Origin of the sequence: Ferrovibrio terrae (assembly GCF_943372915.1) — a bacterium.
In the GTDB taxonomy this organism is placed as follows: Bacteria; Pseudomonadota; Alphaproteobacteria; order Ferrovibrionales; family Ferrovibrionaceae; genus Ferrovibrio; species Ferrovibrio terrae_A.
In genome coordinates this window covers 1-113,287 of the sequence record NZ_CALSAN010000013.1, presented here as the reverse complement: position 1 = coordinate 113,287, position 113,287 = coordinate 1, and the positions used below count along the sequence as shown (strand labels likewise).

The window sequence follows — 113,287 nt, the reverse complement described above, 5'->3', positions numbered from 1 at the left end:
CGCAGGTCTTGCAGTCGCCGCTGGTGCAGCAGCTCAAGGGCCAGCAGGCGGAAGCCGAGCGGCGCCTGGCTGATCTGACCAGCAATCTGGGGCCACAGCATCCGCGTGTGGTCAGCACCAAAGCCGAGATCAATGATATCCGCAGCAAGGTGAATACCGAGGTCGGCCGCATTATTGAAAGCCTGCGTCACGAAGCTCGCACCACCACGGCGCGCTATGAAGCATTGCGGCAGAATTTCAACCGGTTGCAGGGCCAGGCTGGCGGCGTGAATGAAAAGTCGATCCGGCTCAACGCACTGGAGCGTGAGGCCACGGTGAATCGCAATCTGCTTGAGCAGATGATGAGCCGGGCCAAGGAGACTATTGGCCAGGAGCAGTTGCAGAAACCGAATGCCAAGCTGATCTCGGCTGCCGCACCGCCATCGCGGCCCGGCTTCCCGCCCAAGACCCTGCTGGTTTTCCTGGGGTCTGTCGCAGGCATGCTGATCGGCATGGCCTATGCACTGTTGCGTGAGGGCGTTGACCGCACCTTCCGCCGCAGCGACCAGATCGAATCGATGACCGGGCTGCCGGTGCTGGCCATGGTGCCGACCTTGCGTGGCAGCATGACGCCGATCGCCCATGTATTGCGCAAGCCGGTGTCGCCTTACAGCGAGGCGCTGCGCAAGCTGCATATAGGGCTTGAGCTGTCTGAGGCGGCGCAGTCACCAAAAACGGTACTGTTCGGCTCGGCGGTGCCGGGTGAAGGCAAGTCCGTGCTGGTCGGTTCGCTGGGGCGCATGCTGGCCAGCCATGGCCGCCGCATCCTGATAATCGATTGCGACTGGCGCAATCCACGCCTGCACAAACTGTTCCAGTGTCAGAATCGCAATGGTCTGGCTGAATTGCTGTGCGATCAACCGCAAAGCGTCGATGATTGTATCTTCACCGATACTCTGTCCGGGGTGGATATCATTCCGGCCGGCGTCTTTTCACCGCAGGCCATGCGCTATCTGACCACCGATCGCATGAAGATGATCCTGCAGGCTCTGGCGCCACGTTATGACATGATCATGCTGGATACGGCGCCTGTTCTGGTTGGTGCCGAAGTTCTGACCTTGTCTCGCATGGTGGACAAGGTGGCCTTCATGGTGCGTTGGGGCGACACCAAGCGCGATGCCGTGATGGAAGCCCTGAAAGACCTGATCGAGGTGCAGGCCGATATTGCTGGCGTGGTGATGACCCGGGTCGACCCGAAGGGCTATCGAAAATACGGCTACAGCGAACTGAATTACGATTACGAGCGCCCGGTCCTGGTCAAGCCGGCAGACTGGAGCTGAGACATGGCCCGCCCGGCGCAGGATTCGCGCGAGCCGGTTCTTTTGGTTACCCAGCATTACGCGCCCGAAATGATCGGGTCCGCGCCTTACTGCAGCGACCTTGCCGAAGGGCTGGTGCGCCAAGATCGCGCGGTTACGGTGCTGACCGGTCTGCCGCATTATCCCGATCCAGCTGAATATACAGCTTTCAATGCTGACCCGCCGCCACGACAGAAATTGGCTGGTGTGCAGGTTGAACGCCTGCACAGCTGGTTGCCGAAGCGCCGGTCGGCCCTGTTGCGTATTGCTGGGGAACTCATGTTCCTGCTGGCCGGCTTGCGTGCGCTGCTGCAGCGTCGGGTGCGGCGCGCCGAGGTGGTGATATCGCTCTGCCCGTCGATCTTCGCGGTCTTGCTGGGGATTGCGGCCACGGCGCGCGATGGCCGGCATGTCGCCATGGTGCACGACATCCAGTCGGGCCTTGCCAGCAGCCTGGGCATTGTCCGCTTCGGTTTCCTGGTGCGTCTGATGCGGCTGGCCGAGCGCGTCATCCTCAATCGTGTCGACCTGATTCTGGTGTTGTCGGCCGAAATGGCAGCGGTCTTGCGGGCACTTGGTGTTGTGCGGCCGATCGAGATTCTGCCGATCTGGGTCGATATTGCAGCAATCCGGCCGCAACCGTTGCCTGCGCATCTGCCACCGACCGTGCTTTACAGCGGCAATTTTGGCCGCAAACAGGGGTTGGAGCAGCTCATCACCCTGGCCGCAGAATTGGCCCTGAGCCGGCCGGATGTTCGCCTGCTGCTGCGCGGTTCCGGCGGCGAACGCACCGCCGTGATGGCGGCTGTCGCCCGGCGACGGCTGGGTAATGTGCAGTTTGAGGACCTGGTATCACGTGACAGGCTCGATGCGGCCCTGGCGGCAGGCATGGTGCATCTGGTGCCGCAGAAACCGGATGGCGCCGATTTTGCCGTGCCATCGAAGATCTACAATATCATGGCGGCCGGCCGCTGTTTCGTGACCACGGCCCTGCCTGGCAGTGCCTTGTGGCAGCTACAGGCCCAGACTGAGGCTTTTGTCTGCGTCGAGCCTGAGAATCCGGTAGCGTTGGCCGATGCCGTGATCGCTCTGCTGGATGATGCGGAACGCCGCCAGGCTATGGCCGAGCGTGGCCGTGCCTATATCGAACGGCATCACAGCCGCGATATGCTGCTGGCGCGGATCGATGGCTGGCTGGTCGATCTGCGCCGCGAAGGCAGGCTGACCGGTCGTTCCCGCGATCTCCTGGTGCTGGAACCTGATGCCGGAGGCCATGCCGAGGAATGGCTGCAGCATCTGTTGCTTCATCTGGGCAAGCAGCGCGAGGTCGAGCGGATCTGGCTCGTGGTGCCACCCCGATTGCACGATCGCCTGGTGGATCGGTTACCCGTTCATCTGCGTCACCGTATCGGCCTGCTGGCCCTGACGCCTGTCGAGTTGCGGATGTGTACGCACCGGCGGTTGGCGATCAGCGGCATGGCCCGCTGGTGGGTGATGCGGCGCTATCTCACCCGCACCGGCGCCGAGATCGGCTATTTCCTTTCGCTCGATCACCTGTCGCTGCCGCTTGGCCTTGGTCTAGGCGCCGGCCGGCGACGCCTGAGCGGCATCCTGTTTCGGCCGTCTGTGCATTATCATGCGATCAGCGATTATCGTCCGGGGTTTGGCGAAAGACTGCGCGACTGGCGCAAGGCGGTCCTGTATCGCGGTATGCTGCGGAACACCTCTGTAGAGAGTGTACTGACACTTGATCCATTCTTTGCCGATTACGCCGTCGTGCATTACCCGGATGGCGATAAAGTCTCTGTTGTTCCCGATCCGGCATTCCCGGCTGTCGGGTTGGCTGCCAATGATCATCTGTTGCCGGTGGCGGTGCCGCAGGGCCGCCTCATACTGCTGCTGTTCGGCGCCCTGACGGAGCGCAAGGGTGTTCTGCATCTGCTCGACGCGATGAAGATTATCAGCCCTGTGACGGCGGCGCGGATCGCCGTGGTGGTCGCCGGAAAGGTAGCCCCTGAAATTCGGCGCGACCTCAGCCTTCGGCAGGCGCGGCTGCGGCGCGAGCAACCCGATCTCTGGCTGCATGTGGAAGATCGCTGGCTCGACAGCCCGGAAATCACTGCGCTGGTCCGGCGCTGCGATATCGTGCTGGCGCCTTACCAGCGCTTCGTCGGTTCCAGCGGGGTACTGCTTTGGGCGGCACGGGCGGGAAAGCCCTTGCTGACGCAGGATTATGGCCTTTTGGGACGCCTGGTGCGCGATCATCATCTTGGCCTCGCCCTTGATGCTACCGACCCGCGCAAGCTGGCAGACGGAATCACCGATATGGTTCAGCGTGGCCCGGCCCAGTTTGTCGATGCTGTCGCGGCTGCCGATTTTGTAGCACGTCACACGCCGGAAATGTTTGCCACGCAGGTTTTCAGCAGTCTGCGGCGGGTGTGATCGCGCTGTGATCGTTGCAGCATGACTGCTCTGTTGCGGTGCAGCGAAGCAGCCTCGGCATGGTCACAAGACCTTGCAAACATGCTGTGTCACATCAGTCAGAGGTCGCGGCGGTCCCCGCCGTCGCACGCAATGCAAACCCAGGAACGGAGCAGCTGTATGTCATATGACATCCATCCAGGCTCGATGGCTTCCAAGAGAAAATCCTCGATGCGCGCCCAGGCACGTGCCGTTGCGCAGCCCTTCGTCTGGGGCGGCACGGATGACGCCGAGCCGCTGAATTCAGTCAGGTTGACCGATCGTGCCGTGGCCGCGCCGGTATCATTGCCGATCATCAGTGGCCTGCTGCGAGCCTGTGATGCTGTCGCGGTTTTAAGCGCCGGCCTGGTGGCACTGCTGCTAGCCGCACCGGATCTGCCCATGGGTGGATCATATTACGTCGCGCTGTCTTTCTTCGGTGCCCTGGTTGCCGGCAATGTCTTGCATCTCGCCGGCAGCTATCGGATTGAAACCTTGCGGCGCGGCCAGATCGGTTGGGAGCGTATGGTGGGTGCCTGGGTCGTCGCCGGCCTGGTGATGGCCCTTGCTATTGTGGCCAGCGGCGCCTCGCCGGAACAGAACTGGATCTGGCTGGGTCTGTGGTTCACCTTTGGCCTGTTTCTGCCGCTGTTGATCCGTGGCGTGCTGGTCATACGCATGGATTACTGGCTCAAAGCGGGCCGTTTGCGCCGGCGCATCGCCATTCTGGGCTCTGGTCCGGGCGCGCAGATGCTGCAGCGGCGGCTGGGTGGTCGTCGTGATGGCGATGCCGTCATTGTCGGCCTCTATGATGATCGCTCCGGCCCATCGGCAGCCGGCTGGCGCGGGCATGCGGTGCGCGGCAATTGCAGTGACCTGTTGGAGGATATCCGGCGCCAGCGCGTTGACATGGTGGTGATCGCCGGCTCGCCCATCGAGGCCGGAATGGAAGATGCACTGGCACGCCTGCGCTGCGTCGCGGTGGATATCTGCTTCTGCCCGGATGGACATTACGGCACACCTTCGGTGGATGGCGTGGAGACCGTCGAGAATGTGCCGCTGATGGTGATTGAACGGCGACCGCTGCAGGATTGGAGCGGGGTAGCCAAGGAAGTGGAAGACCGGCTGTTTGCCGCCGGCATCGTTCTGCTGATCTCGCCATTGCTGTTGCTGATTGCGGCTGCGATCAAACTCGATAGTCCGGGTCCGGTGATCTTCAAGCAGAAGCGCTATGGCCGGAACAACCAGCTGATCGAGGTCTTCAAGTTCCGCAGTATGCATCATCATGCTCGCGATCCCAACGCGACCCAGCTGGCTACGCGCAACGATCCTCGTGTGACCCGGGTTGGAGCATTCCTGCGGCGCACCAGCCTGGATGAGCTGCCGCAGTTCTTCAATGTACTGCGCGGCGATATGTCGGTGGTCGGCCCGCGGCCGCATGCCTTGCTGGCGGCCGCCGGTGGTGTGCTGTACCAGGAAGCCGTGCAGAATTACGACTGGCGCCACCGTATCAAACCGGGCATCACCGGCTGGGCCCAGATCAACGGCTGGCGCGGCGAAACTGAGACAGTCGAGCAGATTCAGAAGCGTGTCGAACACGACATCTATTACATCGAGAACTGGTCCCTGCTGCTGGACGTTAAGATCATCGTGAAGACGATTTTCGGCGGCTTCACGGGCAGCAAGGCCTACTGACATGGTGACCCTGACGAATGCGATGCCTCTGGCTGACACTGGCTGATCCCGAGCCCCGCCATAACGGGCAGTATCTCTATTCCGGCGGCCTCATCGACGCGATGGGCCAGGGCGGGGCCGCCATGCATGTGCTCGGCCTGACACGCCCTGGCTCGCTGCCGCGCGTCAATGGCGAGCCCGATGGCAGCGGTACCCGCTGGTGGCTGTCCGAACATCATCCGCGGTCGAACCTGCAGAGCCTGCTATCCTCTCTGCCGCATATCGCGGATCGCAGCTGGACGCCGGGATTGCGGCAATCGCTGGATGCGCAGCTCGAACTCGCGCCCTGGGACACCATCGTCTTCGACGGCATTTCAGCCGGCTGGGCGCTGGATCAGGTGTTGCGGCGCTTCCCCAGTCGTCGCAAACGACCAAAGCTGGTGTATGTATCGCACAATCACGAGGCGAGCCTGCGGGGTGAGGTGGCGCGCAGCCATGAGAACTTCATCAAACGGCAGGTTCTGAAATACGACGCCATGAAGGCCGCATGGCTGGAGAATCGACTGGTGGATGCCGCGGATCTGGTCACCGCAATCACTCCGGATGATGCGCGACAGTACCAGCAGCGCCGCCCGGGCCGTCGCATCGAGGTGCTGACGCCAGGCTATGCCGGCAGCCACGAAAACGGCCGGCGCATCACCAGCGCAACGCCGCGGCGTGCGGTGATCGTCGGCAGCTTCGACTGGATCGCCAAACGTATGAATCTTGAGCAGTTTGTTGCCGTGGCCGATCCTCTGTTCGCGGCACATGGTGCTGAACTGCAGGTGATCGGCAGTGCCGAAGAGTCCTTCCTCAGCCGTATGCGCCGCAATGCCTTGGCCACGCAGTTCACCGGGCCGGTCGACGGCGTGCTGGATTTCATGCGGGAGGCGCGCATCGCCCTGGTGGCAGAACGTCATGGCGGCGGCTTCAAGCTCAAGGTGTTGGACTACATCTTCAATCGCATGCCGATTCTGGCACTGTCGGGGTCCGTCGCCGGTGTGCCACTGAGGCACGACGACAGTATTTTGCTGTATGAGGATTACGAGGCACTCGCCCGCGGCGTGCTGCAGGTGATCGATGATTGTGATCGCCTCAACAGCCTGCAGGATAGAGCCTACGCGGCCTGCCATGATCAGTTTGACTGGTCGAGCCGAGGCGAACGCCTTCTGTCGGCCATGGCGACGCTATGAATCGGACAACCTTATGAAAGGCATGAAGCTCAATATCGTCGCCGAATCCCGGCTTGGCGCGGTCGACATGCTGCTGCTGGTGATTTTCTTTGCCGGCATCTATCTCGGCGTGATGATCCAGATCACGGCGAAAATCCCCTTCCCGGCGGCACCCGCTGGCGTCGCGGGGCTCTTCCTGCTCTGGCGCCGTCGCGACAATATCGTACCCAAGCATCTGGCCGGTCTGCTGGGCGTGGTGGTGCTCTATCTCGCAGCCAGCCTGTTTGCCACCGATATCGGCAATCTCCCCAAGCGGTTCACCGGCCTTGTACAGCTGACCTATTCTCTGGTGATCGGCTATGCGATGTTTCTCACTCTGCTGCAGGCCGGTCGCCAGCAGCTTGCCCGCCTGTTCCTCGGCTTCAGCCTGTTCATCCTGATTGGCAGTCTGCTGGAAAGTTATGCTGGCTTGAATGTGGTCAGCGATGCCGTGCGGAATAAAATCTATGATTCTGGGGTTTATGATTCCGACCTGCGCGACCAGATCCTGTATGGCAAGGTTCGCCCCAAGCTGTTCACCTCAGAACCATCTGCCGTCACATTTGGCTACACGCTTTTCACCTTTGCCTGGTTCATGGTCACGCAGCATCGCGCCAAGCTGATGCTGTTCCTGGCCTTGCTGGCAGCCGGCATTTTTGCCATGCCGGGGCCGACACTGCTGCTGTCGTTGTTACTGTTGCCCCCCTATTATTTCTTTGTCCTGCCGCAGACACCGCCAATTGGCCGCTTCGGCTCGGGCTATCGCATGGCCATCATTATCTTTGGCAGTATCCTGCTGGTGGTCTTCGCCGTGGTGGGCGCGACGGTTTATGCCGAACGCCTTGGCCAGATCATGAATGGCAATGACCCGAGCTTCTTCTATCGCGTGATCGGGCCCGGCCTCGTCGGCATTGAAGTGATGCTGCGCTATCCCTGGGCCGGTGCGGGCCTCACCGGCGAGGCCTCGATTACCGATCTGGTGATGAACGTGTTCGTGCAATCCTCGCATTTCTCGGCTGGCTGGCGCATCAGCAAGATTTCCGAGGTGCTGACCAATTATTTCTGGCTGCACTGGATTTATCTTGGTCTGGTCTGGGGCTGTATCACGCTGGTTGGCCTGACAATCTGGCTGCGCATGCTGGGGGTGCCCGCCATCATGTTCTGCTGGATCACCTGGGCGGTTTTTGGTCAGGCCTCGGGCGCCTATGTCGCGCCCAAGACCTGGGTTGTGCTGCTGCTGGCGGCGGCCCTGACCATGCTGCACCAGCGTGTGGCTGTGCCAGGGACGATAACCATGCGGCCGGCGCCGGGTGCGGCCCTGCGTATCCGTCGGCCGTATCTGCGCCGACCCGATTTCGCGCCGCAGGCCTGAACCATGCAGCGCCGCGATCTGCTGGCACGGGGTGGTATGGTTCTGGGCGGTGCCATGCTGGCAGCTGGCGGCGTCGAGTCCGCGCAGGCCGCGCCGCAGGCGCCGTTTGGCAAACTGATCTCGGCCGCCAGTTACGGGGCGGTTGGCGATGGCATCGCCGATGACACGGTCGCATTGCAGGCCGGTCTCGATGCGGCCTATGCGGGCGACAATGGCGGCCTGCTGCTGATCCCGCCTGGCCGCTACCGCATCACCGCCACGCTGCGCATTGCGCCGAAGCAGAATGTTACCCGCCAGTCCGGCATTCTGGGGATTGGGGCGCGGCTGATCTCAAGTATCACCGATGGCAGCGACATCCTTGAAATCGCCAGCCACTCGACCTTCCGCTTCCTGCTGATCCAGGGTCTGGACATCCATGGCAGCGGAAAGGACGGTCACGGTATTCGGCTGGCCTGCCCCGGCAACAAGAATTTCCTCTACAATTTCTGCCTGCGCGACCTCGTTGTGCAGGGCTGCGGCAAGAATGGTTGCCAGCTGATCGGCAATGTCTTTGAAGGGCAGATCACCAACTGCTACTTCCGCAACAATCACGGTCATGGTGCCAGCTTCCATCACGATCCTGGTGGAAAGGGTATCCTGTCGGCGGTGCGGGTGATTGGCGGGGTATTCGGCGAGAATGGCATCCATGGCGCCGCCATGCTGGATGGCTGTTATGACGTCAGCTATCACGGCAGCTATTTCCTGCTCAACAAGCGCTTCGGCCTGGTGGCGGAGAATGGCTGTACCCTGCTGTCCAGTTGCGGCTTTGAGAACAATCATGAAGGCGCGGATGATTTCTCCCGCGGCGATGCCGGTATCTGGCTGCAGGGTTTCGCTACGCTGGTTGGCTGTACCGCCTATTCGATGTTCAAGCAGACCCACCTGTTGCGTGCCATCCTGACCGGCCGGCTTGTCATGGTGGGCTGCAGTGGCAGTGGTGATGCCAAGGCAGCTGGTGCCGGCCTGGCTGTGCTACGCGGCGATCCGCGCAGTACGGCGACAGTGGTGGGCTGCAGCGGCAACCTGCGCAGCGAGGGAGGTTTCGAGGCTATCGAGATCGGCAATGGCGGTGATGGCGGCGGCCTGAAGGTTGGCGGCGACTGGCAGAGCCGCACCCTGGCGCAGCTGGGTGAGTATCGTCTCTGGGTCGACCGCCAGGGTCGTCTGCGCATCAAGAAGGGCCGGCCCCAACACGATGATGACGGCAGTCCGGTGGGCGTTGGCTAAACCTTCCGCAGCACGGTCGAGGGTGCCGTGCCCTGCCGCAGAAGCTGCGGCAGGCGACGCAGGACACCCAACGCACGCCGGCTGCGTGGTACGATCAGGAAGACCGCAAAGACCAGGACAGCAGCGATAACGCCACTGAGGGCCAGACCACCAAGCGGTGTTGCAGCTGTCAGCAGGCCGGATTGCCGCAACAGCGCTATGCTGCCGGCAATCACCGCCGCCGCGCCTAAAGATGGCAGGATGGCCAGGGCCAGGTCGCGGCTGCCGACGGGGCCATGGCGTCCACCGAGCCAGATGGCGAGGGGCAGGCGGAGCATGAGTCCGCTGGCGGCATAGGCGATCGCGATGCCGACCGGGCCGAAGGACAGTCCGGTCAGGACTGCTGCAGTGATCATGCCGGCATCCAGCAGGGCAGCGCGCAGCAGATCGGCGGGACGATTCTGGCTTTGATACAGCAGGCCGACCGCCAGCATGCTGGGCAGCGTCATCGCAGCGACGGCGAAACAGGCGACATAGGGCGTCGCCGCCTGCCACTGCGCACCGAACAGCAGCCCCACCACCCAGTCAGCGGTGACCGCCGCAAGCGCGGCCGGCGGCATCGTCACCATGGCGAATTTCTCGTAGATCAGCAGGAAGGCTCGGCGATAGCGCGCGGGCTGGTCATGCAGGCGGCTCAGCGCCGGCATCGCCACGGCATAGAGCGGGGCGTTGAGGTTGTTCACCGGCACCAGCACCAGTTTGGCCGCGCGCTCGTAGAAACCGAGCGTCACCGGACCCCAGAGCCAGCCGATCAGCACCTGGTCGAGGCTGCGCGCGGCGGCGGCCAGCAGGTTGAAACCGGTGACCGATCCGCCAAAGCCCAGCATGTCGCGGATGCCGGCATGGCGCGAGGGCAGGCCGGGGCGCCAGGGGCACAGCACCCATGTGGCAACCAGGGTGAGGGCCGGGCTGGCAACGCGCTGGATCACCAGCGCCCAGTAGCCCGCACCATTGAGGGCAAAGCCGACGGCCAGCGCCATCGCCGCCAGTTCCGCCCCGGTTTCGATCATGGCAATTGCGGCAAAACGCATCTGCCGGCGCAGCAGCGCCCAGTGCTGGATGGTAAAGCCGCTCAGCACGAACCCGGCAGCCAGCCATTGTGTGATGGGTACCAGCTCGGGTTCGCCATAGAACCGTGCGATGACCGGTGCGGCAATCAGCAGGATGACAGCCAGCAGGCCGCCGAAGGCGACATTGATCCAGAACAGGGTTGAGACCTGCTGCTGGCTGATGACCGGACGCTGGATCGTGGCGGCCGACAGGCCCAGTTCCTTGATCAGGTCGAGCAGCACTGCCAGGGCGGCAATCATCGCCACCAGGCCGAAGGCCTGCGGGGTGAGCAGCCGCGCGAGCACGATGGTGCCGCCGAACTGCACCAGAAAGCGGACGGCCTGACTGCCAAAGGCAATCAGGCCGCCACGCAGGCTGCGCCGGATCAGATCCGACTGGAGATGCTCGGTCGCCAGCGGATCGTAAGTGGTTTTACTCAAGCGATCGCCCGCCGATCGGCGAGGTGGTGGTTCACATACCAGCGATAGGTCTGTTCCAGGCCCTGCTGCAACGGGGTATGTGCCCGCCAGCCCAGGCTCTTCAGATGCGTGGTGTCCACCACCTTGCGGGGCGTGCCATCGGGTTTACTGGGATCGAAGACCAGTCGGCCGCGATAGCCGATCACTCGTGCCATCAGCCCGGCGAGGTCACCGATGGAGATTTCCTCCGACGTTCCCAGATTGATATGCTCGGCATCGGAGTAATGTTTCAGGATATGTACGATGCCGTCGGCGGCATCCTCGACATAGAGGAATTCGCGCAAAGCCCGACCACTGCCCCACACTTCCACGGTTTCGGCGCCAGCCTCCCTGGCATGGTGAATCTTCGCCATCAGCGCCGGAATGACATGGCCTTGCAGGGTGTCGAAATTATCGCCTGGTCCATACAGGTTGGTCGGCATCACCGAGATGAAGTCGCAATCATACTGGCGGCGATAAGCCTGGCAGAGCTTGATGCCGGCGATCTTGGCGATGGCATACCATTCGTTGGTCGGCTCCAGCGGTCCGGTCAGCAAGGCCGATTCCGGAATCGGCTGCGGCGCCAGCCGCGGATAGATGCAGGACGAGCCGAGAAAGACCAGTTTTTCGACCCGGCTCTGGCGCGCCGCCTCAATGATATTCGCCTCGATCATCAGGTTGTCGTAGAGGAATTCCGCCGGTCGCGAGTCATTGGCATGGATGCCGCCGACCTTGGCGGCAGCCACGATCACGGCCTGCGGCTTGGTTTCGCGCAGCCACAGGCTGACCTGGTCTGGCTGGCGCAGATCAAGTTGCTGGCGCGGTACGGTGAGGATCGTGCAGTCCTCGTACTGCAGGCGCTGCACCAGCGCTGCACCGACCAGGCCGCGATGACCTGCCACCCAGATGCGCTTGCCGGCCAGCGGGTAGGGCGTGATATCAGGCATGGGTCAGCACTCCTGCGCCATCATGATTCTGCTTCAGTGCGGCGCGGTCAGAGTCCACCATCTCGGTCACCAGCTGCTCGAAGCTCGTTTTGTGCTGCCAACCGATATTGCGCCAGGCTTTGTCCGGGTTGCCATGCAGGAAGTCGACCTCGGTGGGGCGATAATACTCCGCATCGATGGCCACCAGGATATCGCCGGTCTTGCCGCAATAGCCCTTCTCGTCGATTCCCTTGCCATCCCACTGGATATGGCGGTCGATGCGGCGGAAGGCCAGTTCGACGAATTCGCGCACGCTGTGCACCTCGCCGGTGGCCAGCACGTAATCCTCGGGCTTGTCCTGTTGCAGGATCATCCACATGCCTTCGACATAGTCGCGGGCATGGCCCCAGTCGCGCTTGGCGTCGATATTGCCCAGATACAGCCGGTTCTGCAGGCCATGCTCGATGGCAGCGACGGCGCGTGCAATTTTGCGGGTGACGAAGGTTTCACCGCGGATCGGACTTTCGTGGTTGAACAGGATGCCGTTCGAGGCATGCATGTTGTAAGCCTCGCGATAGTTCACCGTGATCCAGTAGGCGTAGAGCTTTGCAACCGCATAGGGGCTGCGCGGATAGAAAGGCGTGGTCTCGCGTTGCGGAATTTCCTGTACCTTGCCGAACAGTTCCGAGGTCGAAGCCTGGTAGAAGCGCACCTTCTCTTCCATTTTCAGGATGCGGATCGCTTCCAGCAGACGCAGTGTGCCCAGCGCATCGGTATTGGCGGTGTATTCCGGCGTCTCGAAGCTGACCTGCACGTGGCTCTGGGCGGCCAGGTTGTAAATCTCGTCCGGCTGGGTTTCCTGGATCAGGCGGATCAGGTTGGATGAGTCGGTCATGTCACCGTAATGCAGGAAGAAACGCACGTCCTCCTCATGCCGGTCACGATAGAGGTGGTCGACACGGCGGGTATTGATCGACGATGAACGCCGTTTGATGCCATGCACGGTGTAGCCTTTGGCGAGCAGAAGCTCGGAAAGGTAGGCACCGTCCTGCCCGGTGGCGCCGGTAATCAAGGCTGTCTTGTTGGCCATGGGTTAAGTCCTTTTTTTCTTAGTCAGGGGAGGGAGGCGAAATCTTGTCAGCCGAAGGCGATGCGGTTGGCGACCGCATCCCAGGAATAGGATTGCAGCACATGCTGCTGGCCGCTCCAGCCCATCTCCGCCAGGCGCTGCGGATCGGAAAGTGCGGCCAGGATCGTGGCGGCCAGCGCCTGGGGATCAGCCTCGTCGACCAGAAAGCCATGCCGGCCATGTTCGATGATCTCGGGCAAGCCGTTGCGGCGCAGCCCGATCACCGGCGTGCGCGACAGCAGGGCTTCCAGATAAACCTGACCCCAGGGATCGTTCAGCATCGGCTGGGTCAGCAGGCTGGAAATGCGATACAACCGCTGCAACTCGCGCCAGGGCAGGTGGGCATGAAAATGAATGCCGGGCTGCGCAGGGACATGACTGGCGCTGCGGCCATCGCCGACGATATTCAGCAACAGGTCCGGTCGCTCACGCCGGGCGATACGAAAGGCTTCCACCAGCAGGTTGCCGCCTTTGGGCGCAAACAGGTGCTTGGCAACGAACAGCAGGTGCGGGCGGCCATAATCCTTGGGCTGGTCATAGGGTTCGATCTGTCCCATGCCGGAACCGACGGCGGTAACCTTTTCCGGTGGCAGGCCGTAGTGACCGATCAGATGGTCGCGGACATAAGCACCGAAGGTGAAAACATGCTCGACGCTTTCCAGCGCGGCACGTTCGGTGTCTTCGAAGTTCTGGATGGCTCGCCGGCTGTAATCGGAGAGGTCGGTGCGATGCGGCAGCGACAGTGCCCAGCTGTGATCGCAATAGAGATAGTGCTTCACCCCGTCATCGCTGTCGACGGGCGGCAGATCCAGGGTACCGGTATGCAGGATATGCCGGATACGCCGCCGACGGGCTGTCTCAGCCAGCCGTTCGGCCGCACGCCGCCGCGCCGGCGCCAGGCGCAGGACGGCTTCGCTGCTATGGGGGCGGCCATAGCCGGTCATCATGTAATGCAATGCCAGCAGGCTGCGCTCGCCGCGCGTGCCACCGGAATGAATACCTTCCACGGCAATGCCGAGTTTCTGCAGACAGATCGCGACATTGTAAGGCGCAGCCGACCAGGTGCGCCGATCCATCGGATCACCGAAGACGCTGCTGATGGCGACGCGCTCAAATCGTTTGGGATACTCCACGGAATGCAGAGCATGGGGCTGAGCGGCCGGAGCGTAAGGGCGGGGAATCGCGTTCACAGTTGAACCCTGAATCGAAGCTGCATGGCCGCGTCATGGAAGCTGACCGCAGCTCCGATCTCCAGTGATCAACCTGTGACCGACCTTTCGCGCTGCAAGATGTCGGCAAAGCCGCAATTTAAAAGGCTTTTTGCATGATTTCCGTATGGGTGTGCAGCACAGATTGATCACACCAGGCTGAAGCGTGACGCTTTAGCATTTGCGGCATGTCTGGCGTCACGATTTCGCCTTGTTTCACCACGCGGAGCGGCATGCACAATCCGGCCAAGCAGAAGCCCATGGCGGTGTTCTTTGCGCCCGACATCAGCGATGTCAGCACGATCAAGCGTGCCGAGACATTTCTGGCGCACGGCTATCAGCTGCTGGTGTTCGGCTTCCGGCGCAACAACTACAATCGCGATTTTGAGCCATCCTGGCCTTATACCCCGCTCGGGCATACGCAGGATCGACGCTACGGCCATCGCCTGGCAGCCCTGCTGGCGGCGATCCCGCGGGTCTTTGCCAAACGTGCCGGCCTGAAGCGGGCCGCTTTTTTCTATGCTCGCAACATCGATCAGTTGCTGTTGGCTTTGCTGGCACGGCTGATCGGGCGCAAATCCGCACGGATTGTCTATGAGGTGCTGGACATCCAGCCGGCCTTTGTCGGCACTGGCTGGCAGGCCCGCCTGCTGCGATGGATCGAACGCCTGGCGCTGCGCCAGACAGACCTGCTGGTCGTGTCTTCCCCTGGCTTCCTGCGGCATTACTTCCAGCCAGTGCAGGGCTATCACGACGCCTGGTTTCTGCTGGAAAACAAGCTGCCGGAAAACTTCGCCGCCGTTGCCGGCGCGTCGCGTGAACTGGGTCGTGGCGACGGGCGGCACCATCCGTACCGCTGGGTGGTCGGCTATTGTGGCTTGATCCGCGGCCAGGCGACGCTGGATCTCATCATCCGGCTGGCAGAGCGGCTGCAGGGCCTGGTGCTCTTCAAATTCCGCGGCATCCTCACAACAGTCGATCCGAAAAGCTTTTCCGACGCGCTGACCCGCCTGGATAACCTGGTCTATGAAGGCGACTACGTGAATCCGCGCGATCTGGCCGATATCTACACTGATCTTGATTTTGCCTGGGCCATCGATCTTGAGCACAGCACGCATAACTCGCGCTGGTTGCTGCCATGCCGGTTCTACGAGGCCGGCTATTTCGGCATCCCCTGTCTGGCGGCGGATGGCTTCGAAGTCGGTCGCATGGTGGAGCAGCGACAGCTTGGCTGGAATTTCGCCGCACCCTATGAGGAAGAGCTGGTCAAATTCTTTCTTACATTGACGCAGGCTGAATATGACGAAACCAGGAATCGGTTGCTGACGCTGCCAGACAGCGATTTCGTTGCCGGCGAGGATACGGCCGAGCTGATCCGGATGATCGATCGCGGCGCGGCATCGCCGCAGCAGGCCTGATCGCGGATAGTTCTTGGTGGATTCAGTGTCGGGCGGCAGAGGCCGTTTCGGCGACTCTGCGATTGACCATCACGCAATCGAACTCGATCAGGCGCATGCCCGGATCACGGCTGATCGGATACAGACCGGAAATATCAAAGCCGCGCGCATTGAGAAAGCGGATCGTATCCATATAGCCCGGCATGCCTTCATAGATATTGATGATCGAGGCTTCGCTCTGCAGCGCCACGATGCCGGGCAATGTCGCGGCCGCACCCTGCAGAACCTCCAGGTCAAAACCCTGGGTGTCGAGCTTGAGATAGGGGCGGCGGAATCCCAGCCGGCGCTGCAATACGGGAAAGACCTCGTCCAGCGGATAGACGGCCACGGTTTCGATATGCGCGGTTTCATTCAGGCCGTTGAATTCCGGTACGCCGGAATTATCCGGTGCCAGGAAAGAACTGAACTGGTCGGATTTCATCACATGGATTGGCAGATTGCTGCGGGTGCTGCCAAGGGCATGGCCGACGATCTCCCAGTGCGGATCCTGGGTGCTGCGCTGCTGCAAGGTGGCGACATTGCGGCTGACGGGTTCGAAGGACACGATCAAGCCGGTATAGCCGACCCTATCGCGCAGGAAATCTCGATACTGGCCGACATTGGCGCCGACATCGAAAACGCAGTCGATCTTCAGGAAGCGGAACAACTGGCCAAGGTGAATGGCGAAATCCCGGTCCTTGATGTCACGCAATGGCACGATGTCATAACCAAGTGCACGCGAGGTGTTGCGAATCCAAGCTTTAAGGGGGCGAAGCATCATGACGGAACGGGGGTGATTGGAGGGGTGTCCAGCTTGGACCGCGGCGGCAAGGGAATGAAGTGACTATTGCGTGGCCGGCCCAGCACCCGCCCGGCCCTTGCAGCGCTCCTGTATAGATCACCGTCTCAGGTGCCAGGCTGTTGGGTATGGCTTAATGCCTTTGCGGCGCCGGTTTGCGGATGCCGGCGGTCTTGCGTCGGGTCTCGTCGCCGGCCTTGGCCAGGCGTTTATCGACCTTCTGAGGTATTTCCGTGGTCGGCTGGGTGATCGAGATCGGATCGCTGGCGGGGAAACTGTCGCGCAGCGCGCGGTCCAGGTCGGCGTCTTCCTTGCGCTTTTGGGCGGATTTGGTCTCGGTCAGGCGGGGGCTGGATTTCATGCCGTGATCCTCCGGGTGTATTCGCATGGATAACATCCGGCGAATAACGGTCGGGTGGCCGGTTGGTTGCCGCAACGATTGGCGCTATATGGTGCCTTTCCCAGCATCGCTTCGCTGTTTCGCCAAATATCTGCGGTTTCATGTCTCCTCCGCCGGCCCATCGCCTGCCTTCAGTTTTCATCCTGGTCGCTATCACGGCGCTCGGGCCGCTGGCGCTCAACATCTTCATGCCGTCGATGCCCGGGCTGGCGAAGCATTTCAACGTCGATTACGGCCTGGTGCAGCTGACGCTCACCTTCTATCTGGTCGGTCTGGGCTTTGCGCAGCTGATCTATGGCCCGATCAGCGATCGCTATGGCCGCCGTCCGGTGCTGCTCTGGGGCATGGCGATCTACTGTGTCGGCAGCATTGCCTGCGTGCTGGCGCCGACAATCACATGGCTGATGCTGGGGCGGGCGCTGCAGGCACTGGGCGGCTGTGCCGGCCTTGTGCTCGGCCGCGCCATCATTCGCGATCTGTACGACCGTGACCGCTCGGCGGCGATGATCGGCTATGTCACCATGGCAATGTCACTGGCGCCGATGCTGTCGCCGGCTCTGGGCGGCTATCTCGACGGCCTGTTCGGCTGGCGCGCCAGCTTCGTGTTCTGCAGCGTAGCGGGCCTGGCAGTGTATGTCTGGGTTATCCTCACGCTGCCGGAAACCCTGGCCGAGCGCGGTCAGGGCGAGGGGGTGCGGGCGTTGCTGCAGGGCTACGGCCAGTTGCTGCGTTCGCCGGCCTTCTGCGGCTACGTGCTGCAGACGGCTTTCACCTCAGGGGTGTTTTTCGCCTTCATCGCCGGTGCGCCTTTCGTGGTGGTCACGGTGATGGGCCTGCCGGCCTCGGCTTATGGCCTGTGGTTCATCGTCGTCTCGATTGGCTACCTGACCGGAAATTTCCTCACCGGGCGCTATGCCGTGCGTCTGGGCGTCGACCGCATGATCATGTTCGGCGCGATTGCGCAGCTGATCGGGATTCTGGCGTTGGGTCTGTCAAGCTGGCTGGGGCCACTCAGTCTGCCGGGAATTTTCCTGCCGATGGCCGTGGTCGCGATGTCGAATGGGCTGACCCTGCCCAACGGAATCGCCGGGGCGATCTCGGTCAATCCGCGCGCCGCCGGCGCGGCGGCCGGACTGTCCGGTGCTTTGCAGATGCTCACCGGCGCCATTGCCGCCGTGCTGGTTGGCTACGGCCAGGACCATGACCCGAGCCAGTATCCGATGCTATGGACCATGTCGGGGTGCGGAATTCTGGCGGTGGTGAGCTTTGTCATAGCCGCTAAATTCCGCGCCAGCCGCCCCTAAAACGCGATTCAGTCCGGACCCGGATGCAACAAACCCGCATGGTATGCGGTTCCGATTCGCACCGGTGGCCAAAAATCCGCATGTCTAGCGGATTTTTATGCATTGCCGGATGGGCAAAACCCAGGCGCGGTGCTATGCAGGATTCGGGAATCAACCCCCGATTCGTTCAAAAACAACATCTGACGCATCATTTCTGAGGAGAGAGACCATGGCTAAAGCAGCCGCCACCAAGACGGTTACCGTCACTGCGAAGCAGATCGCCACGATGCTGGCCGAGAAGAATGAGCTGCAGAAGAAGTCGACCATCGCCCTGTTCGACGATTTCTTCGCGGCCATCACCAAGTCGCTGAAGAAGGGCGAGCGCGTCCGCATGGGCGATATCGGCATCCTCCAGGTCCGCAAGCGCGCCGCCCGCATGGGCCGCAACCCGCAGACCGGCGAGCCGATCAAGATCAAGGCCTCCAAGAAGGTTGCTTTCCGCGCCTCCAAGGTGCTGAAGGAAGCCGTCTGATCCGTCCCGCAAGGACGACAGGATCCAGGGCCTGCCTTACGGCAGGCCCTTTTTCTTTGTCCGCCCGGTTTTGCATCGGCCTGCCCGGCTGTCACCAATCCGTCATACCGGTCATGGAAAATTCACGGGACACAATGGTTTAGGCGATTCATCTTCCCGGCCAACGATTTGCATCTTCCCGCGATTCGTTGAGCAGGTGACCGATGAACATGGCCCTGATGCCGGCCCGATACCGCACCATCTGGATCTCGGATATCCATCTGGGGACGCGTGGCTGTAAGGCCGATCTGCTGCTGGAATTCCTCCGATATACCGAGTCCGATACGCTGTATCTGGTCGGGGATATCGTCGATGGCTGGCGGCTCAAGCGCTCCTGGTACTGGAACCAGAGCCATAACGACGTGGTGCAGAAGCTGCTGCGCAAGGCGCGCAAGGGCACCAACGTGATCTATGTGCCGGGCAACCATGACGAGGCCCTGCGCGATTTCATCGAGGGCGCGGCCCTGCAGTTCGGCGGTATCACCGTCCTGATGGAGGCGATCCACGAAACCGCCGATGGCCGTCGGCTGCTGGTCACCCATGGCGACCATTTCGATGGCATCGTCACCTGCGCCAAGTGGCTGGCCCTGCTGGGCGATGCCGCCTATGGCTTCGCTCTCGGCCTGAACACCTGGTTCAACCACCTGCGCCGCCGCATGGGCCTGCCCTACTGGTCGCTGTCGGCCTATCTCAAGCACAAGGTCAAGAACGCGGTCGAGTTCATCTCCGACTACGAGCAGGCCATTGCCGAGGAAGCCCGCCGCCGGCATGTGGATGGGGTGGTCTGTGGCCATATCCACCATGCCGAAATCCGCGAGATTGACGGTATTCAGTATTGCAACGATGGTGACTGGGTGGAGAGCTGCACCGCCCTGGTCGAGCATTTTGACGGCCGGCTCGAAATCCTGCATTGGGCCGCCCTGCGCGAGGATCTCGGGCGGTTTTTACCGCATGGCGCAGAAAACCCGGATGCGGGTTTTGGCCCGGCCAGTGCCCGCCCACTGCCAGTCGGCGTCGACGAATAGCCGCGCGGATTGCACGGCTGGCGGGTACATGGCCTCAATTTAACAAAAAATAATGTTATTTCTGCCCCGAGTCGCTCTTGGTTAGTCTTTCGACAACTCTGGGCAGGGACAAATTTGCTTGATATTCTCTGGGCATGGGAGTGCTTGATTCATTGCTGGGGGCCATCGGCCTCGGGGGTAAGCAGGAGGCCTTAAACCTGCGTCAGACGCCATCAGGGATGCGCGTCGGCGATATTGCTTTGGGTTCGGGCACCAAGGCCGAACCCGGCAAGATGGTTTCCGTGCATTACGCCGGCTGGCTCTGGGAAAACAACAAGCCGACCCGGATGTTCGACAGCTCCTACAAGCGTGGCCAGCCCTTCGAGTTCGCGCTTGGGCAAGGCAAGGTCATCAAAGGCTGGGACGAAGGCGTGGCCTATATGAAGGTCGGCGGCAAGCGTGCGCTGCTGATCCCGTCCTATCTCGCCTATGGCGCACGCGGCAACGGCCGCATCATCCCGCCGAACGCCACGCTGTTCTTTGAAATCGAGCTGGTCAACGTCCGCTGACGGATTGTCCGTCGACGGCGAATGCCATGCTGCTGCCGCATTGCGACGGCACGTTTCCCACTCCATCCTGAATCATTGTCATCCGTAACAGGGAGTTTGTTTCGATGTCGCTGTCCCGTCGCGCTTTAGTCGGTGTTGGTCTCGCCCTTGGCCTGTTGGCTGCCTTGCCGGCCCATACCGATGCTCAGGCGCAGGAAAAGACCACCGCTTCCGGCCTGCGCTATACCGATACCAAGCTTGGCAACGGTGCCACCGCGCAGCCTGGCCAGACCGCCCTGGTGCATTATACCGGCTGGCTCTACATCGCCGGCGAAAAGGGCCGCCAGTTCGACTCATCGCGTACTCGCGGCCAGCCTTTCGCTTTTCCGCTGGGCGGCGGCCGTGTCATCAAGGGCTGGGATGAAGGCGTGGTCGGTATGAAGGTGGGCGGCCAGCGCACGCTGATCATCCCGCCCCAGCTGGCCTATGGTGCCCAGGGCGCCGGCGGCGGGGCGATCCCGCCGAATGCGACACTGATCTTCGATGTCGAACTGCTCGAACTGAAGTAAGCGATTCGCTTCAGGCAATAAAAAACGGCCGGGTTTTCCCGGCCGTTTTCGTTTCTGCGGATTGCAGCGTTGCGCTCGGGCTGTGCCTTAGGCGGCCTTGGCCAGGTTGCGCAGCACGTAATGCAGGATGCCGCCGTTCTTGTAGTAGTCGATCTCGTCCAGCGTATCGATGCGGCACAGCACCTCGATGGTCTGGGTCGAGCCGTCGGCGCGGCTGATGGTCACCGGCAGCTTCATGCGCGGCTTCAGGCCCACGGCGATCCCGGAGATGTCGAATTTCTCCGAACCGTCGAGCTTGAGGTCGAAGCGGGTGGTGCCGTTGAGGAACTGCAGCGGCAGAACGCCCATGCCCACCAGGTTCGAGCGATGGATGCGCTCGTAGCTTTCGGCGATCACGGCCTTCACACCCAGCAGGATGGTGCCCTTGGCCGCCCAGTCGCGCGAGGAACCGTTGCCGTATTCCTTGCCGGCCACGATCACCAGCGGCGTGCTTGATGCCTTGTACTTCATCGCCGCGTCATAGATCGACATCACATCGCCTGCCGGCATGTGCTTGGTGATGCCGCCCTCGGTGCCCGGCACCATCTCGTTCTTGATGCGGATATTGGCAAAGGTGCCGCGCATCATGATCTCATGGTTGCCGCGACGGGCACCATAGGAGTTGAAGTCGGCATAGCTGACCTTGTGATCGGTCAGGTATTTGCCGGCCGGGCCGTCCTTCTTGATCGAACCGGCGGGCGAGATGTGGTCGGTGGTGATCTTGTCGCCCAGGATCGCCAGCAGACGGGCGCCCTTGACGTCGGTGATCGCCGACGGCGTGGCAGGCATGCCCTCGAAATACGGGGGATGCTGCACATAGGTCGAGCTGTTGTCCCACTTGTAGGTCTGGCCGCCATCGACCTTGATCTTGCGCCAGTTCGGATCGCCCTTGAACACATCGGCGTAGCGCTTCTTGAACATCGCCGGAGTCACGTACTTGCGCACGGTGGCGGCGATTTCCTTGTTCGAGGGCCAGATGTCCTTCAGGTAGACCGGCTTGCCCTTCTTGTCATGGCCGAGCGGCTCGTTGGCGACATCCATGTTCAGGTTGCCGGCCAGCGCATAGGCCACCACCAGCATCGGCGAGGCGAGGTAATTCGCCTTGGTCAGCGGATGGACGCGGCCTTCGAAGTTGCGGTTGCCCGACAGCACGGCGCCGACGACGAAGTCGTTATCGGTGATCGCCTTCGAAATGTTGTCCGGCAGCGGACCGGAATTGCCGATGCAGGTGGTGCAGCCATAGCCGACGACCTGGAAGCCCAGGGCATCGAGATCCTTCTGCACGCCCGACTGGGCCAGATAGTCGGTGACCACCTGGCTGCCCGGTGCCAGCGAGGTCTTGACCCAGGGCTTGGTGGTCAGGCCACGCTTCAGGGCATTACGCGCCAGCAGGCCGGCACCCAGCAGCACGCTGGGATTGGACGTATTGGTGCAGGACGTGATGGCGGCGATCACCACGTCGCCATGGCCGAGGTCGAAATTGCTGCCCTCGACCTTGGCGCGGAAGTCCACGGCAGTCTTCTTGCCGTAGAAATTGGTCATCGCATCCTTGAACTCGGCCGCGGCACGGCTCAGCGGCACGCGACCCTCCGGCCGGGTCGGACCGGCCAGCGAGGGCTCCACCGTCGAAAGATCGAGTTCCAGCGTGTCGGTGAAGATCGGATCGACCGCCTTCGGACCACGCCAGAAGCCCTGGGCCTTGGCATAGGCTTCCACCAGCTTGACGCGTTCCGGATCGCGGCCTGAGGCCTTCAGATAGGCAATGGTCTCGCCGTCGACCGGGAAGAAGCCGCAGGTGGCGCCGTATTCCGGCGCCATGTTGGCCACCGTGCAGCGGTCGGCAATCGACAGTTCGTCCAGGCCGGGGCCGTAGAATTCGACGAACTTGTTGACCACGCCCTTCTTGCGCAGCATCTGCGTCACGGTCAGCACCAGGTCGGTGGCCGTGGTGCCTTCCTTCGGCTTGCCCGAGAGGCGGAAGCCGACGACTTCCGGCAGCAGCATGGAGATCGGCTGGCCCAGCATCGCGGCCTCGGCCTCGATGCCGCCCACGCCCCAGCCCAGCACGGCCAGGCCATTCACCATGGTGGTGTGGCTGTCGGTGCCGACCAGAGTATCCGGGTAGGCCACTTCGGTCTTGCCATCCATGCCGGTCCACACGGTCTGCGCCAGGTACTCAACGTTCACCTGGTGGCAGATGCCGGTGCCCGGCGGCACGACGCGGAAGTTATCGAACGCGGTCTGGCCCCAGCGCAGGAAGGCATAGCGTTCGCCATTGCGCTCGTATTCCAGGTCGACGTTTTTCTGGAAGGCGCTCTTCGCCGCCGAATAGTCCACCATCACCGAATGGTCGATCACCAGGTCGACGGGCGACAGCGGATTGATCTTCTTGGTGTCGCCGCCCAGATGGGTCATGGCGTCGCGCATGGCGGCCAGATCGACCACGGCGGGCACGCCAGTGAAGTCCTGCATCAGCACGCGGGCCGGGCGATAGGCGATTTCGCGGTCCGAACGCTTGTCCTTCAGCCACTGGGCCACGGCCTTGAGGTCATCCACGGTAACGCTGCGGCCGTCTTCGTAGCGCAGCAGGTTTTCCAGCAGCACCTTCATCGAGTAGGGCAGGCGCGACAGGTCGCCCAGGCCGGCCTTTTCGGCGGCCTTGATGCTGTAATAGGCATAGGACTTGTTGCCCACCTTCAGCATGCGGCGGGTTTTCAGGGTGTCATGGCCCACCGCGATGGCGACGGCGCGGGCGGCACCGGAGCTTTTGAAGGCCGGAGCCTTCTTGGTGGCCGCTGTCACCTTCTTTTTGGCGCTGCGCAGGGGCTGCTTCTTGGCAACCGCTTTCTTGGCAATCTTGCGGGCGACGGCCTTCCGGGCTGCCTTCACCGCCTTTTTCACCTTCACTGCCTTCTTGGCGCTCTTCTTGACCGCCTTTTTGGCTTTGACGGCCTTCTTTGCCGGCTTGGCGACCGTCTTGGCCTTCACGACCTTCTTGGTGGCTTTCTTGGCTTTCGCCGGGCGCTTCGCCTTCGCGGCCTTCTTGGTCTTCTTGGCGGCTTTCACGGGGCAATCCTTTCGTAGCGGAAACGTAAAATATTGAAAGGCTGGTCAGGCGGGGGCTGAGCCCGCGTGGGATCGGCAAATAGGTGCCGTAAAACCAAGCATTTGCCAAGCAGTTTCGGCTGGAAGAAAGTTCAACCGGGGTAGAAATTTAGGCAATGAGAGGGGGCTGCGGGGGCGGGATCTGCGGCCCCCTTGACGGGTAAAGGTCCGGACCTTTATCAACGATCAATAACGACGGCGTTGGCTACGGCTGCGTCGCGGATGAGGAGGCGAGTACATGTCCGAGACGTCGGTTCGACCCGATGGGCGCGATCCCTTGGGTCGCGATACCATTCCGAAATTCTTTGCCTACAACGCGCAGCACCGCCGCGACCGCCCGGCCATGCGCGAAAAGGATCTCGGCATCTGGCAGACCTGGACCTGGGGTGAGGTGGACGCCAAGGTCCGCGACATGGTCGGCGGCCTGGCGGCGATGGGCTTTCGCCGTGGCGACAAGCTGACCATCATTGGCGACAACCGGCCTGAACTCTACTGGGCGATGGCGGCAACGCAGGCGCTGGGCGGCATTCCGGTGCCGGTCTACCAGGACAGCGTGGCCGACGAGATCCAGTATGTCATCGACCATGCCGAGGCGCGGTTTGCCATCGTCGAGAACCAGGAGCAGGTCGACAAGCTGTTGTCGATCCGCGACCGTCTGCCGGGCCTGGAGACCATCATCTACAGCGATCCGCGCGGCCTGCGGCATTATACCGAACCCTTCCTGCGCAGCCTGAGCGACCTGACCACCCAGGGTGCCGCCTATAACCAGGCACATCCGGGCTTTGTCGAGGCCGAGATCGCCAAAGGCAACGGCAGCGACATCTCGATCATCTGCTACACCTCGGGCACCACTGGCCGGCCCAAGGGTGTGATGTTGAGTCACGACAACGTGGTGCGTTCGGCCAATCTGGCGATTGCCTTCGACAAGCTGAACGAAAACGACCAGATCCTGGCCTATCTGCCGATGGCCTGGGTGGGCGACAACTTCCTGTCCTATGTCGAGGGCGCGGTTGCCGGCTTCTGCATGAACTGCCCGGAATCGGCGGATACCGTGCTGCAGGATCTGCGCGAGGTGGGGCCGACCTATTTCTTCGCGCCGCCCCGCATCTGGGAAAACCTGCTGACCACGGTGATGATCCGCATGGAGGATGCCAGCGCGATCAAGCGCCGCATGTTCCTGTACTTCATCGCCCTGGCGCGCCGGGTCGGCCGCCGCATCCTGGAAGGCAAGCCGGTGTCGCTGGTCGACCGCCTGCAATATGCGCTGGGCGACCTGCTGGTCTATGGCCCGCTGAAGAATGTGCTGGGCGTCAGCCGCCTGCGGCTGGCCTATACCGCCGGCGAGGCGATCGGTCCGGATATCTTCGATTTCTTCCGCGCGCTCGGCATCAATCTCAAGCAGCTCTACGGCCAGACCGAATGCACGGTCTATCTGTGCATGCATACCGATACCGATGTCGATCCCGATACGGTCGGGCCACCGGCCCCCGGCGTCGAGCTGAAGATCGATGCAACCACCGGAGAGGTGCTGTTCCGCAGTCCCGGCGTCTTTGTCGGTTATTACAAGAATGATGCGGCGACGGCGGAAACCAAGACGCCCGATGGCTGGGTGCATACCGGCGATGCCGGCGTGTTCACCGATACCGGCCACCTGCGCATCATCGACCGCGCCAAGGATGTCGGCCGTCTCACCGATGGTTCGCTGTTCGCGCCGAAATACATCGAGAACAAGCTGAAGTTCTTCCCCCATATCAAGGAAGCGGTCGCCTTCGGCCATGGCCGCGACCATGTCGCCGTCTTCATCAACATCGATCTTGCTGCGGTCGGCTCCTGGGCCGAGCGCAATGGCCTCTCTTACACCTCCTATGCCGATCTGGCCGGCCGGCCCGAGGTCTACAATCTGGTCAAGGGCTGCATCGAGCAGGTCAATCGCGACCTGTCGTCGGACAGCAGCATGACAGCAAGCCAGGTCAAGCGCTTCCTGATCCTGCACAAGGAACTGGATGCCGATGACGGCGAGCTGACTCGCACCCGCAAGGTGCGCCGCAGCACCATCACCGAACGCTATGGCACCCTGATCGAGGCGCTGTATTCCGGCCAGTCGGCGATTGCGGTGGAAGCCAAGATCACATTCGAGGACGGCCGCACCGGCAGCTTCAAGGCCAATCTGCCGATTGCCGAGGCCACCATCTATTCGACGATGCGCAAGGCGGGCTGAGCGGTATGAGTGTGGCAGAGAAGAAGATTGGCGACGTCCTGCTCAAGGTCGAAAACATCAGCCTGTCGTTCGGCGGTGTGAAGGCGCTGACCGATATCAGCTTCGAGATCCGCGAGCATGAGGTGCTGGCCATCATCGGGCCGAACGGCGCCGGCAAATCCTCGATGCTGAACTGCATCAACGGGTTTTATCACCCGCAGCAGGGCACCATCACCTATCGTGGCGAAAAGCGTAAGCAGATGAAGCCGCACGAGGCCGCCAGCCACGGCATCGCGCGCACCTTCCAGAATATTGCGCTGTTCAAGGGCATGTCGACGCTGGACAACATTATGACCGGCCGCCTGCTCAAGATGAAGGCTGGCCTGCTGGCCTCTGCCTTTTACAAGGGGCCGGCGGAGCGCGAGCAGATCGTCCATCGCGAATTCTGCGAGCGCATCATCGACTTCCTGGAGATCCAGGCGATCCGCAAGGTGCCGGTGGGCCGGCTGCCCTATGGCCTGCAGAAGCGCGTCGAACTGGCCCGCGCGCTGGCGGCCGAGCCGACGCTGCTGCTGCTCGACGAGCCGATGGCCGGCATGAATCTGGAAGAGAAGCAGGATATGTGCCGCTTCATTCTCGACGTCAATGACGAGTTCGGCACCACGATCTGCCTGATCGAACACGATATGGGTGTGGTGATGGATATTTCTGATCGCGTCGTGGTGCTCGATTACGGCCGCAAGATCGGCGACGGCATACCGTCGGAAGTGAAAAACAACCAAGCCGTGATCGACGCCTATCTCGGCGTGCAGCACTGAAGGGGGATTTCGGGTGGCATTTTTCTTCGAAGTCCTGATCGGTGGCCTGATGGCCGGCGTGATGTATTCGCTGGTCGCGCTCGGCTTCGTGCTGATCTTCAAGGCGTCCGGCGTATTCAATTTCGCGCAGGGTGCGATGGTCCTGTTCGCTGGCCTGTTCTTTGTCGGGTTCAACGAACTCGGTGTACCGATGTGGCTGTCGCTGATCCTCACCGTCGGCGTGATGGTGCTGCTGGCCGGCGTGATCGAGCGGCTGGTGCTGCGCCATCTGGTCAATCAGGAAGGCATCATCCTGTTCATGGCCACCATCGGCGTATCCTTCTTCCTCGATGGTTTCGGCCAGCTGATCTGGGGCAGCAACGTGCGCCAGCTCGATGTCGGCATTCCCACCGATCCGATCTTCCTGATGGATGGCGAGATCCTGATCCAGTCCTTCGATCTGTGGGCCGCGCTGGTCGCCGGCACGCTGCTGGCCGCGCTGGTGGTGTTCCAGAAAACCCGCACCGGCCGTGCGCTGCGCGCGGTGGCCGATGATCACCAGGCGGCGCAGTCGGTGGGCATTCCGCTTAACGTGATCTGGATCATCGTCTGGGCCATTGCCGGCCTGGTGGCGCTGGTTGCCGGCATCATGTGGGGCTCCAAGCTGGGTGTGCAGCCGGCGATTGTCAGCCTGGCGCTGAAGGCGCTGCCGGTGCTCATCCTCGGCGGCTTCACCTCCATTCCCGGCGCCATCATCGGCGGGCTTATCATCGGTGCCGGCGAAAAGCTGGCCGAGGTCTATATCGGTCCGATGTTCGGCGGCGGCATCGAGAACTGGTTCGCCTATGTGCTGGCTCTCGGCTTCCTGCTGATCCGGCCGCAGGGCCTGTTCGGCGAAAAACTCATCGAACGCGTGTAGCGCAAGCAAAGGATCACACACATGCTCTACCGCGAATCCGGCCAGTACAAGACCACCTACAGCGACGATCAGGCGATCTTCACCATCCCGCAGGACCGTGTGTTCTTCGTGCTGCTGATGCTGGTCGCCTTCGTCGGCATCCCGCTTGTAGCGACCAACTACGTCTACACCGCGTTGCTGATCCCCTTCCTCTGCCTGGCGCTGGCCGCCCTGGGGCTCAATATCCTGACCGGTTATTGCGGCCAGCTTTCGCTGGGCACCGGCGCCTTCATGGGCGTCGGCGCCGTGGCGGCCTGGAACCTGGCCACCCGCGTGCCCGATCTCAACTTGCTGGTGGTGTTTGCCCTGGCTGGTCTGGTCACCGCGGCGGTCGGCATGTTCTTTGGCCTGCCATCCCTCCGCATCAAGGGCTTCTACCTTGCCGTGGCCACGCTGGCGGCGCAGTTCTTCCTGCCCTGGCTGTTCGTCAAATGGGGCTGGCTGACCAACTATGCCGCCTCTGGCGTCATCACGGTGCCGCCGCTCACGCTGCTGGGCTGGAGCATCGACACGCCGATGGAAAAGTATCTGTTCGCGCTTGGCGTCGTTTCGGTTCTCGCCCTGGCCGCCAAGAACATGATCCGCAGCAATCCGGGCCGGCAGTGGATGGCGATCCGCGACATGGACATCGCCGCCGAGATCATCGGCATCCGCCCGGTGGTGGCCAAGCTGACCGCCTTTGCGGTGTCGTCCTTCTATGTCGGCGTCGCCGGCGCGCTGTATCTCTTCGTCTATCTCGGGTCGGCCGAGCCTGATGGCTTCGGCATCAACCTGTCGTTCCAGGCTCTGTTCATGATTATCATCGGCGGTCTGGGCTCGATCCTGGGCAGCTTCCTCGGCGCTTTCTTCATCCTGCTGCTGCCGATCTTCCTGACCCGGGTGCCGCCGATGCTTGGTTTCGACCTGTCGACCGCCCTGGTTTCGCATCTGGAATTCATGGTGTTCGGCGCCCTGATCGTGTTCTTCCTGATCGTCGAACCGCATGGTCTGGCGCGGTTGTGGCAGATCACCAAGGAGAAGCTGCGGATCTGGCCGTTCCCCTATTGAGAAACGTGTAGCGCCGCATCCGTGTCGTAAAAACCGAGTTTGTCCTGTGTTTTTGGCATGCTAGGCTAATACCAATTCCCGCCGGATAAGGCGGGTACAACCGGGAGGAAAAAATGAAAGCATCCAAATGGATTGCGTCCCTTGTCGTGGGCGCAGCTCTGGCCGGCAGCGCCTTCGCTGCCCTGGCCCAGGAGCAGGTGATTCCGTCGATGGTCTACCGTACCGGCCCGTTTGCGCCGAGCGGCATTCCGGTCGCCGACGGCTTTGCCGACTACATCAACCTGATGAACGAGCGTGACGGCGGCCTCAATGGCGTCAAGCTGCGCAACGAAGAATGCGAGACCCAGTACAACACCGAGCGCGGTGTTGAGTGCTACGAGCGCCTGAAGGCACTGGGTGGCACCATCTTCAGCCCGTATTCCACCGGCATCACCTACGCCTTGATCGATCGCGCGCCGGTCGACAAGTCGGTGATCTTCTCGATGGGCTATGGCCGCGCCTCGGCCACCGTGGGCAACATCTTCCCCTGGGTGTTCACCGCACCGGCCACCTACTGGGGCGGCGCCTCTGCCGGCATCCAGTACATCGCCAAGGAAATGGGCGGTAAGGACAAGCTGAAGGGCAAGAAGATTGCCTATGTCTATATCGACATCGCCTATGGCAAGGAGCCGATCCCGGTCTTCCAGAACTACGCACAGGAACTCGGCTTCCAGCTTGAGCTGGTGCCGGTGCCGGCGCCCGGCCTGGAACAGAAGTCGATCTGGCTGCAGATCCGCCAGATGCGCCCGGACTATGTCTACCTGCAGGGCTGGGGCGCGATGAACGCCGTGTCGCTGAAGGAAGCTGCCGCGGTCGGTTTCGCGCGGGAGAAGATGATCGGTATCTGGTGGTCGAGCCAGGACAGCGACGTGCAGGCGGCGGGCCCGGCAGCCAAGGGCTACAAGGGCCTGACCTTCCACGGTGCGTCGAAGGATCTGCAGGTGCTCAAGGACATGAAGAAGTTCGTGGTCGACAAGGGCAAAGCCTCGCAGGGTGGCAAGCACTTCGGCGAGATCGGCTATCTGCGTGGCGTGATGAACGCCATGCTGACGGTTGAGGCCCTGCGCGCCGCCCAGGAAAAGCATGGCAAGGGCAAGGTGATGAACGGTGAGCAGTCGCGTGACGGCTTCGAGGCGATCAATCTCACCGATGCCAGCATCGACAAGCTCGGCCTGAAGGGCTTCCTGCAGCCGCTGAAACTGGCCTGCGACAACCATCTGGGCGATGGCAAGATCCAGGTGGTGCAGTGGCAGGGCGACCAGTGGAAACCGGTCAGCGACTGGATTCTGCCGGAAAACCAGAAGCTGTGGCCGCTGTATCTGAAGGATGCCGACAGCTACGCGCGTGAGAAGAACATCGCCTCCAGGGCCTGTGCACGGTCGTAAGCCTGTTAACAACCCCCGCCGGCCTGAACCGGCGGGGGTTTCTTTTTGTCAGCACCGGATATCCGCATGACCGCCCAGACGACCACTGCCACTTCCGCTGATGCCGGCACTGCCGCGCCGCTGCTTTCGGTCAACAATATCGAGGTGATCTACAATCACGTCATCCTCGTGCTCAAGGGCGTGTCGCTGCAGCTGCCCAAGGGCGGCATCGTCGCCCTGCTGGGCGCCAATGGCGCCGGCAAGACCACCACGCTCAAGGCGATTTCCAATCTGCTGCGCGCCGAGCGCGGCGATATCACCAAGGGTCATATCGACTATCACGGCGAGCGCGTCGACCAGCTCAATGCCTCTGCGCTGGTCAAGAAAGGCCTGATCCAGGTGATGGAGGGCCGGCATTGCTTCGGCCATCTCACCATCGAGGAAAACCTGCTCACCGGCGCCTATACCCGCACCGACGGCAACAAGGCGATCGAGCAGCATCTCGAGATGGTCTATTCCTATTTTCCGCGCCTGAAGGTGCGGCGCAAATCCCAGGCCGGCTACACCTCGGGCGGCGAACAGCAGATGACGGCGATCGGCCGCGCGCTGATGAGCAAGCCCGACACCATCCTGCTGGATGAGCCCTCGATGGGCCTGGCGCCGCAGCTGGTGGAGGAGATCTTCGAGATCGTCCACAAGCTCAACAAGGAAACCGGCGTCAGTTTCCTGATCGCCGAGCAGAATACCAACATGGCGCTGCGCTATGCCGATTACGGCTATATCCTGGAAAACGGCCGCATCGTCATGGATGGCCCGGCCGAAAAGCTGCGCGAGAATTCCGATGTGAAGGAATTCTATCTCGGCCTCGGTTCAGGCGGTCGCATGAGCTTCCGCGACACCAAGCATTACCGCCGCCGCAAACGCTGGCTGGCCTGACCCGTGATCTGAGGAGAGTCCCGTGGCGAAGAAAGCCGTGAAGAAGGCTGTCAAAAAGACTGTTAAAAAAGCTTTCAAGACAGTCGCCAGGGCGGACGAATATTTCGACAAGCGCGAGACACGCAAGCCGGCCGCGCGCCTGAAGGCGCAGCTGGCCGCGCTGCAGGCCCTGATCGCGCATGCGAAAAAGGCCAGCCCGTATTACCGCGAGATCCTGAAAGACGTGAAGCCGGCGAAGATCGCCTCGCTGGCTGCTCTCGCAACATTGCCGGTCACGCGCAAATCCGATCTGGCGCCGCGCCAGAAGGCAATGCCGCCGTTTGGCGGCCTTGATGCGGGCAAGCCATCCGAGATCGCGAATTACTTCCAGTCGCCCGGGCCGCTCTATGAAGCCTATGCGCGGCCCACCGCAAAGCAGCCCGATCCCTGGCGCTTTGCCCGCGCCATGTGGGCGGCGGGCTGCCGGCCGGGCAACCTGGTGCACAATGCTTTCTCCTATCATCTCACCCCGGCTGGCCGCCTCACCGAAGGCTCCGCCTTTGCCATCGGCTGCCCGGTGTTTCCCGCCGGCATCGGCAATACCGAACTGCAGCTGGATGCCATCGCCCAGCTGCAGCCGCGCGTCTATTGCGGTACGCCGTCCTTCCTCAAGATCCTGCTGGAGAAGGGCCGCGAACTCGGCAAGTCGACGGCCTCGCTGAAAAAGGGCCTGGTCGGCGCCGAGGCGCTGCCGCCTTCTTTACGCGCCGAGTTGAAGGCACTGGGCGTCGCGGTGCTGCAATCCTATGGCACCGCCGATCTCGGGCTGGTCGCTTATGAATCCTCCGCACTGGAGGGCATGATCCTGGACGAGGATGTGATCGTCGAAATCGTGCGGCCGGGCACCGGCGATCCGGTGGCGCCGGGCGAGGTGGGCGAGGTGGTGGTCACCGTGCTGGCCAACCCGGTCTATCCGATGATCCGCTTCGCCACCGGTGACCTCTCAGCCGTGTTGCCCGGTATCAGCCCCTGCGGCCGCACCAACACCCGCATCAAGGGCTGGATGGGTCGCGCCGACCAGACCACCAAGGTGAAGGGCATGTTCGTCACGCCGGGCCAGATCGCCCAGGTGGTGGCGCGGCACGCCGAGATCGCCAAGGCCCGGCTGGAGGTCAGTTCGGAGAACAATCTCGATGTCATGGTGCTGAAGGTGGAGGGCAGGGCGGCCAACGCCGCCAAGATCGCCGAAAGCCTGCAGGCCGTGTGCAAGCTGCGTGGCCGGGTCGAGATCGTTGCCCTGGGCAGCCTGCCGAATGACGGCAAGGTGATCGCCGATCTCCGCACCTACCAGTAAGTCCCTGAAGCGGTTAAACTCCGCCGCATCATGGCGTTGGCGGTCGAAGGGCTCGCCTGCATCCGCGGCGAGCGCCAGCTTTTTCGCGATCTGACTTTTCGTCTCGCTGCCGGCGAGGCGCTGCTTCTGCATGGCCCGAACGGCAGCGGCAAATCCAGCCTGCTGCGCCTGCTCGCCGGCTTCCTGCCGGCCGCCGATGGCCGCGTGCTGTGGGATGCGGCGCCGATTTCGGCGGATGCCGATGCACATCGCGCCCGGCTGCTCTATCTCGGTCATCAGGATGCGGTGAAGCCGCAACTGACCGCCACGGAAAACCTCGCCTTCTTCGCCCGGCTGCAGGGTGTGCCGGCGCCGGCCGCCGAACAGCAGGCCGCACAGGCACTCGAGGCCGCCGGCCTGACGCGCCAGCGCCATCTGCCGGCGCGTTATCTCTCTGCCGGCCAGAAACATCGTGTGGCGCTGGCCCGCCTGCTGCTCACGCCGGCACTCCTGTGGCTGCTGGATGAGCCGACCAATGCGCTCGACATCAGCGCGGTTGAATGGCTCGGCACGATCCTGCAGGCCCATCGTGCGCGTGGCGGCCTGGTCATCCTCGCCAGCCATGTCGCCGTGCCGCTGCCGGCTGCGCGTCAGCTTGCACTGCCCGAAGGCCGGCTTACATGAACGCCTTCCTCGCCATTGTCGGCCGCGATTTGCGCCTGGGCTTCGGCGCCCAGGGCGCCATGCTCACCACGGTGCTGTTCTTCGTGCTGGCGGTCAGCCTGTTCCCGCTCGGCGTCGGGCCCGAGCCGCAGATTCTGGCGCGCATCGCCGCCGGCGTGATCTGGGTGGCCGCGCTGCTGGCCGCCATGCTGTCGCTCGACCGCCTGTTCCAGACCGACCAGGAAGACGGCACGCTCGATCTGCTGGCGCAGGCGCCGCTGCCGCTCGGGCTGGTGGCGCTGGCCAAGACGCTGGCGCACTGGCTCACGACGGGATTGCCGCTCAGCCTGATCGCGCCCTTGCTGGCCCTGCTGCTGCAGATGGATATCGAAGCCATTCCGGTGCTGCTGCTGGCGCTGTTGCTCGGCACACCGAGTCTGAGCCTGATCGGTGCCATCGGCGCGGCGCTCACGCTGGGGGCCAAACGCGGTGCCGTGCTGGTGCCGCTGCTGACCCTGCCGCTGGTGATTCCGGTGCTGATTTTCGGCGTCGGTGCCGTCGAAGCCGCCAGCTATGGCCTGACGGCCACACCGCATCTGCTGCTGCTGGGCGCCTTCCTGGCCGGTGCCCTGGCGCTCAGCCCCTTTGCCATTGCCGGCGCCATCAAGCTGGCCCTGGAATAACCCGCAGCCTATATATTCAGCCCATGTTCCACGCGCTTGCCAATCCCACCCGCTTCCTGCGCCTGATGGCGGTGATCCGCCCCTGGGCCGGCGGGCTTGCGCTGCTCGGCCTGCTGGTCGGCCTGGGCTGGGGCCTGCTCTATGCGCCGCCCGACTATCAGCAGGGCAACACGGCGCGGATCATGTATATCCACGTGCCGGCCGCCTGGATGGCCATGTTCATCTATGCCGCGATGGCGGTGGCCTCCGGCGTCACCCTGATCTGGCGCCATCCGGTGGCCGAGCTGACGGCCAAGGCCTCGGCGCCGATCGGCGCGGCCTTCACGCTAATTTGTTTGCTGACCGGATCGCTCTGGGGCAAGCCGATGTGGGGCACCTGGTGGGTGTGGGATGCCCGCCTCACCTCGATGCTCATCCTGTTCTTCATCTACCTCGGCTATATCGCCCTGTGGGAGGCCTTCGACGATCCCGCCCGCGCCGGTCGCGCGGCCGCGATCCTGGCACTGGTTGGCGTCGTAAATCTGCCGATCATCAAGTTTTCCGTCGATTGGTGGAACACCCTGCACCAGCCGGCCAGCGTGCTGACCCTGGCGGGGCCGAAAATCCACCCCGATATCCTCTGGCCGCTGCTGATCACCGCGCTGGGAGCCAAAGCCTATTATGTCTGGCTGCTCAGCTTGCGGGTGCGGGCGGAAATCCTCAGCCGCCAGGCCCGCATCATGCGCTTCAGCGCCGCGACCGATCGCCGCGCCGGCTAGCCGGCGGGGGCGGAAGGCAGTATTTTCCGCAGGGCTGGCCGCAGGGGCCAGAAGAAACAAAGGGTTATCCCGTGTACTGGGCTTCGCTGGGCGACTTTTTCGCCATGGGTGGTCACGCCGCCTATATCTGGCCGGCCTTTGCCGTGGCGCTGGCGGTGCTGGCGGGTTTGGCGCTGTACAGCCGTGCCAGTCTGAAGGCAGCCGAGCGCGCCTATGCCCAGGCGCGGCAGGATGCTGGGCGCACCGGAGATCAGGCGTGACACGGAAACAAAAGCGCCTGATGGCCGTGCTCGGCCTGGTCGGTGGGCTTGGTGTCGCCACCGCCCTGGTGCTCAGCGCCTTCAATGAAAATCTTGTCTTCTTCCACTCGCCGTCCGATGTGGTGGAAAAGCAGCTGCCGGCGGACAAGCGCTTTCGCATCGGCGGTCTGGTCGAGCAGGGCAGCGTGAAGAAGGACGGTCTCAACACCGATTTCACCGTCACCGATCTGCGCAACAGTGTCACCGTGCGCTACACCGGCATCCTGCCCGACCTGTTCCGTGAAGGGCAGGGCGTGGTGGCGAATGGCAGGCTGGATGCGCAGGGGCGCTTCATCGCCTCCGAGGTGCTGGCCAAGCATGACGAGCAGTATATGCCGCCAGAAGTGGCCGAGGCGCTGAAGAAGTCCGGCCAGTGGAATGACGGTCAGGGCCACAAGCCGGGCCAGATGCCGGAGCGCAAGCCCGGCTCATGATCCCTGAACTTGGTCATATCGCGCTGATCCTGGCGCTGTGCTTCGCTCTTGTTCAGGGCGTGCTGCCGCTTGCCGGCGCGGCACGCGGCATTCCGGGCTGGATCGCGCTGGCGCCGCAGGCCGCTATGGGCCAGGTGCTGCTGGTCGCTTTCGCCTTTGGCTGCATGACCTATGCCTATGTGACTTCGGATTTCTCGGTGCTGAACGTGGCCGAGAATTCGCACACCCTGAAGCCGATGCTCTACAAGGTCAGCGGCGTCTGGGGCAACCACGAAGGCTCGCTGCTGCTGTGGATTCTGATCCTCACCATCTTCGGCGCCGCCGTGGCCCTGTTCGGCCGCAATCTGCCGGCGACGCTGAAAGCCCGCGTGCTGGCGATTCAGGGTCTGATCGGCGTTGGCTTCCTAAGTTTCATCCTGTTCACCTCCAATCCCTTCGCACGCCTGCTGCCGGCGCCGCTCGAGGGCCGCGGTCTCAACCCGCTGCTGCAGGATCCAGGCCTCGCGTTTCATCCGCCATTTCTCTATCTCGGCTATGTCGGCTTCTCGGTGGCATTTTCCTTTGCCGTCGCCGCATTGATCGAAGGCCGCGTCGATCCGGCCTGGGCGCGCTGGGTGCGGCCCTGGACGCTGGCGGCCTGGTGCTTCCTCACCATCGGCATCGCCATGGGTTCCTGGTGGGCCTATTACGAACTGGGCTGGGGCGGCTGGTGGTTCTGGGATCCGGTCGAGAATGCTTCCTTCATGCCCTGGCTCGCCGGCACGGCGCTGCTGCATTCCGCCGTGGTGGTGGAGAAACGCGACACGCTGAAAAGCTGGACTGTGCTGCTCGCTATTCTCACCTTCTCGCTCAGCCTGCTGGGTACCTTCCTGGTGCGTTCCGGCGTGATCAATTCCGTGCATGCCTTCGCCACCGATCCGACGCGCGGCGTGTTCATCCTGCTCTTCCTTGCCGTGGTGGTCGGCGGCAGCCTGGCGCTCTATGCCTTCCGTGCCCCGGCGCTGCAGGGTGTCGGTGTCTTCGCACCCTTGAGCCGGGAAGGCGCCCTGATCCTCAACAACCTGCTGCTCGCGGTCGCCTGCGCCGCCGTGTTGCTCGGCACGCTCTATCCGCTGGCACTGGATGCCATCAACGGCACCAAGGTGTCGGTCGGGCCACAGTATTTCAATGCCGTCTTCGTGCCGCTGATGGCGCCGCTGATAGCTGCGGTCGCCATCGGCCCGCTGCTGGCCTGGAAACGCGGCGATCTGGCCGCTGCCCTGCGCCGCCTGCTGCCGGCCGCGGTTGCGGTCATCCTGGCGCTTGCCATCGGCCTGTGGCTGCATAACGAGCGTGGCTTCATGGCGCTGCTCGGCCTTGGGCTTGCCGCCTGGCTTGGCCTCGGCGCGCTCTGCGAACTGGCATTGCGCATCAAGCTGTTTGCGGCACCGCTTGCTGATTCGCTGCAGCGTGCCCGTTTCCTGCCGCGTGCCGCCTGGGGCATGACAGTGGCGCATCTGGGCGTCGCCCTGCTGGTGCTCGGCATCACCGTGTCGGAAACCTGGCAGGTGGAAGTGCAGCAGGTGATGAAGCCGGGCGAGATCGTGCAGGTCGGCCCGGTGCAGTATCGCTTCCACGGCGTGATGCCGATCAAGGGTCCGAATTATACCGCCCTGCAGGGCCGCTTCGAGGTGATCGAAGGCGGCGCTGTGGTGCGCGAAATGCGGCCGGCGCAGCGCCGCTACCAGCAGCCGCCGATGGAAACCACCGAGGCCGCGATCCGCCCGTCGGCCTGGGCCGATCTCTATGCCGTGGTGGGCGAGGGCGATGCCGAACGCGGCTGGGCCGTGCGGCTCTATTGGAAACCGCTGGTCTCCTGGATCTGGCTCGGCGCGCTGGTGATGGCCTTTGGCGGTTTCCTGTCGCTCAGCGACCGCCGCCTGCGCGTCGGTGCCCCGGCTGCGCGCCGCACTGCAGCCGCAGCGGCGGCAGAGTAAAACGCCCATGCGCCTGACCTATATTCTTCCGCTTGTCCTGTTTGTGCTGATCGGCCTCGGCCTTGCCGTCGGCCTGACGCTCAATCCCCGCGAGATTCCATCGGCCCTGATCGGCAAGCCGGTGCCGGAATTCGCCCTGCCGCCCGTGCAGGGCCGTGCGCAGGGCCTGTCGACTGCCGATCTCAAGACCGGCCAGGCCAGCGTGGTGAATGTCTTTGCCTCCTGGTGCGTGCCCTGCCGGGTCGAGCATCCGCTGCTGATGGCGCTGAAACGCGACAATCTCGCGCCGATCCATGGCCTGAATTACAAGGACGATCCGGCCGATGTGGCGAAATGGCTGGATCAGCTGGGCGATCCTTTCAGCCGCACCGGCGCCGACCGCAATGGCCGCGTCGGCATCGACTGGGGTGTTTATGGCGTGCCGGAGACCTTCGTGGTCGATGGTGCCGGGCAAATCGTCTGCAAGCATGTCGGCCCGCTGATGGAATGGGATCTGGACAACAAGATCCGCCCGCTGCTGCGTGATCTGGCCGCCGGCCGTGCGAGCAAGGTGAAATGCTGAGGCCGCTGCTCGTCCTGCTGCTGCTGGCGATGCCGGTTGCCGCCCAGCAGCTGGAGGATCGTCTTGCTGATCCGGCGCAGGAGCTGCGGGCGCGCGAGCTGTCGCGCGAACTGCGTTGCCTGGTCTGCCAGAACCAGTCGATCGAGGATTCCAACGCACCACTGGCACGCGATCTGCGCCGCATCGTGCGCGAACGCGTGGCGCTGGGTGAGAGCGATCAGAAGGTGCTGAACTATCTGGTCGACCGCTATGGCGAATGGGTTCTGCTCAAGCCGCGTTTCAACCTGCAGACCCTGCTGCTCTGGCTCGGCCCGCCGCTGTTGCTGCTGATCGGCGGCGGTATTCTGTTTGCACTGTATCGCCGGCAACGCTCGGCCGTTGTCCCGGCCGCAGTGGCGCTGGATGCCGAGGAGCAGCGCCGGCTGGCAGCCCTGCTGGATGATCGGGAGCCGCGCCCATGATCTGGCTCGGTTTCGCTCTGCTGGCCCTGCTGGCACTCGCGTTCCTGCTCTGGCCGCTGCTGCGCACGCAGCGGCAGGCGGCGGGTCGCAAGGCGCATGATGTCACCGTGTACAAGGCGCAGCTCGGCGAGATCGCGGAAGAACTGGCACGTGGCAGTCTGACCGAGGCCGAGGCCAACGCGGCGCGACTGGAAATCCAGCGCCGGCTGCTGCGCGCCGATGCCGCCGCCGATGGTGCGGCCCCGCAGCTGTCGCGCACGACGACTCTGGCTGGCAGCCTGGCTGTGCTGCTGCTGGTGCCGGTGCTGGGCGGCGGTCTTTATCTGATGCTCGGCCGGCCCGAGGCGGCGCAGATCGATCTCGCGCAGGCACAGCAGCGTGCGGCCGAGGATGCCAAGCTGCGCGCCGATACCGAGCGGCTGATCACTCAGCTGCGCGACCGCCTGTCTGCCGATCCGAACCGTGCCGATGGCTGGCTGCTGCTTGGGCGGTCGCTGCTGGCGCTGGATCGGCCGGCAGAAGCCGTGACGGCTTTTGATCGGATGGTCGCCCTCCAGCCCGATGATGTGGAAGGTTACGCCTTCCGCGCCGAGGCGCTGACGCTGGCGGCCGATGGCGCCGTGACGCCGCCGGCACAGCGCGACTTCCGCGCCGTGCTGGAGCGCGAGCCGCAGCATCCCGGCGCGCGCTATTATCTCGGCCTTGCCCGCCTGCAGGAAGGCGATACCCGCGGCGCCTATGACGACTGGTATGGGCTGGCGGCAGAGTCGCCGGCCGATGCGCCCTGGCTCGATCTGGTGCAGAGCCGCCTGCGTGAACTGGCGCCCCGGCTGGGTATCGCGCTGGCGCAGGCCGTGCCGGCGCCGAAGCCGGCAGCAGAAGTGGCCGCCGGCCCCAACCGCGAGCAGGTCGAGGCTGCCCAGCAGATGTCGGCCGAGGATCGCACCGCCATGGTGCGCGGCATGGTCGAGCGCCTGGCCGAGCGGCTGAAGGACAATCCGAATGATGCCGATGGCTGGCTGCGGCTGGCGCGCGCCCGCGAGGTGCTGGGCGAGGCCGATGCCGCCCGGGCCGCCCTGCGTCAGGCCGTGGTCGTGGCGCCCGCGCGGGTCGATGCCCGGCTGGCGCTGGCGTTCAATCTGGCCGGCCCGGCGGTGACCAGCCGCGATGCCCTGCCGGTCGAGGCGGTGGCGGAATTCGCCAAAATCCTGGAGCAGGCGCCGCATCATCCGCAGGCGCTCTGGTTCGTCGGCCGTGGCGCCTTTGAGGCCGGTGACAAGGCTGCGGCCGGGGTCGCCTGGAACCGCCTGCTGGCTCAATTGCCGCCCGACTCGCCCGAGGCAAAAGAGCTGTCCGAACGCCTCGCCAGCCTGTCACGTTAAACAGCCCCTCCGCCTGGCGTTAACCCCTGTTTAAGGGAGTCCTGCGCGTAATCGGGCCGTGTTGAGGGGGGCCATTCCGGCCCGGAATTGGGTCGTTGGGGTTGGGTGATTATGGCCGTCGGACCGAGCAGCAATCTTCTTTCCGCGCTGTCGCAGTTGCAGGGCACCCGCCCGGCCGCACCGGCCAGCCGCGCCCCGCAGCCGGCGCCCGGCACCAGCACGTCGTCCACCTCCGAGGTCAAGCAGAACAGCTTTGCCGCCCAGCTCGGCAGCATCGGCAGCTCCATCCAGGTCGCCGACCAGCAGCGTGCGCCGGCCGAAGCCCTGCCGCAGACCCAGTCGCGGCCGATCCCCAGCCGGGGCGGCCTGCTCGGCCAGCACGTCAATATTCTCGTTTAAAAACACGCCTGACCCATGGCAACCGGTCTGATTGACGGGGCCTGCCGCGCCGATTAGCTTGACCCCAACGTTGCATACAAACGATCTGGGGAAACGTCATGCTGAAGCGCCATCCGCGTCTCGCGGTTTTGTCTGTTCTTGCCCTGCTCTGGCCCGGTCTCGCGCTGGCCCAGCCCAAGGACAAGGTGACGATCTCGGCCCTGCCGTTCATTTCCACCGCGCCGATTTTCATTGCCAAGGAGCGCGGCTATTTCGATGCCGAGGGCATCGATCTCGACATCAAGATCTTCAATGCCGCCCAGGCGGTCGCTGTCGCTGTCGCCTCCAACGACGCCGATTTTGGCATCACCGCCTTCACCGGTGGCTTTTTCAATCTGGCCGGCAAGGGCGCGCTGAAAGTGATTGCCGCCCAGAGCCGCGAGGAGCCGGGCTACAATTTCGTTGCCTATGTCGCGTCCAAGAAGGCCTATGACGCCGGTTTCCGCTCGCCGAAGGATTTCGCGGGCAAGAGCGTGGCGATCACCACGGTGGGCTCCAGCTTCCACTACAATCTCGGCATGCTGGCCGACAAATACGGTTTCAAGCTCGACAGCGTCGAGATGAAGCCGGTGCAGTCGATCCCAAACATGATGGCATCGCTGGCCGGCGGCCAGGTCGATGCCACCATCCTGCCGGCCAACAATGCGATCAAGCTACAGGAGGATGGCGCCGGCCGCATCATCGGCTGGGTGCATGAGCATACGCCCTGGCAGCTGGGCGCGCTGTTTGCCTCGTCCAAGATCGTCAAGGAGAAGCGTCCGCTGGTCGAGCGCTTCGTGCGCGCCTATCAGAAGGGTCTGGCCGACTATGCCGGTGCCTTCCTGGCCAAGGATAGTCAGGGCAACCGCATGATCGGCGAGAAGGCGCTCGCGCTGATGCCGGTGCTGGAAAAGTGGGTGCAGCCCAAGCCGAGCATCGACACCGTGAAGATTGCCGCCAACTACATGGACCCGCAGGGTCGTCTGCTGGTGAAAAATATCTACGACCAGGTCGCCTGGGGTCAGGCGCAGGGGCTGGTCGATAAATCGGTCAAGGCGGCAGACTTTATCGATCTGAGCTTCGTCAAGGGCCACCTCGACCTGCCGAAGTAAGCGTCGCCGCTAAGAGTAATCGTCCATGCAGGTGCTGCTTGAGGATGTCGGCTATGCCTATGGCGACCTGGTGGTCCTCGATGGCGTCAGCTTTGTGGTCGGCGAGGGCGAGACGGCGGCACTGATCGGCCCGTCCGGCTGCGGCAAATCCACGTTGCTGAATCTGGTCGGCGGCCTGCTGGCGCAGCAGACCGGTCGCATCGCCACCATCGGTGCCGCACCGGCCGGCTGTCTCAATCCGCTCACCTTCGTGTTTCAGGATTTCGCCCTGCTGCCCTGGCGCAGCGTGGCCGGCAATGTGGCCCTGGCGCTGGAGCATCACGGGCTGGGCCGGGCTGCACAGGATGCCCGCATCGCCGAGGTGCTGGCACTCTGCGGCCTGGGCGATTTTGCCGATGCCCTGCCCAAGCAGCTTTCAGGCGGCATGCGCCAGCGGGTTGGTATCGCACGCGCCATCGCGGTGAAGCCCGCCGTGCTGCTGATGGACGAGCCGCTGTCGGCGCTGGATGCCCAGACTCGCGAGCTCTTGATGGAAGACCTGATCGCGATCTGGGCGCGTGAGCGCACCACCACGCTGTATGTGACGCATAACCTGACCGAGGCGGTGCGGCTGGCCGACAAGGTGGTGGTGCTGTCGCGCCGGCCCGGCCGGATCAAGCGCATTGTCGATATCCCGGTGCCGGTGACGGAACGGCACAAGCCTGAACATGCCGGCCTGTTGAAGGCTCTCCACGACGACCTCTGGGGCCTGATCAAGACCGAGGCGCAGGTGGCGGATCGCGAGATGCAGCATGTCTGACGCGATCAAGCAGACCAATATCAGCTTCCGTGGCGCCGGCTTCGTGCCGGGCACCACGCGCTGGGCGCCGTGGCTCGCCTTCGCGCTGATCATCGCCAGCTGGGAAGCAGCCTGTCGGCTCGGCTGGCTGCCACCATTGTTCATGCCCGCACCCAGCGAAGTGGTGAGTGTGCTGCATGACCTGCTGGTCGACGGCAAGCTGGTCACCCATATCACCGCATCGCTGAAGCGCATTCTCTCAGGCTGGATTCTCGGCAGCATTGCCGGCGTCGCCATCGGCTTTGCCATGGGTATCTTCGTGCTGGCGCGTTCGGTTGGCTTGCCGGTTGTCTCGGCGCTGTTCCCGATTCCGAAAATCGCCCTGCTGCCGCTGTTCATCCTGTGGTTCGGCATCGGCGAACCCTCCAAGATTGCCACCATCGGTCTCGGCGTTTTCTTCCCCACCGTGATCAGTGCCTATTCGGCGGTCGACAACGTGCCGCGCAACCTGATCCGCATGGCACAGAGCTTCGGGCTTTCCACCCGCATGATCGTGTTCAAGGTGATTCTGCCCGGTGCCATGCCCGGTATCCTCGCCGGTTTCCGCATTTCCTCCTCGATCGCGCTGATCCTGGTGGTGGCAGCCGAGATGATCGGCACCCAGGTCGGCATCGGCGCCTTCGTTCTGGCGGCGGGCAACCTGATGCAGATCGACCAGCTGATCGCCGGCGTGGTGCTGCTATCCGTGCTGGGCCTCACGGTCAGTGCAGTGCTCAGCTTCACCGAGAAGATCGTGCTGCGCTGGCGCTAGAGGCACTGTGATGAGCGATTACCCCATTCCGGCCACCCGCATCGTGCAGCATGGCGCTGCCGCCGCGCCCCGCGTGATCGAGGCCGATATCGTCGTGGTCGGCGCTGGAATCAGCGGCATCTCTGCGGCGCTGGAGGCCGCCGGGCTCGGCCATCGCGTCGTGCTGGTCGATGCCGGCCAGCAGCTGGGCGGCCAGTCCACCGGTACACTGCTCGGCACCTTCTGCGGCTTCTATTCCAATGGGCCCGACCCCTATCGCGTCGTTTACGGCATGGTCGATGCGATGTTCGCGCATCTCAAGCGCGAAGGCGCCTTCCATCTGCGCCGCGGCCGCAACAGCTTTATCCCGCTTTATCAGGAACAGGTTCTGGTGCGCTGGATCGAGCAGGCGGTGCATGCCGCCGGCATCGAGGCTCTGCTGGGCGCCACGCTGCTGGATGTGCGCCGCGACGGCGGGCGGATCGCCAGCCTCAGCCTCGCCACCCGTTTCGGGCCGATAGAGCTGCGCGGCCAGGGTTTTGTCGATGCGTCCGGCGATGCCGCGCTCAGCTATCTTGCCGGCTTCGACTGCCGCGAGCCGGTCAGCCCGATCATGGGCACGCTGATGTTCACCATCGAAGGCTTCGACGAGGCTGCCGCATTGCAGCTCGACCGCTGGGCCGTGCAGAAGCGTCTGGGTGAGGTGGGTGGCCAGTATGGCCTGGTGCGACGTGATGGCTTTGTCTTTGCCTTCCCGGGCAAGGGTCAGGCCACCGTCAACATGACCCATGTGGAAACCCCGCTCGATGCCGGTGGCTATGCCCGGGCACAGGCCGAGGGCAGGGCACAGGCCGACCGTGTGGTCAGCTTCCTGCGCGGCGAGTATCCGGCGGCCTTTGCCAATGCCCGGGTGCGGCAATACGGCTTTCTTGGCATCCGCCAGACGCGCTGGATCGTCGGCGGCCACAGCCTGCACATCGATGAGGTGCGACAAGGCCTGAAACCTGCTGACGCCATCCTGCGCTGTTCATGGCCGGTCGAACTGCATGACAGGCCTGAGGATGTGCATTGGGAGGAATTCGGCGACGATCATCTGCATTACGTACCGCTGCGTGCCATGGTGCCGCGCGGGGCCGAGAACCTGGTGGCCGCCGGCCGCTGCATCGACGGCGATCCTGCTGCGCTCAGCTCGGTGCGCGTGATGGGGCCATGCGTGGCAATGGGCGCCGCCGCGGCACAGGCGCTGGATATCGCCGGTGCCGGCTCGGTGCAACAGATCGACATGGCCGCGCTGCAGGCGCGGCTGAAGGACAATCTCGAACGGCGCGACCGCGATTGACCTCGCCTTAGCGGTCAGCGCGCTTCCAGATTGTCGACCAGTTCGCGCAGCAGGTTGATGAATTCACCGCGCTTGGCGACCGGGATCGGATCCAGCAGGCGATCCTGCGCCCGTGCCACGCCCGGCTGCGCTGCCCGCAACTGCCGTTCGCCTTCCGGCGTCACCGCCAGCGCATTGGTGCGGCGATCGCTTTCGGTACGCTGGCGCACCAGCAGGCCGCGCTTGATCAGTCGTGCCACCATCTCAGCCACCGTCGAGCGGTCGATGCCGGTCTGGCGCACCAGATCCACCTGGCTGATGCCGCTTTTCTGGTAGATCGCCAGCAGAAGCGCGAATTGCCGCGGCGTCAGTCCGTTGCTGCCGACTTCCGCCGTATAGAGATCGACGGCGAGCTGCTGGCAACGTCGCAGCAGGTGCCCGGGTGCATCCTGTAAGTTGAATACGCCGAGCGTATCGCCGGCGCCGTTCTGGGCGGTCTTGTCCCCCGACATGAACCCTCCCCTTTCTTATGTTTTTTGTTTAACCCTGCCTGTCCCTGACTGGGCGGGTATTTATCCCGCTTCTCAGTCCACTGATAAAACGCCATTTGCATGGGATTCGTCCAGAGGAAGCTGCAATATTTTACGACCTGTGAATGAAACGCGTATGCTGATCATTCTTGAGACTGCAAATATCGGCTGGTCATGCAAAATCCGAGAGATTTCCGCTTTTCCCGGCGCGTCCCCGAAGGCGACAGCCTTGAACGTCATGTCTGCACCGATTGCGGCTGGATTCACTACACCAATCCGAAAATCGTTGTGGGCGCTGTGGTTACCGATGGCGAGCAGATCCTGCTCTGCCGTCGCGCCATCGCACCGCGGGAAGGATTCTGGACGATACCGGCCGGTTACATGGAGGAGCGCGAAACCTCCGAGGCCGGTGCCATGCGCGAGGCGATGGAAGAGGCCTGCGCCGATATCCGTATCGACGCGCTGCTGGCGGTCTACAACATTCCGCGCATCAGCCAGGTACAGCTGATCTATCGCGCCACGCTGGCAAAGCCAGGCGTGAGCGCCGGTCCTGAATCGCTGGAAGTCCGGATGTTCCGCTGGGAGGAGATTCCGTGGAACGATCTGGCCTTCCCATCGGTGCATTGGGCGTTGCAGCACCATCGCAGCGTGATCGGCCGCGAGGCTTTTCCAGCCTTCAGCAATCCGCCGGGAGAATTGGGAAACTACTGATTCATCCGACTTATGAACGACAGGTCTAGACACAGAGGCTGCAAGGTCTAGCGATTCCATCGTTCCATCATCGAACTGCCGCCAAGCAGTCACGTCGCATTCATCAGACGGCAAACTGCCGAGCTTACTGCTGCCCCCACATCAAGGGGACAGTGCATGGCCGGTGTGGATATCGAGCAGATCAGAAAATCTTTCGGCAGCACCGATGTGCTGAAGGGGGTTTCGCTCGCCATTGCGGATCGCGAATTCATGACCCTGGTCGGCCCGTCGGGCTGCGGAAAATCCACGCTGCTGCGCATCATCGCCGGTCTGGAACGCCAGGATAGCGGTGATGTCCGCATAGGCGGAAAAAGCGCGGGCCAACGTCGCTCCGCCGACCGTGATCTTGCGATGGTTTTCCAGTCCTATGCGCTCTATCCGCATCTCACTGCAGCGGCCAATATTGCCCTGCCGCTCACCATGCGGCGATTGAATGCCTGGCAGCGCCTGCCGCTGCTGGGTCGCCTGCTGCCCGGCACTGCTGCGGTCCGTCACGGCATTGCCGCAGATGTCAGTCGCGTTGCCGATGTATTACGCATCGGTCATCTGTTGCAGCGCAAGCCGGCCCAGCTGTCAGGCGGCCAGCGCCAGCGCATCGCGCTGGGCCGCGCCATGGTGCGCAACCCGGCCGCTTTCCTGATGGACGAGCCACTCAGCAACCTCGATGCCAAATTGCGCGAGCATATGCGGACGGAGTTGGCGCAATTGCATGAACAGCTCGAGACAACCTTTATCTATGTGACACATGATCAGGCTGAGGCCATGACCATGTCCGATCGTATTGCGGTGATGATGGAGGGCGAGATCCTCCAGGTCGCTGCACCGGATGTGATTTACACCGATCCGGTGGACCTTCGGGTGGCGGAGTTCATCGGCAGCCCGAAGATCAATGTCGTGCCTGCCACGGTCGATATCGATGGCAGGTTGCGCGTGGGAGCCGCGCGTTTTGATCTCACTGTGACGCTGCCGCCCGGTAACGTGGTCAGACTCGCCTTCCGGCCGGAGGCGGCGGAGCTCGACACATCAACCGCGGCCACCATGGCCGGCCGCATCACCTTTCGCGAGAATCTCGGATCCGACCTGTTGGTTCATGTGCAGCTTGATGCCGCGCCAGACCCGGTGATCATCCGCCTGCCCCCGCGCCAGCGCGGATTACGCGAAAATGACCGTATTGGCTTGCTGGTGCCGCAAGAGCAGATTCTGCTGTTCGACCAGGAGGGGCGTCGCCTGCCTGCCCTGCCACGGATCGCGATGCGGGAGCCAGCCTATGGCTGACGCAGCCTTGACCTACAGACCGGTACACCCGGTTTTTGCCACACGCGGCTCCACGATGCCGTACCTGCTGGCCGGGCCTGCTTTCCTGCTCATGCTCGCGTTGCTGATCGGGCCGGTGCTGGTGGTTCTGCTGCTGTCCTTCACCGACTATCAGCTCGGTGCTCCCGCATTTGGTTTTATTGGTATCGATAATTACCGCGAACTGGCCGGCGAGCGCGTTTTCTGGAAGTCCCTTGGCAATACGCTGGCCTATGTCGGCGTTGTCGTGCCCGGTGCGGTGGCCCTCGGTCTCGGTGCAGCCCTGCTGATCGAAAGTGGCCGCAGCTGGAGAGCCTTCTATCGCGCCATCTATTTTGTGCCGGTGATGGCCACCCTGATCGCGATGGCCATCGCCTGGGAATTCATGCTGCATCCGCAGTTCGGCCTCATCAATTTGACGATGAAGGCTATCGGCCTGACGCCGCAGAACTGGCTGAACGAGCCGAATCTCGCGCTCTGGGTGCTGGCCACCATCGGCATATGGCAGGGTTTTGGTTTCAACATGGTTCTGTTCATGGCCGGCCTGGTTTCGATTCCTCGCCATCTGTACGAAGCCGCCGAAATGGATGGCGCCCGCACGGCCTGGGATCGTTTCTGCCTGATCACCTGGCCGATGCTGGGGCCGGTGACGATGTTTGTGGTGGTGATCTCCGCAATCCGATCCTTCCAGGTATTTGATACGGTGCACGCTCTTACCAAGGGTGGGCCGGTCAAGGCGACAGAAGTGCTGCTCTACACCATGTATGCAGAGGGCTTTGAATTCCTGCGTTCCGGCTATGCCGCAGCAGTCACCGTGGTGTTTCTGGTCTTCGTGCTGATCCTCACGGCAATCAAGGCGCGTGTACTTGACCGTCGGGTGCATTACGGATGAGTGCCGCCTTTATGCTGCGCGCGGGTCTGCGCCATGTCGTATTGCTGGCCGGGGCCGCCCTGGTGCTTCTGCCTTTCGCCTGGATGGTGGCAACCTCACTGAAGCCCGATGCCGAGATTTTCATCAGTGAAGTCCGCTGGTGGCCGCATACGATGGCGGCTTTCGAGAATTACAGTCTCGCTTTTACCAAGGCACCACTGGCCCGCTTTCTGCTGAACGGGGTTTTCGTCACTGTAACGATCTTCGCACTGCAGCTGCTCGTTGCCCTGCCGGCCGCCTATGCTTTGGCCAAGCTGCGCTTTCGAGGACGGCAGACGCTGTTCACACTGGTCCTGCTTTGTCTGCTGATTCCTCCGCATGCCATTGCAGTGCCGCTGTTCCTGCTGTTCCACCATATCGGTATCCTCGACAGCTATGCCGCGCTGATCGCTCCCTGGATCATTTCTGTCTTTGGCATCTTCCTGATGCGCCAGTTCTTCATGACCATCCCTGATGACCTGATTGATGCCGCTCGCATGGATGGCATATCCGAATTCGGCATCGTCTGGTGCGTCATGTTGCCGGCGGCGATGCCGGCAGTCACGGCCTTCGGCATCTTCTCGGTGATTGCGCACTGGAACGATTATTTCTGGCCGCTGATAGCGCTCAACAGCGAACAGTTCTACACGCCTCCGCTCGGCGTCATCAGTTTCCGCAACCAGGAAGCCGGCACTTCCTATGGCCCGCTCATGGCGGCGGCCGTCGTCATCATCGCTCCGCTGGTGGCGGGTTTCCTGCTGGCGCAGCGCCGTTTCATCGAGGGCATAACCTTTACCGGCCTCAAATAGGCCACAACAGGAGAGGAGTGAGTCATGCGCAAATTACTCATCGCCGCAGCAGCGGTGCTGATGGCGAGTTCGGCGGCCCAGGCTGCCACCGAGATCGTGGTTCAATATCCCTATGGCGAGCTGTTCAACGACACACACAAGCAGATCGCTGCGGAATTCGCCAAGACGCATCCGGATATAAAGGTGACCTTCCGGGCGCCATATGACTCCTATGAGGAGGCGACGCAGAAGATTCTGCGCGAGGCGATTACCAAGCAGATGCCCGATGTAACCTTCCAGGGTTTGAACCGTATCCGTATTCTGGTCGATCGCGGCATTGCCGTGCCGCTCGACGATTTCATCAAGGCCGAGAAGAATTTCGAAGCCGAAGGCTTCCACCAGGCGATGTATGATATCGGCATGCAGAAGGGCAGGGTCTATGCTCTGCCATTCGCCATCTCGCTGCCGATCGTCTATTACAACCTTGACCTCGTCAAACAAGCTGGCGGCGATCCGAACAACCTGCCCACCACCTGGGACGGTGTCTTTGCACTGGCGAAGAAGATCAAGGCGCTGGGTGGTGACATCAATGGGGCGACCATAGCCTGGGACATTACCGGCAATTGGTTGTGGCAGGCTCCGGTGTTCAGTCAGGGCGGCAGCATGCTGAATGCCGATGAGACCAAGGTGGCTTTCGATGGTCCAGAGGGTCAGTTTGCGATGAACATCTATGCGCGTTTCGTCAAGGAGGCGCAGATGCCGAATCTGAGTCAGCCTGAAATGCGAGCCACCTTCGCGGCGGGCAAGACCGGAATCCATTTTACCTCGACATCGGATTTGGCCAAGACGACTGAGATGATCGCCGGGAAGTTTGCGCTAAAAACGCATAAATTCCCCGATGTGAAGCCCGGGGTGGGCCGTTTGCCGGCTGGCGGCAATCTCGGCGTTATCACCGCCACCGATCCGGCCAAACGCAAGGCCGCTTGGGAGGTGATGAAGTTCTGGCATGGCGCTGAAGGTGCCGCAATCATGGCCAGGAACACTGGCTACATGCCGCCGAACAAGAAAGCGAACGAGGTCTATCTGAAGGATTTCTATGAGAAGAATCCGAACAACTATACAGCGGTCAGCCAACTCGGCCTGCTGACCAAGTGGTATGCCTTCCCAGGCGAGAATGGTCTGAAGATTACCGACGTGATCAAGGATCACATGCAGTCGGTGGTGAACGGCCAGCGTGCCGGCGAGCCGCAGGCTGTGCTTAAGGACATGACACGGGATGTGCAGAAGTTGCTGCCCAAGAGCCCGTCATAACGTGGACTTTGAGGGGTGGTCCCAGGCGGCCACCCCGTTTCCTTTCCTGTGAGGCCCTGTCATGACCAAGCTGATCCATATCACCGACCCGCATCTCGTCGAGCCCGGCCGTCTGCTCTACGGCCTCGATCCGCAGGCCCGTCTGTCGGCCGCAGTGGATGATATCAATCGCAACCATCCTGATGCCGCGGCCGTCGTCATCACCGGAGATCTCGCCCATTGGGGCGAAGGCGTGGCTTACGAAATGCTGCGCCAGGTTCTCGATGATTTGATCCCGCCCTATATTCCGCTGCTCGGCAACCATGACGATCGCGCCGTTTTTCGCACGGTTTTTCCGGAAGCGCCGGTCGATGCCGCCGGTTTTATCCAAGGCCGGCTCGATCTTGAAGATGCTCGCTTGCTGTTTCTCGATACCAATCAGCCCGGCACCCATGCCGGCTGGTATTGCGAGCAGCGACAGGCATGGCTTCGGGATCAATTGGAGGTTGCTGGCGACCGTCCGCTCTATCTGTTTATGCACCATCCACCCTTCGAAATCGGCCTGGCGCCGATGGATCGCATTGGCCTGATGCAGCGCGACGCCGTCAGTGCTCTGGTGCGACCGCACCGACAGAAGGTCAGGCATGTTTTCTTCGGGCATGTGCATCGGCCGATCGTCGGCAGCTGGATGGGCGTGCCTTTCTCGACCATCCGCGCCACCAATCATCAGGTCTGGCTCGATTTCCGCACGGATGATCTCGCCGCCGTGCCGGGCAGCCATGAACCGCCGGCCTATGCCGTAGTGCTGCTGCGTGGCGAAGACGTCGTGATCCACTTCCACGATTATCTGGACGACAGCCGGAAATTCCCGCTGGGAGGACAGACGCAGGACGAGCGGGAATACGCCTACACTTTCGAACCGGCGGAGTAAGTCGTCGGCTGGCCGGCTAGGTCTGATCCAGGCCGGCCAGCGCGCGAGCAAAGCCCTGTGCGGAGAAGGGCTGCAGGTCGGCCGCCTGTTCGCCGACGCCGATATAATGCACCGGCAGTCCAAATTTGTCGGCAATCGCCACCAGCACGCCGCCGCGCGCCGTGCCGTCCAGCTTGGTGACGACCAATCCGGTGACGGCGCAGATTTCCTTGAAGGTGGCAACCTGGTTGATCGCGTTCTGGCCCGTCGTGGCATCCAGCACCAGCAGTACATGATGCGGGGCATCCGGCACCTGCTTTTTCAGCACGCGCACGATCTTGGCCAGCTCACCCATCAGGTCGGCCTTGTTCTGCAGGCGACCGGCGGTATCGATCATCAGCACATCGACATTCTTTGCATGCGCCTGGGTCAGGGCATCGAAGGCTAGGCCGGCCGCATCGGCACCGGTTTCGCGCGCCAGCACCTGCGCATGCGCCCGTTCACCCCAGACCTTCAGCTGCTCGACGGCGGCGGCGCGGAAAGTGTCGCCAGCGGCCAGCATCACCGTCTTGCCATCATCATGCAGCTTGCTGGCGATCTTGCCGATCGTGGTGGTCTTGCCCACGCCGTTGACACCGACGATCAGGATCACCTGCGGTTTCGCGCCGCTCAGGTCCATCGGTTTTTCCACCGGCTGCAGCAAAGGCGTCACGGCCTCTGCCAGCGCGCTGCGGATTTCATCGGGTGTGATGTCCTTGTCGAACCGGTCCTTGGCGATTGCCGCGACGATCTTGGCTGCCGTGGCAATGCCCAGATCGGCCTTGATCAGGGTTTCTTCCAGCTCGTCCAGCGCCTCGCGGTCCAGCTTGCGCTTGGTGAACAGCGCACCGATCTGCTCTCCCAGCTGCCCGGCCGAGCGTGACAGGCCGGCCTTCAGCCGGCCGAACCAACCGGTCTTCTTTTCGTTGTTTTCGCTCATGCCGCATCCAGCCAGAGTTTGCCGTCGCGCACGGCCGCTATCCTTGCTGCGATAATGCTGCCCTTCACAAGATGGCCGGGCAGCATGACCGGCGCATAGGTCTCGTCGCGGCCCACACCTTCCTGTTCGACCAGGATGCTGGCCTCTGCGCCGATACGGCTGGTGAGGAAACGGCCGAGCGCGGCATCGGCGGCGGCACGCAGCAGGGCGGCGCGCGCGCGGCGCAGCTCGACCGGCAATTGCGGCATGCGCGCGGCCGGCGTGCCAGGGCGTGGCGAGTAGGGGAAGACATGCACGAAGGCAAGACCGGCCTCGGCGATCAGGTTGCGGCTCTGCTCAAACGCCGCATCGCTTTCGGTCGGAAAGCCGGCGATCAGGTCGGCGCCCAGCGCAATGCCCGGCCGCAGCTGCTGCAGCCGGTGTGCCATCTCCAGGGCCTGGGCGCGGCTGTGGCGCCGCTTCATGCGTTTCAGGATCAGGTCGTCGCCGGCCTGCAGGCTGAGATGCGCATGCGGCATCACCCGTGGTTCCTCGGCATAGAGGCGCAGCAGGTCGGCATCGATCTCGGCGGGATCAAGAGAAGAGAAGCGCAGGCGTTCGATCTGCGGCACCAGGTCGAGCAGGCGGCGCACGGCGCTGCCCAGTGTCGGCTGGCCCGGCAGGTCATGGCCGTAGGAGGTGATATCGACACCGGTGAGCACGAATTCACGATAGCCCTGCCCGGCCAGGGCGCGAGCCTGGTCCACAACTGCCCCCAGCGCCAGCGAGCGGCTCGGGCCGCGGCCATAGGGGATGATGCAGAAGGTGCAGCGATGGTCGCAGCCCTGCTGGATTTCCAGATAGGCACGCGGCCGGCCAGGAAAATGGCTGACGGCAGGCAGCGCTGGCGGCGCATCCTGCAGGATATCGCCCACGGTCACGCGCGGTGCATCCCGGTCGAGATCGCGCCACAGCGTTTCGCCCAGCTTCTCGCGGTTGCCGATCACATGATCGACCTCGGCCATGGCGGCAAAGCCCTGCGGATTGACCTGGGCGGCGCAGCCGGTCACCACGATGCGGGCATCAGGGCGTTCGCGGCGCAGGCGGCGGATCGCCTGGCGCGCCTGCTTCTCAGCCTCGGCGGTCACGGCGCAGGTATTCACCACCACCACGTCGTCGCGGCCGTGCTTGGCCAGGGCGTCGCGGATCGCCTCGCCCTCATAGGCATTGAGGCGGCAGCCGAAATTCAGAACGCCCGACTCTGTCCCGGCCATTGCTCAGGCAGCGTCGTGCAGGGCGGCCCAGAAACTCGGCGGGATTTCGCCGTGGAAGGCCTCGGTGGCCGGGCCGGTCATGTAGATATGATTGTCGGCGCCCCATTCGATGGTCAGCACGCCGCCGTCCAGCACGATCTGCGCCTTGCGTTCGCTCAAGTCGCGACGGGCGGCAGCCACCAGGGTGGCGCAGGCGCCGGTGCCGCAGGCGCGCGTGATGCCGGCGCCGCGCTCCCACACCCGCATGCGGATCTGCGTGCGGTCGATGATCTCGGCGAATTCGACATTGATGCGCTGCGGGAACAGCGGATCGTGTTCGATCTGCGGGCCGATCTCGCCCAGCGGCACGGCTTCGGCATGGGGCACGAAAAACACCACATGCGGATTGCCGACATTCACCGCACCGGGCTTGTCATAGCCGCCATGGCTGTAGGCCATGCTCATGGTGTTCATCTCGCGGGCCAGCGGAATCGACCGCCAGTCGAAATGCGGTTCGCCCATATCCACCGTGATCAGCCCGCTGGCGCCGGTCTTGGCGTTCAGCCAGCCGCCCAGCGTATCGATGCTGACCGTGTCCTTGCCGTTTTCCCGCATCAGCAGGGTGGCGACGCAGCGCGCGGCATTGCCGCAGGATTCCACTTCGCCGCCATCGGCATTGTGGATGCGCATGAAGGCATCCGCCTTGTCCGAGTGCTCGATGGTGATCATCTGGTCGAAACCGACGCCGCGCTTGCGGTCGCCCAGCAGTTTCACCGCCGCCAGGTCGAGCGGCAGGCTGTGGGCGCGCGCGTCCAGCACGACGAAATCGTTGCCGAGTCCGTGCATTTTGACAAACGGGAGGGGGCTGGACGGGTGCATGCGGGGTTTATAGGGCGGGGGGACCGGAGAGTCCAGATAAGGCCGGCGCCGGCCAAAGGCTAGGGGGCGGCTTTGCTGCCCGGTTTGGCTTTGTCGACCGCCGCCTTCAGCGAGGCGCGCAGCTGCGCTTCCAGCGGCCCGCCAGAGCCCTTGATGCGGTGGGACACCACCACATACAGGGTGTCGACATGGATGCTGACGATTTCCTGCTGCAGCTCGTCCAGGTCGGTCAGCTCCTTCAGGAAGTCGTGCAGCGATTTGGCGAACTCGGTCAGCAGGGGATAGCCGAACACGCCGCCCATACCCTTGATCTGGAAGGCCTCCTCGCGGATATGCTCCAGCACCTCGCGGCGCGCGGAAGGCTCCGACGCGGCCCGGCCCAGCGCCTCACGCAGGCCTTTCAGGCTTTCCACGGTTTCGTCCAGAAACTGTGCCGAGGAATTCTCGACCAGCTGCTCCATCTTCTTGAGCGTTTCGGGGTCGAGCTTGATATCCATGCCGGTCTTGTAATTGACCGCCTTGCGCTTCAGCTCGCCACGATTGGGGATGATTTGGGCTTTACTGCGCATGCTGCGGCCCGAAGCCTATTCGGGCTTCTGCTGGCGCCGGTCCACGCCTTCGAACGGCAACTGCTGGCGCCGCCGATCCGGGCCGAAATAGCCTTTGACACTGACAAAATCGCGCGGCCGTGCCACCACCGACACCAGGCGGCGATACATGCCGTCCGCCGTGAAAGGCTTGGCGAGGAATTCGGTCACGCCCTTGTCGCGCGATTCCATCACATATTCGAATTCGGAATTCGCCGTCAGCATGATGACCGGCATCATGCGATCCGGCGAGCCGCCATCGGTGCGCAGCCAGTCGAGCAGCTCAAGGCCGGAGCGCGGCTTGAGATTCCATTCGGTGATCAGCACGTCAAAGCCGCCGGCACGCAGGTTGGCGATCGCCTTTTCGCTGTCACGCGCCGTCGTGCACTGGGTGCAGCCCAGCATCATCAGAATATCTTTGATCAGCTGACACATCAGCCGGTTGCTATCCACGATGAGAAAGCGGACGTGGCTGAAATCGATTTTTTCCGACATCCCGTTCCGACCGCCCCTCTGTTTACACCCTGCTTTTTACCCACAGGCTTGCCAGCGCACCTGACATCCTCAAATCGGACTTAATATCCCCAGGCCACGCCGCGCTAGAATCTTAGAAATACATTTGCGATCATATATATACTGGCTATCCGGTGAAGCCAACCAATCCGTAATACTCCTGAGCGGATTGAGTCGATTATCATGCAACCGGAAAGCCATTGCCACCCGGTCCGATGCCCAAATCTCTGCCACCTGCCGGCCTGCTTTTGCTGCTTACCATCCTGTTCTCGAACGGGATTTTGGCAGCGACCATGTATCTGCCGTCACTGCCCACCATCGGCGACCAGCTGATGGCCCCGGCCGATGCGCTGCCGCTTACCCTGACGGTCTATTTCATCACTTTTGCCGGCGGGCAGCTGATCTACGGCCCGCTGAGCGACCGGTATGGCCGCCGTCCGCTGCTGCTGGGCGGGCTGGTTATCATGGTGGCCGGTTCGGCGGCCTGCGCCCTGGCCGACAGTCTGCCGGCCCTGCTCTGGGCCCGGGCGGCCCAGGGCCTGGGCGCGGCCAGCGCCATGGCCACCGGGCGGGCCATCATCAACGACGCCTACGAGCGGGCCCAGGCGGCGCGGGCGGCCTCCATTGTCAGCGCCGCGCTGGCCATCGCGCCGATCGTGTCGCCGATGCTGGGTGGCCTGATCGAGCATTTCCTCGACTGGCGCGCCAATTTCTGGATCGCCGGCGGCATCACGCTGGCCGTGTTGGCGATCCTGACACTGCGCCTGCCGGAAACCCACAAGCCCGATCCCGCTGCCGGGCCGCTGTTGCCCAGTATCCTGCGCGCCTATGGATTCCTGCTCGGCAATCGCAGCTTCCTCACCTTCGGCCTGCTCAACATGGCGATCTTCGCCGGCCTGCATGGCTTCAGCGCCGGCGCGCCGGCGGTATTGATCGGCACCATGGCCCTCGATCCGGTCAGCTTCGGTGTGCTCACCGCCATGGGCAGTGCGGGCTTTTTCGTCGGCGCGATGGCCTCGTCCTGGTTTGGCGCCAGGCTCGGCCTGCGCCGGATCATCGATGCCGGGGTGCTCTGCACCCTGGGCGGTGCCATGGGACTGGCGCTGTATGTGGAAATCTTCGAGCCCAGCGTCACCGCCATCATCGCCTTGCGCATGCTCTGGGCGGTTGGCATGGGACTGGCCCTGCCCAATTCGATGGTCTCGGCCATCGGCGTCAACCCGGCCACCATTGGCGCCGGGGCGGCGCTGGCCGGTTTTCTGCAGACCATGGGCGGCGTGATGGGCTCGGCGATGAATGCGCTGTTCCCGGCCGGCGATCCGCTGTCGCTCGGGCTCGCCTTCGGCAGCACGGCGCTGCTCGGTGCCGTGATCTGGTGGATGAACCGCGACGCGGTCGCGCCGCCGGAGAAGGCCGGCTAGCGCGTCAGCTCTCCGGCTTCAGCACCGCCATCAGCTCGCGCCATTCGCGCGCGCTCATGCCGGAATTGGCCTGCTCGACCGCTTCGCCCGCCAGCATGCGCCGCACCGCCTTGATGGCGGAAGCCGACAGCGCTGCGCCGCCGATGCGGTATTCCATGAAGGCGTCGTAGCAGGCCGGCACCCAGCGTTTCACCGTATCCAGCATGGCTTCGGCATAGACGCGGATTTCATACTGCGCATGACTGTCGGCGCGCAGGGACAGGAAATGCAGCAGGTTCAGCAGGTCGGTCTTCCAGTACCACTGGGTATAGAAGTTCACCGTCAGGTTCATGCGGGCCAGTTCGCGCGCCAGGCCCTCGCGGCCTTCGTCGCGCTTGCTGCCGTCGGGACGCTCGTTCAGCATCTCCTCGTAGGAGGCATAGCTCTGGCTGGCATCGCGCTTCAGCAGCTCCAGCACGCGGGCGGCTTCCGGCCCGGTCAGGATATCGCCGCGGCCCTGGCGGTTTGAACTCGACTGTGCCGCCAGCTGGTCGGGCGCGGGGATGTAGAACTCGTTGTCCAGGATCGAATAGCGTGCCGAATATTCGTTCACATTGGCGGTGCGATGGCGGATCCACTGGCGCGCCACGAAGATCGGCAGCTTGACGTGATACTTGATCTCGCACATCTCGAACGGCGTGGTGTGCCGGTGCCGCATCAGGTAGTTGATCAGGCCGCGATCCTCGCTGACCTTCTTGGTGCCGCGGCCGTAGGAAACGCGGGCCGCCTGCACCACGGCAGAGTCGTCGCCCATGTAATCGACGACGCGCACGAAGCCATGATCGAGCACGTTCAGCGGCTCGTACAGGATCTCCTCCAGCGCCGGCACGGTGGCGCGGCGGGTGGTCTGGCTCTGGGTGCGCAGGGCGGCGATTTCGGCGGCCTGCTCCGGCGTCATGGTCATGCGGCAATCTCCGGCAATTTCCGGCGACTCGGGCCACCGGGCGAAAGGCAGGTGGTTATAGACCGGCGAGCCGATTCCACTAAAGGCCCGGGGTCTCCAAAAGCCCTGGCTGCCGCTCCGAAGTAACTGCGCCGCACCCCTTCAAAAGCCGGCCCGGACCCCCTAAGTTAGGGGCGTCGGGAAACCGACTATGGTGATAAACGCTATGGAGAATAGGCGTTACGGACCCGGGGGCAGTACCCGGCGCCTCCACCATGAGCCCAGGCCGTGCAGGACGGCGGATGACGGGAAAACGGCCGGAAACGGCCCCGTATCCAGGCTCTGGGTTGATGATGGGGGCGAATCAGGCTCGACGTGCGCAGTAAAAACATAGTTTTTGCCCGGCATGATACCGCCGTTATCGGGTCACTCTCTAAGTGCCAACGACAATAGCGTTGCACTCGCTGCCTAATAGGTAAGCGCGGCACGGGGGGCGCCGGGCAACAGAAGCCCCCCACTTTCATCCTCAACCAGAGCGTCCTGGCCGGGAGAAGTCCGGCCGGTTAATGCCTGTGCCGGGTTAATACCTGTGGAAGACCGGTGCTTTGGGCCGGCTTGTAATTGAACCCCCGTCGGTGGGCGGGTAAAATGGGGCCATCGCGTCCCCGAGAAGATCAGTCATGGCCGGCAAGCTGCTCGATTACAATCAACTGGTAGAGACCGCCCTGCGGGGTGCGGTGCGCGAGGCGCTGAAGCGTGTCGCCGAATTCGGCCTGCCCGGCAACCATCATTTCTACATCACCTTCCGCACCGACCAGCCCGGCGTCGAACTGCCGGACTATCTGCATGAGCGCTACCCGGAAGAGATGACCATCGTGCTGCAGCACCAGTATTGGGGGCTGGAGGCGCATGAAGACTGGTTCCAGGTCACGCTCAGCTTCAACAAGGTGCCCGAACGCCTGGTGATCGCCTATGCGGCGATCAGTGCCTTTGCCGATCCCAGCGTGCAGTTCGGCCTGCAGTTCCGTGTCGCGCCGAATGCGGAAAACCGCCCGGCCATGGCCACCCCGGCGCCGATCGGCAATGCCGAACCGGGCCAGACGGAAGAGACCCCGGCCGATGATTCCGGCGCCGAGCGCAAGACCGGCGACGTGGTCGCGCTGGATGCCTTCCGCAAAAAGAAGACCTGAGACCCGCAAGCTTTCCTTCCGGCTCCCAGCCTGAGCCGTGCACCAGCCCCGGAGACGACAATGCCCGAGTTCCGCTACGAGGACCTGTTTCCGCTCGGTCCCGACACCACGCCCTATCGCAAGCTTTCCAGCGACGGCGTCGAGGTCATCAAGGCCGGCGGCAAGGATGTGCTGCAGGTCAGCGACAAGGCAATGAGCGATCTCAGCTTCGCCGCCATGCGCGACATCGCGCATCTGTTCCGCCCCGGCCATCTGGCCCAGCTGCGCGCCATCCTGGATGACAAGGATGCCTCGCCGAACGATCACTTCGTGGCGCTGGAGCTTCTGAAAAACGCCAATATCTCGGCCGGCATGGTGCTGCCCAGCTGCCAGGATACCGGCACCGCCATCGTGATCGGCAAGAAGGGCCAGTATGTCTGGACCTCGGGCAAGGACGAGGAGGCGCTGTCGCACGGCATCTACCGCACCTATACCGAGACCAGCCTGCGCTATTCACAGCTCGCGCCGCTGTCCATGTTCGAGGAAAAGAATACCGGCACGAATCTGCCGGCGCAGATCGAGCTCTATGCCACCGATGGCGATGCCTACAAGTTCCTGTTCATGGCCAAGGGCGGCGGGTCGGCCAACAAGACCTATCTTTACCAGCAGACGCCGGCCGTGCTGCGCGGCGACAGCCTGCTGAAATTTCTCGATACCCAGATCAAGACCCTGGGTACCGCGGCCTGCCCGCCGTATCATCTGGCTATCGTGATCGGCGGCCTCTCGGCTGAACTCAATCTCAAGACCGCCAAGCTGGCTTCGGCGCGCTATCTCGACAACCTGCCGACCAAGGGCAGCCCCACGGGCCATGCCTTCCGCGATGTGGAATTCGAGCAGAAGATTCTCGAACTCACCCGCGTCAACGGCATCGGCGCCCAGTTCGGCGGCAAGTATTTCTGCCATGATGTGCGCGTCATCCGCCTGCCGCGCCACGGCGCCAGCGTGCCGGTCGGCATCGCGGTGTCCTGCTCGGCCGATCGTCAGGCGATGGGCAAGATCACCCGCGACGGCATCTATCTGGAAAAGCTGGAAACCAACCCGGCGCAGTATCTGCCCGAGCATGAGGAAAAACTGTCGGCCGAGGTGGTCAAGATCGACCTCAACCAGCCGATGGTCGAGATCCGCAAAACGCTGTCGCAGTATCCGGTCAAGACGCGGCTTTCTCTGACGGGAACTCTTATTGTGGCGAGAGACCTGGCGCATGCCAAATTCGCCGAACGGATCGAGCGCGGCGAGGGCCTGCCCGAGTATGTGAAGAACCACATGATCTATTACGCCGGCCCGGCCAAGACGCCGGACGGCATGGCGTCCGGCTCCTTCGGCCCCACCACGGCCGGCCGCATGGATTCATACGTCGGCACGCTGATGGAAAACGGCGGCGGCTTCATCAGCCTGGCCAAGGGCAACCGCTCCAAGCAGGTGACCGAAGCCTGCAAGAAATACGGCGGCTTCTATCTCGGCTCGATCGGCGGTCCCGCCGCGATCCTGGCCAAGAACTGCATCAAGAAGGTCGAGCAGCACGAATATCCGGAGCTCGGCATGGAAGCGGTGTGGAAGATCGAGGTGGAGGATTTCCCCGCCTTCATCATCGTCGACGACAAGGGCAACGACTTCTTCGCCAACCTGGCGTGAACAGCAAAAAGGCCACCGCGAGGTGGCCTTTTTTATTTGTCTAACAAGTAAAAAGGCGGGAGGGGGGAATGACTAAATGGCAGAAGTTTCTGTTCGATGTGCAGAACCACATTAAAGCTTTAGATCTTATCGGATGCGATATCCCCTTTTTTCGGGGGCATAGTAATGGAAGTTGGGAGTTGTTGTGTGGGCTAGGCAGAAGTAGCAAAGCAAAAAAGTACAGGTATATCGAGTCAACCCTCTATCATGACTTCCTGGCACTCGCGGGCCCTTTGCTTGATGACGCAAATTCGCCGTGGGATACGCTATTTGCTATGCAGCACCACGGCTTGCCTACGCGATTGCTCGACTGGTCGCACACCTTCTCTGTTGCACTATACTTTGCGCTCAAACCTTATTTGAATGTGAAGAGTAGGCCGAGCATCCCTACGGCAGAGCTACCGTGTATATGGATGCTTAACCCATTCGCTCTGAACAAGGCGTCAATGAATGATGATTCAATATTTAACCCGCATACCGATTTGGAAGTAAATTATTGGGATGTATATATAAATGAAAAGAAAAAATTCCCCACTGATGTTGTTGCGCTCAACCCAACTCAAACAAGTCGTAGGTTGGCCGTGCAGCGCAGTGGCTTTACATTCCACAATGAAATAGATGCTCCGTTAGAACAAAAATACAGCGACCTTGTTAGAAAATTTGTGATACCTGCCGCGGCCATTCCGGAAGCGCTATCATTTTTAACTCTAGCTGGGGTTAATGAGTATTCATTATATCCCGATCTTGATGGCTTGGCCCGTTATCTAATGATCCGGCATATGTAATTTAGTCTTACAGCCCCATATAGGCCTGCCGCACGCGGTCGTCGTGCAGCAAGTCCTGGCCGCTGCCCTGCATGACGATATGGCCGTTCTCAAGCACATAAGCCTGGTCGGCCAGCTTGAGCGACACGGCGACATTCTGTTCGACCAGGATCACCGTCATGCCGCGCTCGGCATGCAGCAGCCGGATGATGCGGAACACCTCCTGCACCACGGCGGGTGCCAGGCCCAGTGAAGGCTCGTCGAACATGATCAGGTCGGGCTGGCCCATCAGGCAGCGGCCAATCGCCAGCATCTGCTGTTCGCCGCCCGACATGGTGCCGGCCAGCTGGTCGCGCCGTTCGGCCAGGCGCGGGAAGAGATGAAACACCTCGTCCATCGTGGCCTTTTCCTTGCCGCGCGCACGCGGCAGCAGGGCGCCCATTTCCAGATTCTCCAGCACGCTGAGCGTGGGGAAGATCTGGCGGCCCTCGGCCACCTGGCCGATGCCGAGGTTGCAGACCTTATAGCTGGGCAGGCCGCCGATCTCGGTGTCCTTGTAGGTGATATGGCCGCGCCGTGGCGTTTCGATACCGGCGATGGTGCGGATCAGGGTCGACTTGCCGGCGCCATTGGCGCCGATGATGGCGACGATGCTGCCCTGCGGCACTTCGATCGACACACTGTCCAGTGCCTGGGCATCGCCGTAGAAAACGTCGAGGTCGGTCAGACGGAGCGCCGCGCTGCTCATACCTCGGCCTCCTCGCCCAGATAGCATTCCAGCACGGCGGGATCGCGCACCACCTGCTCCGGTGCGCCATCGGCGATCACCTGGCCATGGTGCAGCACCACCACATGCTGCGACAGCGCCATCACGGCACGCATCACATGTTCGATCAGCAAAATCGTCAGCCCCTGCTTGCGGTTCAGCTCGCGGAACACCGCCACCATCTGGTCGGTCTCGGTCGGGCGCAGGCCGGCCATCACCTCGTCCAGCAACAGCAGGGTCGGGTCGGTGGCCAGCGCGCGCGCCACTTCCAGCCGCTTGCGCTCGGGCAGGGTCAGCTGCGCGGCCGGCTGGTCGCGCTTGTCCAGCATGCCGAGCTGGTCCAGCACGCCTTCGGCTTTCTTGCGCGCCGCCCGTGTGCTGGGCTCGGTGCGCAGGGCGCCGACAATCACATTCTCCAGGGCTGTGAGTTCCTTGAACGGCTTCACGATCTGGAAGGTGCGGCCGATGCCGGCATGGCAGATCTGGTCGGGCCGCAGGCCGGCGATGCTCTGGCCGGCAAAGGTGATGCTGCCCTCGTCGGGTTTGAACACGCCGGCGATCATGTTGAAGCAGGTGGTCTTGCCGGCGCCATTGGGGCCGATCAGGCTGACGATGCCGCCCTTGGGCACGGTCAGCGACGCGCGATCCACCGCGCGCAGGCCGCGGAAGCTTTTCGAGATGCCCTCGACGGTGAGCAAAGCTGTCATAGCCGCTCTCCCAGGCCGAGCCATTTGCGCAACGGCGGCCAGATGCCGTTGGGCAGATACATCACCACCACCAGCAGGCAGAGGCCATAGAACACCAGCTTCACGCCCGGCAGTTCGTAGCCCAGCGCGGCCATGATGTCGGTGAGGCCTTCGGCCAGCAGGGTCAGCACCACGGCGCCGAGGATCGGGCCGAACAGCGAGCCGATGCCGCCGATGATCGGACCGAGAATCAGCTCGATCGAGCGGTTCATGCTGAAGATCTGCTCGGGGAACAGGTTGTTGTAATAGAAGGCGAAGAACACGCCGCTCAGCGCCGTCATGCCGGCCGAGATCGCCACCGCGATCATCTTGTAGCGGAACACGTTGATGCCCAGCGTCTGGGCGGCTTCGGGTTCCTCGCGGATCGCCAGCCAGTAATAGCCGATGCGGCCGGTCAGCAGCCAGCGGCAGAACAGGAAGGCCAGCACGGTGATGCCGAGCAGGATGTAATAGAACATGGTGGGCGAACCGCGCAGGTTGAGCGGATCGTTGATGCTGTACTGCGCCACCGGCAGGAAGAAGCCGCCCGAGCCGTTCACCCAGGTGAAATGGTCGAAGCCGACGCGGGTGAATTCGGCAAAGGCGATGGTCAGCAGCGCGAAATACACGCCGCCGATGCCGAAGCGGAAGGCGAGGAAGCCGATCACCAGGCCGGCCGACATGCTGAGCAGGATGGCGATCCATACGCCAAGCCACGGCCCGATGCCGAAATGCACATAGAGGGCGGCGGCGGCATAGGCGCCGATGCCGACATAGAGCGAATGGCCCAGGCTGAGCTGGCCGGCAAAGCCCATCATCACGTTCCAGGCCTGGCCGGTATAGGCGAAATACAGCACCAGGATCAGCACCGACAGGCCGTAATCACCAACCAGCAGCGGCGCGGCCAGCATGGCGGCCAGCAACAGGCCAAGCAGGATGAGCGCGCGCTGCGGCACGCCTTCGATCAGACGCGCGATCATGCCTTGCGCCCCAGCAGGCCCTGTGGCCTGAAAAGAAGAACCAGAATGAGGATGGCGACGCCGAACATCGTCTTGGCCGAGGGCGCGAAGAACAGCCCGGCCATCGCCTCGGTCAGGCCGATCAGCACGCCGCCCAGCAGCGCGCCGGGCATCGAGCCCAGGCCGCCGATGATGACAATGACAAAGGCCTGCAGGGTGAAGACCGGTCCGACATTGGGCGTGGTGTCGATCAGCAGCGTCATCATCGCGCCGGCAGCGCCGACGCAGGCCGAGCCGATGCCGAAGGTGAGTGCATAGAGCCGCTTGACGTTGAGGCCGACCACCAGGGCGCCCATATGGTTGTCCGCGCAGGCGCGGATCGCCTTGCCGATGCGGCTCAGCTTGAAGAAGGCGAACAGTCCGGCGGTGATCGCCAGCGCCAGGGTGGCAGTGATGACGCGCACCTTGTCGATCAGCAGCGGGCCGACCTCGATGGAGTCGAGCGCGTAATCGACCAGCACGTTGCGGGCATCGGGGCCGAAGATCATCAGCAGGCCATTGACCATGATGATGGCCACCGCGGCCAGCAGGATGAACTGGCTGTGCTCCGGCCGGTTGATGAAGGGATTGATCAGGGCCGCCTGCATCGCATAGCCCAGCGCGAACAGCAGCACGGCAATCGGGATCATCGACACCAGCGGATCGATATTCCAGGCGCCGAAAGCGACGATCGCGGCATAGGAGGCAATTGTCATCATCTCGCCATGGGCGAAATTGACCACGCGCACCACCCCGAAGATGACCGAAAGGCCAAGGGCCATGAGGCCGTAGACCAGTCCGGTCAGAATGCCCTGTACGGCAACGGTAACAATCAAATCTATGGGCATCGGTTCTTCGGAGTCTCTTCGGGGTGGTGTTGCGTGGGTTAAGCGATCAGCTGCGCTTGGTCCAGCTCGGCAGCGGCAGGGTCAGGTTGTCTTCCGCGATATCCAGCGGCAGCACCACCTTCGGGCGCTGGTCGAGATTCTGCAGCGTCACCGACTTGATGTTGACGTTCTGGCCCTTTTCGTTGAACTGCAGCGCGCCGCCGGCCATCACGTGATCGGTGATGTTGGTCTTGCGGATCGCATCGGCCAGCGCCGCGCCCGCCGTGCTCTTGGCGGCGTTATGCGCATTGACGGCCACCATGACGGCCTCGAACGAGAAGCCGACATTCAGCTCGAACAGCTCGTTCTTGTAGCTCTTGGTGAACTCGTCCAGGAGCTTCTGGGTGATGGAAGACCGCGGATTGTACCACGGCACATTGGTCAGCAGGTAATTCGAGAACTTGCCCAGCGTCTTGTAGAACTGGCCTTCATAGAAGCCCGGCGCGCCGGGGCTCATCACGATCTGCGGTTCCCAGCGCTGCTTGACCATTTCGCGGATCATCAGGATGGCGTCGTTAAGCCGGGTCACCGGCATCAGCATTTCGGCGCCGGTGGCCTTGGCCTTGGCGATCTCGACCGAGAGATCCTTGGCCTGCGGATCATAGGCAATGGTATCGACGATCTGGAACGGCAGGTTGAAGCGCGGCGCCATCGCCTTGATCGCGCCGGCCATCGACTGGCCGAAGGTGTCGTTCACATGCATGAACACGGCGGTCTTCGGCGTGATGCCGCTCTTCTCGAACACGCCCTTCATCAGGTTGAGGCCGTCGCCGACCAGCATCGGTGCGGTCGGGAAGTTGCGGAACACGAACTTGTAGCCCTGTTCGGTGATCTGCGGCGCCGCGGCGACGTTGATGATGTAGGGCACGCCCTTCTGCTCGGCGACCTGGGCGATGGCGGCCGACTGGCCGCTGTCGAAGGCGCCGATCAGCACATTGGCGCCGTCGTTGATCAGTTTTTCGGCGCGGGCGCGGGCCACGTCGACGTTGGATTCGGTATCGGCATTCATGATCTCGACATTGGCATTGATGCCGAGCTGCTTGAGCACGCGCGGCGCCAGGTCGATGCCGCGCTGGCAGGCGATGCCGAGCTGGGCCTGGAAGCCCGAGCGCGGATGGATCGACCCGATCTTCAGCGCGCCGGTCTGGGCTTTGACGATGTTGAACGGTGCGGTGCCGGCGACGAGCGCGGCGCCGGCGGCCGTGGCTGCGAATTGGCGACGGGTAAGCTTGGTGCTCATTGGTCTTTCCTCCCTGGAACCGTTGTCTAGGACGCCCGCCCTGTATGGGCGGTGCGCTTGGTACGCGATGCTACTGGATCAGTGTCTGTGGTGGAACGGGCCGCGGTGTCCGCCTTCTGGGCGCGCTCCAGCGTGATCGGCGCCGGCGCGGCGGTGAATTTGTGCAGCAGCCGCATCAGCGTGGCATGCTCGTCGCTGCTCAGCACCTGGTTGATCTTGGCATCATGCTGCTGGACGCGGGCGATGTATTCCGCCATGCCGCGCTGGCCGTCGGCAGTCAGGAACAGGCCATAGGCGCGGCGATCATGCGGGTCGGCACGGCGCTCCACCAGGCCGAGGCCTTCCAGTCGGTCGGTCATCGTCATGGCGCCGGAACGGGCGACGCCCAGCGCCTCGCCCAGGCGGCTCTGCTGGATGCCGGGATTGCGATCGACCAGCATCAGGGCCGAAAACAGGGCCGGGCTGATTCCGGTATCGCCCAGCCGGCCGTAGAAATCCTCCCACACCCGCAGCTGTGCCAGGCGCAGCAGGTAGCCGACATGGTTGGGCAGGGTGCCGTAATCCACCGGTGCCGCACTGCCGCGCCGCTCGGATTTGACTCCGACCTCGGCTTTCGGCCTGCGCATTGGCGCATTCCGGGCGGCAACTGGCACGATGATAGTCCTCCCTGCCCACGGCTTCTTGGCGGCCGGGCGTTTCTTGTATGCCGGATTGTAGCGGGGAATAACAGTAATGCAAGCGGACTAATTTGCGCCTGCACTGGCCGATGGCCGATTACAGCAGGCTGCCGCCTGTCATGCCAGCGTCATCGCGGCCGCCTAGGCTGCGAATCACTTCAGGCGCGCCGCTCATCGTGCCCGGCCGGTCCGGCTTCCCCGCCCAGACCGGCTTTCTTTTTTCAGGTGGGAGTCTTGGGCTTGCGGCGTTCGTCGCCGCTGCGCCGGCTCGGCCGCTTGCGCCGCTCCTGCTCCGGCGGCAGCGGGATCTGCAGCCGCCGCTCATTGCGGCGACGATCGGGCAGGCGGCGGCGGTCGGGCCCGACAAAGGCGCTGCTGCGGATGAATTTGCGCGGCACCTGCAGCACATGCATCAGGCGCAGCACCAGCCCTTCCATCGACAGCGGCTTGCGCGCGATCTCGTTCACGCCGGCATCGCGTGCGGTGGCCACCAGGCTGGCATCGGGATTGGTGCACATCAGGATGATCGGCACCGGATCGTTCTCGCGGCGCAGCCGGCGGGTGAAGGCGATGCCATCGCCGTTGCCGGGCAGTTTGTGGTCCAGCAGGATCACGCTGGGCCGGAACTCGATCAGCTGGCGTATCGCTTCTGCGGCAGTACCGGCCACGATGATGGAGGGGAAGCCCATGCCGAGCAGCACATCGCGCAGCGTGCGGCGCAGGCCGCGGTCACCCTCGGCCACCAGGATGGTGGAGCGACGAAAGGCGCCGGGATCGATACGACGGTTCTTGGTGGGCGGAAGCGACATTGACCGACTCGGGAAACAGGAGCCTGAAGCCTCGCCGCTCTGCGTTAAGGAAAGGTTGTCGCCGTGCGGGTTCTACCGCGCCGGCGGCATGCCTCTACCTCCGGGATATCAGTCGCGCAGCAGTTCGTTGATGGATGTCTTGGAGCGGGTCTGGGCATCCACGCGCTTGACGATCACGGCGCAGTACAGCGACGGGCCCGGCTGGCCGTTGGGCAGCGGCTTGCCCGGGATGTTGCCCGAGACCACCACCGAATAGGCCGGCACGCGGCCGACGAAAACCTCGCCGGTGGCGCGGTCGATGATCTTGGTGCCGGCGCCCAGATAGACGCCCATGGACAGCACGGCACCTTCCTCGACGATCACGCCTTCCACCACTTCCGACCGCGCGCCGATGAAGCAGTTGTCCTCGATGATCACCGGGTTGCCCTGCAGCGGCTCCAGCACGCCGCCGATGCCGACACCGCCCGACAGGTGCACGTTCTTGCCGATCTGCGCGCAGGACCCCACCGTGGCCCAGGTATCCACCATGGTGCCGCTGTCGACATAGGCGCCGAGATTGACAAAGCTGGGCATCAGCACCACGCCCGGCGCGATATAGGCGGCGCGGCGCGCCACGGCGCCCGGCACGGCGCGGAAGCCGGCGGCGCGGAAACGCTGCTCGCTCCAGCCGGCAAATTTCGACGGCACCTTGTCGAACCAGCTGGCGCCGCCCGGGGCATCCGAAATCAGCATGTTGTCGGTGAGGCGGAAGCTCAGCAGCACGGCCTTCTTGGCCCACTGGTGCACCACCCACTTGCCGTCGATCTTCTCGGCCACGCGCAGCTTGCCGTCATCCAGCGCATTCAGCGTGGCCTCCACCGCGTCGCGCACTTCGCCCTTGGTGTGGAAATTGACCTGGTCGCGGGCCTCCCAGGCGGCATCGATCACGGGCTGGAGCTGGGCGCGAATGGCGGCGTCGGTCATGGTAAATAGTCCTTGGAAAATGCGGGTCGGCGAGACCGCGAGACAATAGCCGCCGGGCGCCTTGAGTCAACCTGCCGGCTCCCTTTCGGGCGCCCGTCGGCGCTGGTTCAGGCGGCGGGCAGGGCGGCCAGGAAGGCGGTCAGGTCCGGCGCGGTATGGTGGATATGGCCATGGTCGCCGGCATCGGGTTGCGACCAGGCCGCCGTGGTCGGCACCCAGATCGTGGTCATGCCCAGTTCGGCCGCCGGTTTCAGGTTGCGCGCCATGTCTTCCACCATCACGGCGCCGGCCGGTGTCACGCCATGGCGGGCCAGCATGGCGCGATAGGGCGCGATCTCGGGCTTGGGCAGGTAGTCGGAGGCCACGATGTCGAACACCGCCTCGAAGTGATGGTCGACCCCCAGTTTGCGCATGATGCGCTCGGCATGGGCCACGGTGCCGTTGGTGAAGATCAGCTTGCGGCCGGGCAGGCGCTCCAGCGCCGTATTCAGCGCCGGCATGGCGTCCACGCCGCTCAGGTCGATGTCATGCACGAAGCTGAGGAAATCGGCCGGATCGATGCCATGCTCCACCATCAGGCCGCGCAGCGTGGTGCCATGGGTATGGAAGAAGTATTTCCGCTTTTCCGCTGCCGCTGCGGCATCCAGGGCAAAGGTCGTGGCGATGAACTCGCCCATCCGGCGTTGCACCTGCTCGAACAGGTTGCATTCCGCAGGGTAGAGCGTGTTGTCGAGGTCGAAGACCCAGGTTTCCGCCTGCCGCAAGGCGGCACCGGCCAGTGGCATGCCGGCGGGGGATGCGGAAGCGGCGGGGGATGCGGAAGCGGCGGAGATCACAGTTTCGCACCATAGGTGCTTCTGGCTAAAATGGCGAGTATCCGGGGCGCCACGCGATCACCGGAACAAGAGGGGCAAACGGTGAGCCAGGGCAGCACGGCAATGGATGCGAGCCAGGAGAGCAACCTGGCAGGCGGACTCGATCCGGCCCTGCTGGTGCCGGACTATCCCGGCCCGGCCGCGCTGCTCGATGGCGGTGGCCGCACGCTCGCTGCCAACGATGCCGCCACCGGATTGCTGGCCGCACTGGCAGACAACCAGCTGCCGGCTCTGGCCGCCGCAATCGCGGCGGCGCTGAATGATGGCCAGATGCGACAGGATCGCGCCGATCTCGCAGGCCCGCGCGGCGGCAGTGCGTTGCAGCTTACGCTCATTCCGCTTGGCGACAGGACGCACCGTCGCCTGCTTCTGCTCGGTCGCGACGGTACGCTGGAGCGCAACCTGATCCAGGCGCTGATGCAGTCGCGCCAGCTGTTCAAGGATCTGGTCTCCTGCTCCACCGACTTTGCCTGGGAAACCAAGGCCGATGGCCGCTTCGGCTTCGTCTCGCCACGCGGCGCGCTGGGCTATACGGCGCGCGAGCTGGAAGGCACCGATGCGCGCAAGATCGTCGCCGAACACAGCGTCGATACGCCGGCACCGGCGATCCTGCCCTTCGAGGCGCAGGTGCCGCAGGAATCCACCGAGGTCTTCCTCCAGCGCAAGGACGGTACGGTGGGCTGTTTTGAAGTGTCCTGCCTGCCGGTGCGCGATGCACAGGGCGCCTGGCTCGGCGTGCGCGGCGTGGCGCGCGATGTCCCCGAGGCCCGTGAACGTGTCGACGCCCTGCGCCGCGCCCACAAGCAGCTCAACAAGCTGGCCAGCACCGATGGCCTCACCGGCCTGCTCAACCGCCGCGCCTTCCTGACCGAGCTGGACAAGCGGCTGGCGCGTCATCTGCGCAACAAGCTGCGCGGCACCCTGATCTATTTCGATCTCGACAACTTCAAGAAGGTCAACGATGTGCGTGGCCACCAGGTGGGCGACGAGGTGCTGAAGCATGTGTCGGAGGAAGCCCGCCGGCTGATGCGCGGCGTCGATCTGGCCTCACGCATCGGCGGCGACGAATTCCTGCTCTGGCTGGAGGAAACCGATCGCAATTCGGCGGAATCGATCAGCCTGCGCCTGCATGAGATCGGCCGCGAGCTTGACCGGCAGTTCGGCGTCGAGGGTTTTCCGCTCGGCCTTTCGGTTGGCGCGGTGTTTTCGCGCCTCGACCAGCTGGAAAGCACCGAGGCCCTGATCGCCCGGGCAGACGAGGCGATGTATGCCGCCAAGAAGGGCGGCAAGGGACGCAGCCATATCGCGCCGCTGCCCGATGACGAGGACGGAGTCCCGACGTGAGTGGCAAGAACATCGATTACGACAAGGCGAAGGCGCTGGCGGCCTCGGCCAATTCGGCCGAGCGCCTGAAATTGGCCAAGCGCGCCGATACGCAGCCGGAAATCCTGTATTACCTCGCGGTCGACCAGACCGAGGAGGTGCGTCGCGCCATTGTCGAAAACGAGGCGACGCCGGCGCAGGCGTATCTGCTGCTGGCCAATGATTCCTCCGAAGAGGTGCGCCAGCGGCTGGCTGCCAAGGTGGCGCATATGCTGCCCGACCTGCCGGATGATGAGGCAAACAAGGCGCGCGAGCTGGCGATCCAGACGCTGGAGCTGCTGGCGCAGGACGAGCTGGCCCGTATCCGCGCCACATTGTCGGAAGCCCTGAAGGCATCCGAGAATGTACCGCATCACCTGATCAAGCAGCTGGCGCTGGATGTCGAGCTGATCGTCTCCGCCCCGGTGCTGCAATTCTCGCCGCTGCTGAGCGATGACGATCTGCGCGAGATCGTCGCCTCCTCGGCCCAGTCCGGTGCATTGTCGGCGATTGCCCGCCGCATCGGCCTGTCCGATGGCGTATCGGGCGCCATTGCGGCCACGCGCGACGTATCGGCGGTGGCGGCCCTGCTGGCCAATGACTCGGCGCAGATCCGCGAAGAGACCCTCGATCTCATCCTCGATGCGGCACCGCAATTCGAGGCCTGGCATGAACCGCTGGTGCAGCGGCCCAACCTGCCAGGCAAGGCAGCCAAGCGCCTTGCCGGTTTCGTCGCCTCATCGCTGCTGAAATTGTTGGCCAGCCGCAAGGATCTGCCGGCCGATGCGCTGGCCGAGGTGCGCCAGGTGATGGAGCAGCGGCTCGAGGTCAAACTCGAGGAAGCCGACGAAGACGACGAGGCCGAAGACGCCCAGACACCGATGGCCGAAGCCGAGGTCAAGGTCAGAAAGCTGATCAAGGACAAGAAGCTCGACAACGACCTGGTGCAGGACGCCATCGAACGCGGCGACCGGAATCTGGTATTGCAGGCCCTGATCCAGAATGGCCGCATCCCGCTATCGGTGATCCAGAAGGCGATCGATGTGCGCAATGGCCGGCTGATCACCGCGCTGGTCTGGCGCGCGAAATTCTCCATGCGCACGGCCGTGATGATCCAGCGCGACCTTGCCCACGTGCCGCCGAAGAGCATGCTGAATGCCCGCAACGGTTCTGATTATCCGATGACCGAAGCCGAGCTGCAGGACCAGCTGAAGATCCTCGGGCTTTAGGTCGTTATTCACTCGAGCCGTGTTCGCAAACCCGGCGTAATACCGCCGTCCCGGAACTATTCTTGCCTTGGTGTGTTTAGCAATGGGGGACTGCGACCGTGGGCGCAGGGCCGTGCAAGGACTCATTATTGCCATGCCGCTGAATATTTTCGACTGGAGCCGGACACCGCTTGGCCCCAAGGAGGCGTGGCCGCTGTCACTGAGAGCGGCATACGACATCATGATGTCGAGCGGGTTCGGCATGTGTGCCGCCTGGGGGCCAGCGAAGACGCTAATATATAACGACGCCTATGCTCCGTTTCTGGGCCAGCGTCACCCCGCAGCCGTGGGGCAGCCATTGGATGAAGTATGGCGCGATGTCTGGCATGAGATCGGACCGCTGTACGAAAGGACAATGGCAGGCGAGTCGGTGCGTTTGGAAAACATGCACCTGCGAATGACCCGTCACGGCTATCCGGAAGACACCTACTGGACGTTTTCCTACAGCCCCTTGCGCGATGGCAATACGGTTTGCGGCCTCTTCAATGTCGCCGTCGAGACGACCGAGACGGTATTGGCTCAGAATCGCGCCCGCATTTATGCCGAGCGCGTGCAACTGGCCCTGTCTGCCGGTGCGATCATAGGCACATGGTTCTGGGATGTTCCGAAAGATCGATTTGCCGTGGACGAGGCATTTGCCAGTAGTTTCGGCCTCGATTCGGCACTGGGCTATGACGGGCTCAGTCTCGAGCAGGTGATTGCCACGGTCCATCCGGACGACAGGCCAGAGCTGTCGAAGGCTTTGAAGGATGCGATGGAGCGCGGCGGCGCCTATGCCCATCAGTACCGTGTCCGCAGGGCCGATGGACGCTACTACTGGATTGAGGCCAATGGTCGCGTGGAACTCGGGCCCGATGGCTCGCCGCAGAACTTCCCCGGCGTCCTGATCAATGTCGAGGAGCGGCGAGCCGTGGAGGCCGAACGCGACACCGCCATCGCCAAGCTGCGCGCGCTGAATACAGACCTGGAGCAGAAAGTCGTTGCTCAGGCGCTGGCGCGTGGCCGCACCTGGCAAGTCAGTCCAGACATGCTGGGCGTACTGAATGCCGAAGGGTATTTCGAAGCATCCAATCCTGCATGGCATGCAACGCTGGGGTGGTTAGAGGAAGAGGTGGCCGGTACGGTTTTCTTCGACTTCATCCATCCCGACGACCAGAAAAAGACACGTGTGGCATGGGAGGATGCGCTTGATCGCGGCCTGCCTGCCCTGCGTTTCGAGAATCGGTACCGTCATAAGGACGGCGACTGGCGCTGGCTGTCCTGGGTTGCGGTCCCCGACGATATGAAGGTGTACTGCTCGGCACGTGATATCACGGATGAGAAGCGGCGCCAGGAAGAACTCGCGGAGCGCACCGCCGAACGCGATCGGCTGTGGGAGACAACCAATGATCTCATGGGCACCGGAAACCTTGATGGCTACCTGAAAGCCATCAACCCTGCATGGACAACGCTGCTTGGCTGGAGTGAAAACGAGCTGCTCGCACGGCGGTTTCACGACATCATCGATCCGGCCGACCATGCAGAGAGCGACAGGGCTATTGCCAGGCTGGCTGCTGGCAAGGATGTGGCGGGTTTTACCAATGCCATCCTCTGCAAGGACGGCAGCCTGTGCCACATCATGTGGGCGGCAAGTCCGGATCCGGGTACCGGCCTGTTCCACATGGTCGGCCGCAATGTGACCGGACAGCGTGCCGCCGAAGAGACCCTGCGGCAGGCACATAAAATGGAAGCCGTCGGTCAGTTGACGGGTGGCCTGGCGCACGATTTCAACAACTTGCTTATGGCTGTTTCCGGCGCGCTGGAGCTGACCCGGAAATTCATCAACCAGGGCCGCTACACGGATGTCGAAAAGTATATCGCCGCAGCGCAGGATGGGACAAAGCGCGCGGCAGCGCTGACCCACCGCCTGCTGGCCTTTTCCCGCCGTCAGACGCTGGCACCCAGACCCGCAGACATCAATCAGGTAATCAGCGGGATGGTAGATCTGATCCAGCGGACAGTCGGGCCGAGCATCAAAGTGGCAAATGTGGGTTCGACGGGTTTGTGGACTGCCATGGTCGATGTCCCCCAGCTTGAAAATGCCTTGCTGAATCTCTGCATCAACGCACGCGATGCCATGCCTGATGGTGGCCGCATTACCATAGAAACGTCTAACCGTTCGATTGATTGGCATGCTGCCCGGCAGCTTGATCTGTCGAAGGGGCAGTACCTTTCGCTCTGCGTGAGCGATACCGGCACAGGTATGCCGCCCGAAGTCATCGCCAGGGCCTTCGAGCCATTCTTCACCACCAAGCCATTAGGCGAAGGTACCGGTCTCGGCCTATCGATGATCTACGGCTTTGCGAGGCAGTCTGGCGGCCAGGTGCGGATTTATTCCGAGGTCGGCCAGGGAGCGACGGTCTGGATATATTTGCCGCGGCATCTGGGCAAGGCGGAAGAGGATGAGATCCTGCCGGTGGCCGAGGTTCTGAAGCCTGCCCGGCAGGGCGAAACGGTGTTGCTGGTCGATGACGAAGCCATGGTGCGCATGCTGATCGTGGATGTTTTGGGAGAGGCTGGCTATACGGTGCTTGAGGCAGGTGACGGCCTCGCAGGTCTTCGGATTCTTCAGTCCGATGCCCAGATTGACCTGCTGGTGACCGATGTGGGTCTTCCGGGGGGCATGAACGGGCGGCAGATGGCGGATGCGGCGCGTGCGAGTCGGCCGGATTTGAAAGTTCTGTTCATCACGGGCTATGCGGAGAATGCTCTGCTTAGAAACGGACAGCTCGAAACGGGCATGTCAATCCTTACAAAGCCGTTTGAGATCGACACGCTGGCCGGACGCATACGGGAGCTGATCGACGCCTAGCGCGGGCTGCGCGTTCGCTCCTTACGCCGCGCTCTCGTCGACCACGCGCAAGGTCTGCCGCGCGCCCTCGCGTAAGCGCAGCAGCTGTGCCGCCGTGGCGATGGCGATTTCGCCCGGATGCTTGCCGTTCACACCGTCGATGCCGATCGGGCAGGTCAGCCTGGCGATCTGCTGTTCGTCCAGGCCCAGCTCGCGGAAGCGTTTGACGAAGCGTGCCCGCTTGGTCTCCGAGCCGATCAGGCCCACATAGGCGAAACGGTTTTCCTGCAGCGCCTTTGCCGTGATGCCGAGATCGAGGGCATGGCTGTGGCTCATCACCAGAATCCACGCATCATCCGGCAGGCCGGCGATCTCGCGCTCCGGCGCGTTGGTCACTTCCACGCTCACGCCCGGCGGCACATGGTCGGGGAATTCGTCGGGCCGCGGATCGAACCAGCGGATGCGGCAGGGCAGGGCGCTCAGCACCTGCACCACCGCCTTGCCGACATGGCCGGCGCCGAACAGCGCCACGGTGAACAGGTCCGGCCGCTGCGGCTCGAATAGCAGCGTCATGGTGCCACCGCAGCATTGCCCCATCGAGGGCCCGAGCGGGAATTTGCGCAAACTCGGTCCCTGTTTGGTGCCGAGCATATGGCGGGCAATTTCGATGGCGCGGAATTCCAGCGTGCCGCCGCCGATGGTGCCGATGGTGTCGTCCGGCGTCACCACCATCTTGGTGCCGGCCTCGCGCGGTGCCGAACCATCGGTGGCCGCCACCGTCACCAGCACGGCCGGAATGCCGCGGCCATCCAGGTCGCTGAGGGCATTCAGCCAGCTCATTTGGCGGCCGCCATGTCGGTGGGCATCGTGGCGGCCTGCCGTTTGGCCGCGGCGATGGCCAGCAGCACACGTTCCGGCGTGGCCGGTGCATCCAGATGCACCATCCTGGTGCCGGCCGCGGCGGCGACGGCATCCTTCAGCGCCAGCCAGGCCGAGATGCCCAGCATCAGCGGTGGCTCGCCCACCGCCTTGGAACGGAACACGGTGTTTGACGGGTTGGCGCGGCCGGATACCAGCTGCACGCGGAAATCTTCCGGCAGGTCGCGCGCGGTCGGAATCTTGTAGGTGCTGGGCGCATGGGTGCGCAGGCGCCCTTTGTCGTCCCACCACAGTTCTTCCATGGTCAGCCAGCCCAGGCCCTGGATATAGGCGCCTTCTACCTGGCCCATGTCGATGGCGGGGTTGAGCGAGCTGCCGCAGTCATGCAGCAGGTCGGCGCGGGTGAAGCGATATTCGCCGGTGAAGCAGTCGACCAGCACTTCGGTGGCCGAGAGGCCATAGGCGAAATAATAGAACGGCCTGCCGCGCCCGGTGGCGCGGTCGAAATGGATATCCGGTGTGGCGTAGAAGCCGGAGGCGGCCAGCGACACGCGTTCCATCCAGGCCTTGTGCGCCACATCGGCAAATGGCATGGACTTTCCACCGGCCCGGACGAGGTCATCGGCGAAGGTCACCTGCTCCGGCGCCGCACCCAGCATCGCGCCGGCCACTGCAGCAAGCCTTTCGCGGATCTGCAGCGCGGCATTTTCCGCCGCCTTGCCGTTCAGGTCGGCGCCGGCGCTGGCTGCCGTGGCCGAGGTGTTCGGCACCTTGTCGGTGCGTGTCGCGGTGATGCGGATTTTATCGAGGCCGATGCCGAGTGTTTCGGCCACCACCTGCGCCACCTTGATATAGACGCCCTGGCCCATCTCGGTGCCACCGTGGTTCAGCTGTACCGAGCCATCCTCATAGACCAGCACCAGCGCGCCGGCCTGGTTGAGGAAGGTGGTGGTAAACGAGATGCCGAATTTCACCGGCGTCAGCGCCAGGCCCTTCTTGAGATGCGGGCTCTGCGCGTTGAAGGCATCGATCTCCTGCCGGCGGCGCCTGTAGTCGCTGCTCGCCAGCAGTTCGTCCAGCATCTCGGGCAGGATGTTGTCGGTGATGGTCTGGAAATACGGTGTGACGTTGTTGGCGGTCTTGCCGTAGAGATTGGCGCGGCGGATCTCCAGCGCGTCGCGGCCGAGGTAACGCGCGATCTCGTCGATCACATATTCGGTGGTTGCCATGCCCTGCGGTCCGCCGAAGCCGCGAAACGCCGTGTTCGACACCGTGTTGGTCTTGCAGCAGAGCCCGGTGAGGGTGACATCGGGCAGCCAGTAGCTGGAATCGGCATGGAACACGGCGCGGTCCACCACGGCGCCGGTCAGGTCCGCCGCCCAGCCGCCGCGCCCGGCCAGCGTCAGTTCATAGCCGAGGATGCGGCCCTGCTCATCGAAACCGACGTCATAGCGCGACAGGAAATCGTGCCGCTTGCCGGTGGCGATCATATCCTCGTCGCGGTCGAGCCGCAGCTTGGCCGGCCGGCCGGTCCTCGTCGCGATTACGGCGGCGATGCAGGCAAACTGCGCAGCCTGGGTTTCCTTGCCGCCGAAACCGCCGCCCATGCGCCGGCATTCCACTGTCACCGCATGCAGCTGGCGGCCGAGGACGCGCGCAACCAGCTTCTGCACTTCGGAGGGATGCTGCGTCGAGCAGCGCACGATCACATCGCCGTCTTCGCGCGGTTCGGCCAGGCTGACCTGGCCCTCGAGATAGAAATGATCCTGGCCGCCGATATTGAGTTCACCCTGCAGGCGGTGCGGCGCGGCGGCGATGGCAGCCGCGGCATCGCCGCGCTTCAGGCCCAGCGGCGGCAGCAGGAAGGACTGCTTCTCGATGGCGTCCTCGATGCTCAGGATCGCCGGCAGGTCTTCATAGGTCACCCGCACCAGCCGGGCGGCGCGGCGCGCGGTAGGCAGGTCATGGGCGGCAATCGCTGCCACCGGATGGCAGTGGAATTCGACCACGCCGTTGGCCAGCATCGGTTCGCCGCGCACCACCGGTGCGATATCGGGATCGCCGGGCACATCGGCCACGGTGATCGCCGCCACCACGCCTGGAATGGCGAGCGCGGCGCTCAGGTCGATCTTGAGGATTTTCGCATGCGTGCGGTCGCTCAGATGCAGCGCCACATGCAGCAGGCCTTCGGGCTCCGGCAGGTCGTCGATATAGCGCGCGCTGCCCGCCACATGCTTGGGCGCGCTGTCATGCTTGATCGGCTTGTGGACGACATTTGTCTTATGGGGGCTCGTCATTCGGCGGCCTCCACCGAAATCTTCTGGCCGGTGCTGACCTCATGGCAGAATTTGCGCAGCAGGTTCTGCGCGGCCAGCAGGCGATAGGCGGCCGATGCCCGCATGTCGCTCATCGGCGTGAAATCCGCGGTCAGCGCCGCCACTGCCGGTTCGATCTCGGCAGGCGTAAAGCGCCTGCCGGTCAGTGCTGTCTCGGCCAGCTTTGCCCGCGCCGGCGTGCCGGCCATGCCGCCGAAAGCCAGCCGCGCGCTTTGCACGGTGTCACCCTCCAGCACCACATGAAACGCCGCCAGCACGGCGGAGATATCCTGGTCGAAGCGTTTGGACAATTTGTAGACGCCGAAGCGGCTGTTGGTGCCGGGTTTGCGCACCGTCACGCTTTCGACGAATTCGCCCGGCTGCAAGGCTGTCTTGCGATAGGCGAGAAAGAAATCCTCCAGCGCCATCTCGCGGCTGCCGGCCTTGCTGCGGAGTTTCAGCGTGGCGCCCAGCGCAATCAGCGCCGGCATGCTGTCGCCGATCGGGCTGCCGTTGGCGATGTTGCCGCCGAGCGTGCCGGAATTGCGGATCTGCGCCGATCCCAGCCGCCGCACCATGCGGGCGAAATCGGCATGCAGGCTTTCGATGGCACCGAAAGCATCGCTATAGGTGACGCTGGCACCGATCTCGATGGCATCGCCCTGATCGGTGATGCGCTGCAGCTCCGCCACGCGGCCGAGAGAGACAATGTTGCGTGGCACGCGATGCTGCTTGGTCACCCACAGGCCGACATCGGTGCCGCCGGCCAGAATCCAGCTCTCGCCCTCGGGGAGCGTGGCGAGCGTGTCGGCCAGTTCATCACTGCTGCGCGGTGCCAGGAAACTGCCGTCGGGCGTGGAATGCTGCAGCATGCGGCTGCGCGCCAGGCTGCCGAGCTGGGCCGCAAGGGCTGCTTCCTGCGGCGCGAAGCGGTCGGCCGTGCCGGCATCGAACATCCTGTGCCCGGCCTCCAGGATCGGCCGATAGCCGGTGCAGCGGCACAGGTTGCCGGCCAGCGCGTCTTTCAGGCTGCTGTCGTCGGCCCTGTCGTGGCTTTTGTAATAGGCGAACAGCGACATGACGAAGCCGGGTGTGCAGAAGCCGCATTGCGAGCCGTGGCTGTCCACCATGGCCTGCTGCACTGGATGCAGGGTTTCCGCTTCGGCGAGATCGTCGACGGTGAACAGCGCCTTGCCGTCCAGCTGGTGCACGAACAGGATGCAGGCATTCACCGCGCGGTGTTTCAGCCTGCCGTCGTCGCCGGCTTCGGCCACCACCACGGTGCAGGCGCCGCAGTCGCCCTCGGCGCAGCCTTCCTTCGAGCCGGTGCGGCGCAGCCGTGTGCGCAGATACTCCAGCACCGTCATGGTGTGGGGCACATCCGGTGCCACCGTCACCACCTGGCCGCGCGATACGAACCGAACAGGTTCGGACATGCTGCCTCCGGTTTCCTTGCCGCATCCTTTGCCGCAGTTGGGCGGCGTCAGCTCATCAGGTCGCTGCCGCGGAACGCCCAGCCGGTCATGCGCCGCTCGAACCACACCGCCACCGCATACATCACCACGCCCATGGCGGCGACCACGATCAGGCCGGCGAAGACCAGTGGCACATTATAGCTCGAAGAGGCCGACAGCATCAGGTATCCGATGCCCTCGTTGGACGCCACGGTTTCCGCGATCACCGAGCCGACGAAAGCCAGCGTAATGGCGATTTTCAGCGACGCGAACAGATAGGGCATGGCGCGCGGCAACCCGATCTTGGTGAGGATTTCAGTCTTGGTCGCCCCCAGCGAGCGCAGCACGTCGCGCAGCTCAGGCTCGATGGTGGCCAGGCCGGTGGCGACATTGACCACGATCGGGAAGAAGGAAATCACGAAGGCGGTGATGATCGCCGGCACCGTGCCGATGCCGAACCAGATCACCAGCACCGGCACCAGCGCCACCTTGGGGATCGAGTTGAAGCCGACCAGCACCGGATAGAGGCCGACATAGACCAGCCGCGAGGCCCCGATGAAGATGCCGAGCAGGCCACCGCCGACCACGCCGAGCGCGAAGCCGGCCGTGGTGGTCATCAGGGTCTGCAGTGCATGATGGGTGATCTGCGGGGCGAATTTCACCATCGCCTCGAACACCACGGTGGGGCGCGGCAGGATGAAGGTTTCGACGCGGGTGATGACGCAGACGACTTCCCACAGGATGAAGAGTCCGATGGTGACCATCCAGGGCATCGCCCGGATGAGGTTCTTCTCGTTCATCACGATTCCCTCACCGAATGAATATGCTCGCGCAGCTCATGCACGATGGAGCCGAAATGCGGCTCAAAGGTCGTGTCCAGCGTGCGCGGACGCGGAATGTCGATTTCCTTGCTCAGGATGATCCGGCCCGGCCGCTTGCTCATCACGAAGACGCGGTCGGCCAGATAGGTCGCCTCGCGCAGGTCATGGGTGATCAGGATGGCGGTGAAGCGCCGTTCCATCCACAGCTTCTGCATCACGCCCCACAATTCCTCGCGCGTGAAGGCATCCAGCGCGCCGAAGGGTTCGTCCAGCATCAGCAGGCGCGGTTCATGGATGATCGAGCGGCAGACATTGGCGCGCTGCTGCATGCCGCCCGACAGCTGCCAGGGGAACTTGTCGGCGAAATCCTGCAGTCCCACGGTCTTGAGCAGGGCCATGGCCTGCGCGATATAGGCCTGCTTTTCCTTGCGCAGCCGGCGCTTGTGCGGCTCGACGATCTCCAGCGGCAGCATCACGTTGTCCAGCGTGGTGCGCCAGGGCAGCAGGGTGGAATTCTGGAAGGCCATGCCCACGCCCTGGATCGGGCCGTTCACCGGCTTGCCGCCGATGGTGATGCTGCCGCCGGTGCAGTTCAGCAGGCCGGTCACCAGTTTCATCAGCGTCGACTTGCCGCAGCCAGACGGCCCGACCACGGCGACGAATTCGCCTTCCTGGATGTCGATGTTGAGATCCTCTACGGCGAGGGTCTCTTCCTCGGCCTGACGATAGGTCAGACTGACACCGTTGATTTTGACGAAAGCCGGGCCCTGCATCACAGCGCTCCCCGCGCAACATTCACCTGCACGGTATTCCGGTGCGCGGCCTTGGGGCCGCATCCCCTTGTCATCGCCTGCATGATGCGATCTTGTCCCCCTGCCGTATCAGTGTCGGATTTTTGCCCGGACGGCGGCATTTGTGCGCCGCATATAAAGAATTGTAACCACGGACGCCGTAGAATTGTAAACAATTTTCACCCTGCCCGATTCGAAGGCAGTCGGAGTATTCCGTGAGCGACAACAGCCCTGAAAACCGTCGCGCCATTGCCTGGCGGATCAGCGTCTATTTTGCCGCGCTGTTCGTGGTGCCCGGTATTCATCTGCCATTCTTCTCGGTGTGGCTGCAGTCGCGCGGTCTTTCACCAACCGAAATTTCGGTGATCCTGTCCTCCGGCATCCTGCTGCGGCTGGTGGCCGGCCCGATGGCCGCGCATGCGGTCGACCGCAATGGCCGCCGCCGCCAGGCCATCATCGTGCTGACCTGGCTCAGCCTTGCCTTCTATATCCTGCTGGGCTGGACGGAAGGCTTCTGGCCGATGCTGGGAATCTGGCTGCTGCACACCGCTGCCTGGGGACCGATTGCGCCGTTCAGCGAAAACATCGCCGTGCTGGCCAGCACGCGGCACAATCTGCAATACGGCCGCCTGCGGCTCTGGGGCTCGCTCAGTTTCCTGGTCACCGCCTATCTTGCCGGCCTGTGGCTGAAGGGACGCGACGACAACTGGATCTTCATCCTGTTGCTGATCGGCATGGTGGGCCTCGCGCTCAGCAGCCATCTGCTGCCCGATCTGCGCCTGCCGCTCAACCGACCGCGCATGGTCGGCGCGCCGGCCATGCGGCTGATGCGCAGCCCGCTGTTCCTGGCCTTCCTCGGGGCCAATGCCTGCCTGCAGGCCAGCCATGCGATGTTCTACACCTTCGGCACCCTGCACTGGCGCAGCCAGGGCCTGAGCGATGCGCAGATCGGCTTTCTCTGGGCCGAGGGTGTGCTGGCCGAAGTGATTCTGTTCGCGGTTGGCCAGCGGGTGGCGCAGCATGTCGGCGGTGTCGGCCTGCTGGCGCTGGCGGCGCTGGGAGGCACCATCCGCTGGAGCTTCACGGCCTTCACCGGCGATTTTTCCGTGCTGGTGGCGCTCAACCTGCTGCATGCCGCCACCTTCGGCTGCGCCCATCTCGGCGCCATGCGGCTGCTGGCCGAAGGCGTCGATGCCGATGCCTCGGCCTCGGCGCAAAGCCTGTACAGCGCCGGCAATTCCGCCTTGCTGGCGGCCGGCACCCTGATCGTGGGTCCGCTGTTTGCCGCTTTCGGCGGTCTGGCCTATCTCGCCATGCTGCCGCTGTCGCTGGGCGGCGGCCTGTGCGTCGCGCTGCTGTGGCGGCAGCGCAGGGGCGTTCAGTTCGTCACGCCCGCCGCCTGAACGGGCGCGAGCGCAGCCACAGGTAAAGCCCGGTGGCAAACAGCAGCGCCGGCAGCAGCCCGGAGATGAAAACAATCAGGCGTCCCACGGCGCCGAACAGATAGCCGGTATGCAGCGGATAGGGCAGCTGGTCGATCACCAGATTCGCCGCCGGCAGTTCCGAGACGCGTTGCAGGTCCAGCACGCGCCCGGTGGCATCGAACAGCACATAGCTGCGGCCGTTCTGATGAATTTCGTCGGGCTGGCGCAGGCGGATGCGGGTGGTGCCGCCGGGCCGCGTCGGCGGCGAAATGAAAACCGGCCGCGCGCCCGGGATCAGGCGCTGCGCCTCGGCCAGCAGCTCATCCACCGATCTGGCCGTGCCGATCTCTGCCGGTCGTGCCGCTGCGGCAGCGCCGAGCGGACGGATGCCACCCAAAGCGGTCATCGCCGGCAGCAGGGCATCACGAAAGCAAATGGCGCTGCCGCTGAGCGCCAGCAGCAACAGCGGCAGGATCATGGTCGCGCCGCCAACCTTGTGCAGGTCAAAGCTGCGGCGATACCATGACATGCCGCGCCACTTCATGGTCAGCGCCTGCTTCCACGCGCGCCATCGCAGCTGTGGCCACCACAGGATCGCGCCGCTGATGGCGCTGAAGGCCAGCGTGAGCCCCACCCAGCCCAGGATCTCTCGGCCGGGTGTCGCCAGCAAAAGACGGCTATGCAGGTCCAGCAGAAAGGCAAACAGCTGCTGTCCCGGCAATGGTGCGATCAGGGTGGCGGCGTAGGGATCGATCAGCACGGTCTGCCGGCCGCCGCCGGGCATATCCAGCGTGGCCTGCACCGGCCGGTCGGCCGTTTCGGGATAGCGCAGATAGGCCACGCGGCCGCCCGCCTGCTGGGCGGTGGCCAGGAAGTGCGATGGCGGCGCCAGGGCCTCGCCGGGTGCCACATGCATGATGCGGGGGTAGAGCAGGTCGAGAATCTCTTCCTGATACACCATGGCGCTGCCGGTCAGGCCGAGCATCGCGAAAACCGCGCCCGCCGCCAGGCCGATCCATAAATGCAGGCGGCGCCAGATCTGTCTCAGCGTCACTGGCGCCGCCTCTTCAGACTCAGAACACGAATTTGGTGGTGATATACGCGGTTCGCGGTGCGCCGGCAAACAGGCCGCCATTGGCCTCGATGCTGGCGCGGGTGAAATACAGCTCGTCGAAGATATTATTGACGCCGGCCGCCACCGTCACGCCGCTGGGGAAATCATACGCAACCTGGCCGTTAAACAGCACATAGCCCTGGATCGGCCCCAGTTTGCCATTGGCACTCGACTCGACAGTGTTGGTGTCGTCAGCGTGCTGTTCCGACTGGCCGTAGGCATTCAGATTGAAGGTCCATTCGCCAGTGCGATATCGCGTGCCGACCGTGCCGACATGCGGGGAATACAGCCCCAGTTGACGACCGGCATTTGCGCCCTGCTCGCGTGTCGCCTCGGTATAGGCATAGGTGGCGTAGACGCTCAGGCCCTTCAGCGCGGTGTAGAGTGTGCCGAGATCATATTCGGCCGCAGTCTCGATGCCCTGGTGCTTGGTGGCGCCGGTGTTGATGTTGACGCTGTTGACGCTTTCGATCTGGTTGTCGAAGTGGATCAGGAACAGGCCGCCCTCCAGCGACAGGCCGCCGGCCTTGTAGCGCGCGCCGATCTCGTAGGTCTTGGCGCGTTCCGGTTCCAGGCTGCCGGCGCCGGCAGCAGTCGAGTCGCCCAGGGCCAGATGCGTTACCGGATTGAACGAGGTCGAGTAATTGGCATAGGTGAACAGGTCGCGATTCACCTCCCAGCCGACGCTGAGCGAGGGCAGGGGTTCTTCGTATTTTTCCGTGTCGCGGAAGCCGGTCAGCTTGTTGAGGCGTTCGACCTCCACTTTCTCGAAGCGGATGCCGGGCGTCACCGTCACGGCACCGACCTTCATGGCATTGTCGACATAGACGGCATGCGCCTCGGTCGAGCCCTCGGTATAGCGGTTACGCGCCTCGGCAACGCCGAAAGGATTGAAGCCGGCGGCACCGGTGCGGCGGAAGCGCATCTCGTCGGTGGCTTCCGTCATGTAGCGATAGCCGATCGATGCGGCATGCTTGACGATGCCGGTTTCCGCCAGGGCCGTGAAGCGCGGCTCGAAGCCATAGACGCTGTAATTGCGCGGCAGGCGGTCCAGGATGGTCAGCGATGCGTCGCTGCCGCCGTTGACCGAAGTGGCGGCGGCTGAGGCGATGGTGAGTTCGCGGAAGCTCTCGGTGTGGAAACCGGTCGTCTCCAGGCGATAGTCGCCGTTGAACTCGTTCACGTATTTCAGCACATACTCGTCGCGCTCACCCTTGAAGCGCTCGCGGGAATGCGTCGACTGGTAGGGGTCGGCGTTGAAGGCCGCCTGGGTCAGCGGGCCGGGCGTGCTGGCATCGGCATTGTAGTGACGCAGGCGGGTTTCCAGTCGGCTGGTCTCAGTCAGCGCCAGGCGACCCTTCAGCATGAAGTCGTCGATATCCTGATTGGTGTTGTCGCGGTAGGATTCGCCGTGATTGCCGGAATAGAACACGGCCAGGCCGGAGCCGTTCTGCAGCGAACCGCCGGCCATGATGTCGGACTTGCCGAGCAGGCGGCCATTGGCGTCATTTCCGGCAGTGCTGTCGCCGCGCAGGCTGATCTCGCCGCCATAGGGCGTGGTCGGGATATCCTTGGTGACGAAATTCACCACGCCGCCGGAGGTGCCGGGCCCATAGCGTACCGAGCCGCCACCCTTCACCACGTCGATGGCCTGCAGCATGCCGAGCGACACCGCGCCCAGCGAGGTTTCCGGCTGGCCATACAGCGCATTGGCCAGCGGAATGCCGTCCATCAGGATGGTGGCGCCGGCGCTGAGCCGCGAGGTCATGCCGCGAATGCCGATGTTGAGGGCATAGTCGCCGCCGCCGCTGCCGTTGGGCGGCGGGGTCTGCACGCCCGGGATGGCGCGGATCGCCTCGGTCACGGTGGAGGCCCCGCTCTGCTCGAACTGCTCCTGGCGCACCACGCTGCGGCCGCCGGCATGGGTGCGCACCACTTCCGGATCGGCCTCGCCGAGCCAGTCGCCCGCCGCCGTCACGGTGATGCCCTGCAGCTGTACGGGCTGGCTGTCCTGGGCCAGGGCCGGCTGGTTCGCCAGCAGGGCCATGGCTGGCAGCGTGAGCAGAAGGCCAAGAGCTGTGGCCGAACCCCCGAAGTTTTTCATAGTGAGACTCATTATTAATATCAGAGACGCAATGTTTCCTACGAAAGATTGTGACCTGTCAAGGCGGTTAAGCCGCTGCACCGGATAAGAAAAAAGCCCGCGGCAGTGCCGCGGGCTTTCAGGGCCGGTCTAAAAAACTGCCGGTTATGCGGACTTGGTCGCGGTCGGCGGCAGCGGCAGGGCGCGGAACACCATCCTGGTGCCGCTCATCAGCGCATTGGCCACCGCCGGCGCCACCGGCGGGGTGCCGGGTTCGCCGATGCCGGTCGGCTTTTCCGTCGACGGCACGATATGCACCTCCACCTTGGGCATCTCGTGGATGCGCAGCACCTCGTAGTCGTGGAAGTTCGACTGCTCGACCGCACCCTTGGCCATGGTGATGCCCGGCTTGATGGTGGCCGAGAGGCCATAGCCGATGCCGCTTTCCACCTGCGCCCGGATGATGTTGGGGTTGATCGGCATGCCGCAATCGACCGCCGCCACCACCCGGTCCACCTTCCAGCTGCCATCGGCCTGCAGCACCACTTCCGCCACTTCCGCTACGAAGGACGAGAAGCTTTCATGCACGGCGATGCCGCGCATGCGGCCGGCCGGCAGCGGCTTGCCCCAGCCGGCTTTTTCGGCGGCCAGGTTCAGCACGCCGAGATGACGCGGATGCTTGGTCAGCAGCTTGCGCCGCAGGGCCAGCGGATCCTGCTTGGTCTCCGCCGCGATCTCGTCGAGGAACACCTCGGTGGCAAACGCGGTATGCGTGCTGCCGACCGAGCGCCACCACAGCACCGGCACGCCGGTCTTGGTGGTGTGCAGTTCCACGCGCATATTCGGGATGGCATAGGGCAGGTTGGCGGCACCTTCCACCGAGGTATGATCGATGCCGTCCTTGACCATGAACGCCTCGAATGGCGTGCCGGTCACGATCGACTGGCCGACGATGCGATGCTGCCAGGCGATGATCTCGCCCTTGTCGTCGATGCCGGCCTTCAGCACATGGTGATACATCGGGCGATAGCGGCCGCCCTTGATATCGTCCTCGCGCGTCCACACCAGGCGCACCGGCGCCCGACCATTGATCGCCTTGGCGATCTCGACGCCTTCCACGATGTAGTCCGACTGGATGGTGGCGCGGCGGCCGAAACTGCCGCCGGCATAGATCGTGTTGATCTTCACCTGCTCGGGCTTCATGCCCAGCACGCCGGCCGCGTTCATCTGGTCGATGGTCTGGAACTGGTCGCCGGCCCAGATCTCGACACCGTTGGCATCCAGCTTGACCACGCAGTCCAGCGGCTCCATTGGCGCATGGGCCAGATACGGGAAGTCGTAGGTGGCTTCCAGGATCTTCGCGGCCTTGGCAAAGGCGGCGTCCACATCGCCGTCCTTGCGCGCCGGCAGGCCTGGTGTCTTCGCCAGCGCCTTGTACTCGGCCAGGATCTCGTCGGTGCCGCGCTTTTCTGCGGCGGAGTCATCCCACTGGATATCCAGCGCCTCGCGGCCCAGCTTGGCGGCCCAGAAATTCTTCGCCACCACCGCCACGCCGTTGGAAATCTGCACCACATCCACCACGCCGGGCACGGCTTTCGCCTTGGTGGCGTCAAAGCTCTTGACCTTGGCGCCGAACAGCGGCGCGCGCTGCAGCAGCGCTGTCAGCATGCCAGGCAGCTTGACGTCGAGGCTGAACTGCGCGGTGCCGTTGCTCTTGGCCCGCGCATCCAGACGCGGCACATCCTTGCCGATCAGGGTGAACTTGGCCGGGTCTTTCAGTGGCACATCGGCGGGCGGCGTAATCGCAGCAGCCTTCACGGCCAGCTGGCCGAAGGTCGCTTTCTTGCCGCTGGCGGCATGGCTCACCACGCCTTTCGACACGGTGATCTCCTTGGCCGGAACCTTCCACTGCTCGGCGGCGGCACTCACCAGCATGGCGCGTGCGGTGGCGCCCGCCTTGCGCAGCTGGTCCCAGGAATTCGCCATGGCAGTACTGCCACCGGTCCCTTGAATGGTGCCGAAGGCGAGGTTGGCATAGAGCTTGGCATCGGCCGGTGCGCCTTCGGTGCGCATCTGCTTCCAGTCGGCATCCAGCTCCTCGGCCACGATGGTGGCGAGGCCGGTATAGGTGCCCTGGCCCATCTCCAGATGCTTCGACAGCACGGTGACGGTGTTGTCGGGCGCGATGCGGATGAAGGCGTTGATCATCGCCGGGGTGCCGGCGGCAGCCTTCTGCGCCATCGCATGGCGCGGCATCCAGTGGAAGCCGACAACGAGGCCGAGGCCGGCGGCGCCGGCTCCCTGCAGGAAGCCGCGGCGCGAGGCTTGCGGCAGTTTGATCTTGCTCTGCTCGGTCATGGCTTAGGCCCTCACGGTCTTGGCGGCGTCATGGATCGCGGCGCGGATGCGCACGTAAGTCGCACAGCGGCAGATGTTGCCCTGCATGGCCTCGTCGATCTGGGCGTCATTGGGTTTCTTGTTGTCGGTCAGCAAAGCCACCGCCGACATGATCTGGCCGGACTGGCAATAGCCGCATTGCGCGACCTCATGCTTGACCCAGGCGGCCTGCACCGCCTGCGCCACCTTGCCACCAAGGCCTTCGATGGTGGTGACCTTCTGGCCTTCGATGGCCGAGATCGGCGTCGAGCAGGCGCGCACCGGCTGGCCGTCGACATGCATGGTGCAGGCGCCGCACTGGGCGGCGCCGCAGCCGAACTTGCTGCCGGTCAGGCCGATCTCGTCGCGCACGGCCCAGAGCAGCGGCATGTCGGGATCGACATTCAGGCTGACAGCCTTGCCGTTCAATGTGAATTTGGTAGCCATTGTGGTCCTCCACTGGGGCGATGAAGAATGGATTGTGAAGACAAAAAAGCAGACGCCATGCCTGGTCGGGAAACGCGTCCATGGATGTTAAAAAGCATCGTGGGGCATTCGGGCGGCCCCTTGCTGGTCAGCTTGCGCAGTATACCTCAGCTGGATCGAAACCCGCCTTGCGATTTCGGTACCATGGCTTAATTGATCGATGCTGTGACGGCAGACAGAAATTCATGCGATGACAGACAAAAAAACCAGTGGTCTTGCCGGCCATCCTGCGATTATCTGTGTGCATGACCCAAGCATATAAAACTCCGGTTCCGATCAGCAATAAGGCACTTGTGGCGACCGATAGGCACCTGCCGGAAACCAATGGAAATGATGCGCCGGTGGCCTGTGCCGCCGCGAGTTGCACCTTCACCAAGGAAACCGAAGAGCTGGTGCGCGACCTGATGGTGCGCTTCGGCGACAAGTGGAGCCTGCGGGTGATGGACGAGCTGTATGAGCGCGGCGCCATGCGCTTCTCGCGCCTGCGCGAAACCCTGCAGGGCGTGAGCCAGAAGATGCTGACGCAGACGCTGCGCCAGCTGGAGCGCGACGGCGTGGTGGCGCGCAAGGTCTATGCCGAGGTGCCGCCGCGCGTCGATTACGAACTCACCCCGGCCGGCATCGAACTGAGCGAGGCGCTCTGCGGCGTCTGGGAATGGGCGATCCGCAACGAACAGCTGGTCGGCGCCGCGCGTGCCGCTTTCGACCGCCAGGCGAAATCCCTGCCCAAGGATGACTAGGCTTGCCGTCGTCCTGCTGCTGGCCTGCTGCGCCATGGCCGCGCCGGCTGTCGCACAGGCCGATCTGTTCCAGCCGATCTTCGCGGTGACGCAGCATCCGCGCTGCGCCAACTGCCACACCGATACGGCGGCGCCGCTGCAGCGCGATTTCCGGCCGCACCAGCCGGCCGTGCAGCGCGGGCCCGAGGGCAAGGGCGTTGCCCGGCTCACCTGCGCGGGCTGTCACAAGCCTCAGAATACCGCCGCGGCGCCGGGCGCGCCGGACTGGCGCATGCCCAAAGCCGGCGATGCCGTGTTCCGCAACCGGCCGGCCGGCGATCTGTGTCGCGATCTGCGCGAGCCGCAGCGCAATGGTGGGCTGGAGCCCGAAGCCCTGGGCAGGCATTTCGCCGAAGACCCGCTGATCGGCTGGGCCTGGACGCCGGGCACCGGGCGGGGCAGCCCGGCACTCAGCCGCGATCATCTGGTGGTGGCGGTGGCGAGCTGGCTGCGCGCCGGTGCGCCCTGTCCGGACTGATGTTTGCCGGGGCCATAGTTTGCTAGACTGCGGCAAAAATCCGGGAGGCAGCCATGATGGCACTGGATGATGTGATCGACACCTATTGCGCGGCGTGGAACGCGCCCGATGCGGCCGAGCGCAACCGCCTGCTGCGCTTGGCCTGGACGGCGGACTGCCGCTACAGCGATCCGCTGGTGCAGGATCTCGACCGCGCCGCCCTGGTGACGCATATCGGTACGCTGCTGGAGAAGTTTCCCGGCAGCACGATTCGGCGCAGCAGCCTGGTCGACAGCCACCACGGCCTGCTGCGCTTCGGCTTCATCCGCTATGCCGCCGATGGCAGCGTGATGCGCGAAGGCACCGATTTCTGCCTGCTGGGCGAGGGCGGCCGGCTGCAGCGCATCACCGGCTTCTTCGGGCCGCTGGTTCCCCTGCCGGCATGAAAAAACCCGCCACATCGCTGTGGCGGGTCGGTTTTCCTGGCTGTGCCGGATGTCGGCTTAGTCCTTGGCGCGTTCCATATAGGTGGCGCCTTCGCTGATATTGATGACGATGCGCACGCCCGACGAGACATGCGGCGGCACCATCACGCGCTGGCCGTTCTCGACGATGGCCGGCTTGTAGGACGAGGAGGCGGTCTGGCCCTTCACGGTCGGCTCGGTCTCGGTGATCTCCATGATCACGGTCTGCGGCAGCGACACCGACACCGGCTTGCCGTCATACAGCGCGATCTCGACCTTCATGCCTTCCTGCAGCCACACGGCCTGTTCGCCCACCACTTCGGCCGGCACGGCGATCTGCTCGTAATTCTCGGTGTCCATAAAGGTGTACATGTCGCCTTCGGCGAACAGGTAGCTGAACTCGCGGGTATCGATGAACACGCGCTCGACCGACTCGGTGGTGCGGTAGCGCTCGGTGGTCTTGATGCCGGTGCTCAGGTCGCGCAGGTCCAGCTGCATCACCGGCGTGCCCTTGCCGGGCTGGATGTTCTGTGCCGTGATCACGGCCAGCAGCTTGCCATTGATCTCGACCACGTTGCCCTTGCGGAGCTGGTTGGCATTTACCTTGGGCATGGAAGCGTATCTCCGAAAACGAATAGCGGGCCCCGACAAGGACCCGCTTGCGAAAAAACCGCGCGGAAACTATCAGGTTGGGACTGCCTTCTCAACCCGAGTCGGTGCGAAAAGTCACGTGGAATGACCACTTCCGGACAATCCGGCCCCCCGCCCTGGTGGCATCCCGAGCTTTATGCCCGCCGCCGGCCCAATCTGCTGTTGCGCCAGGCGGTTCTGGCTGCGCTGCGGTCGTGCTTTGCCGGGCTCGGATTCGTCGAGGTCGAGACCCCGGCCCTGCAGGTCTCGCCGGGGCTGGAGCCGCATCTCAAGGCCTTCGAGACCCGGCTGGAACACCCCGACGGCAGTACCCGGCCGCTGTATCTGCACACCTCGCCCGAATTCGCCATGAAAAAGCTGCTGGCGGCCGGCGAACCGAAGCTGTTCCAGCTGGCCCCCGTCTTCCGCAACGGCGAGCGCGCCGCCACCCATCATCCCGCCTTCCTGATGCTGGAATGGTATCGCGCCCAGTCTGACGACGGAAAGCCGGCTGACTATCGCAGCATCATGCGCGACTGCGAAACCCTGCTGCAGGCGATTGCGGCGGCCACCGGCCGCAGCACCCTCACATGGCAGGGTCACACGGCCGATATCCTGCAGCCGTGGCAGTATCTCACCGTGCATGACGCTTTTGCCCGCCATGCGCGTCTCGATCTCGGCATCTGCATCGGCGCCGATCCGCATAACCCTGACCTTGCCGCCATGCGTGCCGCCTGCGCCGCGATCGGCGTGCGGGTCGATGCCGGCGACAGCTGGGACGATCTCTATTTCCGCGTTGCGCTGGACAGGGTCGAGTCCCATCTCGGCCTTGATGCGCCCTGCATCCTGTATGACTACCCGATCCATCAGGCCGCGCTCAGCCGGCCGAAAAAAGCCGCACCGCATCTGGCCGAACGCTTCGAGCTGTATGCCTGCGGCATGGAACTGGCGAATGCCTTTTCCGAACTCACCGATGCGGCCGAACAGCGCCGCCGCTTCGAAGCCGATATGGCACTGAAGAAACGGCTCTATGGCTACGATTACCCGATCGACGGGGATTTTCTGGCGGCGCTGCAGCATGGCCTGCCCGATTGCGCCGGCATCGCGCTGGGCGTGGATCGCCTGGTGATGCTGCTGGCCGGTGCGTCGCGCATCGAGGAGGTGCTGTGGCTGCCGGTTTCCGAGTAACGGCCATCCTCGCAGTGCTGCTGCTGGCCGCGGCCTGCGCGCCGCGCCAGCGTCAGGCCGCGTCCTTGCCCGAGCCGACGCAGCCGCCGGCCAGTTCGCAATGGATCGGCCGCGACATCATCCAGGCCGCCTGTCTCAACGATCTGGCCGCCACGGGGGCAAAATTCGAGCTGATCGCCCAGGCCGAGGCCGGCAAGGATGGCTGCACGCTGCAGAATGGCGTACGGCTGATCGCCACCAGCGTCGACCTGGTGCGGCCGGCGGAAATGACCTGCCCGATGGCGTTGCGGCTGATGCAGTTCGAGAAAGAGGTGCTGGTACCCGAGGCCCAGCGCGTCTTCGGCCAGCCGCTCAAGCAGATCAACCACGCGGGGGCGTTCACCTGCAAACGCATGACCGGCAATTCCAGCCGCATCAGCGAGCATGGCCATGGCCGCGCCATCGACATCTGGGGCTTCGTGCTGGCCGATGGGCGGCGCGTTTCGGTGGCCGATCATTTCCGCAGCCAGGGCCGCGAGGGGCAGTATCTGCGCGGCGTGAACCGCGAGGCCTGCAAGTTCTTCTCGGTCGTGCTCGGCCCCAATGCCGATGCAGCGCATGCCAAGAGCTTCCACTGGGATATAGGCCCGTGGAACCGCTGCGGTTCGTAAGGGCCGATTTCGCCGTTACACAGACCGTCACCCTCGGATTTATTCCGAGGGTCCATACCATTCATCCGCGCCTCGGAACGCACAGATGGACCCTTGGGACAAGCCCAAGGGTGACGATCTTTTATTCAGACATTCAGCGTGTCGAACAGGTCGCGCCAGTCCGGATTGGCCGCAGAAATCGTCCGCAGCTTCCATTGCCGGGGCCACAGTTTCATCGTTTTCTCGCGTCGGATTGCCGCTTCGATGCTCTCATGGGCCTCGATGTAAACGAGGTGTTTCAAGCCATATCGCTTGGTAAAGCCATCAACCACACTTTCCCGGTGCTCCCACGCCCGGCGTGCAATATCGCTGGTCACGCCGATGTAGAGCGTGCCATTTGGCTTATTGGACATGATGTAGACCCAGCCACCGGCCATGCAGAAATCTTACAGTCACCCTTGGGCTTGTCCCAAGGGTCCATCCCAACCCTCCGCGTCTCGGAACGCGCGATGGCCCTTGGCGGAGCAGAGTTTTTCGGGTCCGAGGGTGACGGCTTTGGCCGCCCCGCCAGCGATAATGTTCCTATTTCGTATTCATCCGGGGCGGGTTAAACTCGCCCCATGACCCTGCCGCCCCGTTCCGATGCCGATATCGCCGCCCGCGAGGCCTGGGCGGCCTCGTCGCTGCGATTCCTCTATCTCGACCTCAACAGCTTTTTCGCCAGCGTCGAGCAGCAGGATAATCCGGGCCTGCGCGGCAAGCCGGTGATCGTGGTGCCGGTGATGAGCGACACGACATCCGCCATCGCCGCCTCGATCGAGGCGAAGACCTTCGGCATCAAGACCGGCACGCCGGTCTGGGAAGCGAAGCAGAAATATCCCGGCATCGCCATCGTGCCGGCGCGACATGACCGCTACGTGGAATTCCACGACGAGATCAAGGACGAGATCGACCGCCATATCCCGGTCTACAAGACCTGGTCGATCGACGAGGTCTCCTGCGAGCTGATGGGGCCGCAGCGCCTGAAAGACAATGCCATCGCGCTGTCGCGCCGCATCCGTGCCGGGCTGCTGGCCAATCTGGGCGAATGCGTGCGCTGCTCGATCGGCATCGCGCCGAACCAGTTCCTCGCCAAGCTGGCCAGCGACATGCAGAAACCCGATGGCCTCACGGTGATCGAGGGCCATGAACTGCCCGAGCGCATCCTGCCGCTGCCGCTGCGCGACCTGCCGGGCATCGGGCCCAATATGGAAGTGCGGCTGAACGAGGCCGGCATCACCACCATGGCCGCGCTCTGGGCACTGGGGCCCGAGGATGCGCGCCGCATCTGGGGCAGCAAGGAAGGCCCGGCCTTCATCCAGCGCCTGCGCGGCATCGGCGATTACGAGCAGTCGAATGCGCATCGCTCGATCAGCCATGAGCACGTGCTGCCGCCGCAGTTCCGCGATGCGGAATCGGCGCGGCTGATTGCGCGCCGGCTCGGCGTGAAGGGTGGCGCGCGGCTGCGCCGGCTCGGTTTCGTCGCCGGCAATATCGGCATCAAGGTGCGGTTTGACGATGGCCGGCGCTGGGCCAGGGATTTCCGCCTGACCCAGACGCAGGACAATTTCGTCATCCTCGATGCCATCGCCAGCCTGTGGGCGCAGATGCTGGACGAGACCGGACAGCGCAGCGGCAGGCGCCGCGCCCGCTACATGAAGGTCGGCATGTGGCTCACCGGCCTGGTGCCCAAGGATGCCGTGACGCTCGATCTGTTCGGCGGCGCCTCGGGCCTGGAGCAGGATGATGCGGAAGCCGCCGCCAAGCGCGCGAAACTGTGGGAGGCGATGGACAGGCTGAACCAGAAATACGACAAGAAAGACACCGTGCGCATCGGGGCGCTGCCCCAGCACAAGTCCGATTTCATGGGCGCCAAGATCGCCTTCAACCGCATCCCACAGAAGGCAGAGTTCAAGGAATAGGGGCGCCGGCGCTGGCCGCGGGATCGCTCTGGATTTTGGCATTATTTTCCTATATAATCTTACAATGTTCCATTTTCTGCGATTCTATAGAAATCAATGATTTAGACAGGCTGCGAATTCTGGCGAACTCCAGCGAAGCCGAATGAGCGCCCAGGGAAGCTGTACGAATCCCAGCGAACGCCAGCGAACCTCAATGAACCTGAACCCGCTGGCCGGCCCTGGAGTCGTTTCGGGCTTGACGGTTCCGCCGCCGCGCCGTATCACGCTGCCACGCCATTTTCTGGCGCCGTGGTGATTTGGAGCCGACCGGCTTGCGGACCACGTAAAACAAACCGCTAAAGAGGTCGGGCGGTTTGTCAAAAAACCCCGGACCTCATGGTGCCGGGGTTTTTTGTTGCCTGCGCGGCAGGCCGGAAGAGGGTGTGATGAGCAAGAACGAGAGCGAGAAGTCCTGGCGGCTGGCCACCCAGATGGTGCGCGGCGGTACCATGCGCACCGGGTTTGGCGAAACCTCCGAGGCGATCTTCATGACCTCGGGCTTCCGCTATGACAGCGCCGAGGCCGCCGAGCGCCGCTTCAAGAATGAAGAGCCCGGTTTCGTCTACAGCCGCTTCGGCAATCCCACGGTCGAAATGTTCGAACAGCGCATGGTGCTGCTGGAAGGCGCCCAGGCCGCGCGCGCCACCGCCACCGGCATGGCGGCGGTGAATGCCGCGCTGATGTGCCAGCTCAAGGCCGGCGACGAGGTGGTGTCGGCGCGCGCCGTGTTCGGCTCCTGCCGCTATATCGTCGAAGACCTGCTGCCGCGCTTTGGCATCAAGACGCATCTGATCGATGGCACCGATCTCACGGCCTGGGAGCGCGCGGTCAATGCCCGCACCAAGGTGGTATTCCTGGAAACGCCGGCCAATCCGACGCTGGAGGTGATCGACCTGCCGGCCGTCGCCGCCATCGCGCACAAGCATGGCGCCCGGGTCGTGGTCGACAATGTCTTCGCCACCCCGGTGCTGCAGAAGCCGTTGCAGCTCGGGGCTGATATCGTGGTCTATTCCGCCACCAAGCATATCGATGGCCAGGGCCGCTGCCTCGGTGGCGTGGTGCTGGGCTCGGAAGACTTCATCGTTAACGAACTGACGCCCTATCTGCGCCATACCGGCCCGGCGCTCAGCCCGTTCAACGCCTGGGTCATGCTCAAGGGATTGGAAACCCTGGAGCTGCGGGTCAGCCGGATGGTCGAGTCGGCCGCCAGCCTGGCCGATCAGCTGGCCGGCCACCCCGGTCTGGCGGCGCCGACCAATGTGCCGGCGCTGCTATACCCTGGCCGCAAGGATCACCCGCAATATGCCCTGGTCCAGCGCCAGATGTCGGCCGGCGGCAACATGCTTGCCTTCCGGCCGAACGGCGGCAAGGCGGGGACGTTCCGTTTCCTCAATGCCCTGAAATTGGTGGATATCTCGAATAATCTGGGCGATTCAAAAAGCCTGATCACTCACCCGGCTACCACCACACACCAGAGGTTGAGTCTGGAGGAACGGGCCCGGCTGGGTATCGGCGAGGACCTAGTGCGCCTCTCGGTGGGTCTGGAAGACCCCCGGGACCTGGTCGAGGATATTGCCCATGCGCTTGAAAAGGCCGGCTAATCTGTTGCCATTATGCCACAGCCCGGCATTATTGGCCCATGCGCGGGATCAAGGCGTGCGGCCGGCGTTAAGTCGCTGGTATAGTTGCTCCCGGTTGAGGCGTGCCAAGCCGCGGGGCGCGGCCAGAAATTTTTTCGTTGAGGAGATTCGCATGAACATTCGTGTCGCTCTGCTGACTGCTGCCGCTGCGGTAGCTCTAGTGTCAGCTTCGGCGTCGGCCCAACAGGGTCCGTATGTCGGCATCGGTGCCGGCGCGACCTGGATCGAAGACGCTGACGTGAAGGGTTCTGCCACTGTTGGCAAGCTCGACTTCGACACCGGCTATGTCGGGATGGTGAAGGGCGGTTACGACTTCGGTGCCGGCTGGCGCGCTGAAGGCGAGCTGGGCTGGCGCGAGTGGGGCGCCGATGGCGCTGCCAGTGGCGATCTGCGCACTTACACCGTCTTTGCCAACGCCCTGTATGATTTCATGCCGACCAGCAACTGGAGCCCCTACCTGGGCGCCGGTGTTGGCTTCGTGCGCCATTCGGCGCAGGACATCCGCTTCGGCGGCGTGACCAGCGACGACCAGGACAGCACCTGGGGCGTGCAGGGCATCGCCGGCCTGTGGTACGCGCTGGACAGCAACTGGCAGCTTTCGGCCGACTATCGCTACATGTATACGGGCGATGCGCGTCTCGGGACGACCGGCGCGCCGACGGTTGAGGTGGGCAACCAGATTCACACCGTGATGCTGGGCGTGACCTACAAGTTCGGCACCCCGGCCAAGCCGATGCCGGCTGCTGCTGTCGCCGCTCCGGCGCCGGCTCCTGCCCCGGCCCCGGCTCCGGCCGCTCCGGCTCCGGCGCCGCGCGCACCTGAGACCTACATCGTGTTCTTCGCCTTCGATAAGTCGGATATCAGCCCGGTTGCGGCGCAGGTGCTTGATCGCGCCATCGCCGATTACCGTGCCACGGGTTCGACCAACGTGCGCATCGAAGGTAACGCTGACCGTTCGGGCAAGAACGACTACAACCTGCGCCTGTCGCAGCGTCGTGCCGAATCGGTTGCGGCTTACCTCAGCTCGAAGGGCATCACCCGCAGCGCGATCCAGACGGTGGCCAACGGCGAAGAGAAGCCGCGTGTCCCGACCGCCGATGGCGTCCGCAACGACGAGAACCGCAACGCGCAGATTTACCTGCGTCGCTAAGCACCAGTCTTTTCGACTATGCGCGGCCGCCCCGGAAGGGGCGGCCGTTTGCATTTCACGGCTGCCATTTTCCCGGCGGGTCGCGGCTCCCGCCGCAACCCTGGCGCGGCACCGGGGGGTGAATCACGATGCTGTTCCAGCCGCTTGGCTGGACATTCCGGGATTGGCTCCTAATATCCTGACAGACGATGGCCAGGGGCTGGAGCGGGGCTTCAGCCCGGCGGCGCATCGGAGTAAAGCCAGATGTACAGCACGAAAACACACGATATCTCGGTCACGGTCCAGCCGGTCTATCTCGACGAGCAATCCTCGCCGGAAGAGAGCTATTTCGTCTGGGCCTATAACGTGAAAATCGAAAACAGCGGCACCGATACCGTGCAGCTGCGCAGCCGCTACTGGAAGATCACCGATGCGCGCGGCCGGGTGCAGGAAGTCCGCGGCCCCGGCGTGGTTGGCGAGCAGCCGGTGCTCGCACCGGGCGACAGCTTTGAATATACCAGCGGCACGCCGCTGCCCACCTCGTCCGGTTTCATGGTCGGTACCTATCAAATGGTGACCGAGGCCGGCGAACAGTTCGATGTGGCGATCCCGGCCTTTTCACTGGACAGCCCGCACGAGGCACGCCGCGTCAATTAATCGAATGGATTGATCCAGGGCCGGGGCAGTGACGTATCCATGGGCCCGCCACAGGAATGCCCGAAGGAGTTTACCGTGAGCACCGCTGCCCAATCCCACACCAAGCAGGCCGTCGCCAAGGCGAATGACGAAAGCAAAGCCCAGCGCCCGAGCCGCGCCGAGGCCGAGGATGCCGTGCGCACCCTGATCCGCTGGGCCGGCGACGACCCGACCCGTGAAGGCCTGCTCGGCACGCCAGACCGCGTTGTGCGCTCCTACCAGGAATTCTTTGGCGGCTATGACGAAGATCCGGTCGGCATGCTGGAACGCACCTTCGAGGAAATCGAGGGCTATGACGAGATGGTGGTGCTGCGCGACATCCGGCTGGAAAGCCATTGCGAGCACCATATGGTGCCGATCATCGGCAAGGCGCATGTTGCCTATCTGCCCGGCAAGCGCGTGGTCGGCATTTCCAAGCTGGCCCGTGTGGTCGAGGTCTATGCCAAGCGGCTGCAGATCCAGGAAAAGCTGACCGCCCAGGTCGCCAATACGCTGCAGGCCGTGCTGCAGCCGCGCGGTGTGGCCGTGGTGATGGAAGCCGCGCATCAGTGCATGACCACGCGCGGCGTGCACAAGCATGGCGTGACCATGGTGACCAGCCGCATGCTGGGTGCCTTCCGTGACGACCCGCGTACCCGCCAGGAATTCCTGTCCATGATCGCCAGCAGCGGTGGTGCCCGCGGCATGGATGATTGAAGCGGGGGACGACTGAACCAATTGGCACGGATCATTCGCTGTTGACCGGCGCGGTTTGCCGCCCTAAACCGGGTCTATGACCTCTCCTAGCCAGGCTTCCCTCGACTGGATCACCCGGCTGGTCGGTTTCGATACCACCAGCCGCCTGTCCAACCTCAACCTGATCGACGACATCGCCGGATACCTGGCGCAGCACGGAATCGCGTCGGAAAAGATCTTCGACGCCACCGGCAAGAAGGCCAATCTCTACGCCACGATCGGGCCGAAGGATGTCGGCGGCATCGTGCTGTCGGGTCACACCGACGTCGTCCCGGTGGATGGCCAGCCCTGGACCAGCGACCCGTTCAAGATCGTGCAGCGCGGCGATCGGCTGTTTGGCCGCGGCACCTCGGATATGAAAAGCTTCATTGCGCTCTGCCTGGCGCTGCTGCCCGAGATGCTGGAAAAGCCCTTGAGTGTGCCGCTGCATTTCGCCTTCTCCTACGATGAGGAAGTCGGCTGCATCGGCGTGCATGGTATCGTCGAGTTCATCAATCGCGGCGGCCCGATGCCGAAACTCGCCATCATCGGCGAACCCACTGATATGAAGGTGGTCAATGCGCATAAGAGTGTCTGCGCCTGCAACACTGTGGTGCGCGGCTTCGAGGCCCATTCCTCGGCGACGCATCAGGGCGTCAATGCTGTTCAGATGGCGGCCGAGCTGATCGCCGAGATGAACCGCATCCAGGTCGAATACCAGAAACCCGAGCATCAGGACGGCCGCTTCGAGCCGCCGTTTACCACCATCACGGTGGGCGAGATCCATGGCGGCACCGCGCGCAACATCCTGGCGCGCGAATGCAGGCTGGCCTGGGATATCCGCAGTGTGAAGCCCGAGCATGACACGGTGATTCTGGAGGCCGTGAAACGCTATGCCGCGGAAGAACTGGTGCCGAAGATGCAGCGCATCCGGCCCGAGACCGGCATCGACACGGATATGGTCGCCTATGCGCCGGCCTTGCTGCCGGCCGCGCGCAATCCGGCTGAAACGCTGGCGCTGAAACTGGCCGGGCAGAACCAGACCCATGCGGTGTCCTACGGCACTGAAGCTGGGATTTTCCAGATCGGCGGCGTGCCGGCGGTCGTCTGTGGCCCGGGCAATATCCGCGAGGCGCATAAGCCGGCCGAGTATATCGAACTCAGCCAGGTGGCCGAGGGCGAGGCCTTCCTGCGCCGCCTGATCGCCTTCTGCCGCGAACCCGGCAGCCGCTCAGTCCTGGAGCAGGCGGCCTAGGGCCTTGCGGTAGGCGGCAGCGAGAGTTTCGCTGCGGATATGGCGGCCGGCTTCCACCACGCGGTTCCCGGCGACATAGACATCGCGGATCGCTGAACGCGCCTGGTTCGCAAAGATCCAGGCATCCAGCACGGCATCACCCTGCCGCGCCGCCAGGCTCGGCGCATCCTGATCCAGCAGCACGAAATCGGCGCGGTGGCCCGGCGCGATGGCGCCCATCGGCTGGCCCAGCGCCTGTGTGCCACCTTTTGCTGCCGCCTCGAACAGCCGCCGTCCGGTCGAACGATCAGGCCCACCGGCCAGCAGCGTGCGGCTGCGCCGCACCAGGCGCTGGCCGTATTCCAGCAGCCGCAGGTCTTCCGCCGCGGAGACACTGATATGGCTGTCGGAGCCGATGCCGATGCGGCCATTGGCTTCCATGTATTCCACGACCGGGAACAGGCCATCGCCGAGATTGGCTTCGGTGGTGGGGCAGAGGCCGGCCACCGCCTGTGACGCGGCCAGCCGCAGCATCTCGTCTTCGCTCAGATGCGTGGCATGCACCAGGCACCAGCGCTTGTCCACGATGCTCTGATCGAGCAGCCACTGCACCGGGCGCTTGTCTGACCAGCGGATGCAGTCGTCTACCTCGGCGGTCTGTTCGGCGATATGGATATGGATCGGTGCCGCGGCATCGATCTCGTTCAGCGCTGTAATGCCATCGCGTAGTAGCTCGGGCGAGACGGCGCGCAGACTATGCGGGGCGATGCCGAGCCGCCGGTCGCTGCGGCCACGGAAGGCCGGCGCCAGGGCCTGCAGTAGGCGGGCATAGGCATCGGCGTCATGCAGGAAGCGGCGCTGGCGCGGCTGCGGCGCCGTGCCGCCAAAGCCGCCATAGCGATACAGCACTGGCAGATGGGTCAGGCCGATGCCGGCGGTATCGGCGGCGGCGATCACGCGCCGGCTCAGTTCGGCCGGATCATCGTAGGGCGTGCCGTCGGGCTGGTGATGCACATAATGGAATTCGGCGACCGCGGTGAACCCCGCCTCCAGCATGTCGGCATAAAGCTGCCCGGCAATCGCCTCGATATCCTCGGGTGTCAGCTTGGCGGCGAAGCCATACATGGTCTCGCGCCAGGTCCAGAAACTGTCCTGTCCGGGTCCGCTGCGTTCGGCCAGGCCGGCCATGGCGCGCTGGAAGGCATGGCTGTGCAGGTTGGGCAGGCCGGGCAGCACCGGGCCATCGAGCAGTGTGGCCGTGGCATCTGCAGACTTTGGGGTCGCGCGCGCGATCAGCCCGGTCGCATCCACGGCGACCAGCACATCGTTGTGCCAGCCGTCGGGCAGCAGGGCGTGGCGCAACAGGAAGCGGCGCATGACGGAATCTCCCAACTTGTATATATAAGTTGGCAGAAACGGCAGTGAGACGAAAGACGCAGATGGCCGAGACTTGGGACAGCGTGTGGCGCGGCGCCGATCTGGCCACCATGCGGGCTGGCAGCACGGATGGCTTTGGTGCCATCCACAATGGTGCGATGGCCCTGAAGGATGGCCGCATTGCCTGGATCGGCCCTGCCGATGCCCTACCGAAAGGCGGCATCGGACGCCACACCGCCGTGCATGATGTCGGCGGCGGCTGGATCACGCCGGGCCTGATCGACTGCCACACCCATCTGGTCTATGGCGGCGACCGCGCGCATGAATTCGAGCTACGGCTGAATGGCGCGTCTTATGAAGAGATAGCCCGAGCCGGCGGCGGTATCCGCTCCACCGTGACGGCGACGCGTGCTGCCGACGAGGCCACCCTGCTGGCGCAGAGCGAAAAGCGTTTGCAGCCATTGCTGGCCGAGGGCGTCACCACGCTGGAAATCAAATCGGGCTATGGCCTCGATCTTGAAAATGAACTGAAGACGTTGCGGGTCGCACGGCAGCTGGGCGAGAAATATCCGCTGCGCGTGTGTACCACGCTGCTGGCCGCCCATGCGCTGCCGCCGGAATATGCCAGCAATGCCGATGGCTATATCGATCTGGTCTGCGAGCGCATTATTCCAGCCGCCAAGCAGGCTGGTCTCGCCGATGCGGTAGATGCCTTCTGCGAGACCATCGGCTTCACGCTGGCGCAGACGCGACGGGTTTTCGAGGCAGCGCGCAAGCATGGCCTGCCGGTGAAGCTGCATGCCGAGCAGCTCAGCAACATGAGTGGTGCCGCTTTGGCCGCGAGCTTCCAGGCGCTGTCGGCCGATCATCTGGAATATCTCGATGACGCCGGTGTGCAGGCGATGGCGAAGGCCGGCACGGTGGCCGTGCTGCTGCCCGGTGCCTTCTACATCCTGCGCGAAACTAGGCTGCCGCCGATCGACCTGCTGCGGCGCCATGGCGTGCCGATTGCCATCTCGACCGACTGCAATCCGGGCACCTCGCCGGTCACCTCACTGCTGCTGATGCTCTCGATGGCCTGCACCCTGTTCCGCCTGACCCCGGCCGAGGCGCTGGCTGGCGTGACCCGGGAGGCTGCCCGGGCGCTCGGCATCGCCGAGTCGGTTGGCACGCTTGAAGCGGGGAAAATGGCGGATTTCGTAGTCTGGGATATCGCCCGCCCGGCCGCGTTGGCCTATCAAGTCGGCCTCAACCCGCTGCGCCAGACCGTCTTTGCCGGCCGACCGGTTTCCATCCGTCCGCCGCGTTAACCACGACAAAAGCCACGTTGCGCTGGAACGGACGGGGCCTATATCCTGTTAGGGACGCAGGCGCGCGTGATTCTCCCGGGTGCCGTTAGCGGAAGGTGATGTATGAGCGACTGGCTCTATGTGATGGGTGGCGGCATTGTCCTGCTGTGGCTGGGTGCCTGGCTGCTGCTGCATCTGGGCAATTTCGAGCAGCGCATCAGCCAGATGCGCATGACGCTGGAAGTGCGCATGGGCGCCATCGAGAAGCAGTTCACCGCCTATAACAAATTCTTCGCCGACAACGAACGTGCCTCGCAGCTCACCTACAGCGAGCTGAGCGATATCAAGAGCGATATCTCCGAGCTGAAGACCCAGCTGGATGAAGTGAAGCGTGCGATCAATGTGTTGGAGGTCGCGGTCAACGACCTCAAACTGCGCAGCAACGCCCGCAGCAACCTGCGGATCGTCTAAGCTTTTCTAGAGATCAGTCCATAGCAGGCGCATATCGGCGACAATCTCGTCGACGATGGCGCCCAGCAGGCGTTCGCCTTTCTCTGCCGTTGCCGCGGTGGCGTCGCCGGTGGTGCCGGTGCGGTTCACGATACCGCCGGCCCGCTCTTCCGGCGTGAAGCGCAGCGGCCGGCGTAACGAGAACAGGCGCGGTTCGTCGGCACCATCGATGAAATCATCCTCATCCTCGTCGCCGGCCATCTGTTCCAGCCGGTCGAGCCGCACCAGCGCCGGTGCGATGGCGAGCAGCAGCGAGGTATTGCGCTCGTCAAGATCGTCGGCCGAGGCAGTGGTGCTGCCGAGCCGGGGCAGGTCGGCGGTGGCGATGCGGATGCCGTGGCGCTGCAGGATGGTCTGTGCCGCCAGCCTGAGCGGGGCTTCCGTGGCGATGCCGTTGTTGAGCAACAGGATGCGCTCGGCGCCGTGGCGCAGATAGCCTTCAATGATTTCGGTCACCAGGGCCTGGAAGGTATCGGCCTCGATATGCTGGCTGCCGGGGTAATCCATGAAGGCCGGCTGGAAGCCCTGGCTTATGCAGGGCGCAATCAAAACGGGAAGACTGGCCAGCAGGCGTTCGGCCACCACTTCCACCACCAGCCGGTCGGTGCCGAGTGGCAGATGCGGGCCATGGGCGCGGGCGGCGGCCCCGATCGGGATCACAACGGGCAGGCCGTCGCCGATCAGGTCGGCGGCGTCGACCCAGGTGAGGTCGGCCAGGCGGAAGCCGGAACGGGGCAGCGAGGAAGCGGTCACGGGAGGGTAACGCGGGTCAGCGGTGAAAGGTTCGCCAAAGCTTAGCATGGCGCCCGGCGGGCGGGCAGATGCTTATGGCGCTTGTGATTGGTGGAAGCCCGGCCTATGACAGCCCAAGATCCACCCCATAACCGAGTATCTGCCGTGTCCCGCCGCCCGCCTCCCGGCCGCCCGTCCTCCGCGGGCCGTCCCCCCGCCGCCCGTTCGGGTGCTGCCCGTCCTGCTGCCGGCCGGACCGGCAAACCGGCTGGTGCCCGGCCTGCCGGCAAGGCTGGCGCGAGCAGCGCCGCCAAAGGCAAGGATGGGCCCCGCAAGGATGGCCCGCGCAAGCCGGCCGGGGCCCGTCCGGCCAAGGCCAAGAGCTGGGGCGAGACCCGCAATGCCGAGCGCGAGGCGATCCGCAAGGGGCCACGCGCAGAGGCGCCCCGGGAAGAGCGGGCCCGGCCGGAACGATCCCGCGACGACCGGCCACGCGCAGACCGGCCCAGAACAGACAGGCCTCGGGAAGACAGGCCCCGGGAAGACCGGCCCCGTGACGAGCGGCCGCGCCGCGAACCGGGTGAGAAATCCTTCAGGCCGCGCGCCGATGTGAAATCTGGCGGACGGTCCGACCGCAAGTCGGCTGCATCATCCGATCGTGGCTATGGCGAGCGTTCATCTGGCGGCCGTTCATCTGTTGGCCGTGCAGCGGGGGAGCGTGACGCGGGAGACCGCGAGCGCCGGCCCAGCACGCTGCGTCCCGCCGGCAGCCGCAAGGTGGCCGAGGGCGCCGTCAATCTGCTGGATGCGATGTTCCCCAACCGCGAGACCGGCGATCGCGTGCGGCATGCCTGGATGAAGCAGCATCACCAGCTGTATGACGCGGCCGAGCGCGAGGCGCTGATCCATATTGTCGATGAAGTGCTGCGCCTGCGCGGCCGGCTTGACTGGTGGATCAGCCAAGATGGCGTAAGAGGGGGTAAGACCGGCCTGCCGCCGGATAACCGCCTGCGTGTCGCCGCCTGGCGCATTCTGTCCTCTGGCGCCAAGACCGAAGGCCTGCTGCCGCTGTTCCCCACTGGCGACACCGCCATCGAGACGCTGCTGCGCCGGCTGGAAGGCCATACGCTGGAGCATCCTGATATGCCGCCGGCGGCAAGGTTCAGCGTGCCGGACTGGATCATGCCGGAGCTGCAGCGCCGCTTCGGTGCCGATCTCGATCTGGAGCTGGCGGCCATGCTGCGGCCAGCGCCGCTGGATGTGCGCGTCAACCGGCTGAAGACCACGCGGGACGCTGCCGCGGCTGCCCTGCAGTCGGAAGGCCTGCGCAGCCAGACCATGCCGTTTTCGCCGGTCGGCCTGCGCCTGTCGCCGCAGGCTTATGTCAACAACACGCAGACCTATGCCGATGGCCTGGTCGAGCCGCAGGATGAAGGCTCGCAGCTGGCTGCCCAGCTGGTCGATGCCGCGGGCAAGAAGTTCGTGGTCGATTTCTGCGCCGGCGCCGGCGGCAAGACCCTGGTGCTGGGCGCGGCGATGAAGAATGCCGGCCGCCTGGTGGCAATGGATGTCAGCAAGGCGCGGCTGGCGCAGGCCAAGCTGCGGCTGCGCCGCGCCGGCGTGCACAATGCCGAATGCCGCGAGCTGGATGGCAAATGGATCAAGCGCCATGCCGAGAAGGCCGAGCGCGTGCTGGTCGATTCACCTTGCACCGGCACCGGCACCTGGCGGCGCAAACCCGATGCCAAATGGCGACTGACCCGGCAGGATCTGAACGAGCTGGTGCCGCGCCAGGCCGAAATCCTCGATCGCGCGGCGAGACTGGTCGCCCCCAAGGGCGGGCGCCTGATCTACGTCACCTGTTCGGTGCTGGTGGAAGAGAACGAGGATCAGGTGGCGGCCTTCCTGAAGCGCCACCCCGATTTCACCGTGCTGCCGGTGACCGATGTTTGGCCGCAGACGGTGGGTGGCGCCTGCCCGGTGCCGGGGCCGTATCTGAGCCTGTCACCCGGCCGCCACGGCACGGACGGCTTCTTCGCTGCCATCCTGGTGCGTCGCTGAGGCTGGCGCGGCCAGCCAGCGGTCGAGAAAACCGCTGAGCCAGGCGGCAATGCCGGCATCGTATTTCTGATAATGCGCGCGCTGCAGGTCGCGCGCCTGCGCGCCGGGCAGCACCAGGCGGTGGCCGGCGAATTTGGTCCAGCGCTGCTGGATGGCGCCGGTCACTTCCGGGTGGAACTGCAGCCCATAGGCATTGGTGCCGATGCGCATGGCCTGGTTGGGGAACCAGCCGGTGGAGGCCAGCCGTACAGCGCCGCGCGGCAGCTCGAAACCCTCGCCATGCCACTGGAAGATATGCAGCGGATCAGGAAACAGGTCGCGGCCCTTCGGCGTCGGCTTCACGGCATAATAGCCGATCTCATGCCAGCCATCCGCGTGCGGGCCGACCCTGGCGCCGCCGGCACGCGCCATCAGCTGGGCGCCGAGGCAGACGCCGAGATAGGGTTTGCCACTGGCGATCACGCGCGGGATGAAGTCGATTTCCTTGCGGATGAAATCCAGATGGTCGTCATTGGCGCTCATCGGCCCGCCGAAGACGATGCAGCCGGCGTGGCCGCTCATATCGGCCGGCAGGTCCTGGCCCAGGCAGGGCCGGCGGATGTCGAGGTGATAGCCGCGTGCCCGCAGCTGTTCGCCGATGCGGCCGGGATCGGAACTCTCCTGATGCACGATCATCAGGATCGAAGGCATGTCTGCCATGGCGTTCATGCCCTCAATATGGCGCGATTCGCCCAGCCTGAGAAGATAGCTTCGCGATCGCCTGTGGCGGCAGTCACTCTGCGGCTGTCTAAAGCCATCGTTTTGCAGCAGCAATCTTCACAAGCATACCAATTGTTAATGGTTCAAATTGGTCGTCCGTAAATATTGCCTTATGCAGGGCCCTAAATCCGTTCTCGCTGTTGAAATATCGCTCGACATCAAGGCCGGCTGGGGCGACGCCGAACTGCTTTATGAATGCTTCCAATAGGTCGATGGCATCAATGCCATCCACACCTAGATCGTACATAAGAGTCGTATCGTCTCCGATTGTTTTTTGTTTATGGCCGGTTTGGCGGCGCACGAAAGCAATGACTTCGGCACGCAGATCAGCTGGATGCTCCATGCCGTATTTTTACTGTGCCGTAATCCCGCCATCCAGCACGAATTCGGTGCCGGTGACGAATTTCGATTCATCAGAGGCGAGATAGAGGATGCAGTTCGCCACGTCGATCGGCTCACCCAGGCGGCCGAGCGGCACCTGCGCCTCCAGCTTGGCGCGGCGGTCGGCCGGATCGCCGCCGGCATAGAGCATGGCCTGCACCATCGGCGTGTCGATGAAGGTGGGATGCACCGAGTTGCAGCGGATGTCGTATTTGCGCTTGGCGCAATGCAGCGCCGTGGTCTTGGCCAGCATGCGCGCACCGGCTTTCGAGGTGTTGTAGGCCGACATGTTGTGGCCGGCGATAATCCCGGAAACGGATGAGATGATGATGATCGAGCCGGGCGCATGCTTCTTCATGCGCGACAGGCCGTGCTTGATGCCTAAGAACGGCCCGTGCAGGTTCACATTGTGCACGAAATGCCATTCCTCGACGCTGATATCCTCAATGTTCTTCAGCACGCCGACGCCAGCGGAATGCACCATCACGTTCAGCTTGCCGAAGGCGGCCTCGACCACATCCAGAGCCGCGATCCACTGCTGTTCGTTGGTGACATCGAGATCGACGGCGATGGCATTCTTGCCGATCTTGTCGGCCACTTCGCGGGCGCCATCCAGATTGCGGTCGGCGACGGCGACCTTGGCGCCTTCGGCGGCCAGCAGCTCGGCAGTGGCCTTGCCGAGCCCTGAAGCTCCGCCAGTGATCAGCGCGACTTTGTTGGCAACGCGGGCCATGATGTCCTCCCTTTATTTCGGGGAAGGATAGCCGGCTTTCAGGTGGGCGGGCAAACCTGCCGTAGCGGCAGGTTTTGCTGGTTAATCCGGCTCTTCCACCTTGGCCGGCAGGCCGGCGGCGGCGAGCGCAACCAGCAGCTCCTTCAGATGGGCGCGGTCGCGCGCTTCCACCACGAATTCGATCTCGGTCGACTTGGCCGAGGCCAGCGTGAACAGGCGCTGGTGCGCCACCTCCACGATATTGACGCCGGCATTGCCGATCACGCCGGCCGCCTTGGCCAGCCGGCCCGGTGCGTCATCGGTCATCACGATCACCCGCGCCAGCCGGCCGTCGCGCACCAGGCCGCGCATCAGCACGGAGGCGAGCAGGCGGGTGTCGATATTGCCGCCCGACAGCACGATGCCGACCTGGCGGCCCTTGAACCGGGCCGGGTCGGCGATCAGCGCGGCGAGGCCAGCGGCGCCAGCGCCCTCGGTGACGGTCTTCTCGATTTCCACCAGTGCGACGATGGCGCGTTCGATATCGGCCTCGCGGGCGATCAGCACGTCATCCACATAGCGCCGCACCACGTCCATCGGCGCGCGGCCGATATCGCGCACGGAAATGCCTTCGGCAATCGAGATGCCGCCGACCTGCACCGGCAGGCCATGCATCTCCTGATACATCGCGGTGTAAAGCTCGCTCTCCACGCCGAAGATGCGCAGCTCTGGCTTCAGCGCCTTGGCGGCCACCGCCATGCCGGCGATCAGCCCGCCGCCGCCGACCGGCACGATCAGATCCTGGATCGCCGGCGCCTGCTCCAGCATTTCGAGCACCGCCGTGCCCTGGCCGGCCATGATGGCGGGATCGTCGTAAGGATGGACAAAGACGAGGTTCTGCTCCGCCGCCAGCTGTCGCGCACGGGCTGCAGATTCCACCAGCGTATCGCCCTCGATCACCACATTGGCGCCGAAGGCCTTCACATGGCGCACCTTCACATAGGGCGTGATGGTGGGCATCACGATGGTGGCGGGAATACCGAGCCGGCCGGCGTGATAGGCCACGCCCTGGGCATGGTTGCCGGCCGACATGGCGATCACGCCGCGTTTGCGCTCGGCATCAGTCAGTTGCAGCAGCTTGTTGAGGGCGCCGCGTTCCTTGAAGCTGGCGGTGAACTGGTGGTTCTCGAATTTCAGCCAGACCTGCGCGCCGGTGAGATCGGACAGCGTGCGCGAATGCAGGCAGGGTGTCTCGGCCACGGCGCCCTTGATCCGGGCGGCGGCGGCGCGGACATCGGCAAGTGTGATCGGCACATCTGCGGCCGGGGGAGCGAGGCTGGTCATCGGCTGAAACCGGTTAAAACTGCGGATTGCCCACTATAATCAACCGCTTCGGCGGGGTCACTGGATATACGGGAGTTTTACTTGGCGCCGGCATCGGCCGGGTCTAGCCTTGGGCCATGAACCACCCGCCGGACCATGGCAGCCCAGCCTTTTTCGATATCGAGCTGAAGCCCCATCGCTCGCTGGGGCCGCGCGGCTTCGCCATCCTGATCGCCTTTGTCGCCCTGCTCAATCTCGGCGCCGGCATGGCCTTCTGGCTGGTCGGCGCCTGGCCGGTTTTTGCCTTCTGCGGGCTGGATGTGCTGCTGGTCTATGTCGCCTTCAAATACAGCTACCGCCAGCAGCGGGCGCGCGAATTCATCCGCCTTGATGCCGATGCCCTGGTGGTGCGGCGGGTCGACATCCAGGGCCGGGAAAAGGTCTGGCGGCTGCAGCCCTACTGGCTAAGGGTGGATTGTGACGCCGAGGATGAAAGCGCGCCGCTGCACCTGTGGAGCCACGGCCGCGCGCTGACGCTTGGCGCCTTCCTCAGCCCCGGTGAGCGTCGCCGGCTGGCCGAGGGACTGCAGGAAGCACTGGTGCGCTGGCGCCAGCCGCCCGGTGCCGGCCTGCGCCCGCTCGCGGATGCCTAGCCGTTAAGGCCGAGCACATCGGCCATGCGATAGAGGCCCGGTGCCTTGCCCTTGGTCCAGATTGCCGCGCGCACGGCACCGCGCGCAAAGATGCTGCGATCGGTGGCCTTGTGGGTCAGTTCGATCCGTTCGTTATCGGCGGCAAAGATCACGGTATGCTCGCCGGCGACATTGCCACCGCGCAGGGCAGCAAAGCCGATATCGCCGGGCTTGCGCGCGCCGGTGATGCCGTCGCGGCCGCGGTCGGAAATCTTGTCCAGCGGCTGGCCGCGGCCGAGTGCTGCCATCTCACCCAGCAGGATCGCGGTGCCCGAGGGGGCGTCCACCTTCATGCGGTGATGCATTTCCACGATCTCGATATCCCAGTCTTCGCCCAGCATGGCGGCGACCTGACGGGTCAGACCGGCGAGGATGTTGACGCCGAGACTCATGTTGTAGCTCTGCACGAGTGTGCAGTGATGCGAGGCCTTCTGCAGCGCCTCGAACTGCGCCGGCTCCAGCCCGGTGGTGCCGACCACATAGGCGGTCTTGCCCTGGGCAGCGAGTGCCGCATGCTTGCCGACAGCCGCCGGCGGCGAGAAGTCGATCACCACATCGACAGTGCCGAACAGGGCGGCGGTATCCTCGGTGATGGTCACGCCGGTGGCGCCGACGCCGGCCAGCAGGCCGGGATCCTGGCCCAGTGCGGGATTGCCCGGCTGCTCGATGCCGCCGGCCAGCACGGCGGCGCCTTTCGTGGCGGCAATCTCGCGCGTGATGGCCTGGCCCATGCGGCCGGCGATGCCGACGATGCCGATGCGGACTGCAGACATGACTTTCCCCACGAAGACCTGACAAAACAGAGGTCTAGTCTAGCAGAGGGAAAGGGAGGCGGTGAAGCTACTCGGACTTGCCGCCGAGCATCTCCTTCACCTTGTCGAAGAAGCCGGTGCTTTCCGGGCTGCTTTCCTCGCCATCCAGCTGGGAGAATTCCTCCAGCAGCTCGCGCTGGCGTTTGCTCAGCTTCACCGGCGTCTCAACCATCACCTGGATATAGAGGTCGCCATTGCCGGCGCCGAAGCCCGACTGCTGCAGCGAGGGCATGCCCTTGCCACGCAGGCGGAACTGCTTGCCGGTCTGGGTGCCTTCCGGGATGGTGATGCGGGCCTGGCCGCCATCCAGCGTCGGCACTTCCACGGCGCCGCCCAAAGCCGCCTTGGTCATCGAGACCGGCACGCGGCAATGCAGGTGCTGGCCTTCGCGTCGGAACAGCCGGTGCGGCTGCACGCTCAGGAACACGTAAAGATCGCCCGACGCGCCACCCCGCAGGCCGGCTTCGCCTTCGCCGGCGAGACGGATGCGGTTGCCCTCGTCCACGCCGGGGGGGATATCCACGCTCAGGGTCTTTTCCTTGTGGGTGCGACCGGCACCACCGCAGACCTTGCAGGGTTTCTCGATCACCCGGCCGCCGCCGCCGCAGGTGGGGCAGGTGCGTTCAATGGTGAAGAAACCCTGCTGGGCACGCACCTTGCCGTTGCCCTTGCAGGTCGGGCAGGCGGTCGGCTGGGCGCCGGCCTCGGCGCCGGAGCCGTCGCAGGCCTCGCAGGCGATCGAGGTGGGCACGCGGATCTTGGCCGCCTTGCCGCGATAGCAGTCTTCCAGGGTGATCTCGAGATTGTAGCGCAGGTCGGAACCGCGATTGCCGCCGCGTCCGCCGCCGGGGCCGCCGCGGCTGCCGCCCATGAATTCGCCGAACAGGTCGTCGAAAATGTCGGAGAAGGAGGTGAAGTCGAAACCGGCGCCGCCCGGGCCGCCGGGACCGCGACCACCCTCGAAGGCGGCATGGCCATACTGGTCGTAGGCCGCGCGCTTCTGGTCGTCGCGCAGGATGTCGTAGGCCTCGTTACATTCCTTGAATTTCTGCTCGGCGTCCTTGTCGCCCGGGTTGCGGTCCGGGTGATGCTGCATGGCCTGCTTGCGGAAGGCCTTTTTCAGCTCTTCCGCATTCGCCGTCCGGGCCACGCCCAGAATTTCATAGTAATCGCGCTTGTTCGCCATACTGCGACTATCCCGCCCGCCAGCTTTAAAGTCCCCGAAGCGGAACCGGGCGCCGTCAGTGTCTGGCGGCGCCCGGCATGCCCGTTAAGGCTTACTTCTTTTTCTTGTCGTCTTTGACTTCTTCGAAGTCGGCATCGACGATCCCGTCGTCCTTCTTCGCTTTCTCGGCGCCCGGCTGCTCTGCGCCGGCATCGCCGGCCGCAGCGCCATCCTCGGCGCCCTGGGTCTTGTACAGGGCCTCGCCCAGCTTCATGGCAACCTGGCTGAGCGTGGTCGCCTTGGCCTTGATGGCCTCGGCGTCATTGGCCTCGATGGCCTTGCGCAGCTCGGCAATCGCCGCCTCGGCTTCACCCTTTTCCGTGGCCGGAGCCTTGTCGCCGAGATCGGCGATGGTCTTCTCGGTGGCATGGATCAGGGCTTCGGCCTGGTTCTTGGCTTCCACCGCATCACGCCGCTTCTTGTCTTCGGCGGCATGTTCCTCGGCGTCGCGCACCATCTTCTTGATGTCGTCTTCCGAGAGACCGCCCGAAGCCTGGATGCGGATCTGCTGTTCCTTGCCGGTGCCCTTGTCCTTGGCCGAGACATGCACGATGCCGTTGGCGTCGATGTCGAAGGTCACCTCGATCTGCGGCACGCCGCGCGGCGCCGACGGGATGCCGACCAGGTCGAACTGGCCCAGCAGCTTGTTGTCGGCCGCCATCTCGCGTTCGCCCTGGAAGACCCGGATCGTCACCGCGCCCTGGTTGTCCTCGGCGGTGGAGAAGACCTGGCTCTTCTTGGTCGGGATCGTGGTGTTGCGCTCGATCAGCTTGGTGAACACGCCACCCAGCGTCTCGATGCCCAGCGACAGCGGGGTGACGTCGAGCAGCAGAACGTCCTTGACGTCGCCCTGCAGCACGCCGGCCTGGATGGCGGCGCCGATGGCAACCACTTCATCCGGGTTGACGCCCTTGTGCGGCTCGCGGCCGAACAGCTGCTTGACGACCTCGATCACCTTCGGCATGCGGCTCATGCCGCCGACCAGCACGACTTCGTCGATATCGCCGGCCGACAGGTCCGCGTCCTTGAGCGCCTTCTTGCAGGGCTCGATGGTGCGCTGGATCAGGTCGTCGACCAGGGCTTCGAGCTTGGCGCGGGTCAGCTTCATCACCAGATGCTTCGGACCCGAGGCATCGGCAGTGATGAAGGGCAGGTTCACTTCGGTCTGCGTCGATGACGACAGCTCGATCTTGGCCTTTTCAGCGGCTTCCTTCAGGCGCTGCAGGGCGAGACGGTCGCTGCGCAGGTCGATGCCCTGTTCCTTCTTGAATTCGGTGGCGAAGTAATCGACCAGGCGAAGGTCGAAGTCTTCACCGCCGAGGAAGGTGTCGCCGTTGGTGGAGCGCACTTCGAAGACGCCGTCGCCGATCTCGAGGATCGACACGTCGAAGGTGCCGCCGCCCAAGTCATAGACCGCGATCTTCTTGCCGTCGCTGGTCTTGTCCAGGCCATAGGCCAGGGCTGCCGCGGTCGGCTCGTTGATGATGCGCAGCACTTCAAGGCCGGCGATGCGGCCGGCATCCTTGGTCGCCTGGCGCTGGGCGTCGTTGAAGTAGGCCGGCACGGTGATGACCGCCTGCGTGACCTTTTCACCCAGGAAGCTCTCGGCGGTTTCCTTCATCTTCTGCAGGATGAAGGCCGAAACCTGACTGGGGCTGTATTTCTCGTCCTGCACGCCGACCCAGGCGTCGCCGTTGTCGCCCTTGACGACCTTGTACGGCACCATCTCGCTGAAGCGACGGGTCGCATCGTCATTGAACTGGCGGCCGATCAGGCGCTTGACGGCAAACAGCGTGTTTTCCGGGTTGGTGACGGCCTGGCGCTTGGCCGGCTGGCC

General features: G+C 63.8%; 105 protein-coding genes, 1 other RNA gene and 1 riboswitch (1 of these 107 cut by a window edge). Of the genes, 63 read left to right on the top strand and 43 right to left on the bottom strand.

The annotated features are described in order from the left end of the window. The 6 genes from AAG821_RS11335 to AAG821_RS11310 all read left to right on the top strand — a co-directional run. Positions 1–1,319 carry the 3' portion of a polysaccharide biosynthesis tyrosine autokinase gene (locus AAG821_RS11335; RefSeq protein WP_341913523.1) on the top strand. It extends 964 nt beyond the left edge of the window, so only the last 1,319 of its 2,283 coding nucleotides appear in the window; its start codon lies off the left edge, out of view; the stop codon is at positions 1,317–1,319. A gap of 3 nt (positions 1,320–1,322) precedes the next feature. Next, positions 1,323–3,779, top strand: a complete 2,457-nt coding sequence (locus tag AAG821_RS11330; protein WP_341913525.1) for a glycosyltransferase — start codon at positions 1,323–1,325, stop codon at positions 3,777–3,779. Positions 3,780–3,938: 159 nt separating this feature from the next. Continuing rightward, positions 3,939–5,492, top strand: a complete 1,554-nt coding sequence (locus AAG821_RS11325; RefSeq protein ID WP_341913527.1) for an undecaprenyl-phosphate glucose phosphotransferase — start codon at positions 3,939–3,941, stop codon at positions 5,490–5,492. Positions 5,493–5,509: 17 nt separating this feature from the next. Then, positions 5,510–6,703, top strand: a complete 1,194-nt coding sequence (locus tag AAG821_RS11320) for a glycosyltransferase (RefSeq protein WP_341913529.1) — start codon at positions 5,510–5,512, stop codon at positions 6,701–6,703. Between the two features lie 13 nt (positions 6,704–6,716). Continuing rightward, on the top strand, positions 6,717–8,093 hold the full coding sequence (locus AAG821_RS11315) for a hypothetical protein (RefSeq protein WP_341913531.1): 1,377 nt from the start codon (positions 6,717–6,719) through the stop codon (positions 8,091–8,093). A gap of 3 nt (positions 8,094–8,096) precedes the next feature. After that, positions 8,097–9,359: a glycosyl hydrolase family 28-related protein gene (locus AAG821_RS11310; protein ID WP_341913533.1), complete on the top strand. Its 1,263-nt coding sequence runs from the start codon at positions 8,097–8,099 to the stop codon at positions 9,357–9,359. On the opposite strand, the gene AAG821_RS11305 is transcribed toward AAG821_RS11310, so the two are convergent. Genes AAG821_RS11305 through AAG821_RS11290 form a run of 4 tightly spaced genes read right to left on the bottom strand, consistent with a single transcriptional unit; the run spans position 9,356 to position 14,094 of the window. Continuing rightward, a complete protein-coding gene (locus tag AAG821_RS11305; RefSeq protein WP_341913535.1) occupies positions 9,356–10,888 on the bottom strand; it encodes a lipopolysaccharide biosynthesis protein in 1,533 nt (510 codons plus the stop codon). The genes AAG821_RS11310 and AAG821_RS11305 overlap by 4 nt on opposite strands. Next, positions 10,885–11,853, bottom strand: coding sequence for a GDP-L-fucose synthase (locus tag AAG821_RS11300; RefSeq protein WP_341913536.1), 969 nt, complete (start codon positions 11,851–11,853; stop codon positions 10,885–10,887). The genes AAG821_RS11305 and AAG821_RS11300 overlap by 4 nt, the downstream gene beginning before the upstream one ends. Further along, a complete protein-coding gene (gene gmd, locus AAG821_RS11295) occupies positions 11,846–12,922 on the bottom strand; it encodes a GDP-mannose 4,6-dehydratase (RefSeq protein WP_341913538.1) in 1,077 nt (358 codons plus the stop codon). The genes AAG821_RS11300 and gmd overlap by 8 nt, the downstream gene beginning before the upstream one ends. Positions 12,923–12,969: 47 nt before the next feature. Further along, the gene (locus AAG821_RS11290; RefSeq protein WP_341913540.1) at positions 12,970–14,094 is read right to left on the bottom strand and encodes a glycosyltransferase family 4 protein; all 1,125 of its coding nucleotides are present in this window, start codon (positions 14,092–14,094) and stop codon (positions 12,970–12,972) included. Between the two features lie 263 nt (positions 14,095–14,357). Between AAG821_RS11290 and AAG821_RS11285 the strand changes: the two genes are divergently transcribed. Beyond that, positions 14,358–15,587: a hypothetical protein gene (locus AAG821_RS11285; protein WP_341913542.1), complete on the top strand. Its 1,230-nt coding sequence runs from the start codon at positions 14,358–14,360 to the stop codon at positions 15,585–15,587. 22 nt (positions 15,588–15,609) lie between these two features. Here AAG821_RS11285 and AAG821_RS11280 read toward each other — a convergent pair whose 3' ends face one another. Both AAG821_RS11280 and AAG821_RS11275 read right to left on the bottom strand, forming a co-directional pair. Then, positions 15,610–16,386: an FkbM family methyltransferase gene (locus AAG821_RS11280; protein ID WP_341916278.1), complete on the bottom strand. Its 777-nt coding sequence runs from the start codon at positions 16,384–16,386 to the stop codon at positions 15,610–15,612. Between the two features lie 151 nt (positions 16,387–16,537). After that, positions 16,538–16,765, bottom strand: coding sequence for a hypothetical protein (locus AAG821_RS11275; protein WP_341913545.1), 228 nt, complete (start codon positions 16,763–16,765; stop codon positions 16,538–16,540). A 140-nt stretch (positions 16,766–16,905) separates the two neighbouring features. Here AAG821_RS11275 and AAG821_RS11270 point away from each other — a divergent pair, with 140 nt between their 5' ends. The 5 genes from AAG821_RS11270 (at position 16,906) to AAG821_RS11250 (ending at position 20,779) form a co-directional block, all read left to right on the top strand. Further along, on the top strand, positions 16,906–18,108 hold the full coding sequence (locus AAG821_RS11270; RefSeq protein ID WP_341913546.1) for a multidrug effflux MFS transporter: 1,203 nt from the start codon (positions 16,906–16,908) through the stop codon (positions 18,106–18,108). Positions 18,109–18,316: 208 nt separating this feature from the next. Further along, positions 18,317–18,619, top strand: a complete 303-nt coding sequence (locus AAG821_RS11265) for an HU family DNA-binding protein (protein ID WP_341913548.1) — start codon at positions 18,317–18,319, stop codon at positions 18,617–18,619. 203 nt (positions 18,620–18,822) lie between these two features. Then, complete coding sequence (locus AAG821_RS11260; RefSeq protein WP_341913550.1) at positions 18,823–19,683, top strand: UDP-2,3-diacylglucosamine diphosphatase; 861 nt, start codon at positions 18,823–18,825, stop codon at positions 19,681–19,683. A 134-nt stretch (positions 19,684–19,817) separates the two neighbouring features. Then, positions 19,818–20,231, top strand: a complete 414-nt coding sequence (locus AAG821_RS11255) for an FKBP-type peptidyl-prolyl cis-trans isomerase (protein WP_341913552.1) — start codon at positions 19,818–19,820, stop codon at positions 20,229–20,231. A gap of 104 nt (positions 20,232–20,335) precedes the next feature. Beyond that, entirely contained in the window at positions 20,336–20,779 is a 444-nt protein-coding gene (locus tag AAG821_RS11250) for an FKBP-type peptidyl-prolyl cis-trans isomerase (protein ID WP_341913553.1), read from the top strand. An 87-nt stretch (positions 20,780–20,866) separates the two neighbouring features. On the opposite strand, the gene acnA is transcribed toward AAG821_RS11250, so the two are convergent. Further along, positions 20,867–23,551 carry an aconitate hydratase AcnA gene (acnA, locus tag AAG821_RS11245; protein ID WP_341913594.1) on the bottom strand — a complete coding sequence of 895 codons (2,685 nt, stop codon included), beginning with the start codon at positions 23,549–23,551 and terminating at the stop codon, positions 20,867–20,869. 610 nt (positions 23,552–24,161) lie between these two features. On the opposite strand from acnA, the gene AAG821_RS11240 reads away from it, so the two are divergent. The 21 genes from AAG821_RS11240 (at position 24,162) to AAG821_RS11140 (ending at position 44,227) form a co-directional block, all read left to right on the top strand. Further along, a complete protein-coding gene (locus AAG821_RS11240) occupies positions 24,162–26,141 on the top strand; it encodes an AMP-binding protein (protein WP_341913555.1) in 1,980 nt (659 codons plus the stop codon). Positions 26,142–26,146: 5 nt separating this feature from the next. After that, positions 26,147–26,938, top strand: a complete 792-nt coding sequence (locus tag AAG821_RS11235) for an ABC transporter ATP-binding protein (protein ID WP_341913557.1) — start codon at positions 26,147–26,149, stop codon at positions 26,936–26,938. A gap of 13 nt (positions 26,939–26,951) precedes the next feature. After that, positions 26,952–27,836, top strand: a complete 885-nt coding sequence (locus AAG821_RS11230; RefSeq protein WP_341913559.1) for a branched-chain amino acid ABC transporter permease — start codon at positions 26,952–26,954, stop codon at positions 27,834–27,836. Positions 27,837–27,857: 21 nt separating this feature from the next. After that, complete coding sequence (locus AAG821_RS11225) at positions 27,858–28,922, top strand: branched-chain amino acid ABC transporter permease (protein ID WP_341913561.1); 1,065 nt, start codon at positions 27,858–27,860, stop codon at positions 28,920–28,922. Positions 28,923–29,035: 113 nt separating this feature from the next. Continuing rightward, positions 29,036–30,346 (top strand): ABC transporter substrate-binding protein, encoded by a 1,311-nt coding sequence (locus tag AAG821_RS11220; protein WP_341913563.1) that lies wholly within the window; start codon positions 29,036–29,038, stop codon positions 30,344–30,346. 66 nt (positions 30,347–30,412) lie between these two features. Then, complete coding sequence (locus AAG821_RS11215; protein WP_341913565.1) at positions 30,413–31,261, top strand: ABC transporter ATP-binding protein; 849 nt, start codon at positions 30,413–30,415, stop codon at positions 31,259–31,261. 22 nt (positions 31,262–31,283) lie between these two features. Further along, positions 31,284–32,594: an AMP-binding protein gene (locus AAG821_RS11210; RefSeq protein ID WP_341913566.1), complete on the top strand. Its 1,311-nt coding sequence runs from the start codon at positions 31,284–31,286 to the stop codon at positions 32,592–32,594. A gap of 30 nt (positions 32,595–32,624) precedes the next feature. Then, complete coding sequence (ccmA, locus tag AAG821_RS11205; protein WP_341913567.1) at positions 32,625–33,257, top strand: heme ABC exporter ATP-binding protein CcmA; 633 nt, start codon at positions 32,625–32,627, stop codon at positions 33,255–33,257. Beyond that, on the top strand, positions 33,254–33,919 hold the full coding sequence (ccmB, locus tag AAG821_RS11200; RefSeq protein WP_341913568.1) for a heme exporter protein CcmB: 666 nt from the start codon (positions 33,254–33,256) through the stop codon (positions 33,917–33,919). The genes ccmA and ccmB overlap by 4 nt, the downstream gene beginning before the upstream one ends. 23 nt (positions 33,920–33,942) lie before the next feature. Continuing rightward, a complete protein-coding gene (locus tag AAG821_RS11195; protein ID WP_341913569.1) occupies positions 33,943–34,677 on the top strand; it encodes a heme ABC transporter permease in 735 nt (244 codons plus the stop codon). A gap of 71 nt (positions 34,678–34,748) precedes the next feature. After that, positions 34,749–34,937: a heme exporter protein CcmD gene (ccmD, locus tag AAG821_RS11190; RefSeq protein WP_341913570.1), complete on the top strand. Its 189-nt coding sequence runs from the start codon at positions 34,749–34,751 to the stop codon at positions 34,935–34,937. Next, positions 34,934–35,410, top strand: coding sequence for a cytochrome c maturation protein CcmE (ccmE, locus tag AAG821_RS11185; RefSeq protein ID WP_341913572.1), 477 nt, complete (start codon positions 34,934–34,936; stop codon positions 35,408–35,410). The genes ccmD and ccmE overlap by 4 nt, the downstream gene beginning before the upstream one ends. Beyond that, positions 35,407–37,386 (top strand): heme lyase CcmF/NrfE family subunit, encoded by a 1,980-nt coding sequence (locus AAG821_RS11180; RefSeq protein ID WP_341913574.1) that lies wholly within the window; start codon positions 35,407–35,409, stop codon positions 37,384–37,386. The genes ccmE and AAG821_RS11180 overlap by 4 nt, the downstream gene beginning before the upstream one ends. A gap of 7 nt (positions 37,387–37,393) precedes the next feature. Continuing rightward, on the top strand, positions 37,394–37,948 hold the full coding sequence (locus tag AAG821_RS11175) for a DsbE family thiol:disulfide interchange protein (protein WP_341913575.1): 555 nt from the start codon (positions 37,394–37,396) through the stop codon (positions 37,946–37,948). Further along, a complete protein-coding gene (locus tag AAG821_RS11170) occupies positions 37,942–38,409 on the top strand; it encodes a cytochrome c-type biogenesis protein (RefSeq protein ID WP_341913577.1) in 468 nt (155 codons plus the stop codon). The genes AAG821_RS11175 and AAG821_RS11170 overlap by 7 nt, the downstream gene beginning before the upstream one ends. Continuing rightward, on the top strand, positions 38,406–39,791 hold the full coding sequence (gene ccmI, locus AAG821_RS11165; protein ID WP_341913578.1) for a c-type cytochrome biogenesis protein CcmI: 1,386 nt from the start codon (positions 38,406–38,408) through the stop codon (positions 39,789–39,791). Before AAG821_RS11170 ends, ccmI begins: the two co-directional genes overlap by 4 nt. Before the next feature lie 111 nt (positions 39,792–39,902). Further along, on the top strand, positions 39,903–40,190 hold the full coding sequence (locus AAG821_RS11160) for a hypothetical protein (RefSeq protein WP_341913579.1): 288 nt from the start codon (positions 39,903–39,905) through the stop codon (positions 40,188–40,190). A gap of 98 nt (positions 40,191–40,288) precedes the next feature. Beyond that, positions 40,289–41,320, top strand: coding sequence for an ABC transporter substrate-binding protein (locus AAG821_RS11155; RefSeq protein WP_341913580.1), 1,032 nt, complete (start codon positions 40,289–40,291; stop codon positions 41,318–41,320). 25 nt (positions 41,321–41,345) lie between these two features. After that, positions 41,346–42,119, top strand: a complete 774-nt coding sequence (locus AAG821_RS11150; protein WP_341913581.1) for an ABC transporter ATP-binding protein — start codon at positions 41,346–41,348, stop codon at positions 42,117–42,119. Next, the gene (locus AAG821_RS11145) at positions 42,112–42,909 is read left to right on the top strand and encodes an ABC transporter permease (RefSeq protein WP_341913582.1); all 798 of its coding nucleotides are present in this window, start codon (positions 42,112–42,114) and stop codon (positions 42,907–42,909) included. Before AAG821_RS11150 ends, AAG821_RS11145 begins: the two co-directional genes overlap by 8 nt. 10 nt (positions 42,910–42,919) lie before the next feature. Then, the gene (locus tag AAG821_RS11140; protein ID WP_341913583.1) at positions 42,920–44,227 is read left to right on the top strand and encodes an FAD-dependent oxidoreductase; all 1,308 of its coding nucleotides are present in this window, start codon (positions 42,920–42,922) and stop codon (positions 44,225–44,227) included. Between the two features lie 14 nt (positions 44,228–44,241). Here the strand turns inward: AAG821_RS11140 and AAG821_RS11135 are convergent, their stop codons facing one another. Beyond that, the gene (locus tag AAG821_RS11135; protein WP_341913584.1) at positions 44,242–44,718 is read right to left on the bottom strand and encodes a MarR family transcriptional regulator; all 477 of its coding nucleotides are present in this window, start codon (positions 44,716–44,718) and stop codon (positions 44,242–44,244) included. Between the two features lie 192 nt (positions 44,719–44,910). Between AAG821_RS11135 and AAG821_RS11130 the strand changes: the two genes are divergently transcribed. The 6 genes from AAG821_RS11130 (at position 44,911) to AAG821_RS11105 (ending at position 50,698) form a co-directional block, all read left to right on the top strand. Then, positions 44,911–45,447: an NUDIX hydrolase gene (locus AAG821_RS11130; RefSeq protein ID WP_341913585.1), complete on the top strand. Its 537-nt coding sequence runs from the start codon at positions 44,911–44,913 to the stop codon at positions 45,445–45,447. 156 nt (positions 45,448–45,603) lie between these two features. Beyond that, on the top strand, positions 45,604–46,761 hold the full coding sequence (locus AAG821_RS11125; protein ID WP_341913586.1) for an ABC transporter ATP-binding protein: 1,158 nt from the start codon (positions 45,604–45,606) through the stop codon (positions 46,759–46,761). After that, the gene (locus AAG821_RS11120) at positions 46,754–47,671 is read left to right on the top strand and encodes a sugar ABC transporter permease (protein ID WP_341913587.1); all 918 of its coding nucleotides are present in this window, start codon (positions 46,754–46,756) and stop codon (positions 47,669–47,671) included. Before AAG821_RS11125 ends, AAG821_RS11120 begins: the two co-directional genes overlap by 8 nt. Beyond that, on the top strand, positions 47,668–48,498 hold the full coding sequence (locus AAG821_RS11115) for a carbohydrate ABC transporter permease (RefSeq protein WP_341913588.1): 831 nt from the start codon (positions 47,668–47,670) through the stop codon (positions 48,496–48,498). Before AAG821_RS11120 ends, AAG821_RS11115 begins: the two co-directional genes overlap by 4 nt. A gap of 24 nt (positions 48,499–48,522) precedes the next feature. Further along, positions 48,523–49,788, top strand: coding sequence for an ABC transporter substrate-binding protein (locus AAG821_RS11110; protein WP_341913589.1), 1,266 nt, complete (start codon positions 48,523–48,525; stop codon positions 49,786–49,788). A gap of 61 nt (positions 49,789–49,849) precedes the next feature. Beyond that, positions 49,850–50,698 (top strand): phosphodiesterase, encoded by an 849-nt coding sequence (locus AAG821_RS11105; protein WP_341913590.1) that lies wholly within the window; start codon positions 49,850–49,852, stop codon positions 50,696–50,698. Between the two features lie 16 nt (positions 50,699–50,714). On the opposite strand, the gene ftsY is transcribed toward AAG821_RS11105, so the two are convergent. From ftsY to AAG821_RS11080, 5 genes are all read right to left on the bottom strand, one after another. Continuing rightward, positions 50,715–51,656, bottom strand: a complete 942-nt coding sequence (gene ftsY / locus AAG821_RS11100; RefSeq protein ID WP_341916276.1) for a signal recognition particle-docking protein FtsY — start codon at positions 51,654–51,656, stop codon at positions 50,715–50,717. After that, positions 51,653–52,909, bottom strand: a complete 1,257-nt coding sequence (gene mtaB, locus AAG821_RS11095) for a tRNA (N(6)-L-threonylcarbamoyladenosine(37)-C(2))-methylthiotransferase MtaB (RefSeq protein ID WP_341914406.1) — start codon at positions 52,907–52,909, stop codon at positions 51,653–51,655. The genes ftsY and mtaB overlap by 4 nt, the downstream gene beginning before the upstream one ends. A 3-nt stretch (positions 52,910–52,912) precedes the next feature. Further along, positions 52,913–53,734 (bottom strand): diaminopimelate epimerase, encoded by an 822-nt coding sequence (gene dapF, locus AAG821_RS11090; RefSeq protein WP_341914404.1) that lies wholly within the window; start codon positions 53,732–53,734, stop codon positions 52,913–52,915. 92 nt (positions 53,735–53,826) lie between these two features. Continuing rightward, on the bottom strand, positions 53,827–54,336 hold the full coding sequence (locus tag AAG821_RS11085; protein WP_341914402.1) for an Hpt domain-containing protein: 510 nt from the start codon (positions 54,334–54,336) through the stop codon (positions 53,827–53,829). Positions 54,337–54,351: 15 nt separating this feature from the next. Continuing rightward, positions 54,352–54,849 (bottom strand): response regulator, encoded by a 498-nt coding sequence (locus AAG821_RS11080; RefSeq protein ID WP_341898105.1) that lies wholly within the window; start codon positions 54,847–54,849, stop codon positions 54,352–54,354. A gap of 233 nt (positions 54,850–55,082) precedes the next feature. Here AAG821_RS11080 and AAG821_RS11075 point away from each other — a divergent pair, with 233 nt between their 5' ends. Beyond that, a complete protein-coding gene (locus tag AAG821_RS11075) occupies positions 55,083–56,288 on the top strand; it encodes a multidrug effflux MFS transporter (protein WP_341914400.1) in 1,206 nt (401 codons plus the stop codon). Positions 56,289–56,292: 4 nt separating this feature from the next. On the opposite strand, the gene thyX is transcribed toward AAG821_RS11075, so the two are convergent. Then, entirely contained in the window at positions 56,293–57,231 is a 939-nt protein-coding gene (gene thyX, locus AAG821_RS11070) for an FAD-dependent thymidylate synthase (RefSeq protein ID WP_341914397.1), read from the bottom strand. A gap of 136 nt (positions 57,232–57,367) precedes the next feature. Between thyX and ssrA the strand changes: the two genes are divergently transcribed. The 4 genes from ssrA to AAG821_RS11050 all read left to right on the top strand — a co-directional run bounded on the left by ssrA (position 57,368) and on the right by AAG821_RS11050 (position 60,895). Further along, positions 57,368–57,729: a transfer-messenger RNA gene (gene ssrA, locus AAG821_RS11065) on the top strand. A 161-nt stretch (positions 57,730–57,890) separates the two neighbouring features. Continuing rightward, positions 57,891–58,400 carry a ClpXP protease specificity-enhancing factor SspB gene (locus AAG821_RS11060; RefSeq protein WP_341914396.1) on the top strand — a complete coding sequence of 170 codons (510 nt, stop codon included), beginning with the start codon at positions 57,891–57,893 and terminating at the stop codon, positions 58,398–58,400. Between the two features lie 60 nt (positions 58,401–58,460). Next, entirely contained in the window at positions 58,461–60,071 is a 1,611-nt protein-coding gene (locus tag AAG821_RS11055) for a fumarate hydratase (protein WP_341914395.1), read from the top strand. 68 nt (positions 60,072–60,139) lie between these two features. Next, positions 60,140–60,895 (top strand): FRG domain-containing protein, encoded by a 756-nt coding sequence (locus AAG821_RS11050; RefSeq protein WP_341914393.1) that lies wholly within the window; start codon positions 60,140–60,142, stop codon positions 60,893–60,895. A gap of 7 nt (positions 60,896–60,902) precedes the next feature. On the opposite strand, the gene AAG821_RS11045 is transcribed toward AAG821_RS11050, so the two are convergent. The 9 genes from AAG821_RS11045 to AAG821_RS11005 all read right to left on the bottom strand — a co-directional run bounded on the left by AAG821_RS11045 (position 60,903) and on the right by AAG821_RS11005 (position 68,724). Beyond that, positions 60,903–61,622, bottom strand: a complete 720-nt coding sequence (locus AAG821_RS11045) for an ABC transporter ATP-binding protein (protein ID WP_341914391.1) — start codon at positions 61,620–61,622, stop codon at positions 60,903–60,905. Beyond that, positions 61,619–62,347: an ABC transporter ATP-binding protein gene (locus AAG821_RS11040; protein WP_341914389.1), complete on the bottom strand. Its 729-nt coding sequence runs from the start codon at positions 62,345–62,347 to the stop codon at positions 61,619–61,621. The genes AAG821_RS11045 and AAG821_RS11040 overlap by 4 nt, the downstream gene beginning before the upstream one ends. After that, a complete protein-coding gene (locus AAG821_RS11035) occupies positions 62,344–63,345 on the bottom strand; it encodes a branched-chain amino acid ABC transporter permease (RefSeq protein ID WP_341914387.1) in 1,002 nt (333 codons plus the stop codon). Before AAG821_RS11035 ends, AAG821_RS11040 begins: the two co-directional genes overlap by 4 nt. Continuing rightward, a complete protein-coding gene (locus tag AAG821_RS11030; RefSeq protein WP_341895075.1) occupies positions 63,342–64,211 on the bottom strand; it encodes a branched-chain amino acid ABC transporter permease in 870 nt (289 codons plus the stop codon). Before AAG821_RS11030 ends, AAG821_RS11035 begins: the two co-directional genes overlap by 4 nt. Before the next feature lie 46 nt (positions 64,212–64,257). Continuing rightward, complete coding sequence (locus AAG821_RS11025) at positions 64,258–65,490, bottom strand: ABC transporter substrate-binding protein (protein ID WP_341914385.1); 1,233 nt, start codon at positions 65,488–65,490, stop codon at positions 64,258–64,260. Between the two features lie 26 nt (positions 65,491–65,516). Then, positions 65,517–66,116, bottom strand: a complete 600-nt coding sequence (locus AAG821_RS11020) for a MarR family winged helix-turn-helix transcriptional regulator (protein WP_341914383.1) — start codon at positions 66,114–66,116, stop codon at positions 65,517–65,519. A gap of 272 nt (positions 66,117–66,388) precedes the next feature. Next, complete coding sequence (locus AAG821_RS11015; RefSeq protein WP_341914381.1) at positions 66,389–66,976, bottom strand: response regulator; 588 nt, start codon at positions 66,974–66,976, stop codon at positions 66,389–66,391. Between the two features lie 108 nt (positions 66,977–67,084). Next, a complete protein-coding gene (gene dapD / locus AAG821_RS11010) occupies positions 67,085–67,939 on the bottom strand; it encodes a 2,3,4,5-tetrahydropyridine-2,6-dicarboxylate N-succinyltransferase (protein WP_341914378.1) in 855 nt (284 codons plus the stop codon). 107 nt (positions 67,940–68,046) lie between these two features. Further along, positions 68,047–68,724, bottom strand: a complete 678-nt coding sequence (locus tag AAG821_RS11005) for a pyrimidine 5'-nucleotidase (RefSeq protein ID WP_341914376.1) — start codon at positions 68,722–68,724, stop codon at positions 68,047–68,049. A 132-nt stretch (positions 68,725–68,856) separates the two neighbouring features. On the opposite strand from AAG821_RS11005, the gene AAG821_RS11000 reads away from it, so the two are divergent. The 3 genes from AAG821_RS11000 (at position 68,857) to AAG821_RS10990 (ending at position 74,295) form a co-directional block, all read left to right on the top strand. After that, positions 68,857–70,158: a sensor domain-containing diguanylate cyclase gene (locus AAG821_RS11000; protein ID WP_341916274.1), complete on the top strand. Its 1,302-nt coding sequence runs from the start codon at positions 68,857–68,859 to the stop codon at positions 70,156–70,158. Then, the gene (locus AAG821_RS10995; protein ID WP_341914373.1) at positions 70,155–71,405 is read left to right on the top strand and encodes a DUF2336 domain-containing protein; all 1,251 of its coding nucleotides are present in this window, start codon (positions 70,155–70,157) and stop codon (positions 71,403–71,405) included. Before AAG821_RS11000 ends, AAG821_RS10995 begins: the two co-directional genes overlap by 4 nt. Positions 71,406–71,538: 133 nt before the next feature. Continuing rightward, the gene (locus tag AAG821_RS10990) at positions 71,539–74,295 is read left to right on the top strand and encodes a PAS domain-containing protein (protein WP_341914371.1); all 2,757 of its coding nucleotides are present in this window, start codon (positions 71,539–71,541) and stop codon (positions 74,293–74,295) included. A 21-nt stretch (positions 74,296–74,316) separates the two neighbouring features. Here the strand turns inward: AAG821_RS10990 and xdhC are convergent, their stop codons facing one another. The 5 genes from xdhC to AAG821_RS10965 are packed head-to-tail and all read right to left on the bottom strand — an operon-like array spanning position 74,317 to position 80,516. Continuing rightward, entirely contained in the window at positions 74,317–75,114 is a 798-nt protein-coding gene (gene xdhC, locus AAG821_RS10985) for a xanthine dehydrogenase accessory protein XdhC (protein WP_341914370.1), read from the bottom strand. Further along, positions 75,111–77,450, bottom strand: a complete 2,340-nt coding sequence (gene xdhB / locus AAG821_RS10980) for a xanthine dehydrogenase molybdopterin binding subunit (RefSeq protein ID WP_341914368.1) — start codon at positions 77,448–77,450, stop codon at positions 75,111–75,113. The genes xdhC and xdhB overlap by 4 nt, the downstream gene beginning before the upstream one ends. Continuing rightward, a complete protein-coding gene (gene xdhA, locus AAG821_RS10975) occupies positions 77,447–78,904 on the bottom strand; it encodes a xanthine dehydrogenase small subunit (protein ID WP_341914366.1) in 1,458 nt (485 codons plus the stop codon). The genes xdhB and xdhA overlap by 4 nt, the downstream gene beginning before the upstream one ends. Before the next feature lie 47 nt (positions 78,905–78,951). Beyond that, positions 78,952–79,722 carry an ABC transporter permease gene (locus AAG821_RS10970; protein WP_341914364.1) on the bottom strand — a complete coding sequence of 257 codons (771 nt, stop codon included), beginning with the start codon at positions 79,720–79,722 and terminating at the stop codon, positions 78,952–78,954. Beyond that, complete coding sequence (locus AAG821_RS10965) at positions 79,722–80,516, bottom strand: ABC transporter ATP-binding protein (protein WP_341914362.1); 795 nt, start codon at positions 80,514–80,516, stop codon at positions 79,722–79,724. The genes AAG821_RS10970 and AAG821_RS10965 overlap by 1 nt, the downstream gene beginning before the upstream one ends. A gap of 233 nt (positions 80,517–80,749) precedes the next feature. Between AAG821_RS10965 and AAG821_RS10960 the strand changes: the two genes are divergently transcribed. Next, positions 80,750–81,937 carry an MFS transporter gene (locus tag AAG821_RS10960; RefSeq protein ID WP_341914360.1) on the top strand — a complete coding sequence of 396 codons (1,188 nt, stop codon included), beginning with the start codon at positions 80,750–80,752 and terminating at the stop codon, positions 81,935–81,937. Here AAG821_RS10960 and AAG821_RS10955 read toward each other — a convergent pair. From AAG821_RS10955 to AAG821_RS10940, 4 genes are all read right to left on the bottom strand, one after another. Further along, the gene (locus AAG821_RS10955) at positions 81,921–83,012 is read right to left on the bottom strand and encodes a PepSY-associated TM helix domain-containing protein (protein WP_341914358.1); all 1,092 of its coding nucleotides are present in this window, start codon (positions 83,010–83,012) and stop codon (positions 81,921–81,923) included. The two genes, AAG821_RS10960 and AAG821_RS10955, sit on opposite strands and share 17 nt — an antisense overlap. 19 nt (positions 83,013–83,031) lie before the next feature. Next, the gene (locus AAG821_RS10950; protein WP_341914356.1) at positions 83,032–85,176 is read right to left on the bottom strand and encodes a TonB-dependent siderophore receptor; all 2,145 of its coding nucleotides are present in this window, start codon (positions 85,174–85,176) and stop codon (positions 83,032–83,034) included. A gap of 144 nt (positions 85,177–85,320) precedes the next feature. Beyond that, positions 85,321–87,513, bottom strand: coding sequence for a xanthine dehydrogenase family protein molybdopterin-binding subunit (locus AAG821_RS10945; protein WP_341914354.1), 2,193 nt, complete (start codon positions 87,511–87,513; stop codon positions 85,321–85,323). 3 nt (positions 87,514–87,516) lie between these two features. Next, complete coding sequence (locus AAG821_RS10940) at positions 87,517–87,978, bottom strand: (2Fe-2S)-binding protein (RefSeq protein ID WP_341914352.1); 462 nt, start codon at positions 87,976–87,978, stop codon at positions 87,517–87,519. 332 nt (positions 87,979–88,310) lie between these two features. On the opposite strand from AAG821_RS10940, the gene AAG821_RS10935 reads away from it, so the two are divergent. From AAG821_RS10935 to AAG821_RS10925, 3 genes are read left to right on the top strand one after another with little or no spacing between them, the layout of a single operon-like run. Beyond that, positions 88,311–88,757 (top strand): helix-turn-helix domain-containing protein, encoded by a 447-nt coding sequence (locus AAG821_RS10935; protein WP_341914350.1) that lies wholly within the window; start codon positions 88,311–88,313, stop codon positions 88,755–88,757. Then, positions 88,750–89,274, top strand: a complete 525-nt coding sequence (locus AAG821_RS10930) for a hypothetical protein (RefSeq protein ID WP_341914349.1) — start codon at positions 88,750–88,752, stop codon at positions 89,272–89,274. Before AAG821_RS10935 ends, AAG821_RS10930 begins: the two co-directional genes overlap by 8 nt. Positions 89,275–89,327: 53 nt before the next feature. Continuing rightward, a complete protein-coding gene (locus AAG821_RS10925) occupies positions 89,328–89,699 on the top strand; it encodes a hypothetical protein (RefSeq protein WP_341914348.1) in 372 nt (123 codons plus the stop codon). A 57-nt stretch (positions 89,700–89,756) separates the two neighbouring features. Here the strand turns inward: AAG821_RS10925 and efp are convergent, their stop codons facing one another. After that, the gene (gene efp / locus AAG821_RS10920) at positions 89,757–90,329 is read right to left on the bottom strand and encodes an elongation factor P (protein WP_341914346.1); all 573 of its coding nucleotides are present in this window, start codon (positions 90,327–90,329) and stop codon (positions 89,757–89,759) included. Between the two features lie 123 nt (positions 90,330–90,452). Between efp and epmA the strand changes: the two genes are divergently transcribed. Further along, a complete protein-coding gene (gene epmA, locus AAG821_RS10915; RefSeq protein WP_341914344.1) occupies positions 90,453–91,535 on the top strand; it encodes an EF-P lysine aminoacylase EpmA in 1,083 nt (360 codons plus the stop codon). Then, positions 91,514–92,185: an extensin family protein gene (locus AAG821_RS10910; RefSeq protein WP_341914342.1), complete on the top strand. Its 672-nt coding sequence runs from the start codon at positions 91,514–91,516 to the stop codon at positions 92,183–92,185. Before epmA ends, AAG821_RS10910 begins: the two co-directional genes overlap by 22 nt. Before the next feature lie 125 nt (positions 92,186–92,310). On the opposite strand, the gene AAG821_RS10905 is transcribed toward AAG821_RS10910, so the two are convergent. Next, positions 92,311–92,601 (bottom strand): GIY-YIG nuclease family protein, encoded by a 291-nt coding sequence (locus AAG821_RS10905; protein WP_341914340.1) that lies wholly within the window; start codon positions 92,599–92,601, stop codon positions 92,311–92,313. 183 nt (positions 92,602–92,784) lie between these two features. On the opposite strand from AAG821_RS10905, the gene AAG821_RS10900 reads away from it, so the two are divergent. From AAG821_RS10900 to argE, 6 genes are all read left to right on the top strand, one after another. Then, positions 92,785–94,125, top strand: a complete 1,341-nt coding sequence (locus AAG821_RS10900) for a hypothetical protein (RefSeq protein ID WP_341914339.1) — start codon at positions 92,785–92,787, stop codon at positions 94,123–94,125. A 278-nt stretch (positions 94,126–94,403) separates the two neighbouring features. Further along, positions 94,404–94,485: riboswitch (SAM riboswitch) on the top strand. Positions 94,486–94,550: 65 nt separating this feature from the next. After that, entirely contained in the window at positions 94,551–95,765 is a 1,215-nt protein-coding gene (gene metZ, locus AAG821_RS10895; RefSeq protein ID WP_341914337.1) for an O-succinylhomoserine sulfhydrylase, read from the top strand. Positions 95,766–95,916: 151 nt separating this feature from the next. Then, positions 95,917–96,954, top strand: coding sequence for an OmpW family outer membrane protein (locus tag AAG821_RS10890; protein ID WP_341914335.1), 1,038 nt, complete (start codon positions 95,917–95,919; stop codon positions 96,952–96,954). A gap of 243 nt (positions 96,955–97,197) precedes the next feature. Next, a complete protein-coding gene (apaG, locus tag AAG821_RS10885; protein ID WP_297686209.1) occupies positions 97,198–97,590 on the top strand; it encodes a Co2+/Mg2+ efflux protein ApaG in 393 nt (130 codons plus the stop codon). A gap of 75 nt (positions 97,591–97,665) precedes the next feature. Next, positions 97,666–98,325 (top strand): GTP cyclohydrolase I FolE, encoded by a 660-nt coding sequence (gene folE / locus AAG821_RS10880; protein ID WP_341914334.1) that lies wholly within the window; start codon positions 97,666–97,668, stop codon positions 98,323–98,325. 76 nt (positions 98,326–98,401) lie between these two features. Further along, positions 98,402–99,598, top strand: coding sequence for an acetylornithine deacetylase (gene argE / locus AAG821_RS10875; protein ID WP_341914332.1), 1,197 nt, complete (start codon positions 98,402–98,404; stop codon positions 99,596–99,598). Here the strand turns inward: argE and AAG821_RS10870 are convergent. Further along, complete coding sequence (locus AAG821_RS10870; RefSeq protein ID WP_341914330.1) at positions 99,575–100,954, bottom strand: formimidoylglutamate deiminase; 1,380 nt, start codon at positions 100,952–100,954, stop codon at positions 99,575–99,577. The two genes, argE and AAG821_RS10870, sit on opposite strands and share 24 nt — an antisense overlap. 62 nt (positions 100,955–101,016) lie before the next feature. On the opposite strand from AAG821_RS10870, the gene hutI reads away from it, so the two are divergent. Beyond that, positions 101,017–102,264: an imidazolonepropionase gene (gene hutI / locus AAG821_RS10865; RefSeq protein ID WP_341914328.1), complete on the top strand. Its 1,248-nt coding sequence runs from the start codon at positions 101,017–101,019 to the stop codon at positions 102,262–102,264. 102 nt (positions 102,265–102,366) lie between these two features. After that, positions 102,367–102,714, top strand: a complete 348-nt coding sequence (locus AAG821_RS10860; RefSeq protein ID WP_341914327.1) for a hypothetical protein — start codon at positions 102,367–102,369, stop codon at positions 102,712–102,714. Between the two features lie 6 nt (positions 102,715–102,720). Here AAG821_RS10860 and AAG821_RS10855 read toward each other — a convergent pair whose 3' ends face one another. Further along, positions 102,721–103,506, bottom strand: a complete 786-nt coding sequence (locus AAG821_RS10855) for a creatininase family protein (protein WP_341914325.1) — start codon at positions 103,504–103,506, stop codon at positions 102,721–102,723. 588 nt (positions 103,507–104,094) lie between these two features. Here AAG821_RS10855 and AAG821_RS10850 point away from each other — a divergent pair. Next, on the top strand, positions 104,095–105,546 hold the full coding sequence (locus tag AAG821_RS10850) for an RsmB/NOP family class I SAM-dependent RNA methyltransferase (protein ID WP_341916272.1): 1,452 nt from the start codon (positions 104,095–104,097) through the stop codon (positions 105,544–105,546). Here AAG821_RS10850 and AAG821_RS10845 read toward each other — a convergent pair. The 4 genes from AAG821_RS10845 to AAG821_RS10830 all read right to left on the bottom strand — a co-directional run bounded on the left by AAG821_RS10845 (position 105,490) and on the right by AAG821_RS10830 (position 108,742). Then, positions 105,490–106,245 carry a GMP synthase gene (locus AAG821_RS10845; protein ID WP_341914321.1) on the bottom strand — a complete coding sequence of 252 codons (756 nt, stop codon included), beginning with the start codon at positions 106,243–106,245 and terminating at the stop codon, positions 105,490–105,492. The genes AAG821_RS10850 and AAG821_RS10845 overlap by 57 nt on opposite strands. An 88-nt stretch (positions 106,246–106,333) precedes the next feature. Then, on the bottom strand, positions 106,334–106,648 hold the full coding sequence (locus tag AAG821_RS10840) for a DUF1493 family protein (RefSeq protein ID WP_341914319.1): 315 nt from the start codon (positions 106,646–106,648) through the stop codon (positions 106,334–106,336). A gap of 9 nt (positions 106,649–106,657) precedes the next feature. Beyond that, positions 106,658–107,419 carry a glucose 1-dehydrogenase gene (locus AAG821_RS10835; RefSeq protein ID WP_341914316.1) on the bottom strand — a complete coding sequence of 254 codons (762 nt, stop codon included), beginning with the start codon at positions 107,417–107,419 and terminating at the stop codon, positions 106,658–106,660. A gap of 81 nt (positions 107,420–107,500) precedes the next feature. Next, positions 107,501–108,742: a threonine ammonia-lyase gene (locus AAG821_RS10830; protein WP_341916269.1), complete on the bottom strand. Its 1,242-nt coding sequence runs from the start codon at positions 108,740–108,742 to the stop codon at positions 107,501–107,503. A 116-nt stretch (positions 108,743–108,858) separates the two neighbouring features. Between AAG821_RS10830 and AAG821_RS10825 the strand changes: the two genes are divergently transcribed. Then, positions 108,859–109,374, top strand: coding sequence for a DUF2244 domain-containing protein (locus AAG821_RS10825; RefSeq protein ID WP_341915962.1), 516 nt, complete (start codon positions 108,859–108,861; stop codon positions 109,372–109,374). On the opposite strand, the gene dapB is transcribed toward AAG821_RS10825, so the two are convergent. The 3 genes from dapB to dnaK form a co-directional block, all read right to left on the bottom strand. Continuing rightward, entirely contained in the window at positions 109,371–110,186 is an 816-nt protein-coding gene (gene dapB / locus AAG821_RS10820) for a 4-hydroxy-tetrahydrodipicolinate reductase (protein ID WP_341915963.1), read from the bottom strand. The two genes, AAG821_RS10825 and dapB, sit on opposite strands and share 4 nt — an antisense overlap. A 67-nt stretch (positions 110,187–110,253) precedes the next feature. Beyond that, entirely contained in the window at positions 110,254–111,411 is a 1,158-nt protein-coding gene (gene dnaJ / locus AAG821_RS10815) for a molecular chaperone DnaJ (protein ID WP_341915965.1), read from the bottom strand. Positions 111,412–111,502: 91 nt separating this feature from the next. Further along, the coding region (gene dnaK / locus AAG821_RS10810) for a molecular chaperone DnaK (RefSeq protein WP_341916267.1) at positions 111,503–113,287 on the bottom strand (1,785 nt) is incomplete at its 5' end.

What these genes read in the sequence shown, in the direction of transcription:
- AAG821_RS11330 (WP_341913525.1), top strand. Translation starts at nt 1,323, where the DNA reads ATGGCCCGCCCGGCGCAGGATTCGCGCGAGCCGGTTCTTTTGGTTACC.
- AAG821_RS11325 (WP_341913527.1), top strand. Translation starts at nt 3,939, where the DNA reads ATGTCATATGACATCCATCCAGGCTCGATGGCTTCCAAGAGAAAATCC.
- AAG821_RS11320 (WP_341913529.1), top strand. Translation starts at nt 5,510, where the DNA reads ATGCGATGCCTCTGGCTGACACTGGCTGATCCCGAGCCCCGCCATAAC.
- AAG821_RS11315 (WP_341913531.1), top strand. Translation starts at nt 6,717, where the DNA reads ATGAAAGGCATGAAGCTCAATATCGTCGCCGAATCCCGGCTTGGCGCG.
- AAG821_RS11310 (WP_341913533.1), top strand. Translation starts at nt 8,097, where the DNA reads ATGCAGCGCCGCGATCTGCTGGCACGGGGTGGTATGGTTCTGGGCGGT.
- AAG821_RS11300 (WP_341913536.1), bottom strand. Translation starts at nt 11,853, where the DNA reads ATGCCTGATATCACGCCCTACCCGCTGGCCGGCAAGCGCATCTGGGTG.
- gmd (WP_341913538.1), bottom strand. Translation starts at nt 12,922, where the DNA reads ATGGCCAACAAGACAGCCTTGATTACCGGCGCCACCGGGCAGGACGGT.
- AAG821_RS11285 (WP_341913542.1), top strand. Translation starts at nt 14,358, where the DNA reads ATGTCTGGCGTCACGATTTCGCCTTGTTTCACCACGCGGAGCGGCATG.
- AAG821_RS11280 (WP_341916278.1), bottom strand. Translation starts at nt 16,386, where the DNA reads ATGATGCTTCGCCCCCTTAAAGCTTGGATTCGCAACACCTCGCGTGCA.
- AAG821_RS11275 (WP_341913545.1), bottom strand. Translation starts at nt 16,765, where the DNA reads ATGAAATCCAGCCCCCGCCTGACCGAGACCAAATCCGCCCAAAAGCGC.
- AAG821_RS11270 (WP_341913546.1), top strand. Translation starts at nt 16,906, where the DNA reads ATGTCTCCTCCGCCGGCCCATCGCCTGCCTTCAGTTTTCATCCTGGTC.
- AAG821_RS11265 (WP_341913548.1), top strand. Translation starts at nt 18,317, where the DNA reads ATGGCTAAAGCAGCCGCCACCAAGACGGTTACCGTCACTGCGAAGCAG.
- AAG821_RS11260 (WP_341913550.1), top strand. Translation starts at nt 18,823, where the DNA reads ATGAACATGGCCCTGATGCCGGCCCGATACCGCACCATCTGGATCTCG.
- AAG821_RS11255 (WP_341913552.1), top strand. Translation starts at nt 19,818, where the DNA reads ATGGGAGTGCTTGATTCATTGCTGGGGGCCATCGGCCTCGGGGGTAAG.
- AAG821_RS11250 (WP_341913553.1), top strand. Translation starts at nt 20,336, where the DNA reads ATGTCGCTGTCCCGTCGCGCTTTAGTCGGTGTTGGTCTCGCCCTTGGC.
- AAG821_RS11240 (WP_341913555.1), top strand. Translation starts at nt 24,162, where the DNA reads ATGTCCGAGACGTCGGTTCGACCCGATGGGCGCGATCCCTTGGGTCGC.
- AAG821_RS11235 (WP_341913557.1), top strand. Translation starts at nt 26,147, where the DNA reads ATGAGTGTGGCAGAGAAGAAGATTGGCGACGTCCTGCTCAAGGTCGAA.
- AAG821_RS11225 (WP_341913561.1), top strand. Translation starts at nt 27,858, where the DNA reads ATGCTCTACCGCGAATCCGGCCAGTACAAGACCACCTACAGCGACGAT.
- AAG821_RS11220 (WP_341913563.1), top strand. Translation starts at nt 29,036, where the DNA reads ATGAAAGCATCCAAATGGATTGCGTCCCTTGTCGTGGGCGCAGCTCTG.
- AAG821_RS11215 (WP_341913565.1), top strand. Translation starts at nt 30,413, where the DNA reads ATGACCGCCCAGACGACCACTGCCACTTCCGCTGATGCCGGCACTGCC.
- ccmA (WP_341913567.1), top strand. Translation starts at nt 32,625, where the DNA reads ATGGCGTTGGCGGTCGAAGGGCTCGCCTGCATCCGCGGCGAGCGCCAG.
- ccmB (WP_341913568.1), top strand. Translation starts at nt 33,254, where the DNA reads ATGAACGCCTTCCTCGCCATTGTCGGCCGCGATTTGCGCCTGGGCTTC.
- AAG821_RS11195 (WP_341913569.1), top strand. Translation starts at nt 33,943, where the DNA reads ATGTTCCACGCGCTTGCCAATCCCACCCGCTTCCTGCGCCTGATGGCG.
- AAG821_RS11180 (WP_341913574.1), top strand. Translation starts at nt 35,407, where the DNA reads ATGATCCCTGAACTTGGTCATATCGCGCTGATCCTGGCGCTGTGCTTC.
- AAG821_RS11175 (WP_341913575.1), top strand. Translation starts at nt 37,394, where the DNA reads ATGCGCCTGACCTATATTCTTCCGCTTGTCCTGTTTGTGCTGATCGGC.
- AAG821_RS11170 (WP_341913577.1), top strand. Translation starts at nt 37,942, where the DNA reads ATGCTGAGGCCGCTGCTCGTCCTGCTGCTGCTGGCGATGCCGGTTGCC.
- ccmI (WP_341913578.1), top strand. Translation starts at nt 38,406, where the DNA reads ATGATCTGGCTCGGTTTCGCTCTGCTGGCCCTGCTGGCACTCGCGTTC.
- AAG821_RS11160 (WP_341913579.1), top strand. Translation starts at nt 39,903, where the DNA reads ATGGCCGTCGGACCGAGCAGCAATCTTCTTTCCGCGCTGTCGCAGTTG.
- AAG821_RS11155 (WP_341913580.1), top strand. Translation starts at nt 40,289, where the DNA reads ATGCTGAAGCGCCATCCGCGTCTCGCGGTTTTGTCTGTTCTTGCCCTG.
- AAG821_RS11150 (WP_341913581.1), top strand. Translation starts at nt 41,346, where the DNA reads ATGCAGGTGCTGCTTGAGGATGTCGGCTATGCCTATGGCGACCTGGTG.
- AAG821_RS11145 (WP_341913582.1), top strand. Translation starts at nt 42,112, where the DNA reads ATGTCTGACGCGATCAAGCAGACCAATATCAGCTTCCGTGGCGCCGGC.
- AAG821_RS11140 (WP_341913583.1), top strand. Translation starts at nt 42,920, where the DNA reads ATGAGCGATTACCCCATTCCGGCCACCCGCATCGTGCAGCATGGCGCT.
- AAG821_RS11135 (WP_341913584.1), bottom strand. Translation starts at nt 44,718, where the DNA reads ATGTCGGGGGACAAGACCGCCCAGAACGGCGCCGGCGATACGCTCGGC.
- AAG821_RS11130 (WP_341913585.1), top strand. Translation starts at nt 44,911, where the DNA reads ATGCAAAATCCGAGAGATTTCCGCTTTTCCCGGCGCGTCCCCGAAGGC.
- AAG821_RS11125 (WP_341913586.1), top strand. Translation starts at nt 45,604, where the DNA reads ATGGCCGGTGTGGATATCGAGCAGATCAGAAAATCTTTCGGCAGCACC.
- AAG821_RS11120 (WP_341913587.1), top strand. Translation starts at nt 46,754, where the DNA reads ATGGCTGACGCAGCCTTGACCTACAGACCGGTACACCCGGTTTTTGCC.
- AAG821_RS11115 (WP_341913588.1), top strand. Translation starts at nt 47,668, where the DNA reads ATGAGTGCCGCCTTTATGCTGCGCGCGGGTCTGCGCCATGTCGTATTG.
- AAG821_RS11110 (WP_341913589.1), top strand. Translation starts at nt 48,523, where the DNA reads ATGCGCAAATTACTCATCGCCGCAGCAGCGGTGCTGATGGCGAGTTCG.
- AAG821_RS11105 (WP_341913590.1), top strand. Translation starts at nt 49,850, where the DNA reads ATGACCAAGCTGATCCATATCACCGACCCGCATCTCGTCGAGCCCGGC.
- ftsY (WP_341916276.1), bottom strand. Translation starts at nt 51,656, where the DNA reads ATGAGCGAAAACAACGAAAAGAAGACCGGTTGGTTCGGCCGGCTGAAG.
- mtaB (WP_341914406.1), bottom strand. Translation starts at nt 52,909, where the DNA reads ATGGCCGGGACAGAGTCGGGCGTTCTGAATTTCGGCTGCCGCCTCAAT.
- dapF (WP_341914404.1), bottom strand. Translation starts at nt 53,734, where the DNA reads ATGCACGGACTCGGCAACGATTTCGTCGTGCTGGACGCGCGCGCCCAC.
- AAG821_RS11085 (WP_341914402.1), bottom strand. Translation starts at nt 54,336, where the DNA reads ATGCGCAGTAAAGCCCAAATCATCCCCAATCGTGGCGAGCTGAAGCGC.
- AAG821_RS11080 (WP_341898105.1), bottom strand. Translation starts at nt 54,849, where the DNA reads ATGTCGGAAAAAATCGATTTCAGCCACGTCCGCTTTCTCATCGTGGAT.
- AAG821_RS11075 (WP_341914400.1), top strand. Translation starts at nt 55,083, where the DNA reads ATGCCCAAATCTCTGCCACCTGCCGGCCTGCTTTTGCTGCTTACCATC.
- thyX (WP_341914397.1), bottom strand. Translation starts at nt 57,231, where the DNA reads ATGACCATGACGCCGGAGCAGGCCGCCGAAATCGCCGCCCTGCGCACC.
- AAG821_RS11060 (WP_341914396.1), top strand. Translation starts at nt 57,891, where the DNA reads ATGGCCGGCAAGCTGCTCGATTACAATCAACTGGTAGAGACCGCCCTG.
- AAG821_RS11055 (WP_341914395.1), top strand. Translation starts at nt 58,461, where the DNA reads ATGCCCGAGTTCCGCTACGAGGACCTGTTTCCGCTCGGTCCCGACACC.
- AAG821_RS11050 (WP_341914393.1), top strand. Translation starts at nt 60,140, where the DNA reads ATGACTAAATGGCAGAAGTTTCTGTTCGATGTGCAGAACCACATTAAA.
- AAG821_RS11045 (WP_341914391.1), bottom strand. Translation starts at nt 61,622, where the DNA reads ATGAGCAGCGCGGCGCTCCGTCTGACCGACCTCGACGTTTTCTACGGC.
- AAG821_RS11040 (WP_341914389.1), bottom strand. Translation starts at nt 62,347, where the DNA reads ATGACAGCTTTGCTCACCGTCGAGGGCATCTCGAAAAGCTTCCGCGGC.
- AAG821_RS11035 (WP_341914387.1), bottom strand. Translation starts at nt 63,345, where the DNA reads ATGATCGCGCGTCTGATCGAAGGCGTGCCGCAGCGCGCGCTCATCCTG.
- AAG821_RS11030 (WP_341895075.1), bottom strand. Translation starts at nt 64,211, where the DNA reads ATGCCCATAGATTTGATTGTTACCGTTGCCGTACAGGGCATTCTGACC.
- AAG821_RS11025 (WP_341914385.1), bottom strand. Translation starts at nt 65,490, where the DNA reads ATGAGCACCAAGCTTACCCGTCGCCAATTCGCAGCCACGGCCGCCGGC.
- AAG821_RS11020 (WP_341914383.1), bottom strand. Translation starts at nt 66,116, where the DNA reads ATGCGCAGGCCGAAAGCCGAGGTCGGAGTCAAATCCGAGCGGCGCGGC.
- AAG821_RS11015 (WP_341914381.1), bottom strand. Translation starts at nt 66,976, where the DNA reads ATGTCGCTTCCGCCCACCAAGAACCGTCGTATCGATCCCGGCGCCTTT.
- dapD (WP_341914378.1), bottom strand. Translation starts at nt 67,939, where the DNA reads ATGACCGACGCCGCCATTCGCGCCCAGCTCCAGCCCGTGATCGATGCC.
- AAG821_RS11005 (WP_341914376.1), bottom strand. Translation starts at nt 68,724, where the DNA reads ATGCCACTGGCCGGTGCCGCCTTGCGGCAGGCGGAAACCTGGGTCTTC.
- AAG821_RS10990 (WP_341914371.1), top strand. Translation starts at nt 71,539, where the DNA reads ATGCCGCTGAATATTTTCGACTGGAGCCGGACACCGCTTGGCCCCAAG.
- xdhC (WP_341914370.1), bottom strand. Translation starts at nt 75,114, where the DNA reads ATGAGCTGGCTGAATGCCCTCAGCGACCTGGATGGCCGCGGCATTCCG.
- xdhB (WP_341914368.1), bottom strand. Translation starts at nt 77,450, where the DNA reads ATGACGAGCCCCCATAAGACAAATGTCGTCCACAAGCCGATCAAGCAT.
- xdhA (WP_341914366.1), bottom strand. Translation starts at nt 78,904, where the DNA reads ATGTCCGAACCTGTTCGGTTCGTATCGCGCGGCCAGGTGGTGACGGTG.
- AAG821_RS10970 (WP_341914364.1), bottom strand. Translation starts at nt 79,722, where the DNA reads ATGAACGAGAAGAACCTCATCCGGGCGATGCCCTGGATGGTCACCATC.
- AAG821_RS10965 (WP_341914362.1), bottom strand. Translation starts at nt 80,516, where the DNA reads ATGCAGGGCCCGGCTTTCGTCAAAATCAACGGTGTCAGTCTGACCTAT.
- AAG821_RS10950 (WP_341914356.1), bottom strand. Translation starts at nt 85,176, where the DNA reads ATGAAAAACTTCGGGGGTTCGGCCACAGCTCTTGGCCTTCTGCTCACG.
- AAG821_RS10945 (WP_341914354.1), bottom strand. Translation starts at nt 87,513, where the DNA reads ATGACCGAGCAGAGCAAGATCAAACTGCCGCAAGCCTCGCGCCGCGGC.
- AAG821_RS10940 (WP_341914352.1), bottom strand. Translation starts at nt 87,978, where the DNA reads ATGGCTACCAAATTCACATTGAACGGCAAGGCTGTCAGCCTGAATGTC.
- AAG821_RS10930 (WP_341914349.1), top strand. Translation starts at nt 88,750, where the DNA reads ATGACTAGGCTTGCCGTCGTCCTGCTGCTGGCCTGCTGCGCCATGGCC.
- AAG821_RS10925 (WP_341914348.1), top strand. Translation starts at nt 89,328, where the DNA reads ATGATGGCACTGGATGATGTGATCGACACCTATTGCGCGGCGTGGAAC.
- efp (WP_341914346.1), bottom strand. Translation starts at nt 90,329, where the DNA reads ATGCCCAAGGTAAATGCCAACCAGCTCCGCAAGGGCAACGTGGTCGAG.
- epmA (WP_341914344.1), top strand. Translation starts at nt 90,453, where the DNA reads ATGACCACTTCCGGACAATCCGGCCCCCCGCCCTGGTGGCATCCCGAG.
- AAG821_RS10905 (WP_341914340.1), bottom strand. Translation starts at nt 92,601, where the DNA reads ATGGCCGGTGGCTGGGTCTACATCATGTCCAATAAGCCAAATGGCACG.
- AAG821_RS10900 (WP_341914339.1), top strand. Translation starts at nt 92,785, where the DNA reads ATGACCCTGCCGCCCCGTTCCGATGCCGATATCGCCGCCCGCGAGGCC.
- metZ (WP_341914337.1), top strand. Translation starts at nt 94,551, where the DNA reads ATGAGCAAGAACGAGAGCGAGAAGTCCTGGCGGCTGGCCACCCAGATG.
- AAG821_RS10890 (WP_341914335.1), top strand. Translation starts at nt 95,917, where the DNA reads ATGAACATTCGTGTCGCTCTGCTGACTGCTGCCGCTGCGGTAGCTCTA.
- apaG (WP_297686209.1), top strand. Translation starts at nt 97,198, where the DNA reads ATGTACAGCACGAAAACACACGATATCTCGGTCACGGTCCAGCCGGTC.
- argE (WP_341914332.1), top strand. Translation starts at nt 98,402, where the DNA reads ATGACCTCTCCTAGCCAGGCTTCCCTCGACTGGATCACCCGGCTGGTC.
- AAG821_RS10870 (WP_341914330.1), bottom strand. Translation starts at nt 100,954, where the DNA reads ATGCGCCGCTTCCTGTTGCGCCACGCCCTGCTGCCCGACGGCTGGCAC.
- hutI (WP_341914328.1), top strand. Translation starts at nt 101,017, where the DNA reads ATGGCCGAGACTTGGGACAGCGTGTGGCGCGGCGCCGATCTGGCCACC.
- AAG821_RS10860 (WP_341914327.1), top strand. Translation starts at nt 102,367, where the DNA reads ATGAGCGACTGGCTCTATGTGATGGGTGGCGGCATTGTCCTGCTGTGG.
- AAG821_RS10845 (WP_341914321.1), bottom strand. Translation starts at nt 106,245, where the DNA reads ATGGCAGACATGCCTTCGATCCTGATGATCGTGCATCAGGAGAGTTCC.
- AAG821_RS10840 (WP_341914319.1), bottom strand. Translation starts at nt 106,648, where the DNA reads ATGGAGCATCCAGCTGATCTGCGTGCCGAAGTCATTGCTTTCGTGCGC.
- AAG821_RS10835 (WP_341914316.1), bottom strand. Translation starts at nt 107,419, where the DNA reads ATGGCCCGCGTTGCCAACAAAGTCGCGCTGATCACTGGCGGAGCTTCA.
- AAG821_RS10830 (WP_341916269.1), bottom strand. Translation starts at nt 108,742, where the DNA reads ATGACCAGCCTCGCTCCCCCGGCCGCAGATGTGCCGATCACACTTGCC.
- AAG821_RS10825 (WP_341915962.1), top strand. Translation starts at nt 108,859, where the DNA reads ATGAACCACCCGCCGGACCATGGCAGCCCAGCCTTTTTCGATATCGAG.
- dapB (WP_341915963.1), bottom strand. Translation starts at nt 110,186, where the DNA reads ATGTCTGCAGTCCGCATCGGCATCGTCGGCATCGCCGGCCGCATGGGC.
- dnaJ (WP_341915965.1), bottom strand. Translation starts at nt 111,411, where the DNA reads ATGGCGAACAAGCGCGATTACTATGAAATTCTGGGCGTGGCCCGGACG.